Origin of the sequence: Pseudarthrobacter cellobiosi (genome assembly GCF_023913815.1) — a bacterium.
Classification (GTDB): Bacteria; Actinomycetota; Actinomycetes; order Actinomycetales; family Micrococcaceae; genus Arthrobacter; species Arthrobacter cellobiosi.
In genome coordinates this window covers 168,383-280,837 of record NZ_JAMXBK010000025.1, presented here as the reverse complement: position 1 = coordinate 280,837, position 112,455 = coordinate 168,383, and the positions used below count along the sequence as shown (strand labels likewise).

110 protein-coding genes, 1 tRNA gene and 6 pseudogenes (2 of these 117 only partly in view) are annotated in these 112,455 nt (G+C 65.7%); 43 read left to right on the top strand and 74 right to left on the bottom strand.

Features of this window, described 5'->3' with window-relative positions:
* Window positions 1–3, bottom strand: the 5' end (the start) of a protein-coding gene (locus NG701_RS13280; RefSeq protein WP_252568152.1) for a class I SAM-dependent methyltransferase. The gene continues 843 nt to the left of window position 1, outside the view; only the first 3 of its 846 coding nucleotides appear in the window; its start codon is at window positions 1–3; its stop codon lies off the left edge, out of view.
* Window positions 4–266: 263 nt separating this feature from the next.
* Here NG701_RS13280 and NG701_RS13275 point away from each other — a divergent pair, with 263 nt between their 5' ends.
* Entirely contained in the window at window positions 267–533 is a 267-nt protein-coding gene (locus NG701_RS13275) for a DUF7218 family protein (RefSeq protein ID WP_252568149.1), read from the top strand.
* Window positions 534–575: 42 nt separating this feature from the next.
* On the opposite strand, the gene ku is transcribed toward NG701_RS13275, so the two are convergent.
* Window positions 576–1,637: a non-homologous end joining protein Ku gene (ku, locus tag NG701_RS13270; RefSeq protein WP_252568146.1), complete on the bottom strand. Its 1,062-nt coding sequence runs from the start codon at window positions 1,635–1,637 to the stop codon at window positions 576–578.
* Between the two features lie 40 nt (window positions 1,638–1,677).
* Here ku and NG701_RS13265 point away from each other — a divergent pair, with 40 nt between their 5' ends.
* Window positions 1,678–4,197, top strand: coding sequence for an ATP-dependent DNA ligase (locus tag NG701_RS13265; RefSeq protein WP_252568143.1), 2,520 nt, complete (start codon window positions 1,678–1,680; stop codon window positions 4,195–4,197).
* Between the two features lie 127 nt (window positions 4,198–4,324).
* On the opposite strand, the gene NG701_RS13260 is transcribed toward NG701_RS13265, so the two are convergent.
* Window positions 4,325–4,585 carry a hypothetical protein gene (locus NG701_RS13260; protein ID WP_252568140.1) on the bottom strand — a complete coding sequence of 87 codons (261 nt, stop codon included), beginning with the start codon at window positions 4,583–4,585 and terminating at the stop codon, window positions 4,325–4,327.
* Window positions 4,586–4,656: 71 nt separating this feature from the next.
* A complete protein-coding gene (locus NG701_RS13255; RefSeq protein ID WP_252568138.1) occupies window positions 4,657–4,866 on the bottom strand; it encodes a hypothetical protein in 210 nt (69 codons plus the stop codon).
* A gap of 491 nt (window positions 4,867–5,357) precedes the next feature.
* Here NG701_RS13255 and NG701_RS13250 point away from each other — a divergent pair, with 491 nt between their 5' ends.
* Entirely contained in the window at window positions 5,358–6,956 is a 1,599-nt protein-coding gene (locus NG701_RS13250) for an MFS transporter (protein ID WP_252568134.1), read from the top strand.
* Between the two features lie 238 nt (window positions 6,957–7,194).
* Entirely contained in the window at window positions 7,195–8,274 is a 1,080-nt protein-coding gene (locus tag NG701_RS13245; protein ID WP_252568131.1) for an FUSC family protein, read from the top strand.
* On the opposite strand, the gene NG701_RS13240 is transcribed toward NG701_RS13245, so the two are convergent.
* Window positions 8,240–9,007, bottom strand: coding sequence for an SDR family NAD(P)-dependent oxidoreductase (locus NG701_RS13240; RefSeq protein WP_252568129.1), 768 nt, complete (start codon window positions 9,005–9,007; stop codon window positions 8,240–8,242). The two genes, NG701_RS13245 and NG701_RS13240, sit on opposite strands and share 35 nt — an antisense overlap.
* Window positions 9,008–9,299: 292 nt before the next feature.
* Window positions 9,300–9,368, bottom strand: a pseudogene (locus NG701_RS21410) (VOC family protein); the annotation flags it as partial.
* A 253-nt stretch (window positions 9,369–9,621) separates the two neighbouring features.
* On the opposite strand from NG701_RS21410, the gene NG701_RS21405 reads away from it, so the two are divergent.
* Window positions 9,622–9,840, top strand: a complete 219-nt coding sequence (locus NG701_RS21405; RefSeq protein ID WP_374208692.1) for a hypothetical protein — start codon at window positions 9,622–9,624, stop codon at window positions 9,838–9,840.
* Window positions 9,841–9,980: 140 nt separating this feature from the next.
* Here the strand turns inward: NG701_RS21405 and NG701_RS13230 are convergent, their stop codons facing one another.
* From NG701_RS13230 to NG701_RS13180, 11 genes are all read right to left on the bottom strand, one after another.
* A complete protein-coding gene (locus NG701_RS13230) occupies window positions 9,981–11,834 on the bottom strand; it encodes an IucA/IucC family protein (RefSeq protein WP_252568366.1) in 1,854 nt (617 codons plus the stop codon).
* 77 nt (window positions 11,835–11,911) lie between these two features.
* Window positions 11,912–12,505 carry a GNAT family N-acetyltransferase gene (locus NG701_RS13225; protein WP_252568127.1) on the bottom strand — a complete coding sequence of 198 codons (594 nt, stop codon included), beginning with the start codon at window positions 12,503–12,505 and terminating at the stop codon, window positions 11,912–11,914.
* The gene (locus NG701_RS13220; protein WP_252568126.1) at window positions 12,502–13,917 is read right to left on the bottom strand and encodes a lysine N(6)-hydroxylase/L-ornithine N(5)-oxygenase family protein; all 1,416 of its coding nucleotides are present in this window, start codon (window positions 13,915–13,917) and stop codon (window positions 12,502–12,504) included. Before NG701_RS13220 ends, NG701_RS13225 begins: the two co-directional genes overlap by 4 nt.
* Entirely contained in the window at window positions 13,914–15,512 is a 1,599-nt protein-coding gene (locus NG701_RS13215; protein ID WP_252568365.1) for a pyridoxal phosphate-dependent decarboxylase family protein, read from the bottom strand. Before NG701_RS13215 ends, NG701_RS13220 begins: the two co-directional genes overlap by 4 nt.
* 300 nt (window positions 15,513–15,812) lie before the next feature.
* The gene (locus NG701_RS13210) at window positions 15,813–16,142 is read right to left on the bottom strand and encodes a GNAT family N-acetyltransferase (protein WP_252568123.1); all 330 of its coding nucleotides are present in this window, start codon (window positions 16,140–16,142) and stop codon (window positions 15,813–15,815) included.
* Window positions 16,139–17,503: an acyltransferase family protein gene (locus NG701_RS13205; protein WP_374208691.1), complete on the bottom strand. Its 1,365-nt coding sequence runs from the start codon at window positions 17,501–17,503 to the stop codon at window positions 16,139–16,141. The genes NG701_RS13210 and NG701_RS13205 overlap by 4 nt, the downstream gene beginning before the upstream one ends.
* Window positions 17,504–17,599: 96 nt before the next feature.
* Window positions 17,600–18,004: a DUF1304 domain-containing protein gene (locus NG701_RS13200; RefSeq protein ID WP_252568121.1), complete on the bottom strand. Its 405-nt coding sequence runs from the start codon at window positions 18,002–18,004 to the stop codon at window positions 17,600–17,602.
* Between the two features lie 37 nt (window positions 18,005–18,041).
* Window positions 18,042–18,893: a class II fructose-bisphosphate aldolase gene (locus tag NG701_RS13195; protein ID WP_252568119.1), complete on the bottom strand. Its 852-nt coding sequence runs from the start codon at window positions 18,891–18,893 to the stop codon at window positions 18,042–18,044.
* A complete protein-coding gene (locus NG701_RS13190) occupies window positions 18,893–20,359 on the bottom strand; it encodes a GntP family transporter (RefSeq protein WP_252568117.1) in 1,467 nt (488 codons plus the stop codon). Before NG701_RS13190 ends, NG701_RS13195 begins: the two co-directional genes overlap by 1 nt.
* A gap of 162 nt (window positions 20,360–20,521) precedes the next feature.
* Window positions 20,522–21,421 (bottom strand): NAD(P)-dependent oxidoreductase, encoded by a 900-nt coding sequence (locus tag NG701_RS13185; protein ID WP_252568115.1) that lies wholly within the window; start codon window positions 21,419–21,421, stop codon window positions 20,522–20,524.
* Between the two features lie 29 nt (window positions 21,422–21,450).
* Window positions 21,451–22,935, bottom strand: coding sequence for a four-carbon acid sugar kinase family protein (locus tag NG701_RS13180; protein ID WP_252568113.1), 1,485 nt, complete (start codon window positions 22,933–22,935; stop codon window positions 21,451–21,453).
* Window positions 22,936–23,080: 145 nt separating this feature from the next.
* Between NG701_RS13180 and NG701_RS13175 the strand changes: the two genes are divergently transcribed.
* The 5 genes from NG701_RS13175 to NG701_RS13155 all read left to right on the top strand — a co-directional run bounded on the left by NG701_RS13175 (window position 23,081) and on the right by NG701_RS13155 (window position 27,289).
* Entirely contained in the window at window positions 23,081–23,785 is a 705-nt protein-coding gene (locus NG701_RS13175) for a FadR/GntR family transcriptional regulator (RefSeq protein ID WP_248763112.1), read from the top strand.
* A gap of 105 nt (window positions 23,786–23,890) precedes the next feature.
* A complete protein-coding gene (locus NG701_RS13170; RefSeq protein ID WP_056347910.1) occupies window positions 23,891–24,100 on the top strand; it encodes a dodecin in 210 nt (69 codons plus the stop codon).
* A gap of 254 nt (window positions 24,101–24,354) precedes the next feature.
* Window positions 24,355–25,176 carry an aldo/keto reductase gene (locus tag NG701_RS13165; RefSeq protein ID WP_252568110.1) on the top strand — a complete coding sequence of 274 codons (822 nt, stop codon included), beginning with the start codon at window positions 24,355–24,357 and terminating at the stop codon, window positions 25,174–25,176.
* A gap of 89 nt (window positions 25,177–25,265) precedes the next feature.
* Window positions 25,266–26,237 carry an aldo/keto reductase gene (locus NG701_RS13160; protein ID WP_252568106.1) on the top strand — a complete coding sequence of 324 codons (972 nt, stop codon included), beginning with the start codon at window positions 25,266–25,268 and terminating at the stop codon, window positions 26,235–26,237.
* A complete protein-coding gene (locus tag NG701_RS13155) occupies window positions 26,231–27,289 on the top strand; it encodes an SDR family oxidoreductase (RefSeq protein WP_252568104.1) in 1,059 nt (352 codons plus the stop codon). The genes NG701_RS13160 and NG701_RS13155 overlap by 7 nt, the downstream gene beginning before the upstream one ends.
* Before the next feature lie 222 nt (window positions 27,290–27,511).
* Here NG701_RS13155 and NG701_RS21400 read toward each other — a convergent pair.
* Window positions 27,512–27,649, bottom strand: a pseudogene (locus NG701_RS21400) (nuclear transport factor 2 family protein); the annotation flags it as partial.
* 65 nt (window positions 27,650–27,714) lie between these two features.
* Between NG701_RS21400 and NG701_RS13150 the strand changes: the two are divergent.
* From NG701_RS13150 to NG701_RS13135, 4 genes and pseudogenes are all read left to right on the top strand, one after another.
* Window positions 27,715–28,362, top strand: a pseudogene (locus tag NG701_RS13150) (rhamnogalacturonan lyase family protein); the annotation flags it as partial.
* 28 nt (window positions 28,363–28,390) lie between these two features.
* Window positions 28,391–29,224, top strand: a complete 834-nt coding sequence (locus tag NG701_RS13145) for an aldo/keto reductase (protein WP_252568101.1) — start codon at window positions 28,391–28,393, stop codon at window positions 29,222–29,224.
* A 134-nt stretch (window positions 29,225–29,358) separates the two neighbouring features.
* Entirely contained in the window at window positions 29,359–29,625 is a 267-nt protein-coding gene (locus NG701_RS13140; protein ID WP_248763117.1) for a GlsB/YeaQ/YmgE family stress response membrane protein, read from the top strand.
* Between the two features lie 110 nt (window positions 29,626–29,735).
* Window positions 29,736–30,269, top strand: coding sequence for a hypothetical protein (locus NG701_RS13135; RefSeq protein WP_252568099.1), 534 nt, complete (start codon window positions 29,736–29,738; stop codon window positions 30,267–30,269).
* Window positions 30,270–30,418: 149 nt separating this feature from the next.
* On the opposite strand, the gene NG701_RS13130 is transcribed toward NG701_RS13135, so the two are convergent.
* Window positions 30,419–30,994 (bottom strand): DM13 domain-containing protein, encoded by a 576-nt coding sequence (locus NG701_RS13130; RefSeq protein WP_252568097.1) that lies wholly within the window; start codon window positions 30,992–30,994, stop codon window positions 30,419–30,421.
* A gap of 138 nt (window positions 30,995–31,132) precedes the next feature.
* Between NG701_RS13130 and NG701_RS13125 the strand changes: the two genes are divergently transcribed.
* Together NG701_RS13125 and NG701_RS21520 are read left to right on the top strand one after the other, a co-directional pair.
* Window positions 31,133–32,671 carry a DUF222 domain-containing protein gene (locus tag NG701_RS13125; protein WP_252568094.1) on the top strand — a complete coding sequence of 513 codons (1,539 nt, stop codon included), beginning with the start codon at window positions 31,133–31,135 and terminating at the stop codon, window positions 32,669–32,671.
* The gene (locus tag NG701_RS21520; RefSeq protein WP_308292603.1) at window positions 32,581–32,946 is read left to right on the top strand and encodes an HNH endonuclease signature motif containing protein; all 366 of its coding nucleotides are present in this window, start codon (window positions 32,581–32,583) and stop codon (window positions 32,944–32,946) included. The genes NG701_RS13125 and NG701_RS21520 overlap by 91 nt, the downstream gene beginning before the upstream one ends.
* Window positions 32,947–33,030: 84 nt before the next feature.
* On the opposite strand, the gene NG701_RS13115 is transcribed toward NG701_RS21520, so the two are convergent.
* Window positions 33,031–33,852 (bottom strand): putative protein N(5)-glutamine methyltransferase, encoded by an 822-nt coding sequence (locus NG701_RS13115; RefSeq protein WP_252568091.1) that lies wholly within the window; start codon window positions 33,850–33,852, stop codon window positions 33,031–33,033.
* Window positions 33,853–34,174: 322 nt separating this feature from the next.
* Between NG701_RS13115 and NG701_RS13110 the strand changes: the two genes are divergently transcribed.
* Window positions 34,175–37,186, top strand: a complete 3,012-nt coding sequence (locus NG701_RS13110) for an alpha-amylase family glycosyl hydrolase (protein ID WP_252568360.1) — start codon at window positions 34,175–34,177, stop codon at window positions 37,184–37,186.
* A 94-nt stretch (window positions 37,187–37,280) separates the two neighbouring features.
* Here NG701_RS13110 and NG701_RS13105 read toward each other — a convergent pair whose 3' ends face one another.
* Window positions 37,281–37,973 (bottom strand): GntR family transcriptional regulator, encoded by a 693-nt coding sequence (locus tag NG701_RS13105; RefSeq protein ID WP_252568089.1) that lies wholly within the window; start codon window positions 37,971–37,973, stop codon window positions 37,281–37,283.
* 154 nt (window positions 37,974–38,127) lie between these two features.
* Here NG701_RS13105 and NG701_RS13100 point away from each other — a divergent pair, with 154 nt between their 5' ends.
* A complete protein-coding gene (locus NG701_RS13100) occupies window positions 38,128–39,906 on the top strand; it encodes an L-lactate permease (protein WP_252568088.1) in 1,779 nt (592 codons plus the stop codon).
* A complete protein-coding gene (locus NG701_RS13095; RefSeq protein ID WP_252568086.1) occupies window positions 39,906–42,731 on the top strand; it encodes an FAD-binding and (Fe-S)-binding domain-containing protein in 2,826 nt (941 codons plus the stop codon). Before NG701_RS13100 ends, NG701_RS13095 begins: the two co-directional genes overlap by 1 nt.
* A 30-nt stretch (window positions 42,732–42,761) precedes the next feature.
* Here the strand turns inward: NG701_RS13095 and malQ are convergent, their stop codons facing one another.
* From malQ to NG701_RS13080, 3 genes are all read right to left on the bottom strand, one after another.
* On the bottom strand, window positions 42,762–45,002 hold the full coding sequence (malQ, locus tag NG701_RS13090; protein WP_252568084.1) for a 4-alpha-glucanotransferase: 2,241 nt from the start codon (window positions 45,000–45,002) through the stop codon (window positions 42,762–42,764).
* A 114-nt stretch (window positions 45,003–45,116) separates the two neighbouring features.
* Window positions 45,117–45,794 carry a LacI family DNA-binding transcriptional regulator gene (locus NG701_RS13085; RefSeq protein ID WP_252568082.1) on the bottom strand — a complete coding sequence of 226 codons (678 nt, stop codon included), beginning with the start codon at window positions 45,792–45,794 and terminating at the stop codon, window positions 45,117–45,119.
* Between the two features lie 6 nt (window positions 45,795–45,800).
* Entirely contained in the window at window positions 45,801–46,385 is a 585-nt protein-coding gene (locus NG701_RS13080; protein WP_252568358.1) for an HhH-GPD-type base excision DNA repair protein, read from the bottom strand.
* A gap of 471 nt (window positions 46,386–46,856) precedes the next feature.
* Here NG701_RS13080 and NG701_RS13075 point away from each other — a divergent pair, with 471 nt between their 5' ends.
* On the top strand, window positions 46,857–47,774 hold the full coding sequence (locus tag NG701_RS13075) for an ANTAR domain-containing protein (protein ID WP_252568080.1): 918 nt from the start codon (window positions 46,857–46,859) through the stop codon (window positions 47,772–47,774).
* A gap of 11 nt (window positions 47,775–47,785) precedes the next feature.
* Here NG701_RS13075 and NG701_RS13070 read toward each other — a convergent pair whose 3' ends face one another.
* The 6 genes and pseudogenes from NG701_RS13070 to NG701_RS13045 all read right to left on the bottom strand — a co-directional run bounded on the left by NG701_RS13070 (window position 47,786) and on the right by NG701_RS13045 (window position 51,993).
* Window positions 47,786–48,793, bottom strand: coding sequence for an Lrp/AsnC family transcriptional regulator (locus NG701_RS13070; protein ID WP_252568078.1), 1,008 nt, complete (start codon window positions 48,791–48,793; stop codon window positions 47,786–47,788).
* Window positions 48,794–48,886: 93 nt separating this feature from the next.
* Window positions 48,887–50,146, bottom strand: a complete 1,260-nt coding sequence (locus tag NG701_RS13065) for an amidohydrolase (RefSeq protein ID WP_252568076.1) — start codon at window positions 50,144–50,146, stop codon at window positions 48,887–48,889.
* A 13-nt stretch (window positions 50,147–50,159) separates the two neighbouring features.
* Complete coding sequence (locus NG701_RS13060; protein WP_252568074.1) at window positions 50,160–50,927, bottom strand: hypothetical protein; 768 nt, start codon at window positions 50,925–50,927, stop codon at window positions 50,160–50,162.
* Between the two features lie 23 nt (window positions 50,928–50,950).
* Window positions 50,951–51,459, bottom strand: a pseudogene (locus tag NG701_RS13055) (DUF5058 family protein).
* Window positions 51,450–51,692: a DUF5058 family protein gene (locus tag NG701_RS21165; RefSeq protein ID WP_252568072.1), complete on the bottom strand. Its 243-nt coding sequence runs from the start codon at window positions 51,690–51,692 to the stop codon at window positions 51,450–51,452. Before NG701_RS21165 ends, NG701_RS13055 begins: the two are co-directional and overlap by 10 nt.
* A gap of 228 nt (window positions 51,693–51,920) precedes the next feature.
* Window positions 51,921–51,993, bottom strand: a tRNA-Lys gene (locus NG701_RS13045).
* Window positions 51,994–52,198: 205 nt separating this feature from the next.
* On the opposite strand from NG701_RS13045, the gene NG701_RS13040 reads away from it, so the two are divergent.
* The 3 genes from NG701_RS13040 (at window position 52,199) to NG701_RS13030 (ending at window position 54,758) form a co-directional block, all read left to right on the top strand.
* Window positions 52,199–52,858, top strand: coding sequence for a hypothetical protein (locus tag NG701_RS13040; protein WP_252568070.1), 660 nt, complete (start codon window positions 52,199–52,201; stop codon window positions 52,856–52,858).
* 267 nt (window positions 52,859–53,125) lie between these two features.
* Window positions 53,126–53,743 carry a DUF47 domain-containing protein gene (locus tag NG701_RS13035; RefSeq protein WP_252568068.1) on the top strand — a complete coding sequence of 206 codons (618 nt, stop codon included), beginning with the start codon at window positions 53,126–53,128 and terminating at the stop codon, window positions 53,741–53,743.
* A 1-nt stretch (window position 53,744) separates the two neighbouring features.
* Entirely contained in the window at window positions 53,745–54,758 is a 1,014-nt protein-coding gene (locus NG701_RS13030; protein WP_252568066.1) for an inorganic phosphate transporter, read from the top strand.
* 109 nt (window positions 54,759–54,867) lie between these two features.
* Here NG701_RS13030 and pstB read toward each other — a convergent pair whose 3' ends face one another.
* The 4 genes from pstB to pstS form a co-directional block, all read right to left on the bottom strand.
* Complete coding sequence (gene pstB / locus NG701_RS13025) at window positions 54,868–55,647, bottom strand: phosphate ABC transporter ATP-binding protein PstB (RefSeq protein ID WP_056347854.1); 780 nt, start codon at window positions 55,645–55,647, stop codon at window positions 54,868–54,870.
* A 78-nt stretch (window positions 55,648–55,725) separates the two neighbouring features.
* Window positions 55,726–56,838: a phosphate ABC transporter permease PstA gene (gene pstA / locus NG701_RS13020; protein WP_252568064.1), complete on the bottom strand. Its 1,113-nt coding sequence runs from the start codon at window positions 56,836–56,838 to the stop codon at window positions 55,726–55,728.
* Window positions 56,839–57,771, bottom strand: a complete 933-nt coding sequence (pstC, locus tag NG701_RS13015) for a phosphate ABC transporter permease subunit PstC (RefSeq protein ID WP_252568062.1) — start codon at window positions 57,769–57,771, stop codon at window positions 56,839–56,841.
* 102 nt (window positions 57,772–57,873) lie between these two features.
* Window positions 57,874–58,995 (bottom strand): phosphate ABC transporter substrate-binding protein PstS, encoded by a 1,122-nt coding sequence (gene pstS, locus NG701_RS13010; RefSeq protein ID WP_252568061.1) that lies wholly within the window; start codon window positions 58,993–58,995, stop codon window positions 57,874–57,876.
* A gap of 233 nt (window positions 58,996–59,228) precedes the next feature.
* Here pstS and NG701_RS13005 point away from each other — a divergent pair, with 233 nt between their 5' ends.
* Together NG701_RS13005 and radA are read left to right on the top strand one after the other, a co-directional pair.
* Window positions 59,229–60,356: an FUSC family protein gene (locus tag NG701_RS13005; protein ID WP_252568059.1), complete on the top strand. Its 1,128-nt coding sequence runs from the start codon at window positions 59,229–59,231 to the stop codon at window positions 60,354–60,356.
* Window positions 60,357–60,461: 105 nt separating this feature from the next.
* On the top strand, window positions 60,462–61,835 hold the full coding sequence (gene radA, locus NG701_RS13000) for a DNA repair protein RadA (protein ID WP_252568057.1): 1,374 nt from the start codon (window positions 60,462–60,464) through the stop codon (window positions 61,833–61,835).
* Window positions 61,836–61,859: 24 nt separating this feature from the next.
* Here radA and NG701_RS12995 read toward each other — a convergent pair whose 3' ends face one another.
* Entirely contained in the window at window positions 61,860–63,089 is a 1,230-nt protein-coding gene (locus NG701_RS12995) for a beta-ketoacyl-[acyl-carrier-protein] synthase family protein (protein WP_252568055.1), read from the bottom strand.
* 6 nt (window positions 63,090–63,095) lie between these two features.
* Window positions 63,096–64,709, bottom strand: coding sequence for a peptide chain release factor 3 (locus NG701_RS12990; RefSeq protein ID WP_252568053.1), 1,614 nt, complete (start codon window positions 64,707–64,709; stop codon window positions 63,096–63,098).
* 360 nt (window positions 64,710–65,069) lie between these two features.
* On the opposite strand from NG701_RS12990, the gene disA reads away from it, so the two are divergent.
* Complete coding sequence (gene disA / locus NG701_RS12985; RefSeq protein WP_104060140.1) at window positions 65,070–66,146, top strand: DNA integrity scanning diadenylate cyclase DisA; 1,077 nt, start codon at window positions 65,070–65,072, stop codon at window positions 66,144–66,146.
* Between the two features lie 126 nt (window positions 66,147–66,272).
* On the opposite strand, the gene NG701_RS12980 is transcribed toward disA, so the two are convergent.
* Window positions 66,273–66,950, bottom strand: a complete 678-nt coding sequence (locus NG701_RS12980) for a hypothetical protein (RefSeq protein WP_252568051.1) — start codon at window positions 66,948–66,950, stop codon at window positions 66,273–66,275.
* 153 nt (window positions 66,951–67,103) lie between these two features.
* On the opposite strand from NG701_RS12980, the gene NG701_RS12975 reads away from it, so the two are divergent.
* The 5 genes from NG701_RS12975 (at window position 67,104) to NG701_RS12955 (ending at window position 69,982) form a co-directional block, all read left to right on the top strand.
* Window positions 67,104–68,093, top strand: a complete 990-nt coding sequence (locus tag NG701_RS12975; protein WP_252568049.1) for an iron-sulfur binding domain-containing protein — start codon at window positions 67,104–67,106, stop codon at window positions 68,091–68,093.
* Window positions 68,094–68,157: 64 nt separating this feature from the next.
* On the top strand, window positions 68,158–68,589 hold the full coding sequence (locus NG701_RS12970) for a DUF3592 domain-containing protein (RefSeq protein ID WP_252568047.1): 432 nt from the start codon (window positions 68,158–68,160) through the stop codon (window positions 68,587–68,589).
* Between the two features lie 3 nt (window positions 68,590–68,592).
* On the top strand, window positions 68,593–69,024 hold the full coding sequence (locus NG701_RS12965) for a DUF3592 domain-containing protein (protein WP_252568045.1): 432 nt from the start codon (window positions 68,593–68,595) through the stop codon (window positions 69,022–69,024).
* Between the two features lie 36 nt (window positions 69,025–69,060).
* Window positions 69,061–69,555 carry a hypothetical protein gene (locus NG701_RS21515; RefSeq protein ID WP_252568043.1) on the top strand — a complete coding sequence of 165 codons (495 nt, stop codon included), beginning with the start codon at window positions 69,061–69,063 and terminating at the stop codon, window positions 69,553–69,555.
* Between the two features lie 133 nt (window positions 69,556–69,688).
* Window positions 69,689–69,982, top strand: a complete 294-nt coding sequence (locus NG701_RS12955; protein ID WP_252568041.1) for a DUF3040 domain-containing protein — start codon at window positions 69,689–69,691, stop codon at window positions 69,980–69,982.
* 17 nt (window positions 69,983–69,999) lie between these two features.
* Here NG701_RS12955 and dhaM read toward each other — a convergent pair whose 3' ends face one another.
* The 5 genes and pseudogenes from dhaM to NG701_RS12930 all read right to left on the bottom strand — a co-directional run bounded on the left by dhaM (window position 70,000) and on the right by NG701_RS12930 (window position 73,659).
* A complete protein-coding gene (gene dhaM, locus NG701_RS12950; RefSeq protein WP_056347785.1) occupies window positions 70,000–70,707 on the bottom strand; it encodes a dihydroxyacetone kinase phosphoryl donor subunit DhaM in 708 nt (235 codons plus the stop codon).
* On the bottom strand, window positions 70,704–71,336 hold the full coding sequence (gene dhaL, locus NG701_RS12945; protein ID WP_058930378.1) for a dihydroxyacetone kinase subunit DhaL: 633 nt from the start codon (window positions 71,334–71,336) through the stop codon (window positions 70,704–70,706). The genes dhaM and dhaL overlap by 4 nt, the downstream gene beginning before the upstream one ends.
* A gap of 2 nt (window positions 71,337–71,338) precedes the next feature.
* The gene (dhaK, locus tag NG701_RS12940) at window positions 71,339–72,340 is read right to left on the bottom strand and encodes a dihydroxyacetone kinase subunit DhaK (RefSeq protein ID WP_252568039.1); all 1,002 of its coding nucleotides are present in this window, start codon (window positions 72,338–72,340) and stop codon (window positions 71,339–71,341) included.
* Window positions 72,341–72,583: 243 nt separating this feature from the next.
* Window positions 72,584–73,093, bottom strand: a complete 510-nt coding sequence (locus tag NG701_RS12935) for an amino-acid N-acetyltransferase (RefSeq protein ID WP_252568037.1) — start codon at window positions 73,091–73,093, stop codon at window positions 72,584–72,586.
* A gap of 55 nt (window positions 73,094–73,148) precedes the next feature.
* Window positions 73,149–73,659, bottom strand: a pseudogene (locus NG701_RS12930) (VOC family protein).
* 72 nt (window positions 73,660–73,731) lie between these two features.
* On the opposite strand from NG701_RS12930, the pseudogene NG701_RS21160 reads away from it, so the two are divergent.
* Both NG701_RS21160 and NG701_RS21155 read left to right on the top strand, forming a co-directional pair.
* A pseudogene (locus tag NG701_RS21160) lies at window positions 73,732–74,028 on the top strand (DUF6597 domain-containing transcriptional factor); the annotation flags it as partial.
* A 156-nt stretch (window positions 74,029–74,184) separates the two neighbouring features.
* Window positions 74,185–74,550 carry a helix-turn-helix transcriptional regulator gene (locus NG701_RS21155; RefSeq protein ID WP_308291956.1) on the top strand — a complete coding sequence of 122 codons (366 nt, stop codon included), beginning with the start codon at window positions 74,185–74,187 and terminating at the stop codon, window positions 74,548–74,550.
* 204 nt (window positions 74,551–74,754) lie between these two features.
* On the opposite strand, the gene NG701_RS12920 is transcribed toward NG701_RS21155, so the two are convergent.
* Window positions 74,755–77,247, bottom strand: a complete 2,493-nt coding sequence (locus tag NG701_RS12920) for an ATP-dependent Clp protease ATP-binding subunit (protein WP_058930382.1) — start codon at window positions 77,245–77,247, stop codon at window positions 74,755–74,757.
* A gap of 154 nt (window positions 77,248–77,401) precedes the next feature.
* Between NG701_RS12920 and NG701_RS12915 the strand changes: the two genes are divergently transcribed.
* Window positions 77,402–77,665, top strand: a complete 264-nt coding sequence (locus NG701_RS12915; protein WP_252568034.1) for an anthrone oxygenase family protein — start codon at window positions 77,402–77,404, stop codon at window positions 77,663–77,665.
* A gap of 212 nt (window positions 77,666–77,877) precedes the next feature.
* On the opposite strand, the gene NG701_RS12910 is transcribed toward NG701_RS12915, so the two are convergent.
* The 4 genes from NG701_RS12910 to lysS all read right to left on the bottom strand — a co-directional run bounded on the left by NG701_RS12910 (window position 77,878) and on the right by lysS (window position 80,473).
* Window positions 77,878–78,027 (bottom strand): hypothetical protein, encoded by a 150-nt coding sequence (locus NG701_RS12910; RefSeq protein ID WP_252568032.1) that lies wholly within the window; start codon window positions 78,025–78,027, stop codon window positions 77,878–77,880.
* Between the two features lie 256 nt (window positions 78,028–78,283).
* On the bottom strand, window positions 78,284–78,613 hold the full coding sequence (locus NG701_RS12905; protein ID WP_252568030.1) for a histone-like nucleoid-structuring protein Lsr2: 330 nt from the start codon (window positions 78,611–78,613) through the stop codon (window positions 78,284–78,286).
* 145 nt (window positions 78,614–78,758) lie between these two features.
* Entirely contained in the window at window positions 78,759–78,938 is a 180-nt protein-coding gene (locus tag NG701_RS12900) for a hypothetical protein (RefSeq protein ID WP_252568028.1), read from the bottom strand.
* A 2-nt stretch (window positions 78,939–78,940) separates the two neighbouring features.
* Complete coding sequence (gene lysS, locus NG701_RS12895; protein ID WP_252568026.1) at window positions 78,941–80,473, bottom strand: lysine--tRNA ligase; 1,533 nt, start codon at window positions 80,471–80,473, stop codon at window positions 78,941–78,943.
* Window positions 80,474–80,540: 67 nt separating this feature from the next.
* Here lysS and NG701_RS12890 point away from each other — a divergent pair, with 67 nt between their 5' ends.
* The 3 genes from NG701_RS12890 to NG701_RS12880 are packed head-to-tail and all read left to right on the top strand — an operon-like array spanning window position 80,541 to window position 83,188.
* On the top strand, window positions 80,541–81,425 hold the full coding sequence (locus NG701_RS12890; RefSeq protein WP_252568025.1) for an alpha/beta fold hydrolase: 885 nt from the start codon (window positions 80,541–80,543) through the stop codon (window positions 81,423–81,425).
* Between the two features lie 34 nt (window positions 81,426–81,459).
* Window positions 81,460–82,323 carry an alpha/beta fold hydrolase gene (locus NG701_RS12885; RefSeq protein WP_256472039.1) on the top strand — a complete coding sequence of 288 codons (864 nt, stop codon included), beginning with the start codon at window positions 81,460–81,462 and terminating at the stop codon, window positions 82,321–82,323.
* 34 nt (window positions 82,324–82,357) lie between these two features.
* Window positions 82,358–83,188 carry an alpha/beta fold hydrolase gene (locus NG701_RS12880; RefSeq protein WP_252568021.1) on the top strand — a complete coding sequence of 277 codons (831 nt, stop codon included), beginning with the start codon at window positions 82,358–82,360 and terminating at the stop codon, window positions 83,186–83,188.
* A gap of 67 nt (window positions 83,189–83,255) precedes the next feature.
* Here NG701_RS12880 and NG701_RS12875 read toward each other — a convergent pair whose 3' ends face one another.
* Entirely contained in the window at window positions 83,256–84,734 is a 1,479-nt protein-coding gene (locus tag NG701_RS12875) for a DHA2 family efflux MFS transporter permease subunit (protein ID WP_252568019.1), read from the bottom strand.
* On the opposite strand from NG701_RS12875, the gene NG701_RS12870 reads away from it, so the two are divergent.
* Both NG701_RS12870 and NG701_RS12865 read left to right on the top strand, forming a co-directional pair.
* Window positions 84,634–85,101 carry a serine hydrolase gene (locus NG701_RS12870; protein WP_252568017.1) on the top strand — a complete coding sequence of 156 codons (468 nt, stop codon included), beginning with the start codon at window positions 84,634–84,636 and terminating at the stop codon, window positions 85,099–85,101. The genes NG701_RS12875 and NG701_RS12870 overlap by 101 nt on opposite strands.
* Window positions 85,101–85,511, top strand: a complete 411-nt coding sequence (locus NG701_RS12865; RefSeq protein WP_252568015.1) for a serine hydrolase — start codon at window positions 85,101–85,103, stop codon at window positions 85,509–85,511. Before NG701_RS12870 ends, NG701_RS12865 begins: the two co-directional genes overlap by 1 nt.
* Before the next feature lie 120 nt (window positions 85,512–85,631).
* Here the strand turns inward: NG701_RS12865 and NG701_RS12860 are convergent, their stop codons facing one another.
* Window positions 85,632–86,264, bottom strand: a complete 633-nt coding sequence (locus tag NG701_RS12860; RefSeq protein ID WP_252568013.1) for a TetR/AcrR family transcriptional regulator — start codon at window positions 86,262–86,264, stop codon at window positions 85,632–85,634.
* A gap of 129 nt (window positions 86,265–86,393) precedes the next feature.
* Between NG701_RS12860 and NG701_RS12855 the strand changes: the two genes are divergently transcribed.
* The gene (locus NG701_RS12855) at window positions 86,394–86,675 is read left to right on the top strand and encodes a hypothetical protein (protein WP_252568011.1); all 282 of its coding nucleotides are present in this window, start codon (window positions 86,394–86,396) and stop codon (window positions 86,673–86,675) included.
* 65 nt (window positions 86,676–86,740) lie between these two features.
* Here the strand turns inward: NG701_RS12855 and NG701_RS12850 are convergent, their stop codons facing one another.
* From NG701_RS12850 to dacB, 20 genes are all read right to left on the bottom strand, one after another.
* Complete coding sequence (locus NG701_RS12850; RefSeq protein WP_252568009.1) at window positions 86,741–87,451, bottom strand: GAF and ANTAR domain-containing protein; 711 nt, start codon at window positions 87,449–87,451, stop codon at window positions 86,741–86,743.
* Window positions 87,452–87,460: 9 nt separating this feature from the next.
* Entirely contained in the window at window positions 87,461–88,156 is a 696-nt protein-coding gene (locus tag NG701_RS12845; protein WP_252568007.1) for a GAF and ANTAR domain-containing protein, read from the bottom strand.
* 146 nt (window positions 88,157–88,302) lie between these two features.
* Window positions 88,303–88,506, bottom strand: coding sequence for a hypothetical protein (locus NG701_RS12840; RefSeq protein WP_252568004.1), 204 nt, complete (start codon window positions 88,504–88,506; stop codon window positions 88,303–88,305).
* A 12-nt stretch (window positions 88,507–88,518) separates the two neighbouring features.
* Window positions 88,519–88,740: a hypothetical protein gene (locus NG701_RS12835; RefSeq protein ID WP_252568003.1), complete on the bottom strand. Its 222-nt coding sequence runs from the start codon at window positions 88,738–88,740 to the stop codon at window positions 88,519–88,521.
* A gap of 290 nt (window positions 88,741–89,030) precedes the next feature.
* Window positions 89,031–89,957: a 4-phosphopantoate--beta-alanine ligase gene (locus tag NG701_RS12830; protein WP_252568001.1), complete on the bottom strand. Its 927-nt coding sequence runs from the start codon at window positions 89,955–89,957 to the stop codon at window positions 89,031–89,033.
* 1 nt (window position 89,958) lies between these two features.
* Entirely contained in the window at window positions 89,959–90,849 is an 891-nt protein-coding gene (locus NG701_RS12825; protein ID WP_252567999.1) for a Rossmann-like and DUF2520 domain-containing protein, read from the bottom strand.
* Window positions 90,842–92,458, bottom strand: coding sequence for a PH domain-containing protein (locus NG701_RS12820; protein ID WP_374208687.1), 1,617 nt, complete (start codon window positions 92,456–92,458; stop codon window positions 90,842–90,844). The genes NG701_RS12825 and NG701_RS12820 overlap by 8 nt, the downstream gene beginning before the upstream one ends.
* Complete coding sequence (locus tag NG701_RS12815; RefSeq protein ID WP_252567997.1) at window positions 92,455–92,967, bottom strand: PH domain-containing protein; 513 nt, start codon at window positions 92,965–92,967, stop codon at window positions 92,455–92,457. Before NG701_RS12815 ends, NG701_RS12820 begins: the two co-directional genes overlap by 4 nt.
* Complete coding sequence (locus NG701_RS12810; RefSeq protein ID WP_252567995.1) at window positions 92,948–93,481, bottom strand: DUF3180 domain-containing protein; 534 nt, start codon at window positions 93,479–93,481, stop codon at window positions 92,948–92,950. Before NG701_RS12810 ends, NG701_RS12815 begins: the two co-directional genes overlap by 20 nt.
* Window positions 93,482–93,484: 3 nt before the next feature.
* Complete coding sequence (gene folK, locus NG701_RS12805) at window positions 93,485–94,024, bottom strand: 2-amino-4-hydroxy-6-hydroxymethyldihydropteridine diphosphokinase (protein WP_252567994.1); 540 nt, start codon at window positions 94,022–94,024, stop codon at window positions 93,485–93,487.
* Window positions 94,021–94,380, bottom strand: a complete 360-nt coding sequence (folB, locus tag NG701_RS12800; protein ID WP_252567992.1) for a dihydroneopterin aldolase — start codon at window positions 94,378–94,380, stop codon at window positions 94,021–94,023. The genes folK and folB overlap by 4 nt, the downstream gene beginning before the upstream one ends.
* 11 nt (window positions 94,381–94,391) lie before the next feature.
* Entirely contained in the window at window positions 94,392–95,312 is a 921-nt protein-coding gene (gene folP, locus NG701_RS12795) for a dihydropteroate synthase (RefSeq protein WP_252567990.1), read from the bottom strand.
* A gap of 10 nt (window positions 95,313–95,322) precedes the next feature.
* Window positions 95,323–95,967 (bottom strand): GTP cyclohydrolase I FolE, encoded by a 645-nt coding sequence (gene folE / locus NG701_RS12790; RefSeq protein ID WP_111907501.1) that lies wholly within the window; start codon window positions 95,965–95,967, stop codon window positions 95,323–95,325.
* A gap of 10 nt (window positions 95,968–95,977) precedes the next feature.
* Complete coding sequence (gene ftsH / locus NG701_RS12785) at window positions 95,978–98,044, bottom strand: ATP-dependent zinc metalloprotease FtsH (RefSeq protein WP_252567988.1); 2,067 nt, start codon at window positions 98,042–98,044, stop codon at window positions 95,978–95,980.
* Window positions 98,045–98,149: 105 nt separating this feature from the next.
* The gene (locus NG701_RS12780; protein WP_252567986.1) at window positions 98,150–99,232 is read right to left on the bottom strand and encodes a LacI family DNA-binding transcriptional regulator; all 1,083 of its coding nucleotides are present in this window, start codon (window positions 99,230–99,232) and stop codon (window positions 98,150–98,152) included.
* 95 nt (window positions 99,233–99,327) lie between these two features.
* Window positions 99,328–99,879, bottom strand: coding sequence for a hypoxanthine phosphoribosyltransferase (gene hpt, locus NG701_RS12775; RefSeq protein ID WP_056347981.1), 552 nt, complete (start codon window positions 99,877–99,879; stop codon window positions 99,328–99,330).
* A gap of 30 nt (window positions 99,880–99,909) precedes the next feature.
* On the bottom strand, window positions 99,910–100,980 hold the full coding sequence (gene tilS / locus NG701_RS12770) for a tRNA lysidine(34) synthetase TilS (protein ID WP_252567984.1): 1,071 nt from the start codon (window positions 100,978–100,980) through the stop codon (window positions 99,910–99,912).
* Between the two features lie 96 nt (window positions 100,981–101,076).
* On the bottom strand, window positions 101,077–102,210 hold the full coding sequence (locus NG701_RS12765; RefSeq protein WP_252567982.1) for an Rv3626c family coenzyme F420 biosynthesis-associated protein: 1,134 nt from the start codon (window positions 102,208–102,210) through the stop codon (window positions 101,077–101,079).
* A 132-nt stretch (window positions 102,211–102,342) separates the two neighbouring features.
* A complete protein-coding gene (locus tag NG701_RS12760) occupies window positions 102,343–103,320 on the bottom strand; it encodes a hypothetical protein (RefSeq protein WP_252567980.1) in 978 nt (325 codons plus the stop codon).
* A gap of 511 nt (window positions 103,321–103,831) precedes the next feature.
* Window positions 103,832–105,316 (bottom strand): D-alanyl-D-alanine carboxypeptidase/D-alanyl-D-alanine endopeptidase, encoded by a 1,485-nt coding sequence (gene dacB, locus NG701_RS12755; RefSeq protein WP_252567979.1) that lies wholly within the window; start codon window positions 105,314–105,316, stop codon window positions 103,832–103,834.
* A gap of 154 nt (window positions 105,317–105,470) precedes the next feature.
* Here dacB and NG701_RS12750 point away from each other — a divergent pair, with 154 nt between their 5' ends.
* Entirely contained in the window at window positions 105,471–105,959 is a 489-nt protein-coding gene (locus tag NG701_RS12750) for an inorganic diphosphatase (RefSeq protein ID WP_056347687.1), read from the top strand.
* Between the two features lie 107 nt (window positions 105,960–106,066).
* Window positions 106,067–107,392, top strand: coding sequence for a carboxylesterase family protein (locus NG701_RS12745; protein WP_252567977.1), 1,326 nt, complete (start codon window positions 106,067–106,069; stop codon window positions 107,390–107,392).
* Between the two features lie 74 nt (window positions 107,393–107,466).
* On the opposite strand, the gene NG701_RS12740 is transcribed toward NG701_RS12745, so the two are convergent.
* Window positions 107,467–109,902 carry a phosphoketolase family protein gene (locus tag NG701_RS12740; protein ID WP_252568354.1) on the bottom strand — a complete coding sequence of 812 codons (2,436 nt, stop codon included), beginning with the start codon at window positions 109,900–109,902 and terminating at the stop codon, window positions 107,467–107,469.
* A 144-nt stretch (window positions 109,903–110,046) separates the two neighbouring features.
* Between NG701_RS12740 and NG701_RS12735 the strand changes: the two genes are divergently transcribed.
* Entirely contained in the window at window positions 110,047–110,646 is a 600-nt protein-coding gene (locus NG701_RS12735; RefSeq protein ID WP_252567975.1) for a hypothetical protein, read from the top strand.
* Between the two features lie 51 nt (window positions 110,647–110,697).
* Here the strand turns inward: NG701_RS12735 and NG701_RS12730 are convergent, their stop codons facing one another.
* The 4 genes from NG701_RS12730 to NG701_RS12715 all read right to left on the bottom strand — a co-directional run.
* Window positions 110,698–110,823, bottom strand: a complete 126-nt coding sequence (locus tag NG701_RS12730) for a DUF1761 domain-containing protein (protein ID WP_252567973.1) — start codon at window positions 110,821–110,823, stop codon at window positions 110,698–110,700.
* 26 nt (window positions 110,824–110,849) lie between these two features.
* Complete coding sequence (locus tag NG701_RS12725; protein WP_252567971.1) at window positions 110,850–111,206, bottom strand: hypothetical protein; 357 nt, start codon at window positions 111,204–111,206, stop codon at window positions 110,850–110,852.
* A 53-nt stretch (window positions 111,207–111,259) separates the two neighbouring features.
* A complete protein-coding gene (locus NG701_RS12720) occupies window positions 111,260–112,117 on the bottom strand; it encodes an HAD family hydrolase (RefSeq protein WP_252567969.1) in 858 nt (285 codons plus the stop codon).
* A gap of 231 nt (window positions 112,118–112,348) precedes the next feature.
* Window positions 112,349–112,455: the end of a hypothetical protein gene (locus NG701_RS12715; protein WP_252567967.1), read on the bottom strand. Its footprint extends 490 nt past the window's final position; 107 of the gene's 597 nt are visible here — the last part of the coding sequence; its start codon lies off the right edge, out of view — the gene reads right to left on this strand; its stop codon occupies window positions 112,349–112,351.

Genomic DNA, 112,455 nt, shown 5'->3' with positions numbered 1-112,455 from the left:
CATGGTGGCGCCCCTCTCCTTTGACAGGCTTTTCCCTTTGACAGGCTTCGAGTGACAGCTTGCTGTTGCACAGGGCTGTAATGCGACCCATTGTGGCCGCAGCGGCGCGGGCTGTAAAGCGCCTGGAGGTAGGGGCCCGACGCGAAAGCAAGCAAACTTAGTGTTTCCTTGTGTTTCCAGAGGCCCGGAATTAGCGTGGAAGCCTGACCAGCGAATACGGTGCTACGGCGTCCAGGATTGCCTGGTCCCGGTTGAAGGAGGACTACATGCCCGGCAAAAAGAACCCGAGCCTGAAAGATCCTGAACTCTACGAGGAACTGCGCGAGGACGGCGCGTCCAAGCAGAAGGCCGCCCGCATCTCGAACGCGGCAGCCAAGAAGGGCCGTTCCGCGGTGGGACGCAAGGGCGGGAAAGCCGGCGACTACGACGATTGGACCGTCCCGCAGCTTAAGGCCAAAGCCAAGGAAATAGGCCTTACCGGCTACTCCGCGAAGAAAAAGAGCGAGCTTATCTCCGCCCTGCGGAACTCCTAGGCGGCGGCCATCCCCACCAACAAAGAGTCTTCGCGGACCATCTCAAGCGCCCTTTCGCGCCCGCGTGGTAGCGGCCTTCGCCGCAGGCTTCGCAGCCGTGGATTTGGTCGCCGTGGACTTACTGGCGGCGGATGTGGCGGCGGTTTTGGTTCCGGAGGACTTCGCCGCAGCCGTCTGGGTTCTCGTCGTCCTCGTCCCCGCAGTCTTGGCACCGGCTTTGGCGGGAGCCTTCCCGCCGGAACTGTCGGCACTTTCTCCTGTGCCGGCGTCGTCCGCGTCCTCAGCGTCCGCATCCTCAGAGGCGGCAGGCTTCCCGCCGCCGCGCTTCCGCTCCAGGCTGCGCTTCAGCGCCTCCATCAGGTCGATGACCTCGCCGTTGCCGCCCCCACCCGCTTCCGCGCCGAACGTTTCGTCGGTATCGAGCGAATCGCCCTTCTCCAGCTTGGCCTCGATGAGCTTCCGGAGCTGCGCCTGGTAGTCATCGGTGAAGTGCTCGGGTTCGAAATCCGCGGCCATGGACTCCACGAGGGCAGCGGACATTTCGCGTTCCTGGGCGGAAATCCGGATGGACGTGTCCAGCGCAGGGAAGCTGGCGTCCCGGACCTCGTCGGGCCACAGCAGGGACTGCAGCACCAGCACCTCGTCCTTGATGCGCAGCGCCCCCAGCCGTGTCTTCTCGCGCAGGGCGAACTGGACGATGGCCACCCGGTCCGTATCCTCGAGCGCCCGGCGCAGCAGGACGTAGGCCTTGGGCGACTTGGAATCCGGCTCGAGGTAATAGCTCTTCTCGAACATCATGGGTTCCAGCTGCTCCGACGGAACAAACTGGACCACCTCGATCTCGTGGCTGTTCTCCGCCGGGATGGATTTGAGCTCGTCCTTGGACAGGACCACCGTCCGGCCGTCGTCCTCGAACGCCTTGTCGATGTCCGAATAGTCGATGATCTTGCTGCACACCTCACAGCGGCGCTGGTACCGGATCCGGCCGCCATCGGCATTGTGGACCTGGTGGAGGCTGATGTCGTGGTCCTCGGTGGCGCTGTAGACCTTCACGGGCACGTTGACCAGGCCGAACGCGATGGCACCTTTCCAGATGGCTCTCATCCCTCAAGTGAACATCACTCGGGTCCGGAGGTGAAGACCCATGGCCGGCCCTAAAGAGCGCGTCCGGGTCGCGGGGCGGGAACTGACCCTCACCAACTTGGACAAGATCATCTACCCGGAGACCGGCACCACCAAGGCCGATGTCCTGGCCTATTACGCCGCCGTGGCCCATGTGCTGATTCCCGCCGCGGCCAACCGGCCCGCCACCCGCAAGCGGTGGGTCAACGGGGTGGGCACCGCCGGGCATCCCGGCGAGGTGTTTTTCCAGAAGAACCTGGAGGATTCAGCGCCGGGCTGGCTCCCCCGCGCCGCCATCACGCACAAGGACCGGACCATCTACTACCCGATGGTGAACGATCCCGCCACGCTCACCTGGTTCGGCCAGATCAATTCGCTGGAAATCCATGTCCCCCAGTGGCAGGTGGACTCCCACGGCAAGCAGCTGAACCCGGACCGTCTGGTCCTGGACCTCGATCCCGGGGATGGTGCCGGGCTGGAGGAATGCGCCGAGGTTGCCAGGCTGGCACGCGCCATCCTGCAGGACGTGGGCCTGGAACCGGTGCCGGTGACCAGTGGCAGCAAGGGCATCCACCTCTACGCGGGCCTTGACGGAACGCAGACCTCCGACCAGATCTCGGACTTTGCGCACGAACTGGCCCGCGCGCTGGAAGCGGACCACCCGGATCTCGCCGTGAGCGACATGAAAAAGACGCTGCGCACGGGCAAGGTGCTGGTGGACTGGAGCCAGAACAGCGCCGCAAAGACCACCATCGTGCCGTACTCCCTGCGCGGCCGCCTCACGCCCACAGTGGCCGCCCCGCGGACCTGGCAGGAGATCGGGTCTCCCAAGCTCGAGCAGCTCGACTACAAAGCCGTGCTGCGCCGGGTCAAGGCGGGCAAGGACCCGTTCGCCGCCGTCGGCAGCGGTGCCGGGCACGCTGGGGACGCCGGGAACCCCAGTGCGAATACGGACGACGGCGGCGCGCACGCCCGACTGGAGCGGTACCGGTCGATGCGGGACCCTGATGCGACGCCTGAGCCGTTCTCCGGCGCCTCCGGAAATGGGGATACTTTCGTGATCCAGGAGCACCACGCGAGCAGGCTCCACTTCGACTTCCGGCTGGAGCACGAGGGTGTGCTGGTGTCGTGGGCCCTGCCGAAGGGCGTCCCGGAATCCGGCGAAAAGAACCACCTGGCGGTCCAGACCGAGGACCACCCCTTGGACTACGCCACGTTTGAGGGCACCATTCCCAGAGGCCAGTACGGCGCCGGCGAAGTCACTATCTGGGACCACGGCACGTATGAACTGGAGAAATGGATCAACGGCCGGGAGGTCATCGCCACGCTGACCGGCGCCGAGGGCGGCGGCCTGGGCGGAACCAAGAAGTTCGCCCTCATCCACACCGGTCGGGGGCAGGGCAGGGACGCCGAAGGGCAATGGCTCATCCACCTGATGGACAAGGACCACCACACTTTTCATCCGCGGCGGGCTCCGGCGGAGGACGCGGCGGATAATTCGGCGGAGACTTCGGCGGCGGACGCTTCCGGGACTGAGCCTGCCGCGGACGTTTCCCCGGCCGCGGCCGCGCCTTCCCCACTGCGCGCTGAAGATTTCAGTCCCATGATGGCAACGTCCGGGACCGCCGCCGACCTTCACGGCAGCGACTGGCAGCTTGAGCTGAAGTGGGACGGCGTACGTGCCCTGTTGGTCGCGGACGAAGAGAGGGTCCGTGTCTTCAGCCGCAACGGAATTGACGTCAGCGCAACCTACCCCGAGCTGACGGACCGGACCTGCTGGCCGGCGGGGCCGTTCGTCGCCGACGGTGAGATTATCGCCGTCGGGCCTTCCGGCAGACCCGATTTCGGGCTACTCCAGGGACGCATGAAACTGACCCGGCCCGCCGACGTCGCCAAGGCCCGAGCAGCAATCCCTGTCCGGCTAATGCTTTTTGACCTCCTGTCCGACGGCGGCGAGGACCTTCGCCGGCTGCCTTTCGCGAAGCGTCGGCAGCGGCTGGAGGAGTTCCATCGCCCGTCGGAGTGTCCCGTGGAACTGTCCGCCGTCCTGGACGAGAGGGTCGAGCACATCCTGGAGAGCGCGCAGGAGCTGGGGCTCGAGGGTGTGATGGCCAAACGGACCGACAGCCGCTACGTCAGCGGGCAACGGACCCGGACGTGGATCAAGATCAAGCTGGAGCAGACCCAGGAAGTGGTGGTTGGCGGTTGGCGGCCGGGCAAAGGCGGGCGGCAGAGTTCGGTAGGTTCGCTGCTGGTGGGCATCCCCGACGGCAACAGGCTGCGGTATGTGGGCCGGGTGGGCAGCGGGTTCAGCATGCGCGAACTGCAGGAACTACGCCAGAAAGTAGACGATCTGGCGCGCAAGACGTCACCGTTCGACGATGTTCCCCGCGAGGATGCCTCGGACGCGCACTGGGTGACGCCACGGCTGGTCGGTGAGGTGACTTTCGGGGAATGGACGGGCAGCGGGAAGCTCAGGCATCCGGTGTGGCGGGGCTGGCGGCTAGACAAAAGCGCTGACGAAGTGGTGCCGGAGGGGTAGCGACGCTGCGTTGGCGACGCGCAAATTTTCCTGGGACACGCAAAAGGCCTGGCGACACCCGAATTCGGGTGTCGCCAGGCCTTTTGTGTGTCGTCAGATCAGATGCGCGTCGTCAGCGGGGGTGTTTCTAGGACGAGTGCGGCATCTGCGGCCGGCCGGTACGGTGCACGGCCGTCACTGCAGCTTCCTGGCCCACGCGGCCGTGGCCTGCATCCCGCTCTTTGGCGTGCCGGCGCTTGCCGTTGCCGTCCGGCCAGTGGCGTTCGCCGGCCATCGCCGCAGTCACCGCAATGGTGGCCGGGTCCGGCATGGACGGGGTGTCCATGGCTGCCGCGAGATGGTCCGCGACCTCCGGTTCGATCTTTGTTCCAGCATGTTTTTCAGCCATTTTTTCTTCCTTCCGCAATGAAATGAAGTGGTTACCAATAGTAGGTCTGGCGTGCTGTCCTGGCGCTGGATTTACCAGCGGACCTTCTTCTCTGCCGGGCCCTGCTTGCCGCTGACATGGGTGGGCTTGTGGTTCTTGCCGACGCTCTGCAGCCCGGAGTCGCCGCCCCTGGATTTGCTGGCCAGCATGGCCCGCTGCGCTTCGGTCAGCCCGGCCCGGATGCCCTTGGCTTCGGCATCGTCCTGCGCGGATTCGGGCTGGCTGGGAGTGTTTTCAGTCATTTGGTGGAACCTTTCTGAGGAGAATCAGTGTGTCTGACGAGATCAGCATGGACGGGGCCGGTGGTACCAGGCCGCAGGCGTCCGCCTACTCAAAAATCAGTGTTCCCATGAATCAACAATAGGCAGTTTCAGGCTCGGTTGTGAACCCCCGGTTTCCGGCCTGTACATGGGGCCGGGTGGCGGCCGGAACTGGTGCCCGAACGGCCGTGGCGGCTGTCACTTTTCCGCGCGACTCAGGGGAAAAATGGCGCAAAAAAGGGGTCGTGAACAAAAAGATTCCATAGCGATGGGCCCGAACCGCCAGAATCCCAATGATGACGGGGCGAGAGCAGCCAAAAGAAATCCCTGAAAACCGGTGGAAACCCTCTCTAAGGAAGGCACTTTACGGTATAAAACTCTCATTTGCCATGGAATCCGCGTAAAATTGAAAGCCTGCCCAGAGCGGGGCAGCTACAAGTCGCAAGCAAATGACCTCCATAGGAGTCGCCCAAATGCCCACAGACCGAAGCACGACCGACTCTTCAGCAGGCGTGAACAACGCCAGCCGACCCAACGATGCAGTACCAAATAGCGCACTACCAAGTGCGCGTAAACCGAAGATCCTTGCGCGTCGCCGACTCAAAGAGTCCGACGTGAACGTTGTAAACCAGCCCATGCTGAAAAAAGCGCTCGGCGGAACCATCGTGGGTAACACCATGGAGTGGTTCGACGTCGGCGTATTCGGCTACCTGATCACCACCATGGGACCTGTCTTCCTTCCCGAGGCCGACAAGTCCGTCCAGACGCTGTTCCTGCTTGGAACGTTCGCTGCGACCTTCATCGCCCGTCCCCTCGGCGGTGTTGTGTTCGGCTGGCTCGGCGACAAGATCGGGCGGCAAAAGGTCCTCGCCGCAACACTGATGATTATGGCTGCCAGTACGTTCGCCGTCGGGTTGTTGCCCGGATACGCCCAGATCGGCATCTGGGCCGCTGCGCTGCTGGTAATCCTGAAGCTTGTACAGGGCTTCTCCACCGGCGGTGAATACGCAGGCGCCACCACGTTCGTGAGCGAATACGCCCCGGATAAGCGCCGTGGATTCTTTGCAAGCTTCCTGGACATGGGCAGCTACCTTGGCTTTGCCCTGGGTGCGGCGCTGGTTTCTGTCCTGCAGCTGACCCTTGGCCAGACAGCCATGGAGGAATGGGGTTGGCGCATACCCTTCCTCATTGCCGGCCCGCTGGGCCTCATCGCCATCTACTTCCGGAACAAGATCGAGGAATCCCCTCAGTTCCAGGCCACCTTGGATGCCCAGGAAACCATCGGGCAGGACGCCGCAGCAGCTGACGTGGACGCCGCCAAGGGTCCCTTCGGAATCGTCAAGGCCTACTGGCGCTCGCTCATCGTGGCCATGATCCTTGTCGCCGCAGCCAACACGGCCGGCTACGCCTTGACGTCCTACATGCCGACTTACCTCACCGAGTCCAAGGGCTACGATCCCGTCCACGGAACGCTGCTGACCATCCCCGTGCTGGTCATCATGAGCCTCTGCATCCCCCTGACCGGGAAGCTGTCTGACCGGATCGGCCGCCGTCCCGTGCTGTGGATCGGCGCCATCAGCACCGTGGTGCTGGCAACCCCGGCGTTCCTCCTGATCGGCGTCGGCGACGTCTGGTCAACGCTGGCAGGCCTCTCGCTGATCGCCTTCCCGGTGACGTTCTATGTTGCGAACCTCGCCTCTGCATTGCCCGCGCAGTTCCCGACAGCCAACAGGTACGGCGCCATGGGCATCGCCTACAACTTCGCCGTGGCGATCTTCGGAGGCACCACCCCGTTCATCGTTGCCGCGCTGATCACGGCGACCGGCGATGACATGATGCCGGCCTACTACCTCATGGCGACTTCAGCCATCGGAGCTGTGGCCATCTACTTCCTGAAGGAATCAGCCCAGCGTCCGCTGCCCGGCTCCATGCCCAGCGTGGACACGCAGGCAGAGGCGCGGGAACTGGTTGCCACCCAGGACGAGAACCCGCTGATTGACCTGGACGACATGCCGTTCGAATCCCAGGACGTCACCGATGCCGCGGCCACTAAGGTTCCGGCCGGAGTCTAGGCACCACAGTCTAAGCACCGCAACAACAAACCGGCCTGACCGGGCCGTCTTGTAGCCCGCGCTCAAAGGCCCGTCCCGCGCGTTTTCCTTGGGGGAAGCACGCAGGGCGGGCCTTAGCCGTGCCCGGCGCTAGCCTCCCGGCCGCGCCCACGCGACGCCCTGTGACCCAGCTAATGGTCAGCATTCCGGGCTTCTGCTAATTTTCGAACAAGGGCTTGATTGATAGGTGGTGTTGGCTGTGCGCAGAGTCATGGCCCATGCCCGCACCCTGCACGCCCTAGGCCCGGCGAACAACGACCGGCTGTCGGCCGTACGGGTTGCCCTCAGCGTGGCAGTACCCTCACTGGTGCTCCTGGCCATCGGCCGTCCCGAGCTCATAATGTACGCGGTTTTCGGTGCCCTGACCGGCATGTACGGACGCTCGGAATCCCACCAGCTTCGCCTCAAGCACCAGGCGCAGGCGGCAGTGGTCCTGCTCAGCGGCATCACGGTGGGCGTGTTCCTGTCCGTCAACCACCTCCACTCCTGGTGGCTGGTGCTCGTGGAGGCCGTGCTGGCCGGTGCCGGTTCCCTTTTCTCCGACAAAGTGCGGCTCAAGCCCAACGGACCGTTCTTCGGCATCCTGGCATTAGGCGCCTGCGCCTCGGTCCCGACGAACGTGCCGTTCCTGACGGCCGTGCTAATCGGTGCGGCCTCGGCCGCGTTCTCTATCCTGGTGGGCTTCGCCGGCTGGCTGCGGGTCCGGGCTTGGCAGGCGGGTGCCGTGCGGGATGTTCCGCGGCTCAGCGGTGAACTCCGGCAGGCCGCGTTGGTGCATGCCGCCCGCTATGTCCTGGCCGTCGGTGCCTCCGGCGCCTGCGGAGTGCTGAGCGGCAGCGGCCATCCGCACTGGGCCATGGCCGCGGCCGCCGTCCCGCTCGCCGGGGCCGACCTGCCCAGCCGCGTCCACCGCGGGATCCACCGCATCGTGGGGACGTTCGTCGGTTTGGCGTTGGTCGCCGTCGTACTCTTCCCGGGGCCGTTGTCCCCGCTGCAGTATTTCCCCGGCCACACTGCCGCCGTGCTGGCGCTGCTGGTGATCGCATTCCAGTTCCCCACCGAACTCTTCATGGCGCGGCACTACGGCTGGGCCATGGTCTTCTTCACGCCGGTGATCCTGCTCATGACGCAGCTTGCCGCCCCCGCGGACCCTGGCCTGCTGGTCACCGAACGCGCGGTGGAGACCTTTGTGGGCGCCGTGATCGGTATCGCCGTGGTGGTGGCCGTCCGTGCGCCGCGGAGGGCTACCGCTTCGGACGCCGCGGCGGCCCGGACGTAAACCGCGCCGGCAGCACACGCGAGATGGCGGCCACCAGTTTGTAGCGTTTGGTGGGGATCGAAACGCCCTTGCCGCGGGCGTTGTCGGCCAGGCCGTCCCGGACCACCCAGTCCGCCCGCAGCCACATCCAGTGCGGGGCGACCGACTTGTCCATGCCCATGCGGTCATGGAATTCGGTGTGCGTGAATCCGGGGCACAGCGCGGTGACGTGCACGCCTCTCGGTCCGTAGGCAAGGTTGGCCCAGCGGCTGAAGATGACCTGCCAGGCTTTCGCAGCCGAGTAGCTGCCGCGGTTGGCGAAAGCCGACACGCTGGCCACGTTGATGATCCTGCCGGAGCGCCGCTCCAGCATCCCCTGCAGCGCAGCATGGCAGAGCTCCATGGGGGTCTGCACGTGCAGGCGAAGGTGCCTCCGCTCGTCCTCCAGGGAATTTTTTTCGAACGAATGCAGCAGCCCGATCCCCGCATTGTTCACCAGGACCTCAACCGGCCGCGCAGCGTCCGTGAGGCGCCCGACGACGGCGGCCACACCGGCGTCGTCCGTCAGGTCGGCGGGCAGCACCTCAGCGGAAACGCTGTAATCGCGCTCGAGTTCGTCAGCGATCTGCTGGAGCCGGGCGGCGTCGCGGGCCACCAGCACCATGTGGTGGCCTTCCTGCGCAAGCTGGCGGGCGAACTCCGCTCCCAGCCCTGCTGTTGCCCCTGTTACGAGCGCGGTGGTGGGTGTCTCCATGCGCCCAGACTAGCCGTGTTACGGCGCAGGCCGAAGGTTGAGCCCTGATCGTCCCTGCAAAGCATGAATCTTCCGTACTCCGCCGGGTCCTCGTCGCCCAGTTCCGCGCTGTCCGTCGAGCCGCCAAGTTCACGCACCCGGGCCAGGGCGGCGTCCATGTCGTCCACCCGGAAGAACAGGTAGGGCACCGCGCCCTTGTCGCCGCCGTGCAGCCCGCCGGGGTGCCGGGGGTGCCGATTATGAACCCGCCCTCATCGGAGGGTCCGGGGCTGAAGTCCCAGCCGAAGAGCGCGCCGTAGAACGCCCTGCCCCGTTCGGGATCTTCGACGCCGATTTCAAAGAACGCTGGTTCGCCGGCCATGGCTTCTCCTTGTCTCGTGGGGTCAGGTGGGTCGAGTGCGGTCCATCGGACGAACCCACCGTGGCACTTGCCCGGCCGCGGGTTCCGGGCGCGGGCTGGGCGCCTACGGTCTCCAGGCCTCCATCGCCGAGTGCCATGCGGTGGCGCACTCGGTGGCCGATACGGACTGGCAGCGGATCGTCATCCTCTACGAGGCCCTCGGACAGCTGGCCCCTCCCCCGTCATCGAGCTCAACCGTGCCGTCGCCGTCGCGATGCCTTCCGGCCCGGAGCACGGGCTGGAACTGGTGGAGGCCCTCGCCTCGCGCGGGGAACTGGCGGGCTCGCACCTGCTCCCCGCGGTCCGCGGCGAGATGCTCACCCGGCTCGGCAGGCATGACGACGCACGGTCCGCACTCCTGCCGGCCCTTGCGCTGTGCGGAAACGCCGCCGAGCGCGCGGTGCTGCAGCGCAAGGTGGACGAGCTCAGCTGACCCCGGGGTGGGCCGCGGTCCAGCACTCGCGGCGCCCCGCCGCCGGATTCTGCTCCATCATTCCTGCAAGCCCCGGGACCGGGCCCGGAATCACCGGCCCACCTGGCCGAAACCCGCGAATGATGGAGCAGAATCCGACGCTAGGCGAACCTTGCCAGCGGGTTGGCGAGCCGGCCGGCCATCTGCAGCCCGCCGGACGGATCCGTGAGGTCAAGCATCTGCTGGTTGTTCCGCAGCTGCAGCCGGTTAAGGCACGACAGTTCAAAGTCAGGGGCGAACAGGTCGTGGCGGGCGAACTGGTCCGCCAGCTCAGGGTGTTCAGCCTGGTAGTCCTGGATGACCCGCGCGGCCGTGCCCCAGAACTCCTCCTCGCTGAGTTTCCCGTCCTCCACCAGCAGGGCACCCAGGAAGCGGAAGATGCAGTCGAACACATCCGTAAAGATGGCCAGCACCTTTTCGCCGTCAGGGATATCAACCTGGATCCTCGATACCTCCTCGGGCAGGTCCAGCCGGCGCCCCATCACCACGATTTCCTCGGCGATGTCCTTCATCACCGCACGGACGGGCACACCGTTATCCAGCACCAGGATCACGTTCTCGCCATGCGGCATAAAGGCGAGTTCGTACCGGTAGAGGCAGTGGACCAACGGGACGAGGTAGGCCTCGAAGTAGCGGCGCAGCCATTCGGCAGGCTCCAGTCCGGAGCGCTCAATCAGGGCAGACACCATCGGTTTGCCGGTCGAATCGACGTGCAGGAGGGACGCCATGGTGGCAAGCTGCTGGCCGTCCTCCAGTAGGGGGAGCGGACTTTCCCTCCACAGCGCGGACAGCATCTTCTGGTAGGGCGAGCCCTTCGCGGACGCGGCCTGGTAGTAGCCGTTGTGGTAGCCGATGGCCGCGATCTCGCTGATCATGGCCAGGCCGCGTTTCTGCAGGGCTGCGTCTGACCGGATCAGGTCCTGCAGCCAGTCGTTGATGGCGGGGGTTGCCTTCATGTACTGCGGCGAGAGTCCCCGCATAAAGCCCATGTTCAGGACGGACATCGCCGTCTTGACGTAGCTCTTGGCGGGCGCGGCCGTGTTGAAGAACGTGCGGATGGACTGCTGGGCCTGGTAACTGTCTGCACCGGTCCCCAGATGAATGATGTGCTGCTGGGCGATCTCGGCAGCGAACGTGACGGTGAGCTTGTTCTCCCACTGCCACGGATGCACGGGCATCAGGAAGTACTGTGCGGGGTCCACACCCTGGGCGGTGAATTCGGCATCGAAGGACTGCAACGCAGCGGCGCCGAGCTCGGCCTCCAGGTGGGCGCGGTACTCCAGTCCGGCGCTGGCAGTGAAGACAGCCTTGCTGCGGTGGACCCCGATCCACTCCAGGCGGACGGGGGCTCCGGTCTCCGGCGCGAACGCCCGGTAGTCACTGATGCCGAAGCCCAGCCGGCCGTTGTTGGCCACGAAGCACGGGTGGCCCTCCGTCATGCTGCGTTCGATGGCCTGGAAGTCGGCGGAGGGGTCCGTTCCGCCGGTGACTCCTGCCACGAGTTCCCCGGCGGACGGCTGTCCCAGCCACTGCTTGTAGGAGTGGCCGGCCAGGGTGCTGCTGATCTCCTCGAGGTAGACCGGGAGCATCTCCTCGCGGATGCCCAAGTTGTCCCTGAACTCGATGATGAAGCGCAGTGCATCCGGGGCGGCATCCTCGCCGCTGCGCGTGCAGCGGATGGATGCGGCGTCCACCGACCAGTGCTCGAGCTCCAGGACGCGGGCGGCGAACGAGTAGGCCGTGAGGCCGTCGTCGCTGCGGACCACGTACACCGCGGGTTCCTCCGGACCTGTGGCACCCCCGCCGGAGCCCAGGCGCTGCGGCTCCAGGATGCGTTCGTGCAGGAATTCGGCGAGCGCCTTGCGGACCAGGTGGCGGTTTGCCGCCGCCCAGCGTTCGGGTGCGAGGTGGGGAACGGTATTGGCGGTGCTGTCCGGCCTGTCGGCCGCGTCAATTTCGGCCGCGTCAGTGTCGGCGGTGTCAATGGCGGGGGCGGATTCCCGCTCGATGGCGAGGTCCAGCTCGATGATGGTCACAATGATGCTCCCTGGTGGATCGGGGCGGAAAGGTCATGGGAGTGGACTTGGGGGTGGCCCAGGGCTGCGCGGGCAGCGAGGTAGTCCTGGCGGGTGCAGAAGCTGAGGAGCGCTTCCTTGTCCGGCAGGGTGACAACCCCCGCCGGCCGGAAGCCCAGCCGCTCGTTGAGCACATGGATCTTGGCGTTCCTGGCGTCTGGTTCCACCACCACGCGTTCCACGCCCGGTTTTTCGAACAACCGCCCCAGCACGGCGTCCATCACCGCGGCCGTGTACCCCGGTTGGGGATCTCCCGACGGCGGCGCCACCAGCAGGTGCATACCGATGTCGCCCTTCTGCACGGCATAGACCGCGGCCAGCGGCGAGGCTGCCGGCAGGTATTCCTCCATCAGGAAGGCGGGGACGCTGTCGTCGTTGATCCCCAGCAAGGCATGGTGATGCCCCGTTGCCTGGATTCTCGAGTATTCCTCCACGACGCCGTCAACTGTTGAGGTCAGCATCCCCCAGAACGACGCGTACGGCTGGGTGACCCAGCTGTGGAGGAGGGGTGCATCGGCAACGGCGTCAACACAGCGGAACGTGAAGCTCATGCGGACACCTCCACGGTCTGGGTGGGAGCTGGCTCGGCGCTGCGTCCGGCCGGACCGGAGACTGAACCGGAGACCGGACCGGGCTGTGGCGGGTCAGGCTGGGGCGCGCCGAACTGCTGGAACGCGATGCTGCGCTCCACCGGGTAGACCTCGCGGCCGGTGATCTCGCGCAGGATGCACGAGTTGCGGTAGGCAGCCATGCCGAGGTCCGGGGTGACAAAGCCGTGCGTGTGCAGCTCGGCATTCTGGACGAAGAGTTCGCCGGGTTCGACGCCGGTGCTGTAGTTGCGTGCAACGGTGAACCGGCCGGCGGAGTCCCTGGCAATCCGGTCCTGGATGCCCGCCAAGAAGTCCGGCTCGCGGTAGGTGTAACCGGTGGCCAGGACCACGGCCTCACTGTCCAGCACATAATCGGACCCCTGCTCCTCGTGCCGGAGCCGCAGTGTGTGGGAACCGGCGGCCTGATCCCACGCGGCGCCGGTGAGCGACGAATGGGTGAGGAGCTGGGTGTCCACCATGCCGGAAAGGCTCTTGGTGTACAGGAGGTCGTAGATGGCGTCGATCAGCTCGGAATTGATGCCTTTGTACAGGTTTTTCTGGCTTTTGATGAGGCCGTCGCGCTGGTCTTGGGGCAGCCCATGGAAGTAGTCCACGTACTCCGGCGAGGTCATCTCCAGGGTGAGCTTGGTGTACTCCAGCGGGAAGAATCGCCCCGACCGGGTGACCCAGTTCAGCTGGTAGCCGTAGGTGTCGATGTCCTGCAGGAGCTCGTAGTAGATCTCCGCGGCGCTCTGGCCGCTGCCCACGATGGTGATGCTCCGCTTGGCCTGCAGCTCACTCTTCCTCGACAGGTAGTCCGCGTTGTGGAGGACAAGTCCCCCGCCGCCATCAGCGGCCGCGTCGAGTATTCCGTCACAGGACGCCGGCACGTAGGGCGCCGTGCCCGTGCCCAGCACCAGCCGCCGCGCCAGCAGCACCTCAGACCCGTCCGGACCTTCCACCGAAATGCGGTACACGCCGGCGTCGTACGCTACATCCAGCACAGCTGTGCTAAAACGGACCGAACGCAGCTGGCCGGCCACCCACTGGCAGTACTGGTTGTACTCGGCGCGCAGCGGATAGAAGTTTTCGCGGATATAGAAGCGGTAGAGGCGCCCCGTCTGCTTGAGGAAATTCAGGAACGAATACGGCGAAGTGGGGTCGGCCAGCGTCACCAGGTCCGCCATGAACGGCACCTGGAGGTGGGCCGGCTCCAGCATCATGCCGGGGTGCCAGTCGAAGGATTCCCGTTGCTCCAGGAAGACGCCATCCAGCCCGTCCACCGGCGCGCTGAGGGCGGCGAGGCCAAGATTGAAGGGTCCGACGCCGATGCCGGCGAAGTCGAAAATGCGCGGTTCGGTGGAGGTGCTCATGCGGACACCTCGCTGGTGCTGGCGCCCGCCAGCAGCTGCACGCCGGTGCTGCGCAGCAGCTCGATGATCTCGCTGATGTCCTCCAGGGTTGCTTCCGCGTTGAGGAGCGTGAACTTCAGGTAGTGCCTGCCGGCCACCTTGGTGCCGGCCACCACGGCCTGCCCGGACGCGAAAACCGCCGCGCGGATGGCCGGGTTGAGGGTGTCGGCCGCGTCCTCGGAAAGCCGGCCGTAAGCGTCGGTGAGACCGGCGCCCGAGACCCGGGGCCGGTACCGGAACACCAGTGTGCTGAGCTGCGGGTCGGCGGCGAGCTCAAAGTCGTCGTCGGCGGCCAGCAGGGATCCCACCCGGGCGGCGAGATCGATCGCCTCATCAAACAGGGCGCCGATCGCATCCGCTCCCATGATGCGCAGGGTCAGCCACAGTTTGAGCGCGTCAAAGCGCCGGGTGGTCTGGATGCTCTTGTCCACCTGGTTGGGGATCTCGGCCAGGGCGGCGCTTTCCGGGTTGAGGTAGTCCGCGTAGTACGTGACGTGCTGGAGCATGGTGCGGTCGCGGACCAGCAGGGCGCTGGAGCTGACGGGCTGGAAGAACGTTTTGTGGAAGTCCACGGTGACGGAGTCGGCCAGGCGGGTCCCGTCCAGCAGGTGGCGGTAGCGGCCGGAAACCATCAGCCCGCCGCCGTAAGCCGCATCAACGTGGAACCAGGCACCGTAGGCGCGGGCCAGGGCGGCGAGGTCCGCGAGCGGGTCCACCGCACCGAAGTCGGTGGTCCCGGCGGTGGCCACAACCGCCATCGGCACCAGCCCGGCGTCGTGCGTTTCCGCCATGGCCTCGGCGAGCGCCGCCGGGTCCATCTTGTGGTCCGCGGCGCAGGGGACGGAAATGACGGCGTCGAAGCCCATGCCCAGCATGGACGCGGACTTCTGGATGCTGAAGTGGCTGTCTGCTGATGTGAAGATCCGCAGCTTGTCCAGCAGCGCGGGCAGCCGGAGTCCGGCGTTGGCCGGGTCCTGCCGCAGGCCGGCAACGGCGTGGTTGCGCGCGATCAGAAGTGCCTGCAGGTTGGACTGGCTGCCGCCGGAGGTGAACACGCCGTCGGCTGCAGCCCCCAGCTGCAGCCGTTCGGCGGTCCAGTCGATGAGCCGGCGCTCGATCAGGGTGGCCCCGGCGCTCTGGTCCCAGGTGTCCATCGAGGAGTTCACCGCGGACAGGATGGCCTCCCCCACCAGCGCCGGGATCACCACCGGGCAGTTCAGGTGGGCCGCGTACTTCGCATCGTGGAAGTAGATGGCGTCCCGGAGGTACACGGCCTCAAGCTCTTCCAGCGCCGCGGCGGTGTCCGGGAGCGGCCGGTCCAGGTCGACGGCGCCGATGCGCGCCTTCATTTCTGCAGGCCCGACGCCGGTGAACGGCCGGGTGGTCCGGTCCAGTTTGGTGGCCACGGCGTTGACGCCCTGCAGCACCTGCGCCACGTACCGGGTGGAGTTCCTGGTGTTGAACAGATGGTTGGTGGCAGCGAGGGCCAGCTCCACGCGGGAGCCGAAATCCTGCCCGGGCAGGGTTTCACTCACCCGATTTTCATCCAGGTACATCTCATCGACACGGGGCAGCAGCGGCACAGTGGTCATCCTTAGTTCGACGTTGGGGGTTTGTCTTTAGCAAGGTAAGCCTTACTTAGGTGAACCTTTTCGTCAAACTTTAGTGACTTATTTATCTTAAGCCGCGGGAATACGGGCGGTCTTCAGGTCGCGAGCGCGTCATTGACTGGCCCCGATCGCGAATCGGGTGCAAAATACTCCGCGCGAACGAACACTTGAGGCCCTCCTGCGGGAGCTTTCAGGGGCTTAAGTGACCACTCGCGCAGTGGGAGGGGGCTTAAGTGACCGTTCGCGCTAGTTGTCCGGCCAGTCGATGTGCTGTTCGTAGCCCTCGTGGGCGCGGAGGTAGCCGGAAATGAACGGGCAATGCGGGATGATCCGCTTACCCGAAGCCACCACGTCGTCGAGCGCGAAGTGCGCCAGCACCTTGCCCAGGCCCTGGCCCTTGAAGTCCTCGGCGGTGTCGGTATGGAGGAAATCCACGTGTCCGGGCAGGTCCCGGAAGAAGGACTGGACGGCGATCTTCCCGCCCACCCGCAGCTCGTAGCGGTGATGCTCGTCATCCCTGGACAGCGAGACGTCAGGGCTGAACTTGTCCTCTGTGGAAATCATGTTCTCAGTCATGGTTCGACATTGGCACTACTTGGCCCCGCTGGCAATGGCCCGTCAGACTGGCCGCCATCGTGGGCGACGCGTTCGGCACCGACATCGCCGGGGACACGTTCGGGCATCCTGCCCAGCAGCAGGACGGCCAACACAAAGCATGCTGCGCCGCCTCCGAGCAGGCCAAGCGTCAGGCCGTTGAGGGCAGCGTCCGCCACCGGAATGAAGACGACGACGGCGGCCGTCACCACCGCGGCGGCGGGCCGGCCGCGGGTGTGGACAGACGCCGTCGGACGTTCCTCAAGGTGGCCGAACGCGGCCAGCACCGGGAGCAGGAGAGCCACAACCCCCAGGAGGACGAGCGGGCGGGCCCACCACCATTCGGCGGTGCCTGCCGCGGGCTTGGGGAAGTCGGTGAGGAGCAGGAGCCCGGACATAGCCACGAGCAACGGCAGGTGCCACAGGTACACGGTCATGGAGCGGTGGCCGGCAACCATGACCACCGCGCGGATCCAGCGCACCCCGGAAACCCAGCCGAGCCCCGGCCGGAAAAGCTGGAGCGCGGCAGCCTGGGACACGCCCAAAAGCAGCAGGCAGAGGTTGGGCGGGTTGAGGTTGACCAGCATATTTCCGGAGTAGAGACCCAGGCCAGTGACCAACCCGAGCACCAGGTTGGCTGCCAGGATGAGCCCCACCAGGCCGGAGCGCGTGAGCCTGGCGAAGTAACCGTCGGCCATCAGGAAACCAAGCTGCTGCACGGCGCACCACAGGAAAACAAGATTTGCGTAGGCGAGCATGGGCAGGGCTCCGCGGAAGCAGTCGACGGCCACCACGAGGGCCGCCAGGACGGCAACGGTCAGCCAGGGCGCGCGCTCGTGGAACCGGGCCAGGAGCGGGATGTTGAGCTGGGCTGCAAGGTAGGCGGCGAGGAACCACAGCGGCATGCCGGCCCCGGTGGCCATCAGCTGGACCACTTGGGGGTCCACGCCGAGCAGGAGCGCCGCTGAAAGGCCCAAGAACATCACCGCCAGGAGTGCCGCCGCCGGGCGGATCAGCCGCAGGAGCCGTGCCTGGGCAAACTCGACGCCGGTGCCGCCGCGGGCTTTCAGCCGCTGCCAGGACTGGAGGCCGGTGGTGCCGCCGGTCACGAAGAACAGCGGCATCACCATAAATATCCAGATGACCGGCACAAACCAGGGCTGATCGCCCAGCGTATTTTTGGAGGTCACGGTGCCGTCCCCTTGCAGGACGGGGCTGACCATCATGCAGTGGCCCACCACCACCAGGGCCAGGCAGACGAACCGGACAAGGTCGATCACGAGGTCGCGCTGGACCGCCTGTTCACCCTGCGGGGCCGGCCCCGGCTCCTTCACACCACTCACGTGCATTCCCTACATGCGCCGATGCTGCTGTTGACTCAATTGTCCGCCCGCGATGCGCTCCCGGCCAGAAAGGCACCCTCCGGCCAGGAGTGTCAGTCAGCCAGCGACGGCCAGCAACCCAAGCACGACGGCGAGCAACGGCGTCGTGCCTTGCAGAACCGCGGCGCGGAGGTACTTTTTCCCGCTGAGTGCCAGCACCGCCGCGGCGAGCAGCATCGACCCGCAGCAGCTGAAGATCAGCGTCCAGCCCACCACGTGCTGCGCCGACCAGTCGGGGCCGAGCGCCACGCAGCCCACTCCGATGAACGCGCCGATGGCCAGGAACAGGTTGTAGAAACCCTGGTTGTAGGCAAGCGGTTTGGTGGTCTCGGCGTCGGCCTGGGAGGTGAGGCCGAAGCGTTTCCAGGTGGCCGGCGTGGTCCATGTGAGGGACTCCATGGTGAAGATGTACACGTGGAGCGCGGCGGCGAGGAAGGCAAAAAGCAGGGAGGCCAGGATCATGTGCTGATCCTAGCCTCCCCAAAACTCAACGGATGCGTCAGCGGCTGAGCATGCCCAAAGCCGACGTGGCGAATTCCCTGGCCGAGGTGTTCCAGTGGCCCAGCAGGCCCTGGAGGTTCTCGCCGTCGGTCCGGTGCGCCGGCAGCTGTTCCTGGAGCGTGGACAGCACGCCGGTGCGGAGCTCGGTATTGAAGTTCACTTTGCCCACGTTCATGGCCGCGGCCTTGACCAGCTCTCCCGCCGGAATGCCGGACGCGCCGTGGAGCACCAGCGGGATGTGGGTCCGCACCGCAATGTCCTGCAGGACGTCCCAGCGCAGCTGCGGCTCGCCCTTGTACTTGCCGTGGACGTTGCCCACCGCAACAGCCAGGAGTTCCGCGCCGGTCCGGGCCACAAAGTCCTCCACCTGGGCGGAGTCCGTCAGGCCGGCCACTGCCACACCGGCTTCGTCGGCGCCGAAGGCGCGGTCCTCGTCGCCGGCCAGGCCGCCGAGTTCCGCTTCAAGCACGACGTCGGCACCCAGCACGGCGCGGGCCTCACGGACCAGCGCAATGTTGTCCTCATACGGGAGGGACGAGCCGTCCGCGAGGACCGAATCCGCCCCCGCGGCGACGGCGTCGGCCATCACCTTGAGGTCTGTCGCGTGATCAAGCTGGACGGCCACCGGAACGGACGCGGCGTCTGCCAGGCCGCGGAGCGCGGCGATCAGCCGGAGGCCGTTGGACGTGCCGGCCGTTTTGGGGGCCACCAGCAGGATGACCCCGTGGCCAGCGTCCTCGGCCGCGCCCACAACAGCCAAAGCGGTGGTGAAGTCATAGCAGGTGAACGCTGGAACGGCCGAGCCCTGCTGGAGGGCGGTGGTGACCAGGTGGTCGAGTCGGGTGCGCATCAGACGCTCAGGCCTCCCACCAGGATCCAGGCCGCGTAGGTCAGGATGAAGCCAGCCACGCCAAGGACGGTGGTGAGGACGGTCCAGGTCTTGAGGCCGTCCGAGACGGTGAGGCCGTAGTAGCGCACCACGGTCCAGAAGCCGGCGTCGGTGACGTGGGACAGGCCCAGGGAGCCGAAGCCGATGGCGATGACGATGACGGCGATCTGGGCCGGCGAGTAGCCGCCTTCCATCACGGCGGAGGTCAGCAGGCCGGTGGTGGTGACGATGGCGACGGTTGCCGAACCCTGGGCTGCACGCAGCGCCAGGGAGATCACGAAGCCGAGCACAATGACCGGCAGGCCCAGGTGGTCCAGCGTCTGGGACAGCGCGGCACCGATGCCGGAGGTCCGCAGGACCTCACCGAACACGCCGCCGGCGGCGACAACCATCAGGATGGACGCGATGGGAGGCAGGGCGCCTTCGAAGATTTCGCCGGTTTCCTTCAGGGACCAGTTGCGGCGGACCGCCAGCAGGAAGAAGGACAGGGCAACGGCCACCAGGAGGGCGAAGAACGGGTTGCCGATGAAGGCAGCCAGGCCGTACCAGGAGTTGTCCTTGGGGATGGTGAGTGTGCCCAGGGTGCCGATGAGGATCTGCACGATCGGCGCGGCGATGAGGAAGATGATCAGGGCCGGACGCGGCGGGGCGATGCCTACGGCGCCGGGGCCTTGGTGGCCGACCTTGACCAGGGAGTCGGAGCCGAATTCGTCCACCTGGGCCTTGACGCCGGGGAGGAGCTCGTACTCCTTGCGGTTCATGATGCTGGCAACCCAGTAGGACAGGAATCCGAGCGGGATGCAGATGAGCAGCGAGATCAGCGTGATGAGCCCGATGTCGGCGCCGAACACGCCGGCGCCTGCCACGATGCCCGGGTGGGGCGGCACGGCGACGTGGATGGAGAGCATTATGCCGGCCATCGGCAGGCCGAACTTGACCGGGTGCACGTTGGCGATCTTCGCAAAGGCGTAGACGATCGGGACGAGCACAATAATGCCCACCTCGAAGAACACGGGGATGGCTACCAGGAAGCCGACGGCGGTGAGCGCCACCGCGACGCGCTTGGCGCCAAGCTTCTCAGTGAAGTGCGCGGCCAGCGACTGGACGCCGCCGGATACCTCGATCATCCGGCCCAGGACGGCGCCGAGCGCGATCAGCAGGGCTACCTTGCCCATGGTTCCGCCCACACCGTTGGCGACGACGGTGAAGACGTCCTTCAACGGGATCTGCGAGGCCACGGCCACGGCGATGCTCACGGTCAGCAGGGCCACAAAGGCCTGGATCTTGAAGCGGATGATCATCACCAGCAGGACGGCGATGCCGATCGCCGCGATGGTGAGGAGCAGAGGAGTACCCAGCTCCACCGCGGGTTTGATGGCGGGGGCGTCGGCCGCCCGCACCATCAGCGAGTTAGTCAGGGGGTTCATTGCGGTGTCTCCTTCGACAAGCCAGTCTTCCAGAAGACGGGCTAGCGGGCGCTGTTTCTTGTGCTTTGTGAACGCTGGAAGATACGACGACGGCGGAGGGGGGACCGCCGTCGTCGTAAGTCTTTTGGGGGTGCTTTAGCCGGCGTGCTTTAGCCGGGCTGCTTAGGCGGTGCGCTTGGTGGGCGCGACAACCTTGATGACTGCGGAATCGTCGGCGGCGGCGAGGCCCTGGGCCTGGCCCAGGAGGTACAGCTGCTCGGCGGCGGCGGCAACGGGGGCTGCCAGGCCGGCGGCGCGGGTGGCCTTGCCCACGATGCCCATGTCCTTGACGAAGATGTCCAGGCGGGACAGGACCTCGGCGCCTTCCTCGGTGTAGGCCTCGAGGATGCGCGGGCCACGGTTGGAGAGCATGAATGAACCTGCCGCGCCGGCTTCGAGGGCTGCGAGCGTTTTGGCCTGGTCCAGGCCGAGGGCGTCGGCGAGGGCCATGGCCTCGGCGGCGGCCGCGATGTGGATGCCGCAGAGGAGCTGGTTGACAGTCTTGAGGGCCTGGCCGTCGCCGGGCTTGTCGCCCACCACGGTCAGGGTGGACGCGAGGAGTTCGAGGGCCGGGCGGGCCTTCTCCTGGGCTTCCGGGGAGGCTCCCACCACGATCAGCAGGTCACCCTCGCCGGCGCGCTTGGGGCCGCCGGACAGCGGCGCGTCCACGAGCTCAACGCCGTATTCGGCGAGCTTCTCTACCGTGGCGGGGATGGCTTCGGTGCCCACGGTGCTGCCGAGGATGACGACGGCGCCCGGCTCCAGCACGGAGGCCACGCCACTCTCGCCGAAGAGGACATCGTTAAGCTGCTCGCCGTTGCGGACCGCGAGGAGCAGGGCGTCGGCGCCCTTGGAGGCTTCCCGGGCGGAGGCGAAGGTGCGGATGCCGGCTTCTTCGGCGAGCTTCAGGCGCGGCTCGGCGATGTCGAAGCCGTGGACAGTGAGCTCGCTGGCCAGGCGGGTGGCCATGGGCAGGCCCATGGCGCCGAGGCCCAGGACGGTGATGGTGTAGTTGCTGGTCATGGTGTTCTCCTTTGAATACTGGCGGGCTGCTAGAAAGTGCTGCTGAGCTTGCGGGTGACGTCGGCGAGGGACTGGTCGTCGCCCACGTTGCCGGCGAACACGATGTACGGGATGCCCTTGGCGGGGCCGTCCACCGGCTCCCAGAGCGAGACGATGCCCGGCAGCATGGGACCGCGGACAATGGCGTGGCGGATTTCCAGGCCGTGGGCGGCGACGTCGGAGGACGTGATGCCGCCCTTGGCGATGACAAACCGCGGCGGGAAGGTCTTGAGGGTCCGGTTCACCACGGCGACGACGGCGGCGGACACTGTGCGCGCGATCCGCAGGCTTTCGGCGGGATCGTCAGTCTTGATCAGCAGGCGGCTGGTGTGGACGATGACGTCTCCCCCGTGGAGCGCCTCCACCACGGTGTCAACGGTCTGGTCGAGGTGGGTGTCCCCGGCGCCTGTTTCGGTTTCGGCGGCGAGTAGTTTCTCGGCGTCGATCTCCACAATGCGCGCGGCGCTGTGTTGTTCGCTGAGGGCCTTGAGCTGGCGGGTGGTGACGCCCACGTGGGAGCCCACCACGATCAGGCCACCGGCCTCGGACGGGGTGTTGCCGGCGTAGGCTTCAGCGCCGGTGAGCTCGGTTCGGATTTCCTGGCCGATCCGGGCGCGGACAAACGGCGGTCCCACGCGGTAGAGGAGCTTCTTGCCACGGCGTTCGGCTTCTTCCAGGCCCAGGGACAGGGCGCGGAGGTCGTTCTCGGTGACGATGTCAGCGACGATCGGCGTGGAGTTGATGGCCGGCTCGATCGCGTCGGCGATGGCCTTGGCGGTGATCTGCGGATCGGTAGAGACGCGGATGATGTTTAGGTCAAGGACGATCACGGATTCCGCAGCCAAGCGGCCCTGCGACTTCTCTTCCACGTATTTGGTCATGTCCGAGTTGGCGAAGCCGAAGCTGGCGTCCTTGGCGAATTCGGTCTCGGCCACGGGGGTGAGCTTGCCGGCGTCGTCCCCGGTGCCGCGCATGTAGTGCACGCCGCCGATGGTCACGCGGCCGGCGTCGGGGAACGCCGGCACCAGCACAACGCCGTCGGTGGCTTCCCCGCTGACATCAGCAACGGTGGCGGCGATGACGTCGGGCTCCAGCGGGTAGTGGCCGCGGAGGGTGGAGTCGCTGCGGCTCACGAACCCCAGCCGCAGGGCATCTGCGGACCCGGCAGCGGCCAGCGCGTTTCGGACCACTTCCTCGTTACGGACTGCAGCTTCAGCCGGGTCCAGGCTGCGGGTGTTGGTCAGCACGTACACGGCGGGCTTCGACTGGCCGAAGGCCCAGATGAAGTCCTCCACTTCCCAGCGGGTGAGCACGGGCAGATCCGCAACGGACTGCGTTCCGGTGGGGTCGTCGTCGAGCACTACCAGCATCCGGGGGTTCTCCGCGCTGGACGCGGCGACGGCGTCGGCAACAAGGCGGGCGGGAATCCGGACTTCGGCCGGGAAGGCGGCAAGGATGTCTGCTTCAAGCGTCACAGTGCACTCCGTTGTGTGGAAATCTCTAAGTATTGAGGTAACTGTAAGATGTCTGACATCTAACATTTCAAATAGTGTGGCACAGGACATAGAAACGCGCAAGTAGACTTGTCAGACATATCTGGCGACGCCGCAAGGGGGACATATGGCACGGAAATCACTGGTGGGCGTTGTTGCCGACGAACTCCTGGACCGGATCATTGCCGGGGACTTTCCACCCGGATCCAGCGTGCCCGGCGAGCTGGAACTCAGCGCCAGGCACGAGGTGAGCCGGATGACGGTGCGCGAGGCCATGAAAACCCTGGAAGCGCAGCGGATCCTCAGCGTGGAACGCGGCCGCGGCACGTTCGTTAACCCGTTGAACCGGTGGGCTTCGCTGGAAGCTGTCCTGCGCGCCGCGTCAGAGGGACAAAACGAAGCCGCCGCCTCCGTGCAGCTCATTGAACTGCGCCGAATGCTTGAAACCGGGGCGTGCGAGCTCGCGGCGGCGCGGATCAGCGACGCCGACATCCAGGCGCTGTTCGGCCATGTAGCGGCGATGCGGGCCGCCCATGAGGTCAACGACATTGCCGCCTTCGTGGAGGCTGATCTGGCATTCCACGACCTGATCCTGCGCGCTTCGGAGAACGTTTTTGTGGCGGTCCTTTTCGCACCGCTGCACCGGGTGCTGGAAAAGCGCCGGGCCGAAACATCGGCCGTGCCAACCATCCAGGAGCATGCCATCGGGCACCACCAGAACATCGCCGAGGCCCTGGAATCGCGTAATCCGAGCCGGTCGCGCGAAGCCATGGACCTGCACATGCAGCAGACCCTGGATGACCTCAAGAACCTGGTGCTCGAAGCTCCCTAACCAGAGTCCACGCCGACGTATTGGCTCTGGCCACGCCTGAGAAGTGCCACTAGTGTTCAAGAACGGCCCGCAACCGGGAATCGAAGGCGATCACGAGGAGCGAAGTTGTCCAACCACACGTACAGCATTACTGAAATTGTCGGCACCTCCGAAGAAGGCGTGGACGCGGCAGTCCGCAACGGGATCGCCGAGGCCGCCAAGACCTTGCGCAACCTGGACTGGTTCGAGGTCAAGGAAATCCGCGGTCACCTCGAAGACGGCAAAGTTGCCGACTGGCAGGTACGGATCAAGCTCGGTTTCCGCCACGAAGGCTGACCTGCCTGAGTTTTAGGAGTGATGGCCGCGTCCTTTGGGCGCGGCCATCACTGTTTAGCCATTCGGCACGGCCCTGCCAGGCACTTCCTACAACGAAGGTAGGACTGCCAGTCCTAGGAAAAGCAGGGACATGGTCAAGGACTGACTATCGGCGCGAAAGTGCATAGGCTCGTACCGGAGCAGTTCCCGAAAGCGGTTTCCGGCCGGACATCCCGGGCCAGGAACCACCCTTCAGCACTACGAGGAGTACCCCCATGTCAGAAATCCCGCTGAACAACGGCGTCACCATCCCGCAGCTCGGCTTCGGCGTTTTCCAGGTTCCGCCGGAAGACACCCAGCGGGTCGTTGAGGATGCCCTGGCAGCCGGCTACCGCCACATCGACACCGCCGCCGGATACCGTAACGAAGCAGGTGTGGGCGCTGCCATCGCAGCCTCGGGCATTCCGCGCGAGGAAATCTTCGTGACCACCAAGCTCCGCAACGGCGACCAGGGCCGGGCCCGGGACGCATTCCAGGACACCCGCGAGGCGCTGGGTCTCGACTTCGTGGACCTCTATCTCATCCACTGGCCGGTTCCGTCGCAGGGCCTCTATGTCCAGGCCTGGAAGGAGTTGGAGAACCTGTATGCCGCCAAGGACATCCGTGCCATCGGCGTCTCGAACTTCCTCGCCGACCACTTGGACACCCTGCTCGAGTCCACGGACGTGGTACCGGCCGTGAACCAGATCGAGCTGCACCCCAGCTACCAGCAGGCCGAACTGGCCGCCAAGAGCCGAACCCTCGGGATTGCGGTGGAGGCCTACAGCCCGCTGGGCCAGGGCGGCGACCTCAACGGAAACGCCGTCACCGCTGTCGCGCAGGCGCACAACGCAACCACCGCCCAGGTGGTCCTTGCCTGGCACCTGGCCGCCGGCACCATCGTCATTCCCAAGTCGGTCAACCCGTCCCGTATCCGCGAAAACTTCGCGGCCGCGTCCCTGACACTGACCGACGACGAACTCGCCTCCATCACCGCCCTCGAGCGGGGCGCGCGCATCGGTTCCGATCCCGCCGTCGCCGCTTTCACGCAGCTGTAGCCGCCGCTGACCGAGCCTGCCAGCACCGATTCCGGCGGCTCGGTCACCGGGTTCCGATAGGTCCACCCACCAACGAAGGATTCCCCCCCATGCAGTTCACGCACTTGGGCCGCTCCGGCCTGAAAGTTTCCCGCCTGTGCCTGGGCACCATGAACTTCGGCCCGCACACCGACGAAGCTGACGCACACAACATCATGGATACCGCCCTGGACGCCGGCATCAACTTCTTCGACACGGCCAACGTCTATGGCGGCAGCGGGCACCGGGGCTGGACCGAGGAAATCATCGGCCGCTGGTTCGCGAAGGGCGGCGAGCGCCGCGAACGGACCGTCCTGGCCACCAAGCTGTACGGCACCATGACCGACCGGCCCAACGAGTCCAAGCTGTCCGCGCTGAACATCCGGCGTGCCCTGGACGCCAGCCTGAAGCGCCTCCAGACGGACTACATCGATGTGTACCAGTTCCATCACATTGACCGGGACACGCCCTGGGACGAGATCTGGCAGGCCATCGAAGTGGCCGTCCAGCAGGGCAAGATCCTCTACTCAGGCAGCAGCAACTTCGCCGGCTGGCACATCGCCCAGGCACAAGAAGCCGCCCGCCGCCGGAACTACACCGGGCTGGTCAGCGAGCAGTCCATCTACAACCTGTTCCGCCGCGAAGTGGAACTCGAGGTCATCCCCGCGGCACAGCAGTACGGCCTGGGCCTTATCCCGTGGTCCCCGCTCCAGGGCGGGCTGCTGGGCGGCGTCCTGAAGAAGGAACGCGCGGGCGTCCGGCGCACCGAAGGACGTGCTGCCGAAACCCTCAAGCAGCACCGGGACCAGATCCAGCAGTTCGAGGATCTTGCGGACGGACTGGGCCACGAACCCGGCGATATCGCGCTCGCCTGGCTGCTTCACCAGCCTGCTGTCACCGCGCCGATCGTGGGGCCACGCACGCAGGGACAGCTCGACGCCGGCATCCGGGCGTTGGAGGTCACGCTCGACGCCGAGGCACTCAAGCGGCTCGACGACATCTTCCCGGGCCACCGCCCGGCACCGGAGGACTACGCATGGTGACCCTGTCGGATCCGGCGGCGTTGGATTCCGCGGCATACACCGTGGCGCCACGGAGCATCCTCTTCCTGGGCGGCACCGGGGTGATCAGCGCCGCAGCGGCGGAACGCGCCGTCGTACTGGGACACCGGGTGACCATCCTCAACCGCGGCCAATCAGGCAAGCCGGTACCGGACGGCGCGGAGGTCCTGCGCGCGGACATCCGCGACCAGGACGCTGTTCGGGCGGTGCTGCAGGACAGGGGGTTCGACGCCGTTGCGGACTTTATTGCCTTCACCCCAGATCAGGCGCGCTCCAGTATGGAACTGTTCCGGGGCCGGACCGGCCAGTACGTGTTCATCAGCACGGCGTCGGCCTACCAGAAGCCGCCCACCCGGCTGCCGATCCTGGAATCCACTCCGCTGAAAAATCCGTTCTGGCAGTATTCACGGGACAAGATTGCGTGCGAGGACCTCTTGTTCGAGGCCTACCGGTCAGATGATTTTCCGGTCACCGTGGTGCGTCCTTCACATACGTACGACCGCACGAGGGTGGGCCTGGTGGGCGGCTGGACGGATATTCACCGGATGCGCACCGGCCAGCCCGTCATGGTGCACGGAGATGGCACTTCGCTCTGGACCGTGACCCACGCCAAGGACTTCGCGAAGGCCTTCGTGGGACTGCTCGGCAGGCCGCAGGCAGTGGGCGAGAGCTACACCATCACGTCGGATGAGTACCTGCCGTGGAACCAGATCTACGGCTTGTTTGCGCGGGCGGCCGGGGTTGCTGAACCGGAATTGGTCCATGTGCCGTCGGACACCATCGCCGCGCGTAGCGCCGGGCACAGCCCCCATCTGGGGCCAAGCCTCCTCGGCGACCGCGCCCACTCCGTAGTTTTCGACAACGCCAAGATCAAAGCCCTGGTGCCTGGCTTTGCCGCCACCATCCCGTTCGCGGACGGGACCCGGGAGGTCGTTGACTGGCATGACAGCCACCCGGAACTTCAGGTGGTGGACCAGTCGTTTATGGATCTGAGTGATCGGCTGATCAGGTGGGCGCGAAGGGCGGCTGACTGACGGTGCGGCCGCGGCGCCCGCGGCGACCCGGATGGGGATCCTCCGGCGCACGCCGCTAGGCCTTTTCAACCCACTGGGCCCGCCACTCGGGTGCCTCGAAGGTTTCGCTCCAGTAGGCCGTCTCCTTGGCGATTCTGCCGTCCCGGAATTCGAAGATGAACACCGTTTCGTATGCGGACCGTTGTAGTCCAGCAGGGCTTCGGCCACCTCCAGGTTCCCGCCGCTCAGCATCCGGCGCGGTGTGATGGTGGGCAGCTGCGGGAAGGCGTTGTAGATTCCCCGCCGGTTTTCCGCGCCGCGCACAACTTCCCCGGATTGCGGCCAATGCATCACGGCGTCGTTGTGAAACAGCTCGTCCATGACCTCAATGCGGCGGTCGTTGATGCACGCGATCAGCCGGTTGACCACGTTCTCATTAGCGTTAATGGGCTGCCGACATGACAACCCAGATCATCAACGGATCCGGCGACCAGGCCCCCAGCATTGACGACTGGAAGCGCGGCAGGCTGCTCACCGCCACGGACACCCGGACCAACAACGGTACCAAAGGCACGCCGAGCCTCGTGGCAGACGTAGTGGGTGACTGGCGCGAGGAAATGCTGGTCCGGACGGCCGACAGCTCAGCGCTCCGCATGTACCTAAGCACCGAAGTGACCAACCACAAGCTCTACACGCTTATGCACGACCCCCAGTACCGGGCGGAGGTAGCCCGGCAGAACACCACCTACAACCAGCCGTCCTACACGGACTTCTATCTGGCCTCGGACATGGACTTCGGTGATGTGCCGCTGCGCACGGCCTGGCTCCCGGGCAGCGTGAAGGCCCTCCATCAGGCTTTGGAGGACCTGGTTGAGTCCGGCGACGTGGCGGGCCCGGTCGCAAAGCAGCTGGCAGCGGGTGTGCAGCAGGCGGCAAAGGCAGTGGACGACGGCGATGCCTCCCAAGCGGCGCACGCCATCCAGCGCTTCGTGAAGTTCCTGGACCAGCAAAAGAAGCCCGATCACGTATCCGAGGTGGCACGAACAGTACTCGACCACCAGGCCGGAAATATTCTCCGGGCATTCGAAGGCTAGGAAGGCGAAAGCACGGCAGACTGTTGAAATGACTCTCTCACCGCTCATCATGCTCAATGACGGCTACAGCATCCCGCAGCTGGGGCTCGGCACCTGGCCGCTGGACGACGAACAGGTGACTGCCGCCGTCGTACAGGCCCTGGAAGCCGGGTACCGGCACATCGATACGGCAGTGAAATACGGCAATGAGGAAGGGGTCGGGAACGGCATCCGCGCAGGCGGGGTGGACCGAAGCGAAATCTTCGTCACCACCAAGCTGGACGGCCAGTTCCAAGGCGAGGACCGCGCGGTGGCGGGGTTGGAGGGGTCACTGACCCGCATGGGGCTGGACTACGTGGACCTGCTGCTGATCCACTGGCCGCTCCCTGCGCGTGATGATTTCGTCTCGACGTGGAAAACGTTTGAGCGGCTGCAGGCGGAGGGCAAAGTCCGGTCCATCGGCGTCTCCAACTTCAAGCCGGCACACCTGGAACGGCTGCTGGCCGAAACCGACGTTGTGCCTGCAGTGAACCAGATCCAGCTGAGCCCGGCGATTACCCGCGAGGCGGAACGGGAGTTCAATGCCGGGCATGGAATTGTCACGGAATCGTACAGCCCGCTGGGCGGGTCGGGGGCAAGCCTGCTGACCGCTCCCCTCCTTTCGCAGCTTGGTGAAAAATACGACAAGACCCCGGCTCAACTGGTGCTGCGCTGGCATATTGAGAAGGGACTTGTAGTCATTCCAAAATCTGGAAATCCCGAGCGGATGCAGGAAAACCTGGACATCTTCGATTTCTCCCTGGATCGGCAGGATCTCGCGGAACTTGCCATCCTGGACGAGGGGCCCGGCGCCGGCAACGATTCGGACTCAACAGGGCACTGAGAGAGGGCCCGAACAGGCTTTCCGCGGGGATTCAGAGTGGCGAAAAGAAAGTAAGCATGATTAGTATTGGGGCAGAGGGATGAAGCGTGCCCGGGATCGGGCACCTCCCTGATGTAGGAAGAAGGAACGACAAAATGGGTTTCTTTGCATTTTTGATTCTTGGCCTTATTGCCGGCGCGATCGCTAAGGCGATCCTTCCGGGCAAGCAGGGTGGCGGCTGGATCATCACCCTCATCCTGGGCGTCGTTGGTGCGTTCCTCGGCGGCTGGCTCGGCGGGATGATTTTCGGTACTGGCCTGCAGGAGTTCTTCTCGCTGCAGACCTGGCTGCTCGCGATCGCCGGCTCGATCATCGTGCTGCTGGTTTACGGCATGATCACGAAGCGCAGCGTCCGCAGCTAACTTCGTCACCGGCATGAATACCGGCCCTGGGACAACATCCCGGGGCCGGTTTTCTTTCCCCGGCCAAGCGGATCGGGGACCGACACCTTCTCAACGAGCAGGAGTTCACCATGAAATCAAAACTTCTTTTAGGTATTGGCATCGCGGCAGGTTACGTCCTGGGATCGCGGTCCGGCCGGGCGGCGTACGACAAGCTCAAGGCCAGGGCGGCGAGCATCTGGGACAGCAAGCCGGTCCAGGACAAGGTCAGTGCCGCCACGGAGGCCATCAAGGAGAAGGCTCCCGAGGTGGCAGACCAGCTCGGTGAGGCCGCGCGCCGGGCGGGCACGGTCATCGGCTCGGCCGTCCACCACGACACCGCGTCGGGTGACGGCAAGTCCAAAGCGTCCGACGCCGGCACCTCCGTGGGCGCCTCCGGCACCGCTGCGTCTGGCAGCGCTGCGGCCGGCAGCGCTGCGGCCGGCGGTACTGCGGTGGGCGATCACGTTCCCGCCCACAGCACACACCCGGAAACGGTGAACCTGGGGACATCGGACGTTGAGTCAGACCCCGCATTCAATGACAACCAGGGCCAGGACTGGTCCGGTGAAGGCGGCGCCACTCCTGGCGGCGCAGCCACGAACGTTGACCCCCGGCGGGAATGATCCGGGATCGTTGCCGGGACGTTACGCGGGATTCGCCGTGTGACACGGAAGGCACGTTGAAATTGTGCTAAAAATGGTCGTTGCTGGCCGCCGCGCTCCTTGGGGGACGCGGCGGCCAGCCACGTTTCACATCATGGCCAGATGCCGTCTCAGGTGACCAGCTCGGCAGCACCGAACGAGACGCTGAACTGAACGCACCACAGGTCAACTGACGGGTACTTCGACAGATCAACGTCGGCGGGAATCCGGTAAACCTGATTGCCCTGATTTCCCTTGATCAGGCCGAGGTCGTAGTAATCAGCGGAGCCGGCGGTGAACCAGCCTGCCGTCCCTTCCACCACGTGGGCGGCACTTAACCAGACGTGCACATCCGGACCATTGGACGTATCGAGGTTTTCGAGCGTGAGCAGCCTGACGCCGTCAGGCTGCTGTACGATCCGGACAGTTCCCGTGGTGGCGTGTTCATGGCTGATCAGCGTACCCACAGCAAGCTGCACCGGGCCTGCAGGCATGGGTGCCGGAGTCGGCGCCAAGGGTGTAGGCGGAGTCGTTTGTGTTTGCGCTGGACTGCTGGCCACGATGGGGAGCTGTTCATCCACTCTCACGTCCACAAAGAGAAGCCAGGGCTTGAACAGCACAAGCCCAATCACCAGCCCTACCGTGGCAAGGGCCGCCGCAGCGATCATCCAGGTCCGGCGTCGGTTTGGACTCTGCTTTCGACTCATGGACTTTCCGCTCATGGAATCATCGTCCGCGTATCCGGCGACTGGCGCAACGCATCAGCCGTAGCCGGAATTTGCGGCTTTTTGGAGCTCAACCGCAGTACTGGCTTAAATGTCGTACCCCCTTGGCAGAGTATTCCCATGGAAGCTTTCGGGGATCAACTCGCGGACGGCGGTGACACCGCCATGCTGACGGCCGACGCCGGACTGGCTGCGGCGATCGCCTCGGTGAACGCTGCCGCCTCGTCTGCTCCCGGGACCCTGGCGATGACCAGCTACGTCGAAGCCGCCGATTTCGCCAGCCTCGTCGAGGACCTCTCCCGGACCGTGGACTACCTCCAGATCCTCGCCGCGGGCGCCGTGGACCGCACCCGCACCCAGGCCATCACCACAGCGGCAGCCACCCGGACCACCTGGGACTGGGTCACCGGGTGGGACAACGGCGTCGAAGCCCTGAACGAAACCGACGCCGCCTGGCCCTCCGGGACCACCGCGGAAATCGCGGGGACCACCGCCGGGAGCACCCGGGCCGTTCCGGGGTCACCGGCCGATGACGGCTGCAAGAACACCGCCGAATTCCTGCGCCTCCGGCTCCGGATCGGGCGCAGCGAAGCCCAGCGCCGCATCCACCTCGCCCACAGCATCCTGCCCGCAACCACCCTCACCGGAGACCCCGTACCCCCAATGAGGGAACACCTCGCCGCAGCCCTCACCCCCGCCTCCACTACCGGCAGCCCGGCAGAGACCAGCGGCGACGCCGACACCGACGACCTAATCCGGCCGCACGCCGTGCCAGGGTCCGGGCCCGTGGTCTCCTCCCGCGCCGGGACCATCATCAGCGCCACCCTGGACCGCCTCAAACACCACACCACCCCGGAGAACCTGGACCGGATCGAACACGACCTCACGCACACCGCCGCCACCACAGACCCCGATTTCCTGACCCGCGTCGCCCGCCGCTGGGCCGACACCATCGACGCCGACGGCACCGAACCCATCGAAGAAGCACTCCGCCACACCCAAGGCGCGTTCATCCGCAAACCCCGCCATGGCCTCCACCACCTCGAAATCTTCGCCACCACCGACCAATACGAACACCTCGCCACCGTCATGAACGCCGCCACCAACCCCCGCACCACCACGGGCACAGAAACCGGCACAGAAACCGTCGCAGCCACGGGCACGGAAGCCGCGTCCGGGAGCGGCGACCCCGGCCCCGGGCAGGGCAACAATGTCTGGCAGGACACCGACCTCGATCTGGACCGGCGCACCCGCTCCCAGAAACAACTCGACGGCATCGTCGGCGCCCTCAAAGCCGCCCTCAGCACCAACTTGCTGCCCACCAGCGGCGGGAACCGCCCCCAGATCCTCGCCACCATCAACTACCACGACCTCCTCCCCCACCCAGCCACAGCCACCGGCGCTGGCGACGGATTGGCGGCAGGAACAGGCACAGACAGCAACAGCGGTAATGGGATTAGCACGGCGGCGCAGGTACTGGTACTGGTCTTGGTATTGGCACGGGCAGCTTCACGTTCACCGGGCCCGTCGCGGCAACCACCCTCCGCAAACTCGCCTGCGACGCCGACATCATCCCCGTCCTACTCGGCACCAACGGCGAAATCCTGGAACTCGGCCGCAAAACCCGGCTCTTCACCCCCGCCCAGCGCCTCGCCCTGACCGCCCGCGACCAGGGCTGCACCTTCCCCAACTGCACCATCCCAGCGCCCTGGTGCGCAGCCCACCACATCACCTACTGGTCACGGCAAGGCCCCACCAACGTCGGCAACGGCGCCCTGCTCTGCTCCCATCACCACCACCTCATCCACAAAGAACAATGGACCATCCACACCCGCAACGGCGTCCCCTGGTTCACACCCCCACGCCACATCGACCCCGCCCAAAAACCCCAACAAAACCACTACTTCAAACCACCACCCCCACAACGCGAATAGACACTTCCACAGCGCGAAAAGGCGGCCACAACGCGAATGGGCAGCCGCCACCGCAGGAAGTGGTACCTGCCGGCGCACCCGTTACTAAGGCCGTCCGACTACGACGGTGCCGTCCAGTTCTTCCGAGCGGACAATCCTCACCGCGAAGCCCGCATGCGCCAGGATCGACGACGTCGCTGCGGACTGCCGCTCGCTGGTTTCGATGATGAGATGCCCGCCCGGTCGCAGCCATTCGTTGGCCACCGCAGCGACGCGGCGGTGGAACTCGAGTCCGTCCGTGCCGCCGTCGAGCGACCACAACGGCTCGTGATCGCGTGCCTCGTGCGGCATGGAATCGATAGCGCCGGTGGGGACATAGGGGGCGTTGACAGCCAGAACACGGATCCGCCCCTTGACGGCGGGCGGCAGTGCATCGAACAGGTCGCCCTGGTGGACCTCACCACCCACGCTGCCAATGTTCCGGCGGGCGCAGGCCACAGCAGCCGGGTCAATGTCCGCCGCATGGAGCTCCAGGCCCGCAATACTGTACGCGATGGCAGCACCCACCGCACCGGACCCGCAACAAAGATCCACAACAACGGAGGGCTCCAGGCCATCCTTGCCCTCCTGCATCGGGTCCGCCGAGAGCAGGGCTGCGGCCTCATTCACCAACAGCCCGGTCCGGCGGCGCGGAACAAAAACCCCGGCATCGAGCTCAATCCGGAGACCGCAGAACTCGGCCCAGCCCAGGATGTGCTCCAGCGGATACCCGGCAACCCGCCGCTCCACCGCCGCAGCGATTTCGGCCGGGCCGGACACCGCGGTGAGGAGAAGCCGGGCTTCCTCCTCCGCGAAGACGCACCCGGCGGAGCGAAGCCGCTCAGCGATCCCAGCAAGGGACTCAACATCCAATTCAGTGGCTGACATGGGTACACCTTCCGCAATCCGATGGGCGCCGAGCGCCGTCGCCCGCCTCTGAATGTACGCGAAGGTAGCCCCTGGCCGCCTGTCTAAAAAGACTGGATTTATTCAGTGCAAGCGCTTACAGTGTGGCGTGGTTCACCTGGCGATCGTTCCCTGATTGCCCGCACGAACCGCACATCTGACCACCAACTGACGCCACCACACTCGCATCTCCACAGCAGCCTGAACAGCATCGCCGCTACCAGGAAGGTCTCCTGACGTGAACACACGCACCCGCAAAGGCTCCATCCAACGCCTTAACCACCCGCTGACAACATGGCTGGGGCTGCTCGCCGCAGCCGTAGTCGCTTCCACTTCTGTCCTCCCCGTGCACGCGGCGCCGGACCCGAACGACCCGGGGTCGTCGTCGGCCCTTCACTCACTCCGTGCCCCTGTGACGGACGAGAATTTCTACTTTGTGATGGCTGACCGCTTCAGCAACGGGGACGCAACCAATGACGACGGCGGTCTGGGCAGCGACCCCATGGTGTCCGGCTTCAATCCCACAAAAAAGGGCTTCTATAACGGCGGCGACCTGGCCGGCCTGCGGGACAAGATCGACTACATCCAGGGCCTGGGCACCACGTCCATCTGGCTCACCCCCAGCTTCAAGAACAAGGCGGTGCAACCCGAGGACAAGTCAGCCGGCTATCACGGCTACTGGATCACCGACTTCACCCAGATCGACCCCCATCTCGGCACCAACGACGAGCTGAAGGCCCTCATCGACGAAGCCCACTCGCGCGGCATGAAGGTGTATTTCGACATCATCACCAACCACACCGCGGACGTGATCGGCTACGAAGAGGGCGCCCGCAAGACCTACGTTTCCAAGGACGCCGAGCCGTACAAGTCGGCTGCCGGCGACGAGTTCGACGACCGCGACTTCGCAGGCTCCCACGACTTCCCGGAGCTTGATGTCAAGACGTCCTTCCCTTACGTCCCCGTTCTGGATAAAGCCGAGGAGAACCTGAAGGTCCCCGCCTGGCTGAACGATCCCACGCTGTATCACAACCGCGGAGACACCACCTTTGTAGGCGAGGACTCCTACTACGGCGACTTCTTCGGCCTCGATGACCTCTTCACCGAGAACCCCAAAGTGGTGGACGGCATGGAGGAGATCTACAAGACCTGGATCGGCGATTTCGGCGTGGACGGCTTCAGGATAGACACCATGAAGCACGTCAACAACGAGTTCTGGCAGGAATTCGGCCCGGAGGTGCTGAGCTACGCGAAGGCGCAGGGCAAGGACGAGTTCTTTATGTTCGGCGAAGTCTTCGACACAACCAAGTCCTTCACCTCCCAGTTCACCACGCGCAACCAGATGCAGGCCGTGCTGGACTTCCCGTTCCAGGAGGCCGCCCGGAACTTCGCGTCCAAGAGCCAGGACACCCGCTCGCTGGAGACCTTCTTCGCCGACGACGACTGGTACACCGATGCCGATTCCAACGTCTACCAACTGCCCACCTTCCTGGGCAACCACGACATGGGCCGCATCGGCAGCTTCATCGCGGCCGACAACCCGGGCTCAGACGACAAGGAGCAGGTGGCCCGCGACCAGCTGGCCCACGAGCTGATGTACCTCTCCCGCGGCAATCCGGTCATTTACTACGGCGACGAGCAGGGCTTCACCGGCCCCGGCGGCGACCAGGACGCACGGCAGACGTTGTTCGCCAGCCAGGTGCCGGAGTACCTCGACGACGACCTGCTGGGCACCGACGCAACGCACGCCACCGACAACTTCAACGCCGACCACCCGCTGTACTCCAAGATCAGCCAACTCGCCGCCCTGACCAAGGACCACCCTGCCCTGCGCGACGGCGCCCACCAGCACCGCTACGCCTCCGTGGGGCCCGGGATCTACGCCTTCTCCCGCACCGATGCGGAGGACCAGCGTGAGTATGTCGTAGCCCTGAACAACAGCGAACAGCCGCAGACGGCCGACGTGCCCACCTACATCGGCAAGCGCAGCTACACACGTATTTATGGGAGCACAGGTGCAGGCGCGGACAATGTGAAGACCTCAGCGGACGGAAAGCTGACAGTCACCGTCCCGCCGCTGTCGGCCGTGGTCTACCAGTCATCGGGCCGCATTCCGCACTCCAAGGCGGCTCCCGCCGTCGCACTCCAGGAACCTGCCGCCGCACCGGCGGATAACGGCCGGATCAACGTGACGGCCGACGTCGGCGGTGCTTCGTTCTACGAGGTCACCTTTGAGGCCAGGACCGCGGGCGGTGGCTGGGAGCCGATCGGCACCGACGACACAGCGCCGTACCAGGTGTTCCACGAGGTTGCTGCGTTGGATGCAGGCACCGTCCTCGAATACCGCGCCACAGTGCTGGACAACGGGGGCCACCGAGCCACCAGCCAGCCCCGGGCAGCCGCAGTTCCGGCGCCGGTCCTGACTATCCAGAAGCCTCTGGAAGGAAGCAGCGTGGAGGGGGCCGTTGAGCTCAGCGCAACGGCCGATCCGGAAAAGTCCAGCCACGTGGTGTCCTTCGAGCGCAGCGTGGCCGGCGGCGAGTGGACGGCCGTAGGCTCCGATGACTCCTCACCGGTGTACTCGGTCACCGATGACCTGGCGGCACTCGAGCTCGCGGACGGCACCCAGGTGCGCTACCGCGCGGCCACGAGCGGCCCCGGCTTCAGCGTGGTCAGCGAGCCGCGGACAGTAACGGTGGGCGAGGCTCCGCAGCCGGATTCGGTGACCGTGGCCGGGTCGCTGAACTCCGAGATGGGCTGCCCTGCCGATTGGGACCCGGCCTGCACAGCGGCGTTCATGACCCTGGACCCGGCGGACAACATCTGGCGGCTGACGGTGGACCTGCCGGCCGGGCAGTACGAGTACAAGGCCGCGCTCAACGGCAACTGGGACGTGAACTATGGCGCCGGCGGAGTCCTTTTCGGCAGCAACATCGTGTTGGACCACCCCGGCGGGGCCGTCACATTCCGCTACGACAACAGCACACACGTCCTCAGCGCCGGGTACGCCTCGCAACAGCCGGGTGCTGTTGCCATCGCGGGAAGCGTGGACAACGAACTCGGGTGCGGCGTCGACTGGGATCCCACCTGCGACCAGGCCCAGTTGATTCTGGATCCGGCAACGCTGGTGTGGAAACTGTCCGTTCCGGACCTGCCGGCCGGGACGTATGAGTTCAAGGCGGCGCTGAACCGCAATTGGGACGTGAACTACGGGGCTGGCGGGGTGCCCAACGGGGCCAACATCTCCTATACGCACGACGGCGGCGCGGTCACCTTCCGGTACGACCACGTCACCCACCTGCTCACGGCGGGTTAGGGCCCAGCACTGCGTATCATCGCGATGCGGGGCGCCGGCGGTCGTTCCGAGGTTTCGGAGCTCCGCATGGTGACCCCGCTTTGCGGTCTGCCAGTTACTCCTGCAACAGCCCTGACGGATACTCAGCCTCTGGGCCAGCAGTTCCCCCCATAGCGGCGACCAGCCGTTCACGCGCGCGCCCAAGGTGTTCGTCCAGCAATTCGGCGGCGGCCTCGCCCTGGCCGCCCTCGATCAGCTCGAGGATCTTCTGGTGTTCGGCCAGTATCAGCTCCGTGTCCAGGAGGTGCAGTGACTGGACCCGGACCATACACAGCCGCACCTCACCCACAAGCGAGCGGTACATCCGGCTGATGCGCTCATTGGCCACTCCGTCGATCAGGCTTGTATGGAAACGCATGTCAGGTTCCACAACATCCAGCGGCGCGCCCGACTTCAATGCCGCGATATCGCGGTTGGCCTGGACAGCCCCTTGCGGCACGTCCTTGGTGCGCGCCAGCCGGCGGAGTACTTCGCTTTCCAGATAGGCACGGGCCAGGTAAATGTCCCGCACCGACTCCGGCCCCAGGTCCACAACACGTGCGGTCTTGTGCGTGCCCCGGTCCAGCAGCCCCTCCGCCACGAGCTTCTCAATCGACGCCTTGGCGGTGGGGCGTGCCACTTCATACGACGTGGCGACGTCTGTCTCAGTGAGCGCCTCGCCGGAACCCAGGTCACCCGAGAAAACGCGGCTCCGCAGATCCGCAGCGATCGCGTCCACGATGGAGACTGCTGCAATACGGCCAACCATGCGCGCATCCTCTCTGGACTAAAACCATCTGAACTAAACCCAATTCCTTCAATCTTGCCAGACAAGTCAACACATACACTTGACCAACATGTGTACTTGTTAGACAATCGGAGGGCGCCACGGTGTTGTGACGCCTAACACAATCTGGAGACACATGTTTCAGCAGATCCTCGACCCCATTGCCGGGTCCCTAGTGATTTCCGCCCTTTTCGCGGCGCTTCCCCTCGTCCTGCTATTTGTTCTGCTGGGCGTTTTCAAGGTCAAGGCACCCAAAGCAGCCCTGGCCAGCCTCGCCCTGTGCCTCGTGCTGGCCACCGTTGGCTGGCAAATGCCGGTCAACCAGGCCCTAAGCGCCACCCTGGCCGGCATCTTCTACGGCTTGTTCCCCATCCTGTGGATCCTGGTGAATGCGCTGTGGATCTACCGGCTCACCGTGGCCACGCCTTGGTTCGAAGTGCTGGGACGCACCATCCGTTCCATCTCGAACGACCTCAGGATTTTGTCCATCCTGATCGCCTTCTGCTTCGGCGCCCTGCTGGAATCCCTGGCCGGCTTCGGCGCCCCCGTGGCCATCTCCGCCGCCATGCTGATGGCAGCCGGAATGAAGCCGCTGAAGTCAGCAATTGTCTCGCTGCTGGCCAACACCGCCCCGGTAGCCTTCGGCGCGATGGCCGCGCCGATCATCGCCCTGAACGGCGTCACCGGCCTGCCGCTCAATGAGCTTTCCTCGATGGCCGGACGCCAGACTCCGTTCATAGCCCTAATCGTTCCGCTGCTGCTGGTGTTCATCGTCGATGGCCGGCGCGGAGTGAAACAGACCTGGCCCGTGGCCCTCGTGGCAGGCGTCGCCTTCGGTGCCGCCCAGTTTGTCACCTCCAACTACTTCGCCGTGGAACTCACCGACGTTGTGGCCGCCGTGGTCACAGTGGCCGCCGTGCTCCTGCTGCTGAAGGTGTGGCAGCCGAAAGAAACCGTCGGAATGGGAGGCGCCGTTCAGGCCGCCCCGGAAGCAGCTGAGGCAGCCGCCGTCGGTGCTCGCGCAGAAACCCCCAGCGCCCGCGCAAGTGCCGGTTCAGGGAGCGGACCCAGCTCAAGACGCTCTGCCGAACGGCCTGCCTCGGGCAGCGCCGTGCCAACTGACAGTGCTGTGCCAACTGATAGTGGGGCGCCTACCGATAACACCCGGCCCGAACCGCGGCAGATCTGGATGGCGATCGCCCCTTATCTGATCATCATCGCGGTGTTCTCGGTGGCCCAGATTCCGTTCGTCAAGGCCTGGCTGAGCCAGGTTGGCAGCGTCACGTTCGCCTGGCCCGGACTGGACATCACCGACTCGGCCGGCAAGCCTGTCGCGGCCACGAAGTTCAAGCTGGACCACCTCAAGGCGACTGGCACCCTGCTGCTGCTTTCTGGCCTGCTCACCATGCTGCTGTACAAAATCACCGCATCGCAGGGCCTGCGCATCTACCGGGACACCCTGGTGCAGCTGCGCTGGACCATCGTCACGGTCACCGCCGTCCTGGGCCTGTCCTTCGTGATGAACCTCTCCGGCCAGACCACTACCCTTGGCTTCGCGCTGGCCTCCGCGGGCGGTTTCTTCGCCGTCCTCTCGCCGCTGATTGGCTGGATTGGCGTGGCACTCACCGGCTCCGACACATCCTCCAACTCGCTGTTCGGCCAGATGCAAGCCACCGCAGCGGAGCAGACCGGTCTTTCTCCGGTGCTGATGGCCGCCTCCAACTCCTCCGCAGGGGTGATGGGCAAGATGCTGTCGCTGCAGAACCTGGCCGTGGCCTCGGCCGCGGTGGGCCTTGACGGTGCAGAGGGCACCCTCTTCCGGAAGCTCCTCGGCTGGAGCCTCGGCCTGCTGGCGCTCATCACTGTGCTGATCTTCCTGCAGTCCACCCCCGTCCTGGGCTGGATGGTCCCCTGATGGCACCCCTGGACTTGGCTGGCCTCCGCGCGGCGGTGAAGGATCCCGCCCAGGTGAAGACCCGGGCCATCGACCTGCACGCGAACGCCCATGACGCCTCGCATTTCCTGCTGATCCCGCAAGCTGTGGTCATGGCCGGGAATGCTGCGGAAGTGGGCGGGCTGTTGCGTGCGAGCGCTGCCCAGGGTGTGCCGCTGACCTTCCGCTCCGGCGGAACCAGCCTGAGCGGCCAGGCGGTCACCAACGGCGTGCTGGTGGACGTGCGCCGCAACTTCCGGGACATCGAAGTGCTCGACGACGGCGCGCGGGTCCGCGTCCAGCCCGGCGTCACGGTCAGGGCTCTCAACGCGAGGCTCGCCCGCTACGGCCGTAAATTCGGCCCCGATCCGGCCAGTGAGGCGGCGTGCACGATCGGCGGTGTGGTGGCGAACAACTCCTCCGGCATGAACTGCGGGACGGTAGACAACACCTACCGCACCCTGGAGTCGTTGACCGTGGTCCTGCCCTCCGGCACCGTGATCGACACCGGGGCACCGGACGCCGACCAGAAACTCCGCGCCCTCGAGCCGGAACTCTATGCAGGCCTGGCCCGGCTGGCGGAGCGCATCCGGAACAACCCCGACTCCGTCGACCGGATCAGGCAGCAGTTTTCCATGAAGAACACCATGGGCTACGGCCTGAACTCCCTGCTGGACTACACGAGCCCGGTGGACATCATGGCCCACCTGATCGTAGGCAGCGAAGGCACCCTGGGTTTCGTGGCAGAGGCGGTTTTCCGCACCATCCCGCGGCTCCGGCACGCCGCCGCGGGCCTGCTGGTGTTCCCGGACCTTGAAGCCGCCAACGCGGCCCTGCCCGCCCTCGTCGAGACAGGCGCCGCCACCATTGAGCTGATGGATGCTCTGTCACTGAGGGTGGGCCAGACGCTCAAGGGAACTCCCGCCGTCGTGCAGGACCTGACGGTCCGGGATCATGCCGCACTGCTTGTGGAGTACTCCGCCAGCAGCGCCGGACATTTGGCGGAGCTCCAAGTCAACGGCGAGGGCATCCTCCAGGGCCTCGGGCTGTCCGCTCCGGCCCGGTTCACCGGCGACTCCCACGAACGCGGCCAACTCTGGCAGTTGCGCAAGGGCCTCTACGCCTCCGTCGCCGGTGCGCGGCCCCAGGGCACCACCGCGCTGCTCGAAGACATTGTGGTCCCCGTCCCGGTGCTGGGCCGCACCTGCCGGGAACTGATCCGGCTTTTCGACAAGTACAGCTACGGCAACAGCGTGATCTTCGGCCACGCCAAGGACGGCAACGTCCACTTCATGCTCACCGACGGTTTCGCCACCTCCGCAGAACTCGACCGTTACAGCGCCTTTACCGAAGACATGGTGGACCTGGTCCTGGCCGAGGGCGGATCCCTGAAGGCCGAGCACGGGACAGGGCGCGTCATGGCACCCTACGTCCGCAGGCAATACGGCGATGAGCCCTATGACGTCATGCGCAGCATCAAGCGGCTGTTCGACCCAACCGGGATGCTCAACCCGGGCGTGCTTATGGACGAAGACCCCATGGCGCACCTGCGGCACATCAAGACCGCGCCGCCCGTCGCCGAGGAAGTGGACCGCTGCGTCTCCTGCGGCTACTGCGAGCCGGTGTGCCCCAGCAAGGACATCACCCTGACGCCGCGGCAGCGGATCGTCACGCTGCGTGCCATCGAATCCGCGCGGCTGGCCGGGGACACGGCGCTGGTCAAGGACCTGGAAAAGGACTACGAGTACGAATCCGTGGACACCTGCGCCGTGGACGGAATGTGCCAGACCGCCTGCCCGGTGGACATCAACACAGGATCGCTCGTAAAGAAACTGCGGAAGGCCGACGCCGGCCCACTCGCCAACGGGGCGTGGAATGCCGCCGCCAAGCACTGGGAAGGCGTCACCCGTGGCGCTTCACTGGCGCTGACTGTGGTGGACAAGCTCCCGGCCGCCGCCATCGCCCCGCCCAACAAGGCCGCGCGGGCAGTGCTCGGCACAGATACGGTGCCGCTATATTCCGCGGAACTGCCGGGCGGGGGTTCCGTGCGGAAGCGTCCGACGTCGGCGGGCAAGGTGGACGCTGTCTACTTCCCTGCATGCGTGGGAACCATGTTCGGACCCGCGGGTACGTCTCAGGACGGCCAAGGGCACGGCGTCCAGTACAGCTTTGAACAGCTCTGTACCAGGGCAGGGATTACGCTCCTTGTCCCGGAAGGGATCGATGGCCTCTGCTGCGGCACGCCATGGTCCTCCAAAGGTATGGCCGCAGGCCAAAAAACGATGCGGGAGAAGACTCTGGCAGTCCTCCGGGAGGCAACCAGGGACGGCGAGCTGCCCATCGTCTGCGACGCGTCCTCCTGCACCGAGGGCCTGCGCCAGGCCGTCGAATCGGACACGCCGGCAGCAGGGCAGCGTCCACTGCGATTGGTGGACGCCGTGGACTTCGCCGCGGAACAGATCCTTCCTGGGCTGCCCGACCACGGGAAGCTGGAGTCCCTGGCCCTCCACCCCACCTGCTCCTCCACCAGAATGGGCCTCAACGATGCCCTCGGAGCCGTCGCCGGCGCCGTGGCCGATCGCGTGGAGGTCCCGGAAAACTGGGGCTGCTGCGCATTTGCCGGGGACAGGGGAATGCTGCACCCGGAACTGACGGCATCGGCAACCGAGAAGCAGGCCACAGAGGTGGCTGACATGGGCGCCGCGGCGCACGCCTCTTGCAACCGGACCTGCGAACTGGGCATGACCAGGGCAACGGGTGCGCAGTACCGCCACGTGCTGGAACTCTTGGAAGAGGTAACCCGCTGACGTAGGGCCAAAGCAGGTTTCCGCCCGACGTCAGCCGCGCAGCGCCTCCGACACCGCGGCAAGGAGCGAGTTGAACTGCGGGTTGGTAGGAAGATCGTCGATGAACACCGGCTTTCCGTCCGGACCGCCGAGCGGGATCTGCCAGTTCGGATACAGCGCCTCGGTGGTGCCGGGCTGGTTCTGCACGCGCCGCTCCCCCACGGCATCCACCAGGGCCACCCCGAGAAGGACCGACGGAGTCTGGGCCAGCAGGCGGTGCAGCGCTTCGATAGTGCGTTCCTCGCTGCCGGTGCTGCTGTGGCCACCGTCGGCGGTGGCGCCACCGTCAGGCAGCAGGCCGCGTTCCCGCAGCAGCCCCATCATCTTTTCGAGCGTGGCCGTGTGCTCCGCCCGCTCTTCCGCCTCGGGGCGTTCCAGGAGGCCCAGCCTGCTGCGAAGGGCCACGTGGTCGCCCGCCAGGTAGCCTGCGGTGGGCGGCAGGTCGTGGGTGTTGACGCTGGCGAGGGCCTGCGTGCGGTACAGCTCCGGCGGCAGGGGTGAATCGCCGTCGTTCTCGAACCAGAGGATGGAGGTGCCCAGGATGCCGCGGGCAGCGAGGTAGTCGCGCACCCACGGTTCGAAGGTTCCCAGATCCTCGCCGATTACCACGGCGCCGGCACGCTGGGCCTCCAGCGCCAGGATGCCGATCAGTGCTTCGTGGTCATACGTGACATAGGCGCCGTCGCGCGGGGAGTTGCCGGCCGGTACCCACCAGAGGCGGAACAGGCCCAGCACATGGTCCACCCGGATGCCCCCGGCGTGACGGAGCACGGTGGAGAGCATGTTGCGGAACGGCGCGTAGCCTGCCTCCGCCAGGCGGGCGGGATGCCACGGCGGCTGGTTCCAGTCCTGGCCCAGCTGGTTGTACATGTCCGGCGGCGCCCCCACGCTGATCCCGGGCGCCAGGACATCGCGGAGGGTCCAGGCGTCGGCGCTGCTGAGGTCCACGCCCACGGCAAGATCGTGCACCACGCCCAGCCGCATCCCCTCCCGGCGCGCCGCCTGCTGCGCGTTCTCAAGCTGCTCGTCACAGATCCACTGCAGCCAGCGGTGGAACCCGATCCTGTCCGCAAGCTTCCCGCGCAGTGACTCCGCCTCAGGGGAACCCAGCGCGCAGTCCGGATCGGCCCACAGAGGATGGTCCGGTGCCAGGTCTTCCCGGATGGCGGACCACAGCGCGAAATCATCCAGCCCGGTGCCGGAGATCCGGCAGAATTCGTCGAACGCTGCCTGCCGCGCCGGCGAGCGCCGGGCGTGATACAGCAGTTCCAGGGCCTGGAGCTTGGCGGCGTACACGGCGTTCCGGTCCAGCCGTTCGCCGTCCTTGTTCAGGACCTGGACCTGCTCCTGCAAGCTGTCCACCGCCGCGCGCTTACGCGGCTTCAGGTAGGCGATTTCCGGGATGGCTTCCACGCGGATGTACAGCGGGTTGAAGAAGCGCCGCGTGGACGGCGAGTAGGGCGACGGCTGGACCGGCGGCACGGGTTCCGCGGCGTGCAGTGGGTTGACCAGCACGTAGTCCGCACCACGGGCGCCGCTGAGCGTGGCCAGATCCGCGAGGTCGGCGAAGTCGCCGATCCCCCAGGACCGTTTGGACCGCACGGAGTAGAGCTGCGTGGCCAGGCCCCATCCCCGACGCTCCACCAAGGAATCGGCGGTGGTGAGCCGCGCCGGAACCACCACCAGCGCGCCCTCGGCTGTGACGCCGTCGGACTCTGCCTGCAGCGTGTGCCAACCCAGCGGTAACCCCGCCGGTACGGCGAAGGTGGCCCGGCCGGTGGCCACGCCATCAACGTCCTGGGGCGGCACCCAGACGTCCTGCTGGACGGCGTCCACGGGCCCGCCCGTACCGGCCTCCAGCACAACTGTCAGACGCGCTGTCGAACCGTCCCGGACGTGGACGGGAACCAGAGCGGTTTTGCCCTGCTGGACCACGACGGCGGGCGGCAGCATCCGCCGCCACGGCGCCACTTCCGCCTCGGCCAGGGCAGTTTCGATGATTTCGTTCGTGCCGGCCGGAACGCCCAGCGCCGCCAGGACCTTGATCAGGGTCTCCGGGGCCACGCTGTGCGGCAGCCCGTCCCAGCCGTGGAACGAGGTGCCCACGCCGTGAACGTCCGCGAGGCGTTGGAGGAGGTGCTGGTCCACGGGCTCATGACCGGCGGCATCACCATCGCCCGGCGGTACCGGCGTGCCGAAAATTTGAGCGTGCTGCTGGTCTGGAGCCTTCATGGATGTCCGCCTCGTCTGGTGTGATGGGCCCGAACTTACATTGCTTGCTGACGCACGGGAGCAACACGCCCCCGCGCACGACTGTTGCAGCCAACGATAGTCCGGCGGCAGCCCTCAGGGCGCCGAATCCCGGATTTTCAGGTCAAAGCCCGCCTCCGCGTGAACGCCTTCTGCCCTCGCTTCCAGCCCCTCAATCCGGTCGACCAGCAACCCGACGGACCGTTCCGCAATCTCGCCCATACCGGGCGACACGGTGGTGAGCGACGGCGAGGCGAACCGGGCCTCGTCGATGTCGTCAAAGCCCGCCACCGCAACGTCCTGGGGCACCTTCACGCCACGGACGAGCAGTTCATGCATGGCTCCCAGGGCGAGGGCGTCGTTCAGCTCAAAGACGGCGTCGAACGGAACGCCGCTCTCCAGGAGGCTGGCGACGGCGGCTGCTCCCCCTTCGCCGCGCCATTCACCGGGTGCCACCAGGGCCGGGTCAAACGGAACCCCGGCGTCCTCCAATGCGCTCCGGTAACCATTGAGCCGCAGGCCAGCAGAGCCCGTTGACTCGCCAGGGCGGGCGCCGAGCACGGCAATACGACGGCGGCCTCGGGCCAGCAGGTGGGTCTTACCCGAGCGCAGGCTGCGGGCCGCCAGGTTCGCCTCGTCGCCCAGTTCGGCAATGGCGTCCTGGACCCGTTGCCTGGTGGCCGGCCGGATGAACTCGTAGTCGTTGAGCACGTTCGACACGGTCTTCAGCGACACCCCGGCGACGCGCGCCACATCGTTCATGGTCACTGCCATGAGCGGTCAGCCTTTGGCAGCCTTGGCCGCCGCCTTTGCTGCCTGCTTGCTGGCCCGCACCTTGGCGAGCGATTCAGGACTCACGATGTCGGCAACCGAAAGGAAGGAATCTTCCTGGCCGTAGTGGCCGGCGGCCTCGCGCCAGCCGGTCGCGCTCAGCCCGCGCTGCTTTCCCAGGAGCGCAAGGAAAATCTTTGCCTTCTGCTCCCCGAATCCTGGCAGTGCCTGCAGGCGGCGCAGCACCTCCGGGCCGTCGGGGTCGCCCTTGGTCCAGATCAGCGTCGCGTCGCCGTCCCAGTCATGCTGCACCGTTTCGGCGAGCGCCTGGACGCGACCCGCCATGGAACCCGGGAACCGGTGCACCGCGGGCCGCTCCTTGAACACCTCAACGAACGCCTGGGGTTCATACGCGGCAACCGCGGCCGGGGCGATGGACCCGATCCGGGCCCGGATCTTCTCCGGCCCGGCAAAGGCGGATTCCATGGTTACCTGCTGGTCCAGCAGCATGCCTGTCAGCAGCGCAAACGCGTCATCGGCGAGCAGTTGATCGGCGGCCGGGTCACCGGTGATATGCAGTTCCATGGCCCTCATCTTTCCACCTCCCGCGGCCTGCGTCATGACCTCGAAGATTCCGGTGTAGACGCAGCGCCCCAGGTGTTCGACGCTGAACGCCGGCTCGATGGTGATCTTGCCGGCGGAGGAGAATTCATCAGCGCGGAGTTTAGTGGTTTTTCCGAAAAACCAAGTACTACCTAATTTGAAAAACAAGTACCGATTACGCGGTCGCCCGGGACCCCGCCAGAACTACGGTCGACTAATGAGTTAAGACTCGCAAATCGCACTGGTTTGGATGTCTCACTAGGGGGTTGTGAGAAGGATGAATACACGACTCGGCAGCCGCGCTTTCCCGCTCCAAGGGGTCCGGGAAGTAAGCGGGGCCGGCGACGAGGAGGTCTTCGAGACCAAGGCCTCTCCCCCAGCCGTCGCCGGCCCTCCGTCCTCCACAGTTCCCATTCGTCCAACGCTTCCAGTCAGTTCCCGGCGTCCCCGCGGGAGGCGGACGTGAAGTATTCCCGAACCGAGGCTTCCCAGGCACACGCGTCGGCGGGCAGGAGGCCAGCGCCCGCTCATCCGGCCCAACACACCACCCAGCATGCAGCCCCGCATCCGGGGCCGGCGGCAATCCCGGACCGCAGGCCCAACCAGGCACCGGGCGATCGTCCTGGCGCGGAACCGGCAGCGAAAGCGGTCACCATCGGGATGGTCGGCGCCGACGGGCTTATCCCCGATTTGGTCACCGGCTCGAAGGACCTGTCTGACTCCCTGGAGATCCTGGCCCACCTCGCGGCGGCGGCGCTGAGCCGGCTCGCGGGCGTCCCCATCGAATGCGCCCTGTTCCTGAGCCGGGCCAAACGCTCCAGAGCCACCGCCGGAACCGGCACGCGGACCGCGACGTTGGCCCGGCTGGAAAAGGAGGTCGGCGAAGGCCCCCTGACCGAAGCCCTCACCGGCACAGGTACCGCGGCCATGAACCACGTGGCTTCCGACTTCCGCTGGGGACGCTACAGGCCGCACCTACAGGACGCCGGGTTCGACAGCGTCCTGGGCCTGCGGCTTTCCCTGGATGAGGGCACCGAGGCCGCCCTCGCCTTCTTCGCAGCCAGCCCCCAGGCGTTCCCGCTGCACGTGATCGCCGAGGCCCGCAGTTTCACTGACCTCGCATCCCGCGGCCTCAGGCTGGCCCTTGAGCTGGAGTCGGCCAGCACCAGGGCGTCCGACCTGCAGTCAGCCTTGGAAAGCCGGACGTCCATCGACATTGCCTGCGGCGTCATCATGGCGCAGAACAGGTGCTCCTACAACGACGCGATTGCCATCATCGCCAAGGCATCCAGCCACCGAAACATCAAGCTCCGCAGGGTGGCTGAGGGCATCCTGGCGAACCTGCCAGGCGGTGCGCCGGACACTCATTTCGAGCATTAGGCTGCCGCGGCTCAGGCTAGCGCCGGCACCTCCGGAATCCCGTTGCGGTACCTCACCGTGCTTCGTTTGAAGACCTCGGCATAGATTGAGGATTGCACGGCAGACACGTCAACCCGTCGTCGGAGATTGTCCTGCAAGATCCTCAGGTCATCCAGGTTGGCCACCGCCACCTGGGCGAGCACCTGTTCGCCGGACGCTGCAGCCCAGCGCGTCACCGACAAACCGGCGAGGTACTCCCCCACACCGTCAGCACCGCCGTCGGGAGATGCGGACTCGCCGGCGCGGGTGATGCTGATCAGCGATTCCACCGGGAACCCCAGCGAGGCCACGTCCACCACCGCCCGGATGAACAAGACACCTGAGCCCACCATGGCCTCCAGCCTGCGGCTGACCGTTGCCTTGGAAATGGAGACCTCGGAAGCAAGTTCATCCACCGTTGCCCGGCCGTTGCGGTGCAGCAACCCGGCGAGGGCAGTGTTCGTTTCATCGAGCGGCGCCACGCCACTGGGTGTCCCGCCCAGGCGGCCGTCCTCATCGGGATGCAGGGCGGCGTACTGCTTCTTGTCCAGAACGTCCGGCGTCCAGCCGGAGGGCGTCCTGAAATATTCGAGCAGCGGCACCATGGTGAAGGACTGCACGCCGTCCACCTCGGCGAGGCGCCGGTAGAGCAACTCGGCGAGGTCCTCAGTGGTGATGAATATTTCCGCGACGCCCTCGTTCGACCCTGCCAGCGCACTGACCCACGAGGACTCTTCCTGGTCCGCGAGCCACGAACACACAGCGCGGAGGTCCCGCGGCACAGCCTTCACACGCAGCAGGAAGGCCGAGCGCGAACTGACTGCCGCCGGGTTAATGAAGGCGTTGATGCGGATGGCACCGGATTCGAGCAGTTTGTTGCCGCGGCGCGCCACGGTCCGTTCCTGCTGGCCCAGCACGTCAGCGATTAGCCGCCACTGGGCTCGGCCATCGCGCACCAGCGCGGCCACGATCTGCCGATCGAGCGCATCAAGCTGCTCCATGTCCGGTTCCTTTCAGTGCTGCTGCCCACATCCGACGCCGGGTGGCGGCGATCCGAACACCGGGGCGGCATTGACCTGCCGTCCCGGCGAAGATCAGTTCCGGCCCAGATAGGCTAGCACTCCGGAAAGTGCCGCCCCTGTCCCGCAGACGACGGCGGCGCGTGCGTCCGGCGCGAAGAACGGCGAGTGGTTCCCGGCCGGCGATGCGCCGTCGTCGAACAGGTCCGGATCAAAGGCGCCAAAAGCCCAGAAGACGCCCGGAACGCCAATAGCGTCGCTGAGCCAGCCGGCATCTTCAGAGCCCATCCCCAGCGGCGCCTCGGACAGTGCCTCCGCACCGAAATCCGCGGTGAATGCTTCGATGACACGGCGCGTCGACGCCGGATCGTTGAAGCAGCGGGGGAAGTTGTTCAGTTCCTCGATAGTGGGTTCCGGCGCAGCCGACGCAGCGGCTTCGGCTGAGACGATCCGCCGGATGGCGGCAAGCACCGTGGCGCGGACGCCTTCATCGGGCGTCCGGACGTTTACCGTGAACTCCGCGGAGCCCGGAATGATGTTTTCTTTAAGGCCCGCATGGAAGGTGCCCACCGTAACAACAGCCGGGGTGGACGGCGACAGTTCGCGGGACACGATGGTCTGGAGCCGGAGGACCATGGCTGCCGCGGCAACGATCGGGTCGATGGACTTCTCCGGCTGGGAGCCGTGCGCCTGCTGGCCGTGGACCGTAATCTTCCAGGAGTCGGCCAGGCTGGTCATGTGGCCGTCTCGGACAATAAGTTTGCCCTGTCCCACCGGCATCACGTGCTGTGCCAGGACCACTTCTGGCTTGGGGGCACGGTCCCACAGGCCGTCGTTGATCATTGCCCTGGCACCGTAAGCCGTCTCCTCCCCTGGCTGGAAGATCAGGACCAGGGTCCCCTGCCACAGGTCCTTGCGTTCCGTGAGGAGCGCGGCGAGTGCCAGTGCCGCGGTGATGTGGGTGTCGTGTCCGCAGCCGTGCATCACGGGGGCGGTGCCGCCGTCGGGCAGTGTTCCCGTTGCCTCGCTGGAGTAGTCCAGGCCGGTCTGCTCGGCGATGGGCAATCCGTCGGTGTCGGCCCGGAAGCCGACGACGGGTCCCTCGCTGTTTTTCAGGACGGCTACTACGCCGGTGGTGCCGCAGCGGAAGGATTCGATCCCCAGCGTCGCCAGCCGGGCTTCGATGTACGCTGCGGTCTCGAATTCCTGTGCCGAGAGCTCGGGGTGGGCATGCAGGTACTTGTAGACGTCAACGTACTCGTCCACAAAGGATTCAGGAACGTCGACGGTGGCGGTCAGCCGGACGCCAGTGGTGGCAGTAGTGGTGGTGGTCATCTTTGTTTCCCTTTCAGCGGGTGGGTTCGGAGATCTGGGCGGCCTGGGCTGTTTCGCCGGGCGCCGCTTCATGAGAGACGGCGGCCGGACCGGACGAACGCGCGAACCAGGACACAGCGATGGTGATGATGACGGCGAGGGCCGTGGCGAAGTAGGTCAGCGCCGGTGCCAGCGGAACCACAACGAACACGATGACCGCGGCGACAATGACGGCCACGGTGGTGGTGCGGCGGCTCCTCATAGCCATCACGCTCTGCAGGACCACGGCGCCGAAAACGGCCGGCAGGATGTATCCGCGGGCGGTGGCAATGAGTGGCGCCGGGAGCATGCCCACCAGCCAGGTGCCCAGGACGCCGACAAAGAGGATCAGGGTGGTGATGTGGATGAGCACCGCGCCGATGATGGCGCTGCCGGCGATGAGTTCGGCCCGGCGGGTTCCCGGCCTCTCGCCGAGGTTGGCCTGGGCGACGACGGCGGCGGGGAGGAGTTTGTTGGCGATGTTGCCGATCAGGAACGCCTGGTACATGGCCGAGCGGCCCAGGATCGGGAAGTAGGAGATGGGCTCAATGATGGCGATGACGCCGAAGGTGGCCAGCACGGCGGCCACGGCGGTGACGAGCTCCACCGCTGTGATGCCCATGCCCGAGCCGAAAGCGGCGTACAGGGCAGCAGCCAGGGAGATGAGCAGCCCCAGCGCCAGCGTGATGGGCCCCCAGATGGAAGTAGTGCGATCAAATGCGGCAAGTCCTGCGGATGTGTCAGCGGAAGTCGTTGTGGACATCAGAATGGCTCCTTTCGGGGTTTTCAGGCTGCGGTCATGAAGTAGGCGGCCGCGAGGGCCACGACGATGGAGAATCCCAGTCCCCATTCACGCAGCCACGGGCGCCGAAGCCTGTGGGACAGCAGGAGGCAGACGCCCATCGCCGCCGCTGAGGCGACCATGGTGACCAGGTGGGCCGGAGACTTGACCACCTCCGCGAACGCGAGTGTAAAGAAGGCACCCAGCAGCGCCGCCGTCGGGACGATGGCCATCACCGCCGGATTAACTTTGCGGAGTTTCGCATCGCCCTTGCTCAAGATGGGCGTGAGGATCAGCGCGGAGAGCATCCAGGCGAGGCCGCCGATGGTCATGGCGGCGAAGGCGAGGGCGAAGACTTCTGGGTGTAAGTGGGTCCGCCCAGTTGGGCACCCTGCGTGCCGGCTGAGATGCCGGCAGCGGCGACATCGAACGCTGCCGATCCGACCAGGCCAATGCGGGCGAGTACCGCCGGTGTACCGAACAGCGGAAGGAGGGAAATGGCAATCAGCGCCACGGCCAGCGACGGCCCGATGGCCCGATGGCCGCCACAGCTCCGGAGCGAACCGAGCTGTTGACTTGGGCGGGTGTCAGACCGACGGCTGGCGCCGCTTTCCGGATGGCCTTGAAGTAGATGACCGACTGCAGGATGACTACTGCGAAGACGCCCGCGGCAGCCGCCCAAAGGATCGGGTGGTGGATCAGGGGCGTTATATCGGTGGAACTGGGATCGACAGCTGCGATAACCACGTTTGCTCCCTCGCAAAGTGACGAACACCTCGGATATTAGGTGTCGAAAAAATGGACTTTCATGACAATTCATGCCGTTGTGTTTCATTTGTACAGCACTGAATGTCCATAAGTACATAGTTTTGTTGTTTCCGGCAGATGTCAGCTGTGGCGCGGGAGCGTAAATTCGCGGGCGGGCGCTTAACGAAAGAAGACCAGAGACGAATTGTCTCTGGTCTTCCGCGCGGGTGGGCCCTGTGGGGATCGAACCCACGACCCACGGATTAAAAGTCCGATGCTCTACCAACTGAGCTAAAGGCCCCAGCCGACGGTCACACGACCGATCAGCCCAGTCCATTTCTGGACGTAAAATACTTTACCCCACACACGGGGCGGCTTTGGCACGCAGGTTGTCCGCCGCCGTCGTATGTTCCGAATTCCGCGCAGCGTCACCGGCGCTGGTAAGGTCCATCCTGGCTGCGAACAGTACTCGATTTCCCGCGCGGCACAGGAGTAGCGTGGGGGGCATGAGCGAACAAGCAGGACCCAGTCACTACGGCGGAGCCAACCGGCATCACAAGCCCAAGCCGTTCGCCCCCATCGACTTTGAGCCGTTCGCAGGCGGCCCCGATCCTGCGCGCGTCTCCGAGGCCGCCCACCTCGCCGCCCAGGCACTGGTGCGCCACGGACGCGTCAGCGACGATCCCGTCATCACCGAACGCCTGGTCAAGCTGACGGACGAACAGGGACTGGAGGCCATCGCGGAGATGTGGGCCGAAAGCCCGGCGCGTTCGCTTCCCGGCGCCCTCTGGCGGCTGTACGCCCTGCGCGCCGCCACTGTCCAGGACCCGGAACGGATCTCGGTCTATTTCCGCGCGGGCAAGGACACGGCGCAGGTTTCCAACGTGGTGGCCGGCGCCGCTGAACCGCCGGGAGCCGAGGAAATGCGGGCCATGGCTGACGCCATTCTCTCCGGGGCGTTCGACGGCGAGTTCGACGTCGCGCTGGAGCGTTCCGCCGCGTTCTGCCGCGTGGTGGCGCTGGGCCAGGCGACGATTGCCGACGGCGCCGAGCTCGGCAACGAGGCCCACGCGAGCAAGCTCACACGCAACTCGCACCAGCTCGTGAAGACGGCCGAGGACCTTGAACACGCGGCAAATGCCTGGCGCCTGGGCGAGCTCGACTGAACCACCGGCGCCGATCTGTCAATGTTGACTTGGGCCAAGCAACGTAGAACACTGAAACTGGTGTCGAGCCGCGAAACCCCCGGGCTTCAACAATTAGCCGCCTAGAGCGGCCTACCGCCGAGAGGCGTATCCGGTTCGGCACCATTTTTCTGCCTGTTTACAGGCTGAAGACACGGGCCGGTAGAATCAACACAGCTGCTGGCCTGCGTCAAGTTACAAGTGGGCGGCCCCCGACCCCTGTACATCCCCGGAGACCGGTATCCCAACGTGAAGCTGCGCCTTTTTCCCCAGGAGCCCGCAGGGCTGACCCTGCTGTCCCAGATGGCCCAGCAAATTGTTCATGCCAGCGCCACCATGGCAGAGATCCTTGGCGTCCCCGCATCCGAGCACGCCAAGCTCGTGGACGACATGCACAACCACGAAGCCAAATCGGCCGAGCTGCACTTTGCCCTGCTCACGCACATGCGCACCAGCTTTGTGAACCCGCTCCCCCGCGAAGACATGTACGCGCTGTCCCGCTACCTCAACGAGGCCCTCGAGAAGCTGGACGGCGCCGCGGAACTTGTTTTCCTGTACCAGCTGGACCGCCTGCCGCGGCGGGCCGCCGACCAGGTGGATGTCATCAGCCGGCAGGCCGAACTCACGGTGGACGCCATGCGCCGGCTGAACAACCTCGACGACCTCGAGGACTACTGGATCGAGATCCTCAGGCTCGCAAAACGCGCGGAACGGACCCACCGGGTCTGGGTGGCGGACATGATCCGGGACATGAAGTGGGCGCAGTATTCCCGTAACCGCGACGTCGCCAACCAGCTGGTGGAAGTCACCAAGGACATGCGGCGCATTGCCACCCAGGTGGGCAGCATCATCGTCAAGGAATCCTGAGGTGACCGCAGCCATCTTCGCCACCGTGGTTCTGCTGGCCGCGGGATTTGCCTTCCTGAACGGTTTCAGGGACGCCTCCACGTCCGCTGCCCTGGCGGTCCGCACCCGGGCGCTCACGCCAAGCGTGGCCGTGCTGCTCGCGGCCTTCTTCAACTTCCTGGGCGCCCTGCTCAGCGCCAGCCTGGCGGTCACCATCAGCCAGACCTGGATCAGCCTTCCAGAGGGCACCAGCGGCCTTAGCATCCTGGTTGCAGGGCTCGCGAGCGCCTGCGTCTGGGGCGTCCTGCTGTGGTGGCGCGGTATCCCGGCGTCCTCCACCCATGCCCTGGTGGGGGGGCTGGGCGGCGCTGGTCTGGCCAGCCTTGCCGTGGGTGGCCCCGGAGTTGGCGGGGTAGACCAGTCACTTCTGTTCCAGGTGGTATTGCCATTGCTTCTGTCGCCGCTGGTTGCGTACAGCGGCGCGTTCCTGCTGGTTCTGCCGGTCACGTGGGCGGCGCGCTACACTCAGCCCAGCGTGATCAACCAGCGCTTCCGCCGCAGCCAGTCCATCGCCGCCGGCGCCGTAGCATTCGGTCACGGCCTGCAGGACGGCCAGCGGATCAGTGCCGTACTGCTGCTGGCGCTGCTGGCGGCTGGATATTCCGACGACGGCACTATGCCCATGTGGGTGGCGCTGCTCTCAGCGGTGATGATCACGGTGGGAACGCTTTTCGGCGGCTGGCGGATCTCCCAAACCATCGGCTACAAAATCACCCGGGTTGACCCGCTGCGGGGCTCCGTGGCCCAGATCTTCAGCGCGTTGATCCTGTTCGTGGGCGCCATCGGACTGCACTGGCCTGTGTCCACCACCCACACCGTGACGTCCGCCGTGCTGGGCGCCGGCGAGAACCAGAACTTCTCCGTGACAAACAGGAAGCTGGTTATCCGGATTCTGGGGCTGTGGGTCCTGACCCCCGTGGCAACCGCCTCCGGGGCGTTCGTGCTGGCCCTGGCGATGTCACCTTTGGCGGGCTGAGCGCAAGCTTTAACGCCGCATCGACTGCTCCAAAAGCGCCCTTCTGAGCTGTCAAAAGGGCGCTGCCGGAGCAATCGATGCGTATTTGTGGCTGGGGAGCGGCTGGGGCTTATCCGAAGCGGCCGGAGACGTAGTCCTCGGTGGCCTTCACTGTGGGGTTGTTGAAAATGGTCTGGGTGTTCCCGTATTCGATCAGCTTGCCCGGCTTGCCGGTACCGGCGATGTTGAAGAACGCCGTCTTTTCCGAAACGCGGGCGGCCTGCTGCATGTTGTGGGTCACGATCACCACGGTGTACTGGTCCTTGAGATCGTTGATAAGGTCCTCGATGGCCAGCGTGGAGATCGGGTCCAGCGCGGAGCACGGCTCGTCCATGAGGATCACCTGCGGTTCCACCGCAATGGCACGGGCGATGCAGAGGCGCTGCTGCTGGCCGCCTGACAGGCCGGATCCGGGCTTCTCCAAGCGGTCCTTGACCTCGTTCCAAAGGTTGGCGCTCTGCAGGGACCTCTCCACGAGGACGTCGGCCTCGCCCTTGGAGATCTTCTTGTTGTTCAGCTTCACGCCGGCCAGCACGTTGTCGCGGATGGACATCGTGGGGAACGGGTTGGGCCGCTGGAAGACCATGCCGATCTGCGAACGCACCGTCACGGGGTCCACGCCGGGGCCGTAGAGGTTGTCGCCGTCCATCAGGACTTCGCCTTCGACGCGGGCGCCTGGCAAAACCTCGTGCATGCGGTTCAGGGTGCGCAGGAACGTGGACTTGCCACAGCCTGAGGGACCGATGAAGGCCGTTACGGACTTGGCCTCGATGTTGATGCTGACATCCTCCACGGCCAGAAAATCGCCGTAGTACACGTTCAGGTCTTTGACGTCGATGCGCTTAGACATGGTGTTCCTTCACTTGCTGGGTATGGATTGAAGTCTAGGGTTTGGCCGCGAGGACCGGAATGGCCTGCTGAAAAAATTTCACCGGCCGGTCTTGGGGGCAAAGGTTCTGGCGATCAGCCGGGCGCCAAGGTTCAGCACCATCACCAGGATGATCAGCACCAGGGCGGCGCCCCAGGCCCGCTGCGAGGACGGGTCCGGGTTCGCCGGTGAGGTGGGGTTCAGGATCTGCGTGTAGATGAACGTGGGTAGCGAGGCCATCCAGCCGCCGAACACGTTGTTGTTGATGCTGGTGGCAAACCCGGCGGTGACCAGGATGGGAGCAGTCTCACCGATAACGCGGGCGATCGCCAAGGTGACGCCGGACGCGATGCCGGAGATCGCCGTCGGGATAACCACCTTGAGGATGGTGCGCCACTTACGCACACCCAACGCGTAGGCCGCTTCGCGCAGTTCGTTGGGGACGATCTTGAGCATTTCCTCGCTGGAACGCACCACGACAGGAATCATCAGGACCGAAAGCGCGACGGCGGCGACGGCACCGGTTTTGGTGCCGGGCCCCACCACGGCGAAGAAGAACGCTGCGGCGAACAGGCCGGCCACGATGGACGGGATGCCGGTCATAACGTCCACAAAGAACGTGATGGCACGGGCCAAACGGCCGTCGTGGCCGTACTCCACCAGGTAAATGGCGGTCAGCAGTCCGACGGGCACGGAGATCACGGTGGCTACCAGCGTGATCTGGATGGTACCCAACAGGGCGTGGTAGATGCCACCGATAACGGGGGCGCCCTCTTCAACAGCCTTATTGTCGTAGACGCCCGTGACGCCGTTCATGGAGCTGGTGAGGAAGCCCGGGGCGATGAGGCCGGGGACTCCGTTGACCAGCACCGTCCAGATCACGGAGATCAGTGGGAGCAGCGCGACCAGGAACGAGCCCACCACCAGGCAGGTGGCCAGCTTGTCCTTGGCCTTGCGGGAGCCTTCCACCGCGGCGCTCCAGCCCACCAGGCCGGCAGTGAAGAGGATGGCCGAGACGAGGCCCCAGCCAAAGGCATTGAATCCGATCAGTGCCAGGATTGCGGCGCCCACGATGAGCGCGAGTCCCAGGACAACGTACGGCGCGTACTTGGGTAGCTGGCCTTTGGTGAGGGCTGAACGCTTACTGCGCACGGGGGTAAGAGTGGAGGACATTTAGTTGGCTCCCGAGAATTCTTTGTGCCGGGTGATGATCCAGCGGGCGATCATGTTCACGCCTAGGGTGATCACAAACAGGACCAGGCCTGCGGCGATGAGCGTGCTGACCTTCAGGCCGCTCGCTTCGGGAAAGTTCAGGGCGATCTCCGCGGCGATGGTCTGATTGCCGGACGTGATCAGGCTGGCTGTCAGGGCACCGGAGGAGAGGACCAGGGCAACTGCCATGGTCTCGCCCAGAGCACGGCCCAGGCCCAGCATGACGGCGCTGATGATGCCCGGACGGGCGAACGGCAGGACCGACATTTTGATCATTTCCCAGCGCGTGGCGCCGAGGGCCAGGGCGGCTTCCTCATGGAGCTTGGGCGTCTGCAGGAAGATTTCGCGGCTCAGGGACGTGATGATCGGCAGGACCATCACCGAGAGCACAATGCCCGCGGTCAGGATGGTTTTGCCGGTGGCAGAGGCGGGACCTTGGAAGATGGGCAGCCAGCCCATGTTCTCGGCCAGCCAGTTGTAGGCGGGGGAGATTTCCTTGGCGAGGAACGCCGCGCCCCAGGCACCGTAAACCACCGACGGGATGGCGGCCAGGAGGTCCACCACGTAGCCAAGGCCGGACGCGATTCCGCGCGGGGCGAAGTGGGAGATGAACAGGGCCACGCCAATGGCGATGGGAGTTGCGATCACCAGTGCGATGACGGCTGCGACGAGGGTGCCGATAACGATCGGCCAGATGTAGGCGAAGAAGCCTTCGCCGCCCTGGATCTCGGCGGCCGGGGCGGTGAGCGCCGGAATGGCCTGGACAACGAGGAAGAGGGCCACGCCGAACAAGACGGCGAGGATGAGGCACCCGGCGGTCAGGGCGGCGCCGGAAAAGATCTTATCCCCGGCGCGGCCTGCGCCCTGGGAACTACTCAGGGGGGTGGCGGTCATTCCAGACCCTTCGGTTGTGGGCGGTGCCTAAATCGAGCTTACAAGCCAAAGTTCCCCGCCCCGCCTTTCGGCGTGGCGGGGAACGTGGTTCAGGGACAGGTACTAGGACTTGACCTTGATGGATTCGATGGCCTTGACGGCCTTGTCGGCGAGGGCCGAGGAGAGCGGCGCGGACTTCGCGGAATCAGCAGCCGTCTTCTGGCCAGCGTCGGAAACTATGTAGCTTTCGAAGGCCTTGACGAGGTCAACGGTTTCCTGCTTGTCGTAGGTGGTGCAGACAACGTGGTAGGAAACCAGGACGATCGGGTAGGCGCCTGATGCCGTGGTCTTGCGGTCCAGCTTGATGGCAACGTCGGTGGCGGAGCGGCCTTCGACGGGCTTGCCGGCTTCAACAGCCTTGGCAGCGGCTTCGGCGGAGATCTTGACGAATTCCTCGCCCACCTTGATGGAGGCGGTGCCCAGCTTGCCGCCCACAGCGGAGTCATCCGCGTAGGTCACGGCGCCCGGGGTGTCGGTGACGGTCTTGACAACACCGGAGGTGCCCTTGGCGTTTTCGCCCTGCAGGGTTGCGGGCCAGATGCCGGCAGCCTTGTCGGTCCAAACATCCGCAGCAGCAGCAGCAAGGTACTCGGTGAAGTTGGTGGTGGTACCGGAATCGTCAGAGCGGTTCACCGGGGTGACCTTCAGGTCCGGGAGGCTGACGCCCGAGTTCAGGGCGGCGATGGCGGGGTCGTTCCAGTTGGCGATCTCGCCGCGGAAGATTTTGGCCACGGTGGTTGCGTCAAGCTTCAGCTCGGTGATGCCGGGGACGTTGAAGGCCACAGCGATCGGGGAGATGTAGACGGGGATGTTCATGGCGCCTTCCGGGCCGCACTTGGCCTTGGAGCTGGCCAGCTCTTCATCCTTGAGGTACGCATCGGAGCCGGCGAACTGGGCCGAGCCGTCGATGATTGCCTTGCGGCCTGCGCCGGAACCGTCCGGGGAGTACTGCACGGTGGCGCCGGGGTTGGCAGCGGCGAAGCCGGCCTTCCAGGCGTCCATGGCTGCGCCGGTGGAGGATGCTCCGATGCCGGTCAGCGTGCCGGTGACCTTGGGGCCGGCAGAAGTCTGGTTGCCTGCAGGCGTGTTGCCCGTGGCGTTATCTGAACCGCAGGCGGTGAGCGCGAGTGCGCCGGCTGCGATTACAGCGATAGCCGCGTGGCGGCCGAAACGAAGTGCCTTCACTAGATGTACCCCTTCCAGGGATATTCAGCGGCGGCAGGACCGGAGACGCCCTGCAGCGCGATGCGTACGTTCTGTACCTTCAACGAATCTATGGGCCGCAGGTAACGGGATGGGCGGCCACAGGTGAACAGAAGATTAACGACGGCGGCATATTGGCTTACAACTGCAGCGTCACCATTGCGCACGTCACACTTTCGGCCTTAGGTGCCCGGGCGGCAAATAGACTGGAAGGCATGGCCGCAGCAGCAGGACTCTCAGCAAGCAGGCGATTCCTGCGCGGACGCATCCGCACCGGCCTGGTCCGGAGCCGGAACTCCCTGGTCCCCGCCGTCCAGATGACCGCGTGCGCGGTGGGGGCGTACGCCTTCGCCGAGTACGTCCTGGGGCACTCCGGTCCCCTCTTCGCGGCCACATCGTCACTGATCGCCCTGGGCTTCTCGCGTGACCCGCGGCTGCGCCGGGTAATGGAGGTGGGCCTCGGCTGCACCATCGGGATCGCCGTGGGTGATCTGCTGCTGCACTGGCTGGGCAGCGGAATCTGGCAGGCCGCCGTCGTGCTTCTGTTCTCCATCCTGCTGGCCCGCTTCCTGGACAGCGGCAACATCTTCACCACGCAACTGGGGCTGCAATCCTTGCTGGTGGTGCTGCTGCCGGCGCCGGATGGCGGGCCGTTCACCCGCAGTCTGGACGCCGTGGTGGGTGGCCTCTTCGCCCTCCTGGTGACCATCCTGATTCCGAAGGATCCGCGCCGGGAACCCCGCAAGGATGTCCGGAAGCTGCTCCACGAACTGGCCGAAGTGCTGCGGGAATGCGCCAACGCCCTGACCGAGAGCGACTCCACGCAGGCCTGGCACGCGCTGATCCGCGGCCGAAACTGCCAGCCCCTCGTGGACGCGATGCGCCATTCCCTGCGCGCTTCCGGCGAGGTGGCCACGCTCGCGCCGGCCCACCGCCGGCACCGCGACGAGCTGGACCGGCTTGAGAATTCCCTTGACTTCATCGACCTTGCGCTCAGGAACAGCCGCGTCTTCGCGCGCAGGCTCACCAGCGCCATCAACCACGCCGCGCTTTCAGACAACGCCACCGCGAACATTGCCGATGTGCTCCAGGAAACCGCGGCCGCGATTGATGAACTGTCGCTCGGCCTGGCGGAAACGCACGACGGCGTGCGCCGCGCCCATCTTCGGACGGCCCGGCAGGACTTCAGCGAGATCGCGCTGCGGCTGCACCCCAAATTGCTGGAGGTCGAGCGGCTTGAGGGTGAGACTGTGGTGATGCTGTTCCGGCCACTCATGGTGGACCTCCTGGAGGCCACCGGCATGGATCCGCGCGAGGCCCGGGACGTGCTGCCCGGCCTGTAGCACCGGCACCGGTGGTTGAGGCCCCGGTGGTTACAGCCCAGTGGCTGAGCTTGCGAGGTTAGGGGCGGGCGGGAATTGTCGGTGCCCGCCAGTAGGGTGGAACCCATGGCAACAAAGACTTCCCGGACGACCAAAGCGCCCGCTTATAAGTGCGCCGAATGCGGCTGGACCACGGTCAAGTGGGTGGGGCGCTGCGGCGAGTGCCAAGCGTGGGGCACGGTTGAGGAAACCGGCGCCGCTGTAGCGCGTACGACGGCGGCAACAACAGTTCTGGAGCCGGCCCGCCGGATTGCCGAGGTGGATGCCACCACGGCGGCTTTCCTGCCCACCGGCGTGGACGAGCTGGACCGGGTTCTGGGCGGCGGCCTGGTCCCGGGCGCGGTCATCCTGCTGGCCGGTGAACCTGGCGTGGGCAAGTCAACGTTGCTGCTGGACGTCGCGGCCAAGTTCGCCCGCACCGCCCAGGATGTTCTGTATGTCACGGGCGAGGAATCCGCCGCGCAGGTAAAGCTGCGCGCCGAACGGATCGACGCCGTCGCCGATTCGCTGTACCTGTCCGCCGAAACGGACCTGGGGCAGGCACTGGGGCAGGTGGAGAAGATTGAGCCGCGGCTGCTGATTGTGGACTCGGTCCAGACTTTCAGCAGCGCAGACGTGGACGGCAGCGCCGGCGGCGTCTCGCAGGTGCGTGAGGTTGCGGCGTCCATCATCGCGGCGGCCAAGCGCCGGAACATGACCACTTTGCTGGTGGGGCACGTGACGAAGGACGGGTCCATCGCAGGCCCAAGGCTGCTCGAACACCTGGTGGATGTGGTGTGCCAGTTCGAAGGCGAGCGTCACTCCCGGCTCCGGATGCTGCGCGCGGTGAAGAACCGGTACGGGCCCACGGACGACGTCGGCTGTTTTGACCTGAATGAGAACGGTATCGAAGGGCTCACGGACCCCAGCGGGCTGTTCGTCAGCCGCACCAAGGAACCCGTCTCCGGCACCTGCATCACGGTGACCATGGAAGGGCGGCGGCCGCTGCTGGCCGAGGTGCAGTCGCTCCTTGCCGAGAGCGCCAACTCGCAGCCCCGCCGGGCCACGAGCGGCCTGGACAGTTCACGGGTGTCCATGCTCCTGGCGGTACTGCAGCAGCGTGCCGGCTGCCTGCTGCACAAGGACGATTCCTACGTAGCCACGGTGGGCGGCGTGAAGCTCAGCGAACCGGCCACTGACCTCGCCGTTGCCCTGGCCGTCGCGTCCGCGAAGGCCCGCAAACCCCTGCCCATCCGGCTGATCGCGTTCGGCGAGGTAGGCCTGGCGGGCGAGGTCCGGCCCGTGCCAGGCATCAACCAGCGCATCCAGGAAGCACACCGGCTGGGCTTCACCCACGCCGTGGTCCCTGCCAGCCACAACGGCCCCGGCCCCGTGCCGCCAGGTTTCTCAGTGCGCGAAGTGGAACACCTTACGGAAGCCTTGAGCCTGCTGATCGGGTAGGGCCCGTTGCCGGCCGGGGCGGTGTCAGCTGGCGGTGATCACCAAGGCAACACTGTGTCCGCCGAAGCCAAAAGCGTTCACCAGACCGGCAGGGGCGGAGCCGGGCGCCAGCGTGTGGGCCTTGTCAGTGACGATGTTCAGGTTCACTTCGGGGTCCAGCGCCTCGACGTTCGCCGTTCCGGGGAGCTGACCTGTCCGCAGGGCCTGGACCACCACAACGGCAGCGAGCGCACCGGCGCCGCCCAGCAGGTGGCCGGTGTGGCCCTTGGTGGAGGTCACGGGCACGTCGGCACCGAAAACAGCGTTGATGGCCTGGGCTTCCAGCCGGTCCCCTACCGGAGTGGAGGTGGCGTGGGCGTGAACGAAGCCGATCTCCGAAGCCTGCATTCCGGCCGAGGCCAGGGCCTTCTGCATGACCCGCCGCTGCATGGCAGGGTCCGCGGCCACGATGTCGTTGGCGTCGGAGGTTACCGCCCCGCCGGCCACTGCGCCGAGGATGGCGGCGCCGCGCGCCCGGGCGTGGGCTTCACTCTCAAGCACCACAACGCCGGCGCCTTCCGCGAGGACAAAGCCGTCGCGGCCGCCGTCGAACGGGCGCGAGGCGAGCTGGGGTTCGCCGTTGCGCGTGGAGAGTGCCCGGATCTGGGAGAAACCGGTGATCACCAGGTCGTTGACTGAAGCGTCCACGCCGCCAGCGATCACGACGTCGGCCGCGCCGGAGCGGATCATTTCGGCGCCCTGGACAATTGCTTCAGCGCCCGACGCACAGGCGCTGACAGGCGTCCGGGCTCCGCCGCGGGCGCCGAGGTCAATGGAGACCCAGGCCGCGGGGCCGTTGACCATAAGCCGGGTGAGGGTGTGCGGCGAGACGCGGCGCGGGCCGCCGCTGGCGAGCGCACGGTCCTGTTCGAGGGTGGAACCGAGGCCGCCGTAGGCGGAGCCGATCACCACGGCGAACCGTTCGGGGTCGACGTCGGGCGCCCCGGCCTGCTGCCAGGCTTCGCGGGCAGCCACCAGCGCCAGCTGCCCGCAACGGTCCATGCGCTTCAGCTCGCGCGTGGTGAGGTGCTCCGAGAGATCGGCGGTGACCTGTCCGGCGATGCGCACGGGCAGTTGTTCCGCCCAGTCCTCGTCCAGTGAGGCGATGCCGGACTGTCCTGCCAGCAGGCCGGTCCAGGTTTCCGCCACAGAGGAGCCGAGCGGGTTGATGGTGCCGGCGCCGGTGATCAGCGCGCGGGGTTGGTCTGCAGGCATTGGACGCTACTTTGCGGGGTTGTGGGTGCCGATGGGCACGAGGGTCAGATCGGGGTGGTTCTTCTCGATCCGGCGCAGGGCCCAGACGTCGTTGAACAAGGCGAGGTATTCGCCGTCGGACCGCAACAGCACCTCGGCGCCGGGCACGTTGGCCAGCGCGGGCATGGCGTCCGCCGTCGAAATCCTGGCAATGGAGTACGGGAGGCGTTCGAGCCGCATGGGGGCGCTGAAGTCATGCGCCATGCGGTCCTCCACCACTTCGAACTGCATGGGGCCGACGGCGGCAAGCACCGGCGCCTGGTCGCCGCGGACGTCAGAGCGGAGCACCTGGATAACGCCCTCGTGCTCGAGCTGCTCGATGCCGCGGCGAAACTGCTTGAACTTGCTGGGGTCCTTGGACCGGGCCACCTGGAAGTGTTCGGGGGCGAACAGCGGGATGGCCGGGTATTCCACGGCGCCTTCGAGGAAGAGGCTGTCGCCCACGCGCAGTGTGGAGGCGTTCACCAGGCCCACCACGTCACCGGGGTAGGCCTCGTCGATGACCTCGCGTTCGCGGCCGAACACCTGCTGGGCGTACTTGGTGGCGAAGGACTTTCCGGTGCGGGTCTGCGTGACCACCATGCCGCGTTCAAAAACTCCGGAGCAGACGCGGATGAAGGCGACGTGGTCGCGGTGGGCCTTGTTCATGCCGGCCTGGACTTTGAAGACAAAGCCGGAGAAGGACGATTCAACCGGGCGCGGGCTGCCCTCAACGTCGGGCCGGGGTGCGGCGTGCGGCGCGAAATCGACCAGGGCGTCCAGCAGTTCCTTCACGCCGAAGTTCAGGGCGGCGGAGCTGAACAGGATGGGGGTGGCGGTGCCCGCATGGAAGGCTTCGACGTCGAATTCGAGGTTGGACTCGATGACCAGGCCGGCCTCGTCCACGGCGTCGGTCCAGTTGCTGCCCTGCGTCTCCGCGGCCTCTTCGGGCGTGAAGTACTCGGTCAGCGCGATGTTGGCGCCGGAATTGTTGCGCTGGAAGCGGGCGAAGCGGTCCTGGCGGAGGTCCCAGACACCGCGGAAGTCACCGGAGATGCCCACGGCCCAGGTCAGCGGCATGGGCTGCAGGCCGGTGCGCTCGGTGAGCTCGTCCATCAGCGCCAGTGCGTCCAGGCCGGGCCGGTCCCACTTGTTGATCACGGTGATGATGGGCAGGTTGCGCTGCTTGCAGACCTCAAACAGCTTCATGGTCTGCGTTTCCAGGCCCTTGGCGGCGTCCACGAGCATCACTGCGCAGTCGACGGCGGCCAGGACGCGGTAGGTGTCCTCGGAGAAGTCCGCGTGGCCGGGGGTGTCCAGCAGGTTGATGACCGTGTCCCGGTAGGAGAACTGCAGGGCGGCGGAGCTGATGGAGATACCGCGGTCCTTCTCCATCTGCATCCAGTCCGAGACCGTTTCCTTGCGGTTGGCCTTGCCGCTGGAGGCCCCGGCGGTGCCGATCACCTTCGCGTGCAGTGCCAGCGCCTCGGTGAGGGTGGACTTGCCCGCGTCGGGGTGCGAAATGACAGCAAAGGTCCGACGCCGGGCCGCCTGTTTGTGAATCTCGTTGACCCGGGCGGGGCTAAGGACATCTTGGGACACGGTGCTACTTTCGCTGCGGTGGGGTTACCCCAAGGCGCTCGGCAGGCCTCAAGGGGAAGCATGGCTCTGTGACAGCCAAGTTCCAAGTTTATCGCAGTGCGGGAAGCAGCCGCTCTGGATCAATGGCGCACACCTGTCCGGTGCGCGAAACGCCTCCCGGACAGCCGCCGTCGTACGCGTTCCCGGGGCACTTCGCGGCACCCGCTAACGAGGCACTTTGGGGCTTGTCCGTGCGGTTGTTGCCGCTTCTTACCTTTATCATTGAGCTTGCGGGAAACTGAGTACTTTTGATCCTGCCGGCGGAGTGTAAAAAACCGGCGTACCTGCGGGCGGCAGTCTGCACCTTTGAAGGGAACACCTATGGCTCGGAGCCCCGAAGAATCGCTCAAGGCGACTCTGGGAAGAGTGGCTCCAGGCACGCCGTTGCGCGATGGTCTGGAACGCATCCTCCGGGGGCGGACCGGTGCGCTGATTGTGCTGGGCTCGGACCGGACCATCGATTCCATCTGCTCCGGCGGGTTCGACATCGGCATCGACTTCTCCCCCACAAGGCTTCGTGAACTGGCCAAGATGGACGGCGCCATCATCTGCGACAAGGACGCCGGCAACATTCTGCGCGCCGCGGTCCAGTTGGTCCCGGACTCAAGCATCGAAACCCAGGAATCCGGCACGCGGCACCGCACGGCGGAGCGCGTGGCCATCCAGACCGGCGTTCCCGTGATTTCCGTCAGCCAGTCCATGCAGATCATCGCGTTGTACGTGAACGGGCTCCGGCACGTGCTGGAGGGATCCGAGAAGGTCCTGGCCCGCGCCAACCAGGCCCTTGCCACGCTGGAACGGTACCGTTCGCGGCTGGACCAGGTGACGAGTTCCCTGTCCGCCCTGGAGATCGAGGCCATGGTGACCGTCCGCGACGTCGCGGTCACCCTGCAGCGCCAGGAAATGGTCCGCCGGATCTCCGAGGAAATCTCGCAGTATGTCCTGGAACTTGGCGAGGATGGCCGCCTGCTTTCCCTCCAGCTCGATGAGCTCACGGTGGGCCGCGGCCCGGGCAGCGACGTCATCATCCGCGACTACGCCGGACCGGACGCGTCCGCGGAGGACATCGAACGGGCCGTCAGCGCGTTGGTGAACCTCGGCCCCACGGAGCTGATCGACCTGGGCAAGATCTCCGGGATCGTCGGTTTTGCCGGCGGCGAGGCCAACCTCGACGCCGTGGTTCAGCCCCGCGGTTACCGGCTACTATCCGGCCTCAAGGCAGTCCCCAAGGCTGTTGCCGACCGCCTCGTGGACCACTTCGGCGGCCTGCAGTTCCTGATGGCGGCCACCATCGACGACCTCATGACCGTTGACGGCATCGGCGACCAGCGCGCCCGCACCGTCCGCGAAGGCCTGAGCCGCATGGCCGAGGCCAGCCTGCTGGACCGCTTCCTCTAATCCCCACCGGCCCCCTCACCTCGCAAGTCCCTACCGGCTTCCAGCCTTCGCAAGCTCAGGCCGGGGCCCTCGCCGGTTGGGGCCCCGGCCAGGGGACCCTGCCGGCGTGGGCCCAAGGTAGGCGGATCAGCTGACCTGGAACACGGCCTTGGGGCTGGCCCTCGAGCCGAGCTTGGCCGTGAAAATGTAGTACGCCCCGCCGGCCCCGGGCTTGGCCTCGATGGGGCTGCAGCCTTCCAGCGTACGGTTACGGCTCCACGGGAAGTTCGCCGTTTCGCTGGTGCCTGGGGCAATCGTCTTCACGAGGTCTTCGCTTTTGGCCTGGCAGTCCTTGGACGAGAAGATCCTGTCCGCGCCGCTGGTCACCAGGAACTCCATCTGGGACGTCCCGATGTTCACCTCGCACGGCATGGTTCCGCCGTTGGTCACCTTCAGGGTGAGCAGCGGGTTCTCGTCGGGGCCATAGGCGGCTTTGTCGGTCGACGCGGACACCGTCACCAGGTTTTGGTTGCAGGAAGGCGTGGGCGATGGAGTGGGTTCGCTGCCTGCAGTGTCCGACGGTGAGGGGCCTGGGGCGGATTCGCTGGCGCCGTCGGTGGAAGATGCCTGCTCGGTGCCGCTGAAGGCACCGGCCACAGCAAAGCCGCCGAAAGTGAGCGCCACCGCCATCAGCAGGGCTGTTCCCACAAAAAGCCGACGGCGGCGGTAAACGGCTGCGCTCGGCTGCCGGGTAGCGCCGGAACCGCCCCGGGAACCGGGTGCGGATGCCGTTTTGCGTGGTGATGAATTGCCTTGCCTGCCCATCCTTCTAGGCTAGAGAACGCACCGGATTCTGCCGTCCCACCACGCCGGTCCCCCGACCAACGCTAAGGTCACAGTTTGTCCGCGGCATCTTCGCGCGGGCTCCCGGGAATCCACTACAGTGTTGGGATCGACGCTACAACCCTTTCCCCAGCCATGCCCGCGGACGGCGCCCCCGTTACGGCCCAGTTCGGCACGGATGACCTCCGCCCCGACCAGCTCGCCGCGCTGCACCGCAGGATCACCGGCTGGTTCGCTGAGACGGCGAGGGACTTGCCCTGGCGCGAACGCCACTGCTCACCGTGGGGAGTCCTGGTCAGCGAGATCATGCTGCAGCAGACCCCAGTGGTGCGGGTGCTGCCTGTCTGGCGGGAATGGCTCGAGCGCTGGCCCACCCCCGCCGGGCTCGCCGGCGAGCCTGCAGGGGAAGCGGTCCGCTCCTGGGGCAGGCTCGGCTACCCCCGCCGGGCACTCCGCCTGCATGCAGCCGCCGCTGCCATCGTCCGCGATCACGGCGGCAAGGTCCCCGGCAACTACACGGAGCTGCTGGCCCTGCCCGGTGTGGGCAGCTACACGGCCGCGGCCGTTGCCGCCTTTGCCTTCGCACGCCGGGAGACTGTGGTGGACACCAACATCCGGCGTGTGCACGCGCGCCTGGTTTCGGGCGTCGCGCTCCCCTCACCATCGCTGAACGCTGCGGAGATGCGGCTCGCGGCGGAACTGCTGCCGGACGACGTCGGGACCTCCGTGCGCTGGAATGCTGCTGTTATGGAACTGGGGGCGCTGGTCTGCACGGCGCGTGCGCCCAAGTGCGCGGACTGCCCGGTGCGGGACTCCTGTGCGTGGCTGGCAGCCGGCGAGCCGCCGCCGTCGTACGTTCCCAAAGGTCAGGCGTGGCACGGCACTGACCGGCAGGTCCGGGGTGCCGTGATGGCTGTGCTCCGGCTTGCGGACGCCCCGGTGCCGGCGGAAATGTTCCAGCGGGAGCCTGCTGACCTGGGCTTCGCGGCGGACGGAATCGGCGTACCCCTGGCCGCACTGCACCGCCTGAACTCTGCGCCGGAACAACTCGAACGTGCCATTGCCGGCCTCCTTGGCGACGGGCTGGCCGAGCTGCACCAGGGCGGTTACCGGCTGCCAGCCTGAGGCGCCTTTAGGGTGGCCCGTGCCTGGATGGCATACTTTCTGGTGACTCGAACCGGGGGAATTCATGAGAATCGTGTTGTACGTCATCTGGGCGCTGTTTGTTGCGGGCGTCATTTTTGCGCTGGTCCGTTCACTGCGGAAAACCAAGCGGCAGGAAAAACTGATCGCCGGCTGGCCAAAGGTCCAGGCGACCGTCACCGGCAACGTGGCGGGCTGGACACATGGCGGAGGCGGCTCAACGCGGAGCCGGCGCTTCTACCCCACGTACCAGTTCGCCGACCCCAACGGGACTCTGTATGCCGGCGAATCCGAGGTCTCTTACGCCAACCAGCAGGTACCGGGATCGCTCCTGGAGGTGGCCTACAACCCGGCGAATCCGAACCAGTCGTTCCAGGTGGCTTCCGAATCGAAAATGGTGATCGGGTGCCTCATGCCGGTCTTCGTATTCTTCGCCCTGCTGCTGTTCTGGGTCGCCGGCGCCTTTCCGCTGGGCTGAACCGTGGACTCCCTGAAACTGCTGTTCATCGTCCTGCCCGGGCTTTTCCTTGCCGCGGGCCTGATCCTGATGGGGCTGTCCCTGGCCGCGTCCTTCCGCCGGAAACGTTCCATGGCGGGGTGGCAGGAGGCTTCGGCCACCGTCACGGGAAACCTGCATGGCACGGACGGCCCCGGTAGCAACGGCCGGAACCGGTTTGCGCCGTCGTATCAATTCGCGGACGCCGGGGGCAAACGCTGGCTGGGGCAGTCCGATATCTACAGCCAGGACCAGGCGATCATCGGCACCCGCATACCCGTGGTCTACAACCCGGCCAATCCCGCCGAATCCACGCTGCCGGTCTTCGCTGTTGCCAAAGGCCGGCTGGCCACAGGTCTCATTATGGTGATCTTTGGGGCCACAGCCATAACAATGTTTGCATCACTTTCCTGGTAGCAATGCGGGCTGCCGGCTCCGGATTTACGCTGAAGTATGGGCAAGCCCGGGGTACTTCTGGCACTGATGACGACGGCGGTTCTCACCTCCGGTTGCTACTACTACTACCCCGTCCCGCCGCCGTGCCCTGCCATCGCCCAGGCCACTGCCGTCTCGGTGACAGTGGCGCGGGAGTACGTGGCGCAGGTGGAGTCGTTGCGCCTGAAGGCCTGCCAGGACGGTGTCTGTAAGGAAGCCGCCGTCGAGCTTTTTCCCGGCACTGCCTCGATTGACCAAGGCTGCGCACCGGACGGGGTCTGCTCTGCCACGGCTTCCCCGGACGGGACCATGATCGGGATGCTGATGCTGGAGTCCCTCACGGAGGCCCCGATGGCGCTGACCGCCACGGGTACTTCTGCTGGCGGATCCGCCCTCCCTGTGCGCACCCTGGATTTCCGGCCCCGCGGCGCCTATCCCTACGGGGAGCAGTGCGGGAGGTTCGTCACGGCGTCCGTGATCCTGGACGCCAGTGGCCTTCGACAGGCCATGTGACGGCCCTCGCTGGCAACAAATAAGCCCCGCCAAACCCCGCCCTTGACTTCCACTCAGGACACTTCTACGGTCTGTATTACCAGCATCGGCAACGTTGGATTTAGAACAGGTTCCCCGCCGGGAAGGGGTAAGGATGCCACTTTCAGATAGGGAGCGGAAACAGCTCGAGGAGCTGGAATCGGGCTTGGCCGCAGAGGATCCGAGGCTCGCTGAGGAACTCTCGACCGGCTCCGTGGGCCTCAGGTTTGGGCGCCGTATCTACCTCGGTGCCATCGCATGCCTGATCGGGCTGGTGTTGCTTATTGTCGGGGTCAGCACGCAGATCATCGTGGTCGGCGTCGGCGGCTTCCTGCTGATGGGAGCCGGCACGTACCTGCTCGTGGACAAGCGGTCCTTCAGTCTGGGCCGCAGCAGCCAGGTCAAATAGGCAACTCAGGCCACGGCCTACGGCTCGCCGAAGCCTGCCTGCACCAGGCCGCCGACGTAGTTCAGGGCACGCTCGGCGTCGGGCCCCCAAGCCTCGATATGGAGCAAGGATCCTTTGCCTGCCGCCAGGGTCATCAGGGATGTCATTGACGCGCCATCCACGCCGTTGACCGTGACCTCGGCGTTGAGGGACGCCAGACCGCCAGCGATCTTGGCGGCCGGACGGGCGTGCATGCCGGCCTCATTCACCAGTTCGAAGTCGCCGGTGAAGTCCGGCCCTGAACCGGTGACGGACCCTTCAGCCACGGTGCTTTCGGCGAGCACCCGCGAAGCAGCCGCCACCTCCGGTCCCAATCCGTAGACCGCTTCGGCGGCACGTTTGACTGCCTTCACGTCGGCGCCGCCCTGTGCGGCCACGGCGGCAGCCACGAGGCCTTCCACCAGGGGCGCGTCCGCCAGGAGCACGCCGGCTGGCTCCTCCACGAGCTCTAGGGCCGATTCCGCCGTCATCACTGCAGATCCCAGGTCCGTCAGGACCACCACGCCATCGCCGCCGGCCGCCTTGTCCAGGGCAGACATGACTTTTTCTAGGCTCGTTCCGATCCTGCCGTCGGCGGTGCCCCCGGCGGCGAGGATGACGACGTCGGGCGCCATCTGGGCGGCAAGCTCCACGGCGCCGTCGGCTATTTTCTCGCTATGGGACACCACCACCAGGCGCACCGTCACGCTGCGGCCCCAACGGCGGCCCGCAGAATGAGGGCACTGGAGGCGGCGCCCGGATCGCGGTGGCCTGCGCTCCGCTCCCCCAGATAACTGGCGCGGCCCTTGCGGGCGACCAGGGGCTCGGTGGCCACGGCGCCGGCCTCAGCCGCCTCAGCGGCCGCGACCAGCACGCCAAGGACGGTGCCTGCGCCGTCCGCCGCGGCGGCCTGCGCTGCCTCCGCAGCGGGGGTCCAGGCATCCACCATGGTCTTGTCGCCGGACTCGGCCTTGCCCCGCGCCACGATCCCGTCGCGGGCAGCCACGAGCGCGTCGGCGAGGCGCCCCGGATCAATCTCGGCGGCATCGCCCAAAGCGGTGGAGGCGCGCAGGAACGCGGTTCCGTACAAGGGACCTGCGGCGCCGCCCACCTTGGACATCAGGGTCATGGCAGTCAGCTTCAGTGCCGCGCCGGGCGTCTCAGGCTGCGCTTCAGCCAGTTTCTCCAGCACCGCCTGGAAGCCGCGGTCCATGTTCTCGCCGTGGTCCGAGTCCCCGATCGCACGGTCGAGTTCGATGAGCCACACCCGGTTTTCCGCCATGGCCTGGGCGCAGAGAGTCAGCCATCTGACGGCCCATTTCACGTCCAGCACCACGGTTACACGCCCCAACGCAGGGCTGCGGTGTGCACCGGAGCGTCCCACAGCTGCGTCAGTTCATCGTCGAGCCGGAGCACCGAGATGGAGCAGCCCTGCATTTCCAGGGACGTGATGTAGTTCCCTACCAGCGAGCGTTCGACGGCGGCTCCACGCTCTGCGATCACCTGGGCAGCGCGGCGGTAGACGATGTACAGCTCGCTCAGGGGGGTACCGCCCATGCCGTTGACGAACAGCAGTACTTTCTCGCCGCCGGTGATGCCCAGGTCGCTGAGGACCGGGTCCAGCAGGCGGTCCGTGATGCCGTCAGCGTTCTCCATCGGGATTTTGTGCCGGCCGGGCTCGCCGTGGATGCCGATGCCGATCTCGATTTCATCATCCGCCAGGTCGAAACTGGGCGTTCCCGCATGCGGTACTGTGCACGCTGACAGCGCAACCCCCATGGTGCGGACGTTGCTGTTGACGCGGTCGCCGATCGCGGCCACGGCATCGAGGTTGTCGCCCCGCTCAGCGGCGGCGCCGGCGATTTTCTCGACCAGAACGGTGCCGCCCACTCCGCGGCGGCCTGCGGTATACAGGGAGTCCTCCACCGCGACGTCGTCATTGACCAGGACCGTGCGGATGTCCACGCCTTCGGCCTGCGCCAGTTCCGCTGCGGTCTCAAAGTTCAGGACGTCGCCGGTGTAGTTCTTCACGATATGGACGACGCCGGCACCCGAGTTAACGGCGAGCGTCGCCGGAAGGATCTGGTCCGGCGTCGGCGAGGTGAACACCGCCCCCGGCACGGCGGCGTCGAGCATTCCCAGCCCGACAAACCCGGCGTGGAGCGGCTCGTGGCCGCTTCCCCCTCCGGAAACGAGTCCGACCTTCCCTGCCACGGGCGCGTCTTTGCGCGTGACGTACTTCGGATCGGCGGTGACGGTGACAAGTCCCGCGTGGGCCAGACCGAATCCCTCGACGGATTCGTCAACCACGGAACGGGGATCATTGATGAGCTTTTTCATGGCAGAACTCCTGGGGTGTGGGTGCGTCCTGGAGGATGCACTTTGACCCTACTACCGCCGCCTGAAGTCCGGTAGCCTGCGACGATGCGGCGGAAGCGGTAAGGGACAGCCCCCAATGACTGTCCCTTACGGCAGGCCCCACACTGCAACCTCGTCAGTTTATCCATCAATTCGACATAAAGCTATTTATGTCACAGGGTGACTTCTTCCCGCGGTTGCCCGCGGCAGGGTGAATGGGGTTGCCTAGAGGGTCTTGATCATGCGGGTGTTGCCCAGGGTGTTGGGCTTGACCCGCGCCAGGTCCAGGAACTCGGCAACGCCTTCGTCATGGGAGCGCAGCAGCTCGGAGTAGACCACCGGGTCCACGGCCGTCTGGTCGGCCATGACCTCGAAGCCGTGGCGCTTGAAAAAATCCACCTCGAAGGTAAGGCAGAAGACCCGGGCCACGCCCAGTTCACGGGCCTCGGCCAGCAGGCTTTCCACTAGCACGTGCCCTACACCCTTGCCGCGCCACGCGTCCGATGCGGCCAGCGTGCGGACTTCGGCGAGATCCTCCCACATAACGTGCAGGGCGCCGCAGCCGATGACTTCGCCGTCGTCGGCTTCTGCGATCCGGAACTCCTGGAGGCTTTCGTAATAGGCTACGGTCTCTTTCGCCATGAGAATCCGCTGCACAGCCAACGGCGCCACAAGGCGCTTGATGGCGGCCACGTCACTGGTACGTGCAGAACGGATATGGAAGGAGTCAGTCACAGGGTCCATCCTACGATGGCAGCCTGGCTGGCTTGGGCGCTCCCGTACGACGCAGTCAGCCTTGCTTGGCGGCCCAGGCGGCGACGCGCTGCGTGCTTTCCTCTTCGGAGAGGTCCTCCACGCGAGTCATGATGGACCAGCGCACACCGTAAGGGTCCCGGATGCCGGCGAATCTGTCTCCTGAGACAAATGTGGACAGCGGCTCCCGATCGGTAGCCCCCATCCGCTCGGCCCGCGCAATAAGAGCGTCCGCGTCGGCGCAGTAGGAGCCGATCGAGTAGCAATCATCGTCGCCGTTCGGCGCCGGAACGAGGTGGTAGTCCGGGTTGGGCTCTCCAATTTGGAGTCGCCCCTGATCGAAGTCAAGTTCGGCATGGACGACGATTCCGCCGATCTCGGTGACATTTACTGTGCGCGCCGAAGACGTCCTGGTAGAAGGTGATCGCCTCCTTGGCAGAAAGGATCGCAAGGAACGGCGTGAGGCTCGTGAAGCCGTGCGGGATACCGGATTTCGTGTGCTTGCCATCGGCGGCGTTGGTCAGTTCGGGGCTTGTAGTATCGGTCATAGACCTCGCGGTACGCACAGATCGGCTCAGCGGCTTGGAGAATTGCGACAGCCTGGATAAGGAGTGTCCCCCATGGTGGGTTCGTTCAAGGGAATCCTCTACCCGGCCCGGCTCCCCACATTTCACCGTGTGCCCGCGCCTGAGTCCGTCACGAACCTGGTGCAGTGGTTTTGGATCCCCGAGTGGGACATTGAGCCAGGGCACACGTCCCGCCAGCACCTGATCGCATTCCCGACGTCCAACCTTGTGGTCCAAACGGATCTCGTTGAGTTCGCAGGCCCAACAACCCGTCGATCGCATCGCGATCTCACGGGCCGGGGCTGGGCGGTTGGGGCCCTCCTGCGTCCCGCGTTGGTTCCACGTTTCACGGATGATCCGGGGAGCCTGCGGGATTCCCAGCTGCCACTACCGCTCGCGGATCTGCATGCCTCAGTGTCGGAGGCGATGAGGGGAACCGATCCAGGGGAACGTCGGCAACGCGCGGTGGAGGCTTTCACCGGCTGGCTAGTTGCGCAGAGTCCAGGGGTGTCCGACGAAGGCATCCTTGCCAACGCGATGATGGACATGATCGGAACATGCGCCGACGTGACCCGCATTGAAGACGTTGCCGCGCGTCTATTTGTTTCGCCGAGAACCCTTCAACGCGCAGCGCGGAAGTACATCGGCCTGAGCCCGTCCGCGCTTATCCGAAGGCGCCGCCTGCAAGAGGCCGCTGACCGGTCACGGACCGACCCGGCGACAGACCTCGCGGCGATAGCTGCCGAACTCGGCTACACCGACCATGCCCATCTGACGAACGACTTCCAAAAGTTCCTAGGATTCACGCCAAGCACATATCGACAATCAGCCCTCCAGGACCAGGCCGAGAACATGGCGACGGTGGATAGCTGAGGGCGTGGTGTCTTGCGCAGACGGTTTCAAGCTCTCCAAGGATCCGCTCTTCGTGGAGAAGGTCTACGACGTGGTGGGTCCACCCGAACCCGCGCGAGTACGACATCCGCAACTGGGTCATGGCATGGAACGAGAACCCGGACAACGCAAAGGCCCCGCCTGCTCCTTTGGGGAGCAGGCGGGGCCTTTGCTGGTGAAACGAACCTAGACGCTGGGTGCGATCTCCGGGATGCGCGGCTTGGCGTTGCCGGCGAACGTGAACTTGGCGTCGTCGCCTTCGCCATCCACGTCCACTACAACGATGTCGCCGGCGTGGAGTTCGCCGAACAGGATCTTCTCGGAGAGCTGGTCCTCGATTTCGCGCTGGATGGTGCGGCGCAGCGGCCGGGCACCCATGGCGGGATCGTAGCCGCGGGTCGCCAAGAGCACCTTGGCCGCGGTGGTGAGCTCGATGCCCATGTCCTTGTCCTTGAGGCGCTTCTCCAGGCGGCCAACGAACATGTCCACGATCTCGATGATCTCGTCCTGGGTGAGCTGCGGGAACACCACAACGTCATCCACACGGTTCAGGAACTCCGGACGGAAGTGCTGCTTGAGCTCTTCCGTCACACGGGCACGCATCCGGTTGTAGCCGGTCTGCGTGTCCGTGCCGGACTGGAAGCCGGTGGCAACGCTCTTGGAGATGTCCCGGGTGCCCAGGTTGGTGGTCATGATGATCACGGTGTTCTTGAAGTCCACCACGCGGCCCTGGGAGTCGGTCAGGCGGCCGTCTTCCAGGATCTGCAGGAGCGAGTTGAAGAGGTCAGCGTGTGCCTTCTCCACTTCGTCGAACAGGACCACGGAGAACGGACGACGGCGGACCTTCTCGGTGAGCTGGCCACCCTCTTCGTAGCCGACGTAGCCAGGAGGGGCACCGAAGAGCCGCGAAACAGTGTGCTTCTCCGAGTACTCGGACATGTCCAGCGTGATGAGGGCGTCCTCGTCACCGAACAGGAATTCGGCCAGGGCCTTGGCGAGCTCGGTCTTGCCGACGCCGGTGGGGCCGGCAAAGATGAACGAGCCGCCCGGACGCTTGGGGTCCTTCAGGCCTGCACGGGTACGGCGGATTGCCTGGGACAGTGACCTGATGGCCTCGTTCTGGCCCACCACACGCTTGTGCAGTTCGTCTTCCATCTTCAGCAGGCGCGTGGACTCTTCCTCGGTCAGCTTGAATACCGGGATGCCGGTGGAGTTGGCCAATACCTCGGCGATGAGATCCTCATCCACCTCGGAAATGTCATCCATGCCGCCGGACTTCCAGTGGCGTTCCTTCTCGGAGCGCTCAGTGATGAGCTTCTGTTCCTTGTCCCGGAGCGAAGCGGCGCCTTCGAAGTCCTGCGCGTCGATGGCGGATTCCTTCTCCATCTTCAGCTTGGCGATCCGCTCATCCATGGCCTTCAGTTCCGGCGGGGCGGTCATCCGGCGGATGCGCAGCCGGGCGCCGGCCTCATCGATCAGGTCGATCGCCTTGTCCGGAAGAAAGCGGTCCGAGATGTAGCGCTCGGCGAGGTTCGCGGCCGACGCGAGGGCGCCGTCGGTGATGGTGACGCGGTGGTGCGCCTCGTAGCGGTCACGCAGGCCCTTGAGGATCTCGATCGCGTGCGCGACGGAGGGCTCCTTGACCTGGATCGGCTGGAAGCGGCGCTCGAGTGCGGCATCCTTCTCGATGTGCTTGCGGTACTCATCCAGGGTGGTGGCACCGATGGTCTGCAGTTCACCGCGGGCCAGCATGGGCTTCAGGATGGACGCAGCATCGATAGCACCTTCAGCAGCACCGGCACCCACAAGCGTGTGGATTTCGTCGATGAAGAGGATGATGTCGCCGCGGGTGCGGATTTCCTTGAGGACCTTCTTCAGGCGCTCTTCGAAATCACCGCGGTACCGGGAGCCGGCCACCAGCGAACCGAGGTCCAGGGTGTACAGCTGCTTGTCCTTGATGGTTTCCGGGACGTCGCCGCGGACAATCGCCTGGGCGAGGCCTTCGACGACGGCGGTCTTGCCGACGCCGGGCTCACCGATCAGGACAGGGTTATTCTTGGTGCGGCGCGAGAGGACCTGCATAACGCGTTCCATCTCGGACTCGCGTCCGATCACCGGGTCCAGCTTGTTCTCGCGCGCAGCCTGGGTGAGGTTCCGGCCGAACTGGTCCAGGACCACGGAACCGGCGGGAGTGCCTTCGGGCTGGCCCGGACCGACGCCGGCGCCGGTGGTTTCCTTGCCCTGGTAGCCGGAGAGGAGCTGGATGACCTGCTGGCGGACGCGGTTGAGGTCTGCCCCCAGCTTGACCAGCACCTGGGCGGCAACACCTTCACCCTCGCGGATGAGGCCCAGCAGGATGTGCTCCGTGCCGATGTAGTTGTGGCCCAGCTGCAGGGCTTCGCGCAGCGAGAGTTCCAGCACCTTCTTGGCGCGCGGGGTGAAGGGGATGTGGCCGGACGGGGCTTGCTGGCCCTGGCCGATGATCTCCTGTACCTGCTCGCGCACGCCGTCGAGCGAAATGCTCAAGGACTCAAGAGCTTTGGCGGCAACGCCTTCACCTTCATGGATCAGACCCAAGAGGATGTGTTCGGTACCAATGTAATTGTGGTTCAGCATGCGTGCCTCTTCTTGGGCAAGCACAACTACGCGACGGGCACGGTCCGTAAATCGCTCAAACATTTCGCCACACTCCTAGCTACGACGTACTTTGATGCTACGTGGCAGACCCAGTCTTGGGGAGCGTGTTCGCCACAGGGGAAACATGACGTGTTCAACCTCCCGTCACCCTGCACCGCTTGGATCAATGCAAGAACCTCAAGCAAGGAGTAACGTCATGGAAGTTATCACCCTGCTCATGACCGCCGCGACCGTAGCCCTCGCCGGGATCGGAGGGCTCTACTACTCCTACGCCTGCTCGATGATGCCGGGGCTGCGCGCCACCGATGACCACACATTTGTCAGCGCCATGTCCCGGATCAATCCGCCAATAAGGATCCTTGCTGAGCCGAAACGTCGTTGCCCACTGCACCGGAGATCGATGACTCCGAGGGGTGCAGCACCGCTCCTGATAGCCGAGCAATTCCCGGAAGGAATCTGAGTAGCGGCCCGATGATGCGGTGTACCAGCTCTCCTGGTAACCGCCAGCGGTGGCCCTGATCTTGTAGTGTCCGTCATCAAGATCGAACGAAACGTCTTCGCCGAAGCCCCAGGGAGCCGTCTGGGTATCCACCGGCTCTTGGCCGTCACCGGTCTCATCAAACACTTCATACACAATGTCCGGTGGCGTGACAGAGGCCGAACTGTCGTTGATTAGGACCATGATTTCCGGCGAGTCCAGGAGGACGCTGACTGCCACGCGCCCGGGTCCGCGTAGGCCGGAGCGCCGAGGGGCGCAGCCAGCAGCAGGACCAGTGCCGCCAGGACTGCCGTAAATCGCCGAGACCCGCTAATTACAGACATTCCAGGCTCCCGAAACGCAAAGATTCGAGTGGGCGAATTCGAGCGGGCGTCCCAGCCCGAAGGCTCAAACCGAATCGCCGGCTCATCCCAAGGAAATTGCCCGACGATTAGCCCGACGGTACGCCCGGGGCTGTTAGTCAGCAAGGGATTTGGGCTTACGCTAGCCCGTCTTGAGAATTCACAATTGGCATCAAAAAACCCTGCCCCCACCCGAAGGTGAAGACAGGGCCTAATACCAAGCCGGAGAGGCGGTAGGTCAGGAATTTGCCTTTTGGTAGGCTTCCTGGATTTCAGCCTGAATTCGGCCCCGGCTGTTAACCGTGTAGCCGTTATCCCGCGCCCATTGGCGGATCTGCGCGGAGTCGTTGGCGCGGGGGCCTGCAACCGCTTTGGTGCGGGTGGCTCTGCCGGCGGAGGTCTTGCGCCCAGCGGCAACAAAGCGCTCCAATGCAGAACGGAACTCGGCCGCGTTGGCCGAGGACAGATCGATTTCGTAGCTGACCCCATCGAGGCCAAAACGGACGTTCTCGTCTGCAGATCCGCCATCCAGATCATCGACGAGGATGATGTTTACTTTCTGTGCCATTAAATATGTCTTCCTCTTGGAAAGGTTCGGTTGTCAGAAAATGAGGATGTTCCTATTAAAAGTATGAACCTCTTAATGGCAACGCGTCAAAGCGTCGGATGGTTGCTGTGGAAATCCACAGGAACTTGCAGAAAGCTCTTTCGAGCTATTTGTCCGTTTCCGGGTTCTGTTCCTCCAATGGCGCTGCGGAACGCGATTCCGCCTCGGCCTGGGCCCGCGCTTCGGCCTTACGCTCGGACTTGTCGGCATTGAAGATGGATTTCATGGCAAACCAAAAAAGCAGGCCAACCACCAGCGAGGGCAGGAGTACGGCTACATATTCCATGATTAGTGGCCTTCGGGCTTCAGAAGCGGGAAAAGGATGGTTTCGCGGATACCGGCGCCGGTGAACAACATCACCAGCCTGTCAATACCCAAGCCGATGCCGCCCATGGGCGGTGCGCCGTATTCGAGGGCCCGCAGGAAGTCCTCGTCCAGCTGCATGGCCTCGACATCGCCCGCGGCAGCGTGCCGTGACTGTTCGGTCAGCCGCTCGCGCTGGATGACGGGGTCGATCAGCTCGGAGAAGGCCGTGCCGCGTTCCATGCCGCCGATGATGAGGTCCCAGGCTTCGATCAGCCGGCCGTCCTCCCGGTGCGGGCGGGCCAGCGGCTGGGCAGACGGCGGGTAGTCGTACACAAACGTGGGGTTCAGGAGCCTGGGCTCCACAATTTCACCGAACAGTTCCACGGCCAGCTTCTCGGCGTCCCACTTCGGGTCCACCTTGACCTCGTGCTTTAAGGCGATTTCGCGCAGCACCTCAAGCGACGTGTCAGGCGTGACTTCCTGGCCAACGGCGTCGGACAGTCCCGGGTAGACCGAAACCCAGGCCCAGTCGCCGTCGAGGTTGATTTCCCCGGCTTCGGTCTGGAGGGTGCGGCCCACACCAACTGCGTCAGCGGCGTCTAGGATGATCTCCTTGATGCGCTCGGCCATGACGAACTGGTCCGCCCAGGCTTCATAGCACTCAAGGGTGGTGAATTCGGGGCTGTGGGTGGAGTCCACGCCCTCGTTGCGGAAGACGCGGCCCATGTCGTAGACGCGGTCGATCCCGCCCACGACAGCACGCTTGAGGTAAAGCTCGGTGGCAATGCGGAGGGTCATTTTCTGGTCGAACGCGTTCATGTGCGTCTCGAACGGGCGGGCCAAGGCGCCCCCGTGGACCAGCTGCAGGATGGGGGTTTCCACTTCGACGTAGCTGTGGCGGTGCAGGCTCTCGCGGATGGAACGGGTAATCGCGGCGCGGGTGTAGACCATTTCCCGGGCTTCGTCGCGCACCATCAGGTCCACGTAGCGCTGGCGGACGCGGGTTTCCTCGTTCAGTTCCGCGTGCAGCACCGGCAACGGACGGAGCGCTTTGGAGGCCATGGACCAGGACTCGGCCATCACGGACAGCTCGCCGCGGCGGGAGGAAATCACTTCGCCCTTGATGAACACGTGGTCGCCGAGGTCCACCAGCGCCTTCCAGTCCGCGAGCGCTTCCTCGCCCACGTTGGCCAGGCTGAGCATCGCCTGGAGCCGGGTGCCCTTGCCGTCAACGCCGCCTTCCTGGAGCGTGGCGAAACAGAGCTTGCCGGTATTGCGCACAAAAACCACGCGGCCGGTGACGCCTACAACGTCGCCCGTGGTGTCGTCAGCCTCAAGGTGCGCGTACTTTTCGCGGATCTCCGTGAGGGAATGCGTGCGTTCCACACCCACCGGATATGCCTCGGTGCCCCGCTCGATCAGCTTTGCACGCTTGTCCATGCGGATGCGCATCTGCTCGCTGGCGTCGAGCGGCTCTGGGGCATTTTTTGGGGTGGGGGTGTTTTGGGAAGTCACAATCCCCAAGTTTACCGGGAGTTCGCGCCGCCGGCTCCCGGCGGACGCCCAGGCATAGACTCGGGCTGTGGAGACGTGGAAAGTTGAAGCGGAGGACGGCGGGCGCCTCGACGTGCACTCCTTCCGCACCCCCGCGGGGCTGGACCCGACGACGGCGGGACCTCCCGGCGTCGTACTCATCCACGGAACTTTGGTCACCGACGCCCTCTACCGGCCTTTCGCCCGGAAGCTCAGCGTCCTGCTGGGCCGGCCGGTGCACTGCTACAACCGGCGCGGCAGGGCGGGGTCAGCCCCGCAGCCGGAGGATTATTCGGTGAAGACGGAGGTCAGCGACCTTGCGGCGGTCATGCGCAAGACCGGCTCGGCGGATGTGGTGGCCCACAGCTACGGCGGCTTCGTGGCGCTGCAGGCGGCCCTGACCCTGCCCGTGGGCCGGCTGGTGACCTATGACGCCGCGGTGTCGCTGTCCGGAAACCTGAGCCACCGCTGGCGGCCGGAGCTTGAGGATGCCGTCACTGCGGGCCAGCTCAACCACGCCTGGGCGCACTTGGTCCAGGGCCTGGCCACGGCGGGTCCGCTGTCCTACCTCCCTCTCGGCGCGCTGCGGATGCTGAGCATCCTCTCGGCCAGGACCAACCTGGGCGCGGAGATGCGCCAGCTGCTGCCCACCGCAGTCACCGAAATGCGTGCCGTACTCGACGCCGAAGCCGAACTGGACCATTTCACTGCCCTTGCCACCCCCATCCTGATGCTCAGCGGCGGCTGGAGTCCGGCGTATTTTGCCGAGACGGGGCGGCAACTGGCCGCCGCCGTGCCATCCATCAACTTCCAGGTGGTCCCCGGTCAGCTGCACGAGGGTCCCATCCGTCCCGGGAAGGGTCTGGCCGTGCGGATTGCCCGGTTCATCAACGGCAGCGACGGCCACCCGCGGAAGCTGGGCCGGCGCCGGTAGGTCGGCCGGTGGGGAGCCTTGCCACGCGCCTAGGATGGGGAGCGTGAAAGAACAGGAAGTCCCCACGCACGACGGCGGCCGGCTGGCTTTGTACAGCTATGGAACCGAGGATGCGCCGGGAGAGCGCCGGGTGGTGGTCATCGGCGGGGCCTTCCTTACCGCACTGATCTACCGGCCGTTCTCGATGGCGTTGGCCGACGGGCTGGGCGACGGATGGGCAGTGGATGTCTATGACCGGCGCGGCAGGGGCAACTCCACCGAGCAGCCGGCCGACTATTCCATGGCCACGGAAATCGCCGATGTCCGCACGGTCATGGATGCCACGGGCGCCCGCAACATCCTGGGCCACAGCCTGGGCGGATCGGTGGCGCTGAACGCCGTCCAGGAGTTCGCGGGCACCTCCTACGAACCGGACAAGCTGGCGGTCTACGACGCTGCGGTCAACATCGACGGCAGCATCGATATGTCCTGGCTGGACGACTTTGAAGCAGCGGTCAACGCCGGCAAGGTGGGGCATGCCATGGCCCGGATGAAAAAAGGCATGCAGCCGGGCACTGCGCTTTCAAAGATCCCCGAGCCGGTCCTTGCGGGGCTGATGGCCGTGGTGTCCCGCACCAAGGTGAACAAGATGCTCCGGGAGCTGATGCCCACCGGCGTGGGCGAACTGCGGGCCGCGTACGACGAAGCCGAGCATGCCAGGAACTTCGCCGTCCTGCCCGCCAACACACACTTTATGGTGGGCGGCAAGAGCCCGAGCTACTACAAGGTCACGGCCCAGCGCCTTCATGCGGCCGTCCCGGGGAGCACGTTCGAGCTCTCACCCAAGGGCTTCCACGGCTCCATTCCCGCCGCGGTGAAGGAACTTGTCACGGACATCGCCGAATACTTCAAGGGCTAAGGCATTCCGCAGGTTGCTCGGCTAGGCTCGGATCATGACGAGCGAGAACATCAAGACCCCCGACGGCGGCACTCTGGAGCTCTTCTCCACGGGTGCTGAACTGGCGTCCGCCGGCTCCGGCGTGGTTGTGGTGCCGGCCTCCATGGTGACCGCCGCCGACTACACAAAGTTCGCCCAGAAGCTCAGCGCCGCCTTGGGCCGCCCGGTCCACACATTCAACCGCAGGGGCCGGGGTTCGTCGTCGCCGCAGGCCGAGGATTACACGCTGGACGCGGACATCCGGGACTTGGACGCCGTTATGAAACACACGTCCAGCACGGACGTCTTTGGCCACAGCTTCGGCGGCGCGGTGGCCCTGCACGCGGCCCGGACCCTTCCGGTGGAGCGACTGGCTGTGTATGACCCCGCTGTTTCCGTGAACCACAGCGTAAAGGCCGACTGGACCGCTGAATACGAACGCGCCACGGCCGCCGGTGACGACGACCGCGCCCTGGCCGTCCTCACGAAAGGCCTGGAAACCGGCGCCTTCTCCCGGATGCCGCTGTCCATGCTCACCATCGCCAACAAGCTCACCGCCGGCACCCACGTGGGCAAGCAGATGCGCGAACTGATGCGCACCGGCGTCCGGGAAATCAAAGCGATCATCGCCGCGGACATGCCGGCCGAGCCGTTCCTGGAACTGCCCCTGGAAACCCTGATTGTGGTGGGCGAGAAGAGCCCGGCATACTTCGGTGTGGCGTGCGGCCAGATCCACGATGTCCTCTCCGGCTCCAGCTACACCATCCTGCACGGCGCCGGCCACGACGGCGTCCTCCGCGCCCCGGACAAGCTCATCACCGAACTCAGCGACTTCTTCGCCGGCTGACGTCGTCGCCTCCCCAGCGCGAACGGACACATAAGCCCCGCAACTCCCGCGCGAACGGAGGTGTCCCTTAATGGCCGGCGCCGTGGCCCGGGGCGGCGCCTTCTGTTTTGCGCATCATCGCGGAAAGGACGACGGCGGCGAGGGCTATGACGGTCGCCGTCAGGAACGCTGCGCTCATGCCTGCAACGAGCCCTGACGCAGCCGAGACCACGGCGAAGATGGACACCAGCAGCGCAGTGCCGGCTGCACCGGCCACCTGCTGGGCGGTGCTCATGATCGCCGAGCCGTGCGAGTAGAGATGCGGCGGCAGCGGGTTCAGGCCGGTGGTAAATGCCGGCGTGAAAAGCAGCGCCAGGCCGAAACTCAGCCCCACGTGGAGGGTGACGATCCACCAGACCGGAGTGCCGGCGTCGAGCATTGAGAACTGCCACAGGGCCAGCACCATAAGCACGGAACCGGTAACGGTGAGCGGCAGCGGCCCCACTTTGTCGAATAGCCGGCCGATGAACGGGCCCCGCAGGCCCATCGCCAGCCCGCCCGGAAGCAGCGCGAGGCCGGTCTCCAGCGAACCCAGGCCGCGGATTTCCTGCAGGTAGAGCGGCAGCAGGATCACGCCGCCGAAGAGCGCCATCATGGCCACCACCATCAGCAGCACGGAGACCGTGAACATCCTGAAGTTGAAGGCGCGGAGGTCCAGCAGGGGGGCTTCGGCCTTCTGCAGCCGGAGCTGGCGGAGCACAAAGACCGTCAGGCTGGCCACGCCGATGACCAGCGCCGCGATGGCCACGGTGCTCGGGCCGCTTTGGCCGCCGCGCCCACCGCCGATCTGGCTGAGACCGTACACCAGGCCGCCGAAGGCAGGAACCGTCAGAAGTACGGACAGGAAGTCGAGCTTGGTCTTCTCGGTTTCGCCCACGTTCGTCAGGTATTTGGCGCCGATGGCCAGGGCAGCCAGCGCGACCGGCAGGACAAAGACGAACATAAAGCGCCAGGTGAAGTGCTCCAGGATCAGCCCGGAGACGGTGGGACCCATGGCCGGTGCCACGGAGATGGCGATACTGACGTTGCCCATGACGGCGCCGCGCTTGGCCAGCGGCACAAGGGTGAGGATGGTGGTCATCAGCAGCGGAAGCATGATGGCCGTACCGCCGGCCTGGACGATGCGGGCCAGGAGCAGGATCTCAAAACCGGGAGCCACCGCAGCCAGGGCGGTGCCGCCGGCGAACAGTCCCATGGCCAGCATAAAGACGGCCCGCGTGGACAGGCTTTGGAGGATGAACCCGGTGGTGGGAATGACCACTGCCATGGTGAGCATAAATCCGGTGGAGAGCCACTGGACGGTGGGCGCATCCACGCGCAGGTCAACCATCAGCCGCTGCAGGGCAACGTTCATGATGGTCTCGTTCAGGATCACCACAAAAGTCGCCACGAGCAAGGTGGCGATAATGGTCACCGATTCGCGGGACATCTTCTCCGGTGCGGCGGACTTCGGCGCCGCTACCGGCCCGGGCTGCCCGGAGGCGTTCGAAGAGACTTCTGTAGACATGGGTGTTCCCCCAGGGAGTAAGAATGAAGTGTCGCGCGAGCATCGTCGCTGCAGATTCCAACACTCTACCGTCCGGAGTAATTCCGGCGCACAGGATTTTTCTTCGGCAAAGGCTGTTCCTGAGCGGTCGCCCGGCTTCCGCGTTGGCGTGGCCGTCGCGGATACAGCGGGCGGACCGGTCCGCGCTTTTGGCGACACGGCGGCCTATGCTGCGGCCAGCACTGCCAAGCTCATCACCGCAGCGGCCTATCTCAAGCTTGTGGAGGCCGGTGAAGCGCGACTCGATGAGACGCTGGGGAACTACACTGCCGCTTTCCAGCTCAAGTCCATGATCAACAGCAGAACAATGATTCCTGGCTCCTGTTGATGGACAGGATCGGCTACCAGCGGCTGATCCGGTATGCAGCCTCGATTGACATAGCCTACGATCCCGAAGACAACCGGCTGACTCCCGGGGAAGTGGCCCAGGTCCTGACGAAGCTTTACGCCGGACAGCTGCTTAACCCCAACAACACCGCGCAGTTGCTGGGGTACATGCAGGAAACCAACAACGAGGAACTAATCCCCGCCGCCTCGGGGCCAGGCATTACCGTCTATCACAAATACGGCCAGCTTGGAGGAAACCTCCATGACGCAGCCCTTTTGGAACATGGCTGGACAACGTACGCGCTGGTGATCTTCACGGAAGGTGCCGATAGCACCGACGAGGCCGAACGCACCGAAATGATCCACGATCTGACGCGGGCAGTCGTCGGGACGCTCTTTCCGGCGGGTTAACCGAGCTCCTCCTGACGCCTTGCAATCCGGCCCTGGGCGTCAAGCGTACGGAGCATTCGTGGGCAGGGGGTTAAGTGACCGTTCGCGCCGGGGGCTTAAGTGACCGTTCGCGCCGGGAGGTCAGCTGCGGTGGTGCTCGATCAGCCAGCCGGCCATCTGCTGGGCCCGCTTCGCCGCCTGGGTGTCGCCTTCCGTGGCTGAGACGATGGACCCCTTCATAAGGATGTGCCACGACCGGGCGAAATCCTCCGGGCGGTCCAACCCTGCCTGCTCAGCGAGGGCCTGCACATGGCCCCTGATCCTGGCCAGGTAGTCGATGCTGGCCTGGCCCAGGGGATGGGCCGGGCCCATTTCCAGCAGGATGTTGATGAAGGAGCAGGCCTCGAAGTCGTCGCGCAGGAACCAGTCGCCGAAGACGTCGAAGATGGCCAGGAGTTGTTCAGTGGGGGTGGTGCCGCGCAGTTTGGCTTGGCCCACGATGGAATCGACCGTCCATAACTGGTCCCGCTGCTCCAGGAACGCCAGGACCAGTGCATCCTTGGACGGGAAATGCCGGTAAAACGTTGCCTTGGCCACGCCGGAGCGGTCGATGAGTTCATTAACGCCTACGTCCCGCACACCACGGCGGGAAAACAGTTCGTAAGCCGCAGCCAGGATCCGGCCCCGGGAATCGGCAGGAAGAACTGCCGCCTCGGCGGGTAAATCCGCAGGAGACAGCGCGGGTTCTGCAGTGTGGTCTGCATCGGAAATCATCGTAGGAATAGTTTACTCCCAGGTGCAGACAGACCGGTCTTACTCGCTGTAATGTCTTTCCCAGACGCAGTGCTATGACGCCGAGGGGACCCCCGAAAGGCCCCGTCGGCTTGGTGCAAGGAGGCCCCGATGTCAGCAGAGCGAACGTACGATTTTATCCCGTGTGACGATACGGACCCGTGGATAGAAAATACCGCTGCGTCCGCCGAGGTCCGGCACTTCGCCCGGGAATCCCTGCGGTGGCAGGCACAGGAAATCATTGATGAAGTGCTCCGCGGAACGGCTCCCGGTGAGGAACTTGCCCGGGCCCGGTTGCGCCGCTGCGTGGCCCAGAACCCTGGCAGGCCCGAGCGTGCACTCCTGCAGCAACTGATGATCAACCGCGACCCGCAGGGTGAATCAACGCAGTAGAGCAACACGTTCCTGCGCCCGGAATGCCCTCCCGCCATTCAACGTGAGGCTCACAACGGCCGGCCTTACAACGTGAGGCTGCGGTCCACAATGCGCCCGGCGGTCATATGCAAGCTCTGGCTGTTGGCGCGTGCATGGTTCCGCAGCAGGTTGAATGCTGCTTCCATATCCACTCCGGCAGTGTGCGCAATGACGCCCTTGGCCTGCTCAATCAGCACCCGGGTGTTCAGTGCGAGCTGCAGCTGCTCGTTGACCAGTACCGCTTCCCGGATGGTGCGTTCCTGCATAAGGCTGATGGTGGCGACGTCAGCAAGCGCCTGGCCGATCGCGGTATCCTCTGCCGTCAGGAAACCCTCCCGGGCGCCGAACAGACCCATGGCCCCGATAATCCTGCCGTGAACGCGCATGGGCACCGCATGCACGGAGCGGAAGCCCTGTGAGAGCGCGGCTTCGCGGAAGTCCAGCCACTTGGTAAGCCCGGCAATGTCGTCCACTGCAACTGCCGCCCCGGTCAGGTAGCACTCAACGCAGGGACCGGCTCCGGCTTGAAGCTGGAGGACCTCGACGAGCTGGCTCTGCTCGCTGGTGGATGCGACAACCTGCAGTTCTCCGCTGGGATCGGCAAGCAACAGACCCGCGGCTGCGACGTCAAGGAGACCCACGGACTCCTCCACCAGAATTTGGAGGAGGTCCACGACGTCGTAGTCGGCCACCAGCGTGTCAGTGAGCTTCACGAACGCCGCACTGGCGCGCTCGGCGCGGGTACTGGTTACCATGGCCCCATTTTACTGCAGGGCAGGTCCGCCGGCCCCACCTTTGTCGGAATCGAAGCTGAGCGTTCGCTCGAGCACAGCGGCGGCTGTCTCCCCCAACGTGAGGTCATTGGCAAAAGCGTAGGCACGCAACAAAAGCAAGGATTCCGCTGCCGTAGCACCAGACTGCGCCAAGACCATCCCCGTGGCCTGGTGGATCTCGCGGCGCGACATAAGCGACGGCTCCAGGGCTGGATCCGTATCCAGTGAGCTGAGGCTCAGGATCTTTCGCAGGAGGTACCAGGAAGTCTGCCCGGCAAGTACGGCCGCCATCGACTGGTCCGACCGGTTCAGGTTTCCACGAACGACGTGATACAGCTCAACGACACCGAGGTCCATCGCGCCTACTGTGAGTGGAAAAACGAACAGCGCGGCTGCGTCCGTCCCGGCGATCGCCTGCTGGAACACGGGCCATTCGTCGTCGGCGGTGGACTGGGCGTCGGGGATCAGCACGGGCAGGCGGGTCTTGTGGGCCCGCCACCGCGGGCCTTCGCCGAGGTTGAACTGCAGTTCGTCCAAGCGGGCGGCGAGTTCGTCGCTGGCAGAGACCAGGGTCTCCGCGGCGGCTCCGCCGAAGAGGGACACCGCAGCGCCCGTTATGGGCAGCTTCGCCAGGTACGGGGCACACACGTCTTCTTGACCCGCAGCCATGTCGGGAGCAATGTCCATGGTGAGCCTCTGATCCCTGAATCATCCCGCGGTGAAGGATCCGGCTGCAGGCTGAACCGGAACGGCGGAGTTGTCACTTCAAGGATACATATTGCGGCGAACCCGCCCGTCGTCGCCGGCCGGCCTCAGGCCAGCCTTTCCTGGCCTTAGGCATTGACCACTTCTGAGGTGGCCATCAGATGGGCCTGTAACGCCCGTTCCGGGGCGCCGGGGTGGGCGGCCACACACCTGCGAAGGCGCCATTTGACGTCAGCCAGATCCGGCGACGGGTCCTCAAGGATGGAGGTGATGATTTCGTAGGCCTGCCACCCTAGTGGCGTGATTTCCTCAGCACCGATACGGTACGACATCACGGCCTCCCGCTAGGGATCGTGGCGCTCATGGGTCTCTCCAAACGGTACGGCCTCACTGACCGCCACAGTATAGGTGTCGTGCGCGTGGCGGGTTACCAGAATCCCGCACAGGGCAGTGCTGGAGGCAAACTGGCGGGCCAGGTCAACGGCCGAATTCAAATAGTCGTCCAGGACAGATGCGTCATTCACTTTGACGAGATAGGACAGCCCGTCATCTATTGTGCGGATCATTGAATTCGCTCCTGATTTTGCGTGGCCGATCGGCCACAGGGGATAGGGAAGGCAGGCCAGCGTCCCGCTTGCCGTGCATGTGGCTGCTTCGGAAGACAGTAGCCGGACAGCACAAAAGCCTGGAGGGGACGGCAGGGAAAGTATTGGGTGCCCTGCGTGGAATTGGTCCTCCTGGAGTACGCCGAATAAGGCGATGCCAGGGTCTGGGGCAACAATTTCAGCATAGCCCATGCGCAGTAAGGACGAACAGGGATCCGAAGCCTTGCGCGCCCGGAGCCGGACGCTGCATCTCAGCTGCTCAGCGGCACGTTATCGATCAGCCGAACCGGCCCCACCTTGGCCGCGATGAGGGCCACTCCTTCGCCGCGGAACGGGACTTTCCGGCAGTTCTCGGCCAGCGGCTCAAGGGTGAGCGGATCCACCACGTCGAAGTAGTCCAGTCCCACCAAGGGCTGGGATTCAACCATGGCCCGGGCCGATTCCAGATCAAGCGGCTGGTGGGCGTTCGCCCGCTCTGCGAGGAGCCGCAGCGCCCGTGACAACACCAAGGCGGCCTCGCGCTCCTCTGCGGACAGGAACCGGTTGCGGCTGGACAGGGCAAGCCCGTCCTCGGACCGGACGGTGGGCACGGCAACAATTTCGACGGGGAAGTTCAGGTCCGCCACCATGCGGCGCACCAGCGCCAGCTGCTGGGCGTCCTTTTGCCCGAAGTAAGCCCGGTAAGCCGGCAGTCCCCCGCCGCCTGAGACGAAGGCCCCGGTGGCGGGCAGCCCTGAGCCCGGGATGCCATAGTGCAGCAGCTTGGCAACCACTGTGAGGGCGCCGTCGAAATGGCCGGGCCGTGAGGCGCCTTCCCACTTCTCGCCCAGGGAGCCGGCGGTCACGCGGACCAGCGGCTCGCCGCCGGGATAGACCTCTTCGACCGGGGGCGCAAACACGAGGTCCACGCCCTGCTCTTCCAGCAGGGCAAGATCGGCGTCGAGCGTGCGCGGGTACCGGTCCAGATCCACCGCATCACCGAACTGCAGCGGGTTTACAAAGATGGACGCCACCACAACGTCGTTCTGTTCGACGGCGGTGCGCGCCAGCCGGGCGTGGCCTTCGTGCAGCGCGCCCATGGTGGGCACCAGGCCCTGGGACCTGCCCGCCTTCTGCGCGAGCAGCCGGGCACTCGCCTCCCTGAGCTCTGCGGCAGTTGTCACCAGTTGCGTGCCCATGTCAGTTTCCCTCTTCCAGGGCCGCGCGGAGGGCCCCCACTTGATCCTCTTTGAGCAGCCCCCGGCTGCTTGCCCGCCGCGCGGTGGCGCGGGCCATGGCGAGGTAAGCCTCCAGCACATCGCCGTTCGCACCGGCGTCGTACTCCCTTAACGCCTCGGCGTGGGCCGCCACTGTCCCCACGTCACCGCGGGCCACCGGACCGGTCAGCGCCGATTCGCCGGAGGCGAGCGCGTTCTCCAGCGTGGCCCGCAGCAAAGGCCCCAGCATCCGCTCCGGCGCGTCGACGCCAACGTCGCGGAGCAGCTGGGAAGCCTGGGCCACCAGGGTGACCATATGGTTCGAGCCATGGGCGAGGGCCGTGTGGTACAGGGTCCGGTCCCCTTCGGCGATGGCCACGGGTTCGGCACCCATCTCCACTACCAGCGCCTGGGCGATGGGCAGCATCGCGGCATCGGCCGTGACGCCGAAGGTGCAGTCCAGGAGGCGTGTCAGGTCCAGGCTCATGCCAGTGAATGTCATGGCGGGGTGCAGTGCAAGGGGGATGGCTCCGGCGGCGCGCACCGGGCGAAGCACCCCCACGCCGAACCTGCCTGAGGTATGCGCCACGATCTGTCCGGGCTGCCACGCCCCAAGTTTGGCGAGTCCGTCCACCAGTCCGGCCAAGGCGTCGTCGGGCACGGCCAGGAGCACCAGTTCAGACCGTTCCACAATCTCCTGGATCTCCAGGATGGGCACGCCGGGCAGCAGCGTCTCCGCCCGCTCACGGCTGGCCTCGGACACCGCGGAAACCCCGACGACGGCGTGCTCGGCTGAGCGCAACGCCGCACCAAGGACGGCGCCCACTTTCCCGGCACCGATGATTCCGACGCCAAGGCGCCCGGGCTTAGCCACGTTGCGGGCCTTCCTGTTGGGGACTGGTTTCGACAGGCTCAGCCACCGGGGTTTCGCTCCCCAACCGCTCCCTAACCTCGCGAGCTCGGTCAGGGAACCCTGCGGTCGTGGCCCCAGGCTCAACCACCGGAGCTGGCTCAACGACCGGAGCGGGCGCCACCGTTGCCAGCCATTGTTCGCTGGTCTGCCGCTTGCGGGCGAGCCGGGCGCGGGCGGACTGAGCATCAAAAAGGGCCCGGGCCTCGTCAAGCCCGGCCTGGGTGAGCCGCGGCGAGACCGGCCCGGCCGTGGTGTGCAGGACAAGGTCCGCCACACCGAACCGCCGTGCCAGCGGACCCTGGTGCAGCGCCATTGACTGGGTGCGCTGGTGCGGGACCACCACCAGTTCCCGCCACCACCGGCCGGAGCGGAGCAGCAGGGCAGTGTCAGTGGTAGCGAAGCCGTTGCGGCGCCAGCCCAGCGGCGCGAGGAACCTGCCGCGGTGCGGCGTGGTGACAAAACCGCCGTCGGAATCCAACCCCGAGAGCCCGGCAGCGAAGATGCGTCCGGGCTCCGGCGTTCCGGGATCCGGCAGCACGAGTGCGAGCATGGACATCACGTCGGGCAGCTTACCCACGGGCAGCAGTGTGGTCCGGGACGCCGTCTCGCCGTTGCTTCCGGCCGCGCCGTACCCGGCCACGTTGACCTGGATCCGGTACCAGCCGAAGATCCGCCACAGCGGCGACTGGGCCACTTTCAGCGCCTGGACCCTCCCCGGGGGCAGCGTCTGCGCCTGCATGTCCAGCAGCCCGTAGCGGAGCCGGATCCCGTCCGGCGAAATGGCCGCGGTGAAGTTGTAGCCCTTGTTAAAGGAGCCCCAGTAGCTGGCTGCAAGGCCCAGCACTGCCGGGATCAGGTAGAAGAAGAAGCCGCGGTTGTCCGTCACGGCGGACAGGATCACGGAGGCGATGCCGCCCACCGCCACAAAGAAGCTCTGCTCGCTGAGGAGCAGGGAACCGATAAGGCGCGACGGCGGCACGGACAGCACCGGATACTCGGGCGCCTCGGGTGCGGCCTCCTGCGGCCGGGCCGGGTCCGGGAGCACGCCCGCGGCCCGCGCCAGGATGGTGGCCCGGAGTTGGCGGGCGTCGTCCATCCGCAGGTAGGCCAGTTTGACGGCCGATTCACCGGCGTCGGCCACCTCGAACTTGAGTTCGGCCAGGCCGAAGATCCTGGCCAGGAGGGGCTGGACGATATCGATGGCCTGGACGCGGTCCAGCCGGGCCTGGCGCTGCTGGCGGAAGAGGAAGCCGGAGTTGACGCGGACGTACCCTTCGGCGACCTGGTACTTGGTGAAGTACCAGGTCAGGATGAAGCCCAGCACGGTCATCACGAGGACGATGCCGCCGCCGGCCAGCAGCCAGGGTGCCCTGCCCGCGAAGTCCTCCTCGAACAGCGGACGGCCCTGAAGCAACCGTTCGAAAAAGTCCCGTCCGAAGAAGAAACCAATGGCCGCCAGGGCCACCCAACCGCGCACAAATGGGGACGCCGGATGCACCCGCAGCCACTCGGCGTCGGGAGCCACCGGAACCGCACTCGGTGCGCCGGCCTCCGGAACGTTTGCCGTCACAGCCCTGCCAGCCTCGCTTCACCGCGGGCGGCGAGCTGCTCTCGCAGGCGTGCCCCCTCCGCAGCGGGCAGGCCGGGGATCGTGGCGTTGGTTCCGGGCGAGGCGGTGTGGAGTTTGAGCGTGCAGAGTCCCAGCCCGCGTTCCACCGGGCCCACGCCGATGTCCACGTACTGCATGCGGCCGTAGGGAACCGTCATGGTCCGTTGGAAGAAAATGCCGCCGCGGATCAGCAGGTCATCGTCGCGCTCGGCGTAACCGATGGCACGCACCTGGCGCGGAATCAGCACCAGCCGCCAGATGGCCAGAACCAGAATCACCGCCGGGACGGTGATGGCCAGCCACAGCGGCGGCCACCGCCACCAGCCGAGCAGGACAAAGATGAGGGGCAGGGTCAGGACAATCACCGTGACCAGGTTCCCGATGGCCCACTGCACCAGCCGCACGGTGACGTATTTCGGGGATACCCGCTGCCAGGTAATGCCCGGCGGATCAATCGCCCCGGTACGCATATTCGCCTTCCCCCGCGGCTTCGCCGCGGGCCGCGCGGCCGGGTTTCCCGTCACCGGGCGCGGCGTCGCTGTCTTCGGGCGGGATCTTGCAGAACCGCTCCACCAGCAGGCCGACAACGATCATCACCAGTCCACCAGCAGCGATCGCGACCGCCACCCAGGTGATGGCCTGGTCGCTGCGCAGGTTCCAGATCCGCAGCTGGTCCAGGAAGATTCCAACATGCCAGCCCAGCAGGACGGTGCCTGCATAAGCACACGCCTGGGCCAGCACCAGGGTCCTGGCGGCAAGAATCGGGTCCAACGCCTTTTTGCGTTTGGTGCTGTTGCGCCACCGGAGCACACGGATGCCAAGCACCAGGGTGATGGCGACAATCACGCCCATGGTGGCCAGCGCGGTGGCCGGAAGAACCGGCGTTGACATGCTGTAGCGTGTGGTCACCACGGTGGCGGACCAGCCGGCCACGGTCAGGACCAGGCCGATCAGCAGCAGACGGACAGGGTTGATGGGCTTCACCGGTTACTCGACCGCCCCGGCTGTGGGGACGCCGTCGTAATCGCCGAAACCGTCGAACGGGGCGAGATCGTCAAAGTCGGGGGCCCGGGCAGCCAGCTCGCTGATGCGTTCCCCGCCCAGGGTGGCCGCCGGCTCGATCAGCGACCACGGATACAGCACAAAGGCGCGTTCGGCGGCACGCGGGTGCGGCAGGGTCAGGACCGGGTCGTCACTGGTGAGGTCGCCGTAAGTGATGATGTCGACGTCGAGCGTCCGGGGTCCCCAGCGCACTTCACGAACGCGGAGGTGCTTGTTTTCCACGGCCTGGCAGTGCTTCAGCAGCTCCGTCGGGGACAGCGTGGTTTCCACGGTGATGATCATGTTCAGGAAGTCGGGCTGGCCGGCCGGGCCGCCCACAGCTTTGGTCTGCACCACCGGGGAAACGGCCTGCAGGCGAACCTCCGGCGGGTCCACCAGGTCAGCAACGGCCTCGGACAGGGTGTCGTTCCGCTCGCCCAGGTTGCTGCCGAGGGCGAGGACGGCTTTGATGTACCCGCCGCTCATGGCCTCTCCCGGTGCACGCTGACGGCCACATCGCCGAAGGGCACTTCGATGGGTGCCTTGGGCTTGTGCACGGTGATGTCCACGGCCTGGATGGTGAATTCGGCGAGCAGGCCATCCGCAATCCGGACGGCCAGGGCCTCGATCAGGTTCAGCGGCTCCCCCGTGATCCAGCCCTTGATCCGCTCAGCCACCTCGCCGTAGTGGGCGGTGTCCCGGACGTCATCGGATTCTGCCGCTTTGGCGAAGTCCAGATGCAGCACGGCGTCCACCACAAACGGCTGGCCCTCACGGCGCTCGAAATCGAAGACTCCGTGATGGCCGACGGCGGTGACACCGCTCAGCGTGATCCTGTCCATGAGTGCCCGGCCTAGGTGGTGGTAGGGGCGGCGGCCATCCGCGCGGCCACCTTGACGGCGTCAAGGCTGGGACCGACGTTGTGTACACGGACGGCCCAGGCCCCCCGGGACGCGCTGATCGCGGTGATGGCGGCCGTGGCGTCGTCGCGTTCCTCCGGGACGGCGGACTTGCCGGCGACCGTGAGGAGTGTGCCCAGGAAGCGCTTGCGGGAGGCGGCCACCAGGACCTTGTGCCCCAGGCTGTCCAGCTGGTCCAGGTGCTGCAGGAGCTCCCAGTTCTGGGCGTCGTTCTTGGCGAAGCCCAGGCCCGGGTCCACGATGATCTGCTCGTTGCTCACCCCGGCTGCGTAGAGCTTGTCACGGACGCCGGCCAGTTCAGCCACCACTTCGCCGGCGACGTCCTGGTATTGGGCGAGGGAGCCCATGGTGCGGGCGTCGCCGCGGCGGTGCGTGAGGACATACGGCACTTTGGACGCGGCTACGAGCTCGGCCATCTCCGGTTCGATGGTCAGCCCGGAAACGTCGTTGATGATGGCGGCGCCGGCCTTCAGGGCAGCAGCGGCCGTGGCGGCGTGCGTAGTGTCGATGCTGACCAGGGCGCCCGCCTTGACCAGGGCTTCGATGACGGGGATCACCCGGCGCTGTTCTTCCTCCGGGCTGACGTCCTCCGCGCCGGGGCGCGTCGATTCGCCGCCGACATCGATGATGTCCGCTCCGGCGTAGAACATCCGCAGGCCCGCCGCGATGGCGGTGTCCGCCGTCGGGTGCTTTCCGCCGTCGCTGAAGGAGTCCGGGGTGACGTTCAGAATGCCCATGACCAGGGTGCGGCCGGTGGGCAGGTCCGCGAATTTCGCGGCCGGGCGCGGTTTGCGCAGGATGGGCAGCGGAGATGTTGCGGGCCCGGTTCCCGGGGCTGCAGCGAGTGAGTCCATGGTCTGTTACTTACCTTCCGAGGATGAGGCTCATGGCTTCGGCACGGGTGGCCGGGTCATGAAGCTGCCCGCGGACCGCGCTGGTGACGGTCTTTGCTCCGGGCTTGCGGACACCGCGCATGGACATGCACATGTGTTCGCATTCAACAACGACGATCGCGCCACGCGGTTTGAGGTGGCTGACCATTGCTTCGACGATCTGGGTGGTGAGCCGCTCCTGCACCTGGGGGCGCCGGGCATAGATATCCACGAGGCGTGCCAGCTTGCTGAGCCCGGTCACTTTCCCGTCGTGGGAGGGAATGTAGCCGACATGGGCAACCCCGTGGAACGGCACCAGGTGGTGCTCGCACGTTGAGTAGAACGGGATGTCCTTGACCAGGACCAGTTCTTCGTGGTCCAGGTCGAAGGTGGTGGAAAGGACGTCCGCGGGATCGTGGTGCAGTCCCGCGAACACCTCGGCGTAGGCCTTGGCCACCCGCCTGGGGGTGTCCACGAGGCCACCGCGGTCCGGGTCCTCGCCGATGGCCAGGAGGATTTCACGGACGGCCGCCTCGATCCGGGGCCGGTCCACTTTCTCGTGCTTTTTGTGGTGGGATCCGTCCTCCGCCGGGTGTCCGGCGGAGGCGGGAGCGTCGTCGTCGTCGAAGTGAGTCACAGAAGAAAGCTTAGCCGTGCGAGGCGTCAGGCCCCGAGTCGGGGATGCCACCCTGGAACGCGGCGTCATCCGGGACACCCTGCGGATGCAGCGGCTGCGCGTCCAGCGGTTCCTCGAGGCGGGCGTGCTTGGCTTCCTCCTGGGCTTCGCGCTCAGACTTCTCCAGGCGGGATTCCACAGGGCCGGCCTTCTGGACCGGACGGGTCTCCTTGGACAGCCACACCTCGCGGAAGTCACGCTTGCGGATGTCCGTGAAGATGTGCGCGATCTCGGCCTGGTTGAGAGTCTCCCGTTCCAGGAGTTCCAGGGCCAACTGGTCCAGGACATCCCGGTTTTCGGTGAGGATGGCGTAGGCCTCATCATGCGCCTGGTCGATCAGGCGGCGCACTTCCTCATCCACCACGTAGGCGATCTGGTCCGAGTAGTTGCGCTCGTGCCCGGCGTCGCGGCCCAGGAAGGGTTCGCCGCCGCCCTGGCCCAGGCGGACTGCGCCGACACGCTCGCTCATACCGAACTCGGTGACCATCTTGCGGGCTGTGGAGGTGGCCTTTTCGATGTCATTGGAGGCTCCCGTGGAGGGATCGTGGAAGACGATCTCCTCCGCCACGCGGCCGCCCATCGCGTACGCCATCTGGTCCAGCAGTTCGTTGCGGGTGATGGAGTACTTGTCATTCTCCGGGACCACCATGGTGTAGCCCAGGGCCCGGCCGCGGGGCAGGATGGTGATCTTGGTGACCGGCGCCGAGTTCCGCAGCGCGGCTGCCACCAGGGCGTGTCCGCCCTCGTGGTACGCGGTGATCTTGCGCTCATGTTCCTTCATCACGCGGCTGCGCTTCTGCGGGCCGGCCATAACGCGGTCGATCGCCTCGTCCAGGGCGCGGTCATCGATGAGGTTGGCGTTGGAGCGCGCGGTCAGCAGGGCTGCCTCGTTCAGGACATTCGCGAGATCCGCACCGGTGTAGCCCGGGGTCTTCTTCGCCACGGCCTTGAGGTCAACGCCCGGGGCCATCGGCTTGCCCTTGGCGTGCACCTGCAGGATCTGGTCGCGGCCGATCAGGTCCGGGGCGTCCACCGAGATCTGGCGGTCAAAACGGCCCGGACGCAGCAGTGCCGGGTCCAGGACGTCGGGGCGGTTGGTGGCAGCGATAAGGATGACGTTGGTTTTAACGTCGAAGCCGTCCATCTCGACCAGAAGCTGGTTGAGGGTCTGCTCTCGTTCGTCGTTACCGCCGCCGATGCCGGCACCACGGTGACGGCCGACGGCGTCGATCTCATCTACGAAGATGATGGCCGGCGAATTGGCCTTGGCCTGCTCAAACAGGTCGCGGACGCGGGACGCGCCCACGCCGACAAACATTTCCACGAAGTCCGAGCCGGAGATGGAGAAGAACGGCACGCCGGCCTCGCCAGCGACGGCCCGGGCCAGGAGGGTCTTGCCGGTTCCCGGAGCACCGTACAGCAGCACGCCCTTGGGGATCTTGGCGCCTACGGCCTGGAACTTGGCCGGTTCCTGCAGGAACTCCTTGATTTCCTGGAGCTCCTCCACAGCCTCGTCCGCGCCGGCTACGTCAACGAAGGTCACCTGCGGCATGTCCTTGTTGACCATCTTTGCCTTGGACTTGCCGAACTGCATGATCTTCGAGCCGCCGCCCTGCATCCGGGTCATCAGGAACCAGAACAGCGCACCAAGCAGGATGACAGGGATAAGCAGCGAAAGCAGGCCGGAGAACCAGTTGCTTTCGATCGGCTGGTCCGTGTAGCCGTTGGCGGGCTTGGCGGCAGTGACGGCCTTGACGACGTCGGCGGCGCGGGCATCGACAAAGAAGAACTGGACGCTCTTGCCCTTGTCCTGGCCGTTGACATCCAGGTTGTCCTTAAGGGTTAGGTCAACGCGGTTTTCGCCGTCGAAGATCTTTGCCTGCTCAACCTTGCCACTGTCCGCAAGGAGTTCAAGGCCCTTGTCCGTATCGATCCGTGCCGCACCACCGGGAGCCAGTGTTGCAAAAGCCACGAGAAGCATGGCGATCACAACAACGATCCAGATGCCCGGGCCCTTGAAGAAACTCTTAGCTTTCATCTGTTCGGGGGCTGGCCCCGTCCCTCCTGGTAGTGCTGCACGGCGAGTGAGTCTACGCGCGTGTGGTGCTGCATCAGCTACTAGCTATACACCGTTCGGAGTAATTCACGCACGGTGCTGCGCAAAAGTTCCCTCTGGGCGTAGCGGGATCCGCGGCGGTCCCACAGATCCCCGGGTCAGCAGGGGGCAGTCCAGAACCGTGGGATGCAGCTCAAGTCCGGCCAGATCGACTTTGCCTTCGATGGCGTCAATCAGTGCGCCTGTGGCCCAGGCACCCATTTCGTAGTGCGGCAGGGCCACCGTGGTGAGGCCCGGATGGAGGTTGCCGGCGATGAGCTCCTGGTCATCGAAGCCCACAATGGACAGGTCAGCGGGGACGGAAAGCCCCAGCTCGGCCGCGGCCCGGTAGGCGCCCATGGCCATTCGGTCGTTATAGCAAAAGATGCCGGTGGGAGGTTTGCTGAGCTGCAGCATCCTGAGTGCTGCCTCGTAGCCGCCCTGCACCTCGGATGGTCCGGTTTGAACGGGGGCGGCAGCGCCGTCGAGCCCTGCCGCCGATAAAGTGTCCGTGAATCCGCGGAGGCGACCGTGGCTCGAAGGCACGTCATCCGTGCTGTTCAGGAAGCCGATGCGTGTGTGCCCGGCGGCCAGCAGGGCTGTGACCGCCGTTTTGGCCCCGCCTTCTTCATCGGGGACAACGGCGGCGATGGTTGACCCACTGCTGACCGCGCCCACCAGGACAGCAGGGACTGTGCCGAGGTTCCCTGGAACATCCAGAATACGGTGGTACATAGTGGCGTACAGGATGCCGTCCACCTGGCGCTCCAGAAGCCCCTCAACGTCTGCGTTCCGGGACCCAGGGCTGGCCGAAATGGAAGTGTTGACGATCATGAGGTTGTAGCCGCGGGCACGTGCCGCGTCGTCTGCGCCAAGAATGATCCGGCCTGCATGGGGCGTGGTGGCGATGTCCTCACTGACCAGTCCAAGCAACCCCGTGCGCCGGGTACGGAGCGCCTGGGCCAAGCGGTTGGGGCCGTAGCTGAGCTGCGCCGCTGCAGACTTCACCTTCGCCCGGGTTTCGCTGCTGATCCGCGCGTACGAGACATCATTCAGGACGTGCGAGACGGTGGTAACGGACACTCCGGCGGCGGCTGCGACGTCCTTGATGCCAATGTTTTTGTTGCTCATCCACTCTCCCCCGTTCGCTTAAATGCAGCGAGATGGCATTTCACGGCAGTGTCCGTTGGTGCGACTGCCGTGAACTGCCATCTCGGCGGGTGTGGCTACTCGTAAACGTGCGGGGCGAGCGTGCCCACGAAGTCCAGGTTGCGGTACTTCTCTGCGTAGTCCAGGCCGTAGCCCACCACGAACTCGTTGGGGATGTCGTAGCCGACGTACTTGACGTCGATCTCCACCTTGGCGGCCGTGGGCTTGCGGAAGGCGGTGCAGATCTCCACGGAAGCGGTGCCGCGGGATTCCAGGTTGGTCTTGAGCCAGGACAGGGTCAGGCCGGAGTCGATGATGTCTTCGACGATCAGGACGTCCTTGCCCATCAGGTCCGTGTCCAGGTCCTTGAGGATCCGGACAACACCCGAGGACTGGGTGCCGGAGCCGTAGGAGGACACTGCCATCCAGTCCATCGAAACGTGGCTGTGGAGCGCGCGGGCGAGGTCGGCCATGACCATCACAGCGCCCTTGAGTACACCGACCAGAAGGATTTCGCGGCCTTCGTAGTCCTTGTCGATCTGCGCAGCGAGCTCAGCGATCCGCTGTTGGATCTGTTCCTTGGTGTAGAGAACGTGCTTGAGGTCTGCCTGGACGTCGTTTGAATCCACCAATGGCTCCTGTGTAGATGCGGGGTGCGACTATTCTTGGGGCGGTTTTTGAGGCCGGAATACTAGCTTCCCACAGCGGGCCGCTTCGCGGGGAACGGGGGCGCCGCCGTCGGGCCCGTCCGGGGTCCCGGGCCGCGTTTCCGCTGCGTCCCGCTGGGCCAGCTCGGCGAGGGATAGCCGGTACACGCTCACCCCGCCAGGCAGCTCAACGGGGCCGGCGGAACCCTGCCGCCGCAGGAGCGCTTCCGCTGCCAGAAGGCGCTGGTAGCTGGGCTGTTGGCCCCCGACGTCGGCCGCTGCCTTGGCGATGACGCGGAACCTGATGGCCGGGGAAAGTTCCCCCAAGGCCTCCTCTGGGAGGCTGATCTCCGGTCCGGACCGCTCGGCCAAGGCGGCAAATGTGCGATCTGCCACGTCCTCCAGATAGTCGGCGTCCTGCTGCAGGATGGAGGCCGTCCGGGCGAGCGATTCAGCCACCCCGGGCCCGAGTTTTTCCTCCAGCAGCGGCAGCACTTCCACCCGGGTCCGGGAGCGGGCAAACGACGGGTCGGAATTGCTGGGGTCATGCCAGGGCTCGAGGTCCTCAACGTCGCAGATCTCCAGGGTATCCGCGCGGCGAAGGCCCAGAAACGGCCGGAGCAACAGGCCGCGGGAAGGCCGCATGCCGGCCAGCGAGCGCGTGCCGGAGCCGCGGGCGAGGCCCAGCAGGACCTGTTCGGCCTGGTCGTCCAGGGTGTGGCCGAGCAGGATCGCCGCGGCTCCGTGCTCCTGGGCCGCAGCCTCCAACGCTGCGTGGCGGGCATCCCGGGCGGCGGCCTCCGGGCCCATCCCGGTACTGGCGACGGTAACGGTCCGGAGGTCCACCGGGGAAAGGCCCAGTTCCCTCAGTACCTGTACTGTGGCGGCAGCCACCTGGGCCGAGCCCTCCTGCAGCTGGTGGTCAACCACCACGGCGCCGACCGTCAGGGGGTGCCCGTCAACGTGGCCGCGGCGGGCAAAATAGGCTGCCACCGCCGCGAGGGCCAGCGAATCCGGGCCACCGCTGCAGGCCACCAGCACCTTCGCCGGATAGCCGGCGTCCGCCAGGGCGTTCTGGACCACTTTGCGTGCCTTGCCGACGACGGGCGCGAGCCGGCCAGGCCGTCGTCGTCCGCTTGAAGCCGTGCGAGCTTCCGGCACTTTTGGGGCGTGCGGCACCTACAAGCCCATCCGGTCAACCCACAGCTTGGCGTCGTGGATTTCGGGCTCGGTGGGGAGGTTGTCCGCGGATTCCCACACCCGGTTAAAGCCCTCCATCCCGGCCACGTCCACTACAGCGCGGACAAACTTGGCGCCGTCGGAATACTGCCGCATCTTGGCGTCCAGGCCCAGGAGGCTGCGGATGAATTTCTCCATCACGCCGCGGTCCTTGCCACGGTCGGTGAAGCGCTGCCGGATGGTCCTGACGGAGGGGACGATGCTGGCGTCGACGGCGTCCATCACAACGTTGGCGTGGCCCTCCAACAGGCTCATCACTGCCGTGAGGTGGGACAGGGACGCCTTTTCCTCGGGGTTCTGCAGCAGGTCCAGGATGGCGCCGCGGCCAGGCGTATTGCCGGTGGCGGTCCGGTCCTTGAGGGAACGCGCGGCGGCCGACGCGCGCTCCATCAGCGAATCAACGTTGCCCAGCAGGTGCCCGCTGAGGTTGTCGATCTCGGAAAGCATGTGGTGGCGGAGCCACGGCGCGGCCGCGAACTGCACGCGGTGCGTCTGTTCGTGCAGGCAGACCCAGAGCCTGAAATCCTCCGGCGCGACGTTGAGCTCGCGTTCCACCGCCACGATGTTGGGCGCCACAAGCAGCAGCCGGCCGGCTGCGGGCGCTTTGGAACCTTCGGCGAGCGCGGCGAATGGATCGTACTGGCCCAGGACTTTGCTGGACAGGAACGCCAGGACAGCGCCGAGCTGGCTGCCCGTGATGGCGCCGCTGACGCTGGCCGCCGCCGGGCTGACGTTGCCGCGGCGGCTTTCGAGCATTTTTTCCATGGCGGGTTTGAGCATCACTGCGAAGCTCTGCGTGTTGGCCTTGGCCCAGCTGGCCCGGTCAACCACCAGGACCTCGGAGTCGCGGAGGTCGCGTGCGGCTTCGAGGCCTGTGATTTCGTGGACGTGCGGGACGGAGGCGTCCGCCAAGCGGCGCAGGCTGTCCACGGCTTCGCCGATTTCCGCCGAGTTGAGGGTGGGCCCCGCGGAGGCCAGCCGGGCGGCCGTGGACGCGGCCAGGTCCCAGTTGATCAGGGCCTGGGCCGGGCTGGATGATGCCGGGGCTGACGAATCACGCGCAGTGGACTCCATAGACCCCATCACATCACAGCGGACGGCGGATGGTCCTTAAGTTCGCTGACCGGCGAACGACTCGGGGCATCCGGTGACCTGCCCCTGTAGTTCGTTTCAGAAATCGGCCGGTTGCGCTGTCCTTCACTCGCGTCACGGAGTCTTCGTGGCAACTTCGGCAGGAGCCGTGTCGGCATAGACGTCCTTGCTGACCTCATATCCGTGCCGGTCGAGCTCGAGTGCTCGTTTATTGATGTCGGCAAGTTGGGCGCCGGTGAGCTGTTCGATTTTGACGAGGTCCAGGGTTTCCTGCTTCACACCACCCTCGGCTGTCACCTTTACCAGCCCAGTGCCGGCTGAATAGAACTTACGCTGGTGGCCTACATCCGGTTCCAGCGGATTGTGCTCATCAATCACCAGCACGTCTCCGTAGCAGCCGGTGGGGACGCATAGCGCTACGTTTTCCTCGTAGGCACGCGCGCAATCGAGGAAACCCACTGAAGCCGCGTGAGCCTGAACATACTCCGGCGTGCCGGTCCGTGGCCGCGCTTGCATTGCAATTCCGGCCTGGCTCCCCGAAATCCCGTGGATGAAAGTGTTGGGGGCCCCGATAAACTTGTCATTCTCGAACTCCTCGGGATACTCACCGAAGAGCCAAACCGCTCCGGCATTATCCTGGGCAAAGAAGGCAAGCTCCGATTCAACCAGCGCCCCGTCCTCGTAGTCGCGGTCCCACATCACCAGGGTTTTCACGCCGTCAATAACCTTGGTCAGGCCAGTTACGGTGTGTGTGACCCTCCGCTCGGTGGTGCCATCTTCAGCCTGGACCGTGCCGGTGGTGGTGTACTTTGTGCCTGGCTTCAGCGGAAACCACTTGTTGTCGATCGTTGGAGAGCTCTGGAAAGCCGTCTTGTCGAAATTGACCGCAGACCCTGGCCCGCACAGCTCTGGCGCCTGCGACGTCGCTGTCGGCGTCGGTGACCCTGACGGCGATGCCGGCTCCGAAGTGGCGGTGGAGCTGGGCTGCGCCTGCCCGGCAACCGGCGCCGCGCACGACGCCACAGTCGACATCGCCAGAAGCAGCGTGAACGCGGAACTGAGGGCTAATAGTCGCCTACTTGGCTGGAGCATGATTGTGGCCTTCGCTATCGGAATTTATTGCTTTCAGCAACTGCCACGGGCGCCCCGTTTCGGAGCTCACCGAGGGGCAGCGCTGTCGAAACCGCGCCGGGCCTGAGGCGATCCGAAGACGTCCCCTACGGAGCGCGGCGAGCCGCCGAACGCGCGGCCTCAAGCCCAAGGTCATGCCGTGCCGCGTCTTGGCGGGAGTGGGTCGGGGCGGCATCACGGAATTTGATCGGAAATGGACACCAGCCTCACCCCTTCATGACGTTTCGACGGCGGATGTTCTTTGCGTTGCCAAACGCGGAGCCCCTCGTGTGGTTGAGCCTAGGGCTGGCCTCCGTCAAGTGTCACGAGTAGCCGGTACTTGTTTTTCCGCCCGCCGCGCCGCAAGTACGTGCTCCTAAAAGATCCTGCCCGCATAACAGCGGTCAGGACTCGCACGAACGGTGTTGCCAGGCACCGCTAATGCGGCGCAGGGCAGCGGTTACGGTAGGAACCCGGTTGCGGTAGGAGCAGGTCAGCGGCAGCCGCAGGCAGCGAGCGCCGTGGCGGCCCGGTCCAGGGCTTCCCTGTTCCCGGCGGCGCCAGGCTTCAGGTCGTTGCCGATGAAGGAGAAGACCAGGAGCCGGCCGTCGGCGTCCACCACGTAGCCGCTGAGAGCGATGACCGAATTCAGGGTCCCGGTCTTGGCCCGCACCAGGCCGGCGCCGCGGGCCGTGGAGCCATCGACGTAGCGGGTGTCCAGTGTTCCGGTCAGCCCCGCGACCGGAAATCCATCCAGCGCGGCCCGCAAACGGGTGTCGGTCCCGCTGGTGATGGCACGCACCACTTCCGCGAACTGGCGGGCAGAGACCTGGTTGGCCAGCGCCAGCCCGGACACGTCCGCGAGCCGCATCGTGTCCGTAGGGATGCCCAAATCCGCGAGCTGTGCGCGGACTGCTCCGGTGGCGCCGTCGTTGCTGGCGGGCTCACCCGCAGCCGCCGAGGCCATCCGGCCCAGGACCTCCGCCAGGTTGTTGTCCGAGGTCTGCAGCATGAGGTCCACCTGCTGGCCGACCGTGGCGGACCGGACCTCGGCAAGGACCGCCGGCTCTTCTGCTGGGGGCGCATCGCCCGGGGGTGCGGTGTAACGTTCGACGCCGGCCGCTACCGTGATTCCCGCAGCGGCACCCGCCGTCTTGAGCTGCGCGGCAAACGCCTCGGCGGCGGTGATTGCTGAGTCTTGCGGGCGGGGTCCGGTGGTCACGGCCGGGTCAAAGCGCGCCGAGTTCAGCGCAAGCGGGTACAACGGGGCAACCTCGCCCGCGGCAACGTCCCCGTCTGCCCACGCGGGGTTCAGCGCTGGGCCGGTGAACAGGGAGTCATCCACCAGGACCGTCAGCTCGCCGGTTGTTCCTGCGGTTTGGAGCGCGTTCACGGTGGCGGTGGCGAGGTTGGCGAGTCCGGCGTGGCCCATCACCTGGTTGGGCGCGGATTCCCCGGCACCCAGGAGAACGTCGCCACCGCCGGTGAGCACCACCTGATTGGCAGCGGGCCCGGCCAGGACCTTGGTGCTGAAACGGTGGTCCGGCCCGATTGCGCGGAGGGCGGCCACGGCAGTGAGCAGCTTCATATTGGAGGCGGGGATCCGGCTCTCCGAACCGCCGCGGTCAAAGAGGACCTGGCCAGTGAGCGCATCCTGGACCAGCCCCGTGAAGCTGCCGTCGCCGTCGGGCTTTAACAATCCGTCCAATTGAGCGGCGACCGCGGAGGGCAGCGGCACGGGCGCCGACTCCGTGAGCGGAGAAAGGCCCATTCTTGCGGAAAGCGCGGTGGGGGCCTGCTGCCAGGCGGGCACTTCGGGTGTCGCCGCAGGAGGCGGGCTGACGAAAGCAGGGGCAACCAGCCATGCGGCGGGGAGGGCCAGCATAACGATCACTGCCAGGAGCAGCGCGGTGGGCCAGGCTCGCAGCCCGCGCCGGAGGGTGTGCCGGAATGCGCCGGGGCCCGATGTTTCCTTCATGCTGCTGTTGGTCCTCAAGTCCTGAAATTTCCCCGCAAGTTCCTGAAACCTGGGCCTCTCGCTATATCCTCAATAGTAGTCGGCGGCACCGACACTCCTTTTTGTTGTTCGTCTCCCGTGCCGCGAACCCCCTGCAATTGCCGAGGAGCATTCCATGAAGCATGACGTGACCATCGAGATCCCCAAGGGATCTCGCGTCAAGTACGAAGTTGACCACGAGACCGGCCGCGTCCGCCTGGACCGCGTCCTCTTCACCTCCATGCAGTACCCCACGCACTACGGTTTCTTCGAGAACACCCTGGGCGAAGACGGCGACCCGCTGGACGCACTGGTGCTCCTGCAGGACTTCGATCTGCACCCCGGCGTCATCGTTGAGTCGCGCCCCATCGGCGTTTTCAACATGACCGACGACGGCGGCGGAGACGCCAAGGTCCTGTGCGTCCCGGTTGACGCCCGCTTCGACCACATCCAGGAAATCAGTGATGTCAGCGAATTCCTGATCAAGGAAATCGAGCACTTCTTCACCCGCTACAAGGACCTGGAGCCGGGCAAGTGGGTCAAGGCCGAGGGCTGGGGCGACCGCGCCGCCGCCGAGGCCGAGCTGGAAGCCTCCATCAAGCGTTACGTACCGGCAGCGCACTAGCGCCAGTCCGACGGCGGGTGCCGGGTTCGCGAGAGCCCGGCACCCGCCGTCGTTGTTTAATCAGCTCCCCGGCGCGGGCTGCCAGGAAACTGTGGAATCGTTGCCCTGTGAGTTCCGAGCCTTCGTTTAGTCCCCCGTGCGGTCCGATCAGCGGGTGGCGGGACGGTGAGGTGGTTCGCGCCACCGGCATCCCCTACGCCACCGCGGGCCGCTTTCAACCTCCGGTGGCAGCGTCCGACTGGACCGCCAGCTACGCCGCCACTACCCTCTCGCCCGCCTGCCCGCAGGGCCCCGTTCCGTTCCTGGACGACGTCCTGGGTACGCGGTACGGCGAACTCCCCGGAAGTGAGGACTGCCAGCGCCTGTCGATCACCGTTCCGGCCGGGCTTGCCGACGGCGAACAGGTCCCCGTCATGGTGTGGCTGCACGGCGGCTCCTACACGTCCGGCTCCGGCGACCTGGCAATCTTTGACGCCACGTCGCTGGTGTCCGAGAACCGGGTCATCGTGGTCTCCGTGACCTACCGGCTCGGCCTGTTCGGGTATTTGGCTACCGGCACCGGCCGGCCGGCGAACCTCGGCCTGCTGGACCAGTTGGAAGCGTTCCGGTGGGTGCAGCGCAACATCCTGGCCTTCGGTGGGGACCCGGGGCGCGTCACCGCGTTCGGGCAGTCCGCAGGCGGCGACTCCGTAGCCCACCTCATGGCGACGCCCGAAGCGCCGTCCCTGTTCCAGCGGGCCATCATCCAGAGTGCACCGCTGGGGATCACCCGCGGCCGGCACAAGATGAGCCGTGCCATGGGCATCGCGGCCGAAGCCGTCACGGAAGACACCCCGATGCTGGACGTTGTGGCCATCGAAGACCACGTGTCACAAGTGGCCCGGAAGTTTGGCCTGATGGCAGCCATGCCGTTCGGCACCCAGTACGGGCACGCCCCACTGCCGCCGGAATCACGCGTCGAGGCCGCCTGGAACGCCACGGCCCCGGGCATCGAAGTGCTGATCGGGCACACCTCCGACGAGGCACGGCTGTTCCTGCCCCGCAATCCCGTGGTCAGCCGGTTGGGCAAGATCCCGGGCCTGGGTGCGGGCGCCGTGCGGGCGATTAACTGGGCGGTGACGGAGGCGGTCTACGGCAGATCCGCCCGCAAGTTTGCCCGCCGCCACGCCCGCGCCGGAGGAAAGGCCTACAGCTACCTGCTGTCGTGGGGCGCACCCGAAAACTCTTACCGCGCCGCACACACTGTTGACTTGCCGCTGCTGTTCGGAAACCAACAGACCTGGGCCGCTGCCGGACTCCTCAAGGGCGCAACCTGGGACGAGATCGACGCCGTGGGCCGCGAGATGCGCCGGCTGTGGGCCGCGTTTGCCCGCGGCGATGGATTGGGTGAGACGGGCGGGATTCCCGGCGCGCTCGAGTACCGCACGATGTAAACCCGATTCTTTGTCCAGATATCGAGACTTTCGCACGGGGCAAAGCCGCTATAAGTGGACAAAAACTCTAGGTCTCAGGCGTTGAGCACCCAGTTCCGGATCTCCTCCGGGTCCTCACCGTGCGTGCGGGTGTGTTCGCGGGCCTGGATCCGGCGGTCCTGGAGGGTCTGCCGCAGCAGTGAGTGCTTTTCGGCCATGCCAGGTACGCGGTCAATAGCGTCGATGGCCAGCTGGAAGCGGTCGATCCCGTTAAGCATGGCCATGTCGAACGGCGTGGTGGTGGTCCCCTCCTCCTTGTAGCCGCGCACGTGCAGGCCCTCCTGGTTGGTGCGGCGGTAGGCCAGCCGGTGGATCAGCGACGGGTAGCCGTGGTAGGCGAAGATGATCGGTTTGTCCGGGGTAAAAATGCCGTCAAAGTCCGACGCCGGAAGGCCGTGCGGGTGCTCACTAACGTCCTGGAGCCGCATCAGGTCAACCACATTGACAACGCGGACCTTCAGCCCCGGAACACCCCGCTTCAGCAGTTCGGCCGCGGCCACCGTCTCCACCGTGGGCACATCCCCGGCACACGCCAGAACAACGTCCGGGTCCTCTCCCGCCACTTCGGAACCTGCGAATTCCCAGATCCCCAGACCCCGGCGGCAGTGGTTCGCGGCGTCGGCCGGCCCCAGCCAGGTGGGCGATGGCTGCTTGCCGCTGACCACAATGTTCACGTAGTCGGTGGATGCCAGGCAGTGCTCCATGACCGACAGCAGGGTGTTCACGTCCGGCGGCAGGTACACGCGGATGACCTCGGCTTTTTTGTTCACCGCGTGGTCGATGAAGCCGGGATCCTGGTGCGAAAAGCCGTTGTGGTCCTGCTGCCACACATGGGACGAGAGCAGGTAGTTCAGCGACGCCACGGGCTGGCGCCAGGGCAGCTTGCGGTGGACCTTGAGCCACTTGGCGTGCTGGTTGAACATGGAATCCACGATGTGGATGAAGGCCTCGTAACAGCTGAATAATCCGTGCCGGCCGGAAAGGAGGTAGCCTTCCAGCCAGCCTTGGCACAGGTGCTCGCTGAGCACCTCCAGAACCCGGCCGGAGCGGGCGAGGTGCTCGTCGACGTCGTCAATCCGGTACTGCCAGACCTTGTCGGTCACTTCGTAGACGGCCTGAAGCCGGTTGGATGCCGTCTCATCCGGCCCGAAGAGGCGGAAGTTCTCCATGTTCAGCGAGATGACGTCCCGCATCCACGAGCCCAGCGTGATCATGGGGCTGATCCGTTCGGTTCCCGGCTCCGCAACGTCGACGGCGTGGGTGGCGTAGGCGGGCAGCTTCAGCGGTGTGCGAAGGAGTCCGCCGTTGGCGTGCGGGGTGGCGCTCATCCGGAGGTTCCCGGTGGGCGCATTCGTGGCTACCTCGGGCCGGAGCCGGCCGTCGGCGTCGAACAGCTCCTCCGGACGGTAAGACTTCAGCCACTCCTCCAGCTGTTTCAGGTGTGCGCCGTTGGTGCGGACTTCCGCCAGCGGGACCTGGTGGCTCCGCCAGGTGCCCTCCACCTGGAGTCCGTCCACTATCCGCGGCCCGGTCCAGCCCTTGGGCGAGCGCAGCACAATCATGGGCCAGTGCGGCGCAACGCCGCTTCCTGCGGCACCGGCTGTAGTGCCTCGGTCGCGCGTTTTCCCGCCTGTTACGTCCGCCCCGCCCCGGCGGGAGTCCTGGATGGCGCGGATCCCGGCCAGGCAGGTGTCGACGGCGGCCGCGAAGTCCCTGTGCGCCTGCTCAGTGTTGGCCGAGTCCTGGACGGTCACGAAATACGGTTCGTGGCCGTAACCGCGCAGCAACTGCTCCAGCTGTTCTTGCGGCATGCGCGCCAGGATGGTGGGGTTGGCGATCTTATAGCCGTTCAGGTGCAGGATGGGAAGCACCGCACCATCCGCGGCCGGATCCAGGAAGTTGTGCGAATGCCAACTCGCCGCGAGCGGCCCCGTTTCGGCCTCGCCGTCGCCGATCACGACGGCGGTGATCAGCTGGGGATTGTCGAACACGGACCCGTAGGCGTGGGCCAGCGCGTACCCGAGTTCGCCGCCTTCGCTGATGGAACCCGGGGTCTCCGGAGCCGCGTGGCTGGGAATGCCGCCGGGGTAGGAAAACTGGCGGAAGAGTTCGGCCATGCCTGCCCCGTCAGGGCCCACCTGGCCGTAGATTTCCGAGTACGTGCCTTCAAGCCAGGCGTTCGCCACAACAGCAGGACCGCCATGGCCCGGGCCGGCAACGAAGAGCATTTCCTGCGAGTCCCGGCGGATCACGCGGTTCATGTGCGCATAGACGAAGTTCAGGCCCGGAGTGGTCCCCCAGTGGCCCAGGAGCCTGGACTTGGTGTGCTCCGCCGCGAGGGGCTCCCTCAGCAGCGGGTTGGAGCGCAAATAGATCTGTCCCACGGAAAGGTAGTTCGCGGCCCGCCACCACCGGTCCACAAGGTCCAGTGTTTCCTGCCCCAAACTGTCCTGCCCCATGCTTCCGTCCATGACCATCCTCACGTAGCGGCGCGCCGCCGTCGGCAGCTGAGCCTCCATCGCAACACCTATCGGTACGCGGCACAACTCTGCCCCCTGAGGAACTGCTCGCCGACTTGCCTTGAGACAGAGACCAGCCGGTAGTCTGTGTTTCACATGTTCACGTTGACCATCAACCAGACCGACAGCCGGCGCGACGGCGACCGCGTCCCTCAGCTGCTGAAGGACCTGCGGCACCTACCAGCGCGCCTCGATTTCGACCGGTCGGTGGAGGATGAAGTCCAGGGCATTGTGGACTGCCCGCATCAGGCCGTGGAGGCTGCCCTGATCGCCCTGCGCTGCGGCTCCTGGTACGTGGGGCTCGGCGTCGGACCGGTCAACGAGCCGCTTCCCAACCAGATCAAGGATGCCTCCGGCCACGGCCTGATCTATGCCCGGCGCGCGGTGGACCGGCTCCGGAACAGCAAGGAACGCATCCCGGTTGCCGTGGAAGGACCGTTGGCAGACATCGCCCACGAAGCCGAGGCCGTGCTGCGGCTTTTGGGCCATATTGTGCGGGACAGATCCGGGGCTGAATGGCGCGTGCTGGACCTCATGACCCCCGGCGTCCGCGGACAGCAGAAAGCCGTGGCCCAGGAACTCAGCATCACCACCCAGGCCGTCAGCAAAGCAGTGGCCAGGTCCCAATGGAACGAGGAACACGCTGCCCGCCCCGCCGCCGCACGGTTGCTGGCGCTCATCCTTGAGGTGCGCTGAACACAGCTGGCTCACGCCGCCTGCTGCTGAAGGCCTCTTGCAGGGCGCCCCCTACTGCATGGCGCCAATGATTGCCCCCATCGCCGTGAAAGTCACGATGTTGTAGCCGGCGTTGATGGCGAACAGCGTGAGGCTGCGGCGTTCGAAGAGGTAGTTGACACCCAACGCGGCTGCCACCCAGGCCGCGCCGGTAGCCAGCCCGGCTAGGGCTCGGCTAGGGCACCGAATCCGGCACCGCCGTCGCCGATAAACGCCGCGAGCACCACGGACATCACCGCTGCGAGCAGGAACGATCCCACGTTGAAAATTTGCGCGGGGTTTTCACTGATGAGGTAGGTGCGCTGGAGTCCCGAGTAAAACCCGGCGGCGACTTCTTGCGCCGGACCGTCGGAACCGGCGGGGTCGATCAGCCGGTACGGATCCGAGAGGTTCAGGACCAGGTGGGCCGAAGGTCCGGGCAGGATCTTTTCATAGCGTGCCGCGGGGCTGGCCCGGATGAACCAGAAACCCGTGACGAACGGCCACAGCCCGGGCGGCGCCGGGCACTCCTTGAAGTGCACAGCCCCAGTCTAGGGTTGCCGCTCAAGAGCCACTTGCCGCTACTGCCGGCCCTCTAAATGAGGCTGCGCAGCACGTGCGCGGCGCCGTCGTCGAACACTGAATGTGTGACCTCATCCGCGGCGGCGATAACTTCCTCCGGGGCCTGGCCCATAGCGACTCCGCGCCCGGCCCAGCCCAACATTTCGATGTCGTTCCGGCCGTCGCCAATAGCCACGGTCCGGTGGGGTTCAGCCCCCAACTGGCCGCGGAGCCGTTCCAGCGCGCTGGCCTTCGTAACACCGGCGGCGGCGATGTCCAGCCACGCCGTCCAGCCGACCGAATAGGTGACGCCGGCCAGTCCGATCTCCTGGATGGTTGCGGTGAATTCTTCCGGGGTGTTTTCGGTGCTGAACACCACAAGGCGGACGGCGGTGGCTTCGAGCAGAGTCTGGAAGTCGACGCCGATCGCCTCGACGCCGAAGCTGGCGTCCTGGAATCGTTCCGTGGACAGGAAGTTGCCGTCCTCGTCCTCCAGCGCATACTTCGCAGTGGGCAGCTTCTGCCGCAATGCCAGGAGCGCCGGGGCCGGATCGAAGGTGGCCTTGTGGATGATTTCGTAGCCGTCAGTCAGGTCCGGATCCAGCCGGAGCGTCACGCCGCCGTTGCAGCAGACGGCGTAGCCGCGGTCGATGCCGATCTGCTCGATGATGGGCAGCGTGGCGTTCAGGGAGCGGCCGGTGGCGATGAGGACATCGTGTCCCGCGGCCACCACGGCCTGGGCGGCCTCACGGACAGGCACGGACATGTGGCCGTCGTGGTCCACCAGGGTTCCGTCCACGTCCAGGGCAACCATGAACTTGGTGGTGCTGTTTTCGCTTTCGATCCGCTGGTCATCGATGCCAGCGACTGTGGTCTCAGTCAATGTAGTCATACATCCAGTAGACCAGAGACCCCCTGAAACCGGCTAGGACGCAGGCCACAGCGCGCATGAACTCCCGGTAAATACTCACAGGGTTATCCCCGGTGTGAGTGTTAACCTTCGGCACGCTCCGCCCTCCTGCCAGCCGTAGCTTTCCCCGCCGGGTGGTCAATTCCCCGCCGCATGACACGGGATTCCTAGGCTTGTTCGCAAATCCGAACCTGGAACGCTCAGATGCGCGAACTAGCTCCGGTGCCGTGGACGCAGGCCCGCGGCCAGGAGTTTGCGCCTCAGCCGGTCAGGGTTATCCACATCGGCCCAGCTCCCGCGAGCAAACCCATATCCAAGCG

Bases quoted from the DNA above. Each gene is read 5' to 3' on its own strand.
- NG701_RS13040 (WP_252568070.1), top strand. From the start codon at position 52,199: ATGAGCGAACAAGCAGGACCCAGTCACTACGGCGGAGCCAACCGGCAT.
- NG701_RS12740 (WP_252568354.1), bottom strand. From the start codon at position 109,902: ATGGACGGAAGCATGGGGCAGGACAGTTTGGGGCAGGAAACACTGGAC.
- NG701_RS12845 (WP_252568007.1), bottom strand. From the start codon at position 88,156: ATGGACATTGCTCCCGACATGGCTGCGGGTCAAGAAGACGTGTGTGCC.
- NG701_RS13215 (WP_252568365.1), bottom strand. From the start codon at position 15,512: ATGTACCTGGATGAAAATCGGGTGAGTGAAACCCTGCCCGGGCAGGAT.
- NG701_RS13060 (WP_252568074.1), bottom strand. From the start codon at position 50,927: ATGTCCACAACGACTTCCGCTGACACATCCGCAGGACTTGCCGCATTT.
- NG701_RS13080 (WP_252568358.1), bottom strand. From the start codon at position 46,385: ATGAGGGCCATGGAACTGCATATCACCGGTGACCCGGCCGCCGATCAA.
- NG701_RS13190 (WP_252568117.1), bottom strand. From the start codon at position 20,359: ATGAACCCCCTGACTAACTCGCTGATGGTGCGGGCGGCCGACGCCCCC.
- NG701_RS12975 (WP_252568049.1), top strand. From the start codon at position 67,104: ATGCCCGCGGACGGCGCCCCCGTTACGGCCCAGTTCGGCACGGATGAC.
- NG701_RS13220 (WP_252568126.1), bottom strand. From the start codon at position 13,917: ATGAGCACCTCCACCGAACCGCGCATTTTCGACTTCGCCGGCATCGGC.
- NG701_RS13175 (WP_248763112.1), top strand. From the start codon at position 23,081: ATGGCACGGAAATCACTGGTGGGCGTTGTTGCCGACGAACTCCTGGAC.
- NG701_RS13240 (WP_252568129.1), bottom strand. From the start codon at position 9,007: ATGGAGACACCCACCACCGCGCTCGTAACAGGGGCAACAGCAGGGCTG.
- NG701_RS13140 (WP_248763117.1), top strand. From the start codon at position 29,359: ATGGGTTTCTTTGCATTTTTGATTCTTGGCCTTATTGCCGGCGCGATC.
- NG701_RS13125 (WP_252568094.1), top strand. From the start codon at position 31,133: ATGGAAGCTTTCGGGGATCAACTCGCGGACGGCGGTGACACCGCCATG.
- folP (WP_252567990.1), bottom strand. From the start codon at position 95,312: ATGGACTCACTCGCTGCAGCCCCGGGAACCGGGCCCGCAACATCTCCG.
- NG701_RS13195 (WP_252568119.1), bottom strand. From the start codon at position 18,893: ATGCGCACCCGACTCGACCACCTGGTCACCACCGCCCTCCAGCAGGGC.
- NG701_RS12860 (WP_252568013.1), bottom strand. From the start codon at position 86,264: ATGATTTCCGATGCAGACCACACTGCAGAACCCGCGCTGTCTCCTGCG.
- dacB (WP_252567979.1), bottom strand. From the start codon at position 105,316: ATGAAGGAAACATCGGGCCCCGGCGCATTCCGGCACACCCTCCGGCGC.
- NG701_RS13155 (WP_252568104.1), top strand. From the start codon at position 26,231: ATGGTGACCCTGTCGGATCCGGCGGCGTTGGATTCCGCGGCATACACC.
- pstC (WP_252568062.1), bottom strand. From the start codon at position 57,771: ATGACCGCCACCCCCCTGAGTAGTTCCCAGGGCGCAGGCCGCGCCGGG.
- NG701_RS12840 (WP_252568004.1), bottom strand. From the start codon at position 88,506: ATGTCGTACCGTATCGGTGCTGAGGAAATCACGCCACTAGGGTGGCAG.
- NG701_RS13115 (WP_252568091.1), bottom strand. From the start codon at position 33,852: ATGTCAGCCACTGAATTGGATGTTGAGTCCCTTGCTGGGATCGCTGAG.
- dhaK (WP_252568039.1), bottom strand. From the start codon at position 72,340: ATGAAAAAGCTCATCAATGATCCCCGTTCCGTGGTTGACGAATCCGTC.
- NG701_RS13130 (WP_252568097.1), bottom strand. From the start codon at position 30,994: ATGAGTCGAAAGCAGAGTCCAAACCGACGCCGGACCTGGATGATCGCT.
- NG701_RS12970 (WP_252568047.1), top strand. From the start codon at position 68,158: ATGAGAATCGTGTTGTACGTCATCTGGGCGCTGTTTGTTGCGGGCGTC.
- NG701_RS12885 (WP_256472039.1), top strand. From the start codon at position 81,460: ATGGGGAGCGTGAAAGAACAGGAAGTCCCCACGCACGACGGCGGCCGG.
- NG701_RS12880 (WP_252568021.1), top strand. From the start codon at position 82,358: ATGACGAGCGAGAACATCAAGACCCCCGACGGCGGCACTCTGGAGCTC.
- NG701_RS12870 (WP_252568017.1), top strand. From the start codon at position 84,634: ATGGTCACCGATTCGCGGGACATCTTCTCCGGTGCGGCGGACTTCGGC.
- ku (WP_252568146.1), bottom strand. From the start codon at position 1,637: ATGAGAGCCATCTGGAAAGGTGCCATCGCGTTCGGCCTGGTCAACGTG.
- radA (WP_252568057.1), top strand. From the start codon at position 60,462: ATGGCAACAAAGACTTCCCGGACGACCAAAGCGCCCGCTTATAAGTGC.
- NG701_RS12905 (WP_252568030.1), bottom strand. From the start codon at position 78,613: ATGGCACAGAAAGTAAACATCATCCTCGTCGATGATCTGGATGGCGGA.
- NG701_RS13225 (WP_252568127.1), bottom strand. From the start codon at position 12,505: ATGAGCTTCACGTTCCGCTGTGTTGACGCCGTTGCCGATGCACCCCTC.
- NG701_RS13255 (WP_252568138.1), bottom strand. From the start codon at position 4,866: ATGACTGAAAACACTCCCAGCCAGCCCGAATCCGCGCAGGACGATGCC.
- malQ (WP_252568084.1), bottom strand. From the start codon at position 45,002: ATGAAGGCTCCAGACCAGCAGCACGCTCAAATTTTCGGCACGCCGGTA.
- NG701_RS12915 (WP_252568034.1), top strand. From the start codon at position 77,402: ATGGAAGTTATCACCCTGCTCATGACCGCCGCGACCGTAGCCCTCGCC.
- NG701_RS13275 (WP_252568149.1), top strand. From the start codon at position 267: ATGCCCGGCAAAAAGAACCCGAGCCTGAAAGATCCTGAACTCTACGAG.
- NG701_RS13095 (WP_252568086.1), top strand. From the start codon at position 39,906: ATGGCACCCCTGGACTTGGCTGGCCTCCGCGCGGCGGTGAAGGATCCC.
- NG701_RS12955 (WP_252568041.1), top strand. From the start codon at position 69,689: ATGCCACTTTCAGATAGGGAGCGGAAACAGCTCGAGGAGCTGGAATCG.
- NG701_RS12910 (WP_252568032.1), bottom strand. From the start codon at position 78,027: ATGTCTGTAATTAGCGGGTCTCGGCGATTTACGGCAGTCCTGGCGGCA.
- NG701_RS12750 (WP_056347687.1), top strand. From the start codon at position 105,471: ATGAAGCATGACGTGACCATCGAGATCCCCAAGGGATCTCGCGTCAAG.
- NG701_RS13210 (WP_252568123.1), bottom strand. From the start codon at position 16,142: ATGACTGAGAACATGATTTCCACAGAGGACAAGTTCAGCCCTGACGTC.
- NG701_RS13145 (WP_252568101.1), top strand. From the start codon at position 28,391: ATGACTCTCTCACCGCTCATCATGCTCAATGACGGCTACAGCATCCCG.
- NG701_RS12980 (WP_252568051.1), bottom strand. From the start codon at position 66,950: ATGGGCAGGCAAGGCAATTCATCACCACGCAAAACGGCATCCGCACCC.
- NG701_RS12995 (WP_252568055.1), bottom strand. From the start codon at position 63,089: ATGCCTGCAGACCAACCCCGCGCGCTGATCACCGGCGCCGGCACCATC.
- NG701_RS12850 (WP_252568009.1), bottom strand. From the start codon at position 87,451: ATGGTAACCAGTACCCGCGCCGAGCGCGCCAGTGCGGCGTTCGTGAAG.
- NG701_RS13200 (WP_252568121.1), bottom strand. From the start codon at position 18,004: ATGATCCTGGCCTCCCTGCTTTTTGCCTTCCTCGCCGCCGCGCTCCAC.
- NG701_RS13070 (WP_252568078.1), bottom strand. From the start codon at position 48,793: ATGGAGCAGCTTGATGCGCTCGATCGGCAGATCGTGGCCGCGCTGGTG.
- disA (WP_104060140.1), top strand. From the start codon at position 65,070: ATGGCTCGGAGCCCCGAAGAATCGCTCAAGGCGACTCTGGGAAGAGTG.
- NG701_RS13100 (WP_252568088.1), top strand. From the start codon at position 38,128: ATGTTTCAGCAGATCCTCGACCCCATTGCCGGGTCCCTAGTGATTTCC.
- NG701_RS12920 (WP_058930382.1), bottom strand. From the start codon at position 77,247: ATGTTTGAGCGATTTACGGACCGTGCCCGTCGCGTAGTTGTGCTTGCC.
- NG701_RS21405 (WP_374208692.1), top strand. From the start codon at position 9,622: ATGCCTTCCGGCCCGGAGCACGGGCTGGAACTGGTGGAGGCCCTCGCC.
- NG701_RS13065 (WP_252568076.1), bottom strand. From the start codon at position 50,146: ATGACCACCACCACTACTGCCACCACTGGCGTCCGGCTGACCGCCACC.
- NG701_RS12865 (WP_252568015.1), top strand. From the start codon at position 85,101: ATGGACAGGATCGGCTACCAGCGGCTGATCCGGTATGCAGCCTCGATT.
- pstB (WP_056347854.1), bottom strand. From the start codon at position 55,647: ATGTCTAAGCGCATCGACGTCAAAGACCTGAACGTGTACTACGGCGAT.
- NG701_RS12735 (WP_252567975.1), top strand. From the start codon at position 110,047: ATGTTCACGTTGACCATCAACCAGACCGACAGCCGGCGCGACGGCGAC.
- NG701_RS12835 (WP_252568003.1), bottom strand. From the start codon at position 88,740: ATGATCCGCACAATAGATGACGGGCTGTCCTATCTCGTCAAAGTGAAT.
- NG701_RS13250 (WP_252568134.1), top strand. From the start codon at position 5,358: ATGCCCACAGACCGAAGCACGACCGACTCTTCAGCAGGCGTGAACAAC.
- folB (WP_252567992.1), bottom strand. From the start codon at position 94,380: ATGGACAGGATCACGCTGAGCGGTGTCACCGCCGTCGGCCATCACGGA.
- NG701_RS13005 (WP_252568059.1), top strand. From the start codon at position 59,229: ATGGCCGCAGCAGCAGGACTCTCAGCAAGCAGGCGATTCCTGCGCGGA.
- NG701_RS12875 (WP_252568019.1), bottom strand. From the start codon at position 84,734: ATGTCTACAGAAGTCTCTTCGAACGCCTCCGGGCAGCCCGGGCCGGTA.
- NG701_RS12760 (WP_252567980.1), bottom strand. From the start codon at position 103,320: ATGCTCCAGCCAAGTAGGCGACTATTAGCCCTCAGTTCCGCGTTCACG.
- folK (WP_252567994.1), bottom strand. From the start codon at position 94,024: ATGAGCGGCGGGTACATCAAAGCCGTCCTCGCCCTCGGCAGCAACCTG.
- NG701_RS12855 (WP_252568011.1), top strand. From the start codon at position 86,394: ATGTCAGCAGAGCGAACGTACGATTTTATCCCGTGTGACGATACGGAC.
- NG701_RS12780 (WP_252567986.1), bottom strand. From the start codon at position 99,232: ATGAGCAACAAAAACATTGGCATCAAGGACGTCGCAGCCGCCGCCGGA.
- NG701_RS13160 (WP_252568106.1), top strand. From the start codon at position 25,266: ATGCAGTTCACGCACTTGGGCCGCTCCGGCCTGAAAGTTTCCCGCCTG.
- NG701_RS12720 (WP_252567969.1), bottom strand. From the start codon at position 112,117: ATGACTACATTGACTGAGACCACAGTCGCTGGCATCGATGACCAGCGG.
- NG701_RS12900 (WP_252568028.1), bottom strand. From the start codon at position 78,938: ATGGAATATGTAGCCGTACTCCTGCCCTCGCTGGTGGTTGGCCTGCTT.
- NG701_RS13165 (WP_252568110.1), top strand. From the start codon at position 24,355: ATGTCAGAAATCCCGCTGAACAACGGCGTCACCATCCCGCAGCTCGGC.
- NG701_RS12815 (WP_252567997.1), bottom strand. From the start codon at position 92,967: ATGCGTACCGGGGCGATTGATCCGCCGGGCATTACCTGGCAGCGGGTA.
- pstA (WP_252568064.1), bottom strand. From the start codon at position 56,838: ATGTCCTCCACTCTTACCCCCGTGCGCAGTAAGCGTTCAGCCCTCACC.
- NG701_RS13265 (WP_252568143.1), top strand. From the start codon at position 1,678: ATGGCCGGCCCTAAAGAGCGCGTCCGGGTCGCGGGGCGGGAACTGACC.
- ftsH (WP_252567988.1), bottom strand. From the start codon at position 98,044: ATGAAAGCTAAGAGTTTCTTCAAGGGCCCGGGCATCTGGATCGTTGTT.
- NG701_RS12765 (WP_252567982.1), bottom strand. From the start codon at position 102,210: ATGGAGTCCACTGCGCGTGATTCGTCAGCCCCGGCATCATCCAGCCCG.
- NG701_RS13260 (WP_252568140.1), bottom strand. From the start codon at position 4,585: ATGGCTGAAAAACATGCTGGAACAAAGATCGAACCGGAGGTCGCGGAC.
- NG701_RS13135 (WP_252568099.1), top strand. From the start codon at position 29,736: ATGAAATCAAAACTTCTTTTAGGTATTGGCATCGCGGCAGGTTACGTC.
- NG701_RS13185 (WP_252568115.1), bottom strand. From the start codon at position 21,421: ATGACCAGCAACTACACCATCACCGTCCTGGGCCTCGGCGCCATGGGC.
- NG701_RS21515 (WP_252568043.1), top strand. From the start codon at position 69,061: ATGGGCAAGCCCGGGGTACTTCTGGCACTGATGACGACGGCGGTTCTC.
- NG701_RS13105 (WP_252568089.1), bottom strand. From the start codon at position 37,973: ATGGTTGGCCGTATTGCAGCAGTCTCCATCGTGGACGCGATCGCTGCG.
- NG701_RS13085 (WP_252568082.1), bottom strand. From the start codon at position 45,794: ATGGCAGTGACCATGAACGATGTGGCGCGCGTCGCCGGGGTGTCGCTG.
- NG701_RS12830 (WP_252568001.1), bottom strand. From the start codon at position 89,957: ATGGGCACGCAACTGGTGACAACTGCCGCAGAGCTCAGGGAGGCGAGT.